110 protein-coding genes and 5 pseudogenes (1 of these 115 cut by a window edge) are annotated in these 114,027 nt (G+C 59.7%); 64 read left to right on the top strand and 51 right to left on the bottom strand.

The window, feature by feature from the left end:
* Window positions 1-63: 63 nt before the first annotated feature.
* Together GA0061101_RS20120 and GA0061101_RS20115 are read left to right on the top strand one after the other, a co-directional pair.
* Window positions 64-1,995: a methyl-accepting chemotaxis protein gene (locus GA0061101_RS20120; RefSeq protein WP_081938850.1), complete on the top strand. Its 1,932-nt coding sequence runs from the start codon at window positions 64-66 to the stop codon at window positions 1,993-1,995.
* Window positions 1,995-2,471: a chemotaxis protein CheW gene (locus tag GA0061101_RS20115; protein WP_037200143.1), complete on the top strand. Its 477-nt coding sequence runs from the start codon at window positions 1,995-1,997 to the stop codon at window positions 2,469-2,471. The genes GA0061101_RS20120 and GA0061101_RS20115 overlap by 1 nt, the downstream gene beginning before the upstream one ends.
* 546 nt (window positions 2,472-3,017) lie before the next feature.
* Here GA0061101_RS20115 and GA0061101_RS20110 read toward each other — a convergent pair.
* The 11 genes and pseudogenes from GA0061101_RS20110 to GA0061101_RS20065 all read right to left on the bottom strand — a co-directional run bounded on the left by GA0061101_RS20110 (window position 3,018) and on the right by GA0061101_RS20065 (window position 12,590).
* Complete coding sequence (locus tag GA0061101_RS20110; RefSeq protein ID WP_037200141.1) at window positions 3,018-3,512, bottom strand: GNAT family N-acetyltransferase; 495 nt, start codon at window positions 3,510-3,512, stop codon at window positions 3,018-3,020.
* A 207-nt stretch (window positions 3,513-3,719) separates the two neighbouring features.
* Window positions 3,720-4,838, bottom strand: coding sequence for a serine hydrolase domain-containing protein (locus tag GA0061101_RS20105; RefSeq protein WP_037200177.1), 1,119 nt, complete (start codon window positions 4,836-4,838; stop codon window positions 3,720-3,722).
* Between the two features lie 123 nt (window positions 4,839-4,961).
* A pseudogene (locus GA0061101_RS40170) lies at window positions 4,962-5,352 on the bottom strand (tyrosine-type recombinase/integrase); the annotation flags it as partial.
* 444 nt (window positions 5,353-5,796) lie between these two features.
* Window positions 5,797-6,528 (bottom strand): epoxide hydrolase family protein, encoded by a 732-nt coding sequence (locus GA0061101_RS40165; RefSeq protein ID WP_245297510.1) that lies wholly within the window; start codon window positions 6,526-6,528, stop codon window positions 5,797-5,799.
* 19 nt (window positions 6,529-6,547) lie between these two features.
* A complete protein-coding gene (locus GA0061101_RS20095; RefSeq protein ID WP_051964149.1) occupies window positions 6,548-6,859 on the bottom strand; it encodes an alpha/beta fold hydrolase in 312 nt (103 codons plus the stop codon).
* Window positions 6,860-7,048: 189 nt separating this feature from the next.
* On the bottom strand, window positions 7,049-8,050 hold the full coding sequence (locus tag GA0061101_RS20090; RefSeq protein WP_037200140.1) for a zinc-binding dehydrogenase: 1,002 nt from the start codon (window positions 8,048-8,050) through the stop codon (window positions 7,049-7,051).
* A gap of 66 nt (window positions 8,051-8,116) precedes the next feature.
* Window positions 8,117-8,872: an SDR family NAD(P)-dependent oxidoreductase gene (locus GA0061101_RS20085; protein WP_092574602.1), complete on the bottom strand. Its 756-nt coding sequence runs from the start codon at window positions 8,870-8,872 to the stop codon at window positions 8,117-8,119.
* A 167-nt stretch (window positions 8,873-9,039) separates the two neighbouring features.
* Complete coding sequence (locus GA0061101_RS20080) at window positions 9,040-9,981, bottom strand: LysR family transcriptional regulator (RefSeq protein WP_037200136.1); 942 nt, start codon at window positions 9,979-9,981, stop codon at window positions 9,040-9,042.
* 359 nt (window positions 9,982-10,340) lie between these two features.
* Window positions 10,341-10,430: pseudogene (locus GA0061101_RS41090) on the bottom strand (winged helix-turn-helix transcriptional regulator); the annotation flags it as partial.
* A gap of 75 nt (window positions 10,431-10,505) precedes the next feature.
* The gene (locus GA0061101_RS20070; protein WP_037200135.1) at window positions 10,506-11,924 is read right to left on the bottom strand and encodes a sensor histidine kinase; all 1,419 of its coding nucleotides are present in this window, start codon (window positions 11,922-11,924) and stop codon (window positions 10,506-10,508) included.
* Window positions 11,925-12,590 carry a response regulator gene (locus tag GA0061101_RS20065; protein WP_037200134.1) on the bottom strand — a complete coding sequence of 222 codons (666 nt, stop codon included), beginning with the start codon at window positions 12,588-12,590 and terminating at the stop codon, window positions 11,925-11,927.
* Window positions 12,591-12,856: 266 nt separating this feature from the next.
* On the opposite strand from GA0061101_RS20065, the gene tcuC reads away from it, so the two are divergent.
* The 3 genes from tcuC to GA0061101_RS20050 all read left to right on the top strand — a co-directional run bounded on the left by tcuC (window position 12,857) and on the right by GA0061101_RS20050 (window position 15,749).
* Window positions 12,857-14,155, top strand: coding sequence for an MFS transporter (gene tcuC, locus GA0061101_RS20060; protein WP_037200132.1), 1,299 nt, complete (start codon window positions 12,857-12,859; stop codon window positions 14,153-14,155).
* Window positions 14,156-14,247: 92 nt separating this feature from the next.
* Window positions 14,248-15,027: a substrate-binding domain-containing protein gene (locus GA0061101_RS20055; protein ID WP_052224476.1), complete on the top strand. Its 780-nt coding sequence runs from the start codon at window positions 14,248-14,250 to the stop codon at window positions 15,025-15,027.
* Window positions 15,028-15,083: 56 nt separating this feature from the next.
* Window positions 15,084-15,749, top strand: coding sequence for an IS6 family transposase (locus tag GA0061101_RS20050; protein ID WP_092574600.1), 666 nt, complete (start codon window positions 15,084-15,086; stop codon window positions 15,747-15,749).
* A 326-nt stretch (window positions 15,750-16,075) separates the two neighbouring features.
* Here GA0061101_RS20050 and GA0061101_RS20045 read toward each other — a convergent pair whose 3' ends face one another.
* From GA0061101_RS20045 to GA0061101_RS20035, 3 genes are all read right to left on the bottom strand, one after another.
* Complete coding sequence (locus GA0061101_RS20045) at window positions 16,076-16,459, bottom strand: PIN domain-containing protein (RefSeq protein ID WP_081938848.1); 384 nt, start codon at window positions 16,457-16,459, stop codon at window positions 16,076-16,078.
* Window positions 16,456-16,656: a type II toxin-antitoxin system VapB family antitoxin gene (locus GA0061101_RS20040; protein ID WP_037200130.1), complete on the bottom strand. Its 201-nt coding sequence runs from the start codon at window positions 16,654-16,656 to the stop codon at window positions 16,456-16,458. Before GA0061101_RS20040 ends, GA0061101_RS20045 begins: the two co-directional genes overlap by 4 nt.
* Window positions 16,657-17,016: 360 nt before the next feature.
* A complete protein-coding gene (locus GA0061101_RS20035) occupies window positions 17,017-17,868 on the bottom strand; it encodes a LysR substrate-binding domain-containing protein (RefSeq protein WP_037200129.1) in 852 nt (283 codons plus the stop codon).
* An 87-nt stretch (window positions 17,869-17,955) separates the two neighbouring features.
* On the opposite strand from GA0061101_RS20035, the gene GA0061101_RS20030 reads away from it, so the two are divergent.
* The 3 genes from GA0061101_RS20030 (at window position 17,956) to GA0061101_RS20020 (ending at window position 20,103) form a co-directional block, all read left to right on the top strand.
* On the top strand, window positions 17,956-18,657 hold the full coding sequence (locus GA0061101_RS20030) for a haloacid dehalogenase type II (RefSeq protein WP_037200128.1): 702 nt from the start codon (window positions 17,956-17,958) through the stop codon (window positions 18,655-18,657).
* A 21-nt stretch (window positions 18,658-18,678) separates the two neighbouring features.
* On the top strand, window positions 18,679-19,470 hold the full coding sequence (locus tag GA0061101_RS20025) for an aldolase (RefSeq protein WP_092574597.1): 792 nt from the start codon (window positions 18,679-18,681) through the stop codon (window positions 19,468-19,470).
* 258 nt (window positions 19,471-19,728) lie between these two features.
* Window positions 19,729-20,103, top strand: a complete 375-nt coding sequence (locus GA0061101_RS20020; RefSeq protein ID WP_037200125.1) for a DUF4260 domain-containing protein — start codon at window positions 19,729-19,731, stop codon at window positions 20,101-20,103.
* Window positions 20,104-20,271: 168 nt separating this feature from the next.
* On the opposite strand, the gene GA0061101_RS20015 is transcribed toward GA0061101_RS20020, so the two are convergent.
* The 4 genes from GA0061101_RS20015 to GA0061101_RS20000 all read right to left on the bottom strand — a co-directional run bounded on the left by GA0061101_RS20015 (window position 20,272) and on the right by GA0061101_RS20000 (window position 23,653).
* Window positions 20,272-21,216, bottom strand: a complete 945-nt coding sequence (locus GA0061101_RS20015; RefSeq protein WP_051964142.1) for a DMT family transporter — start codon at window positions 21,214-21,216, stop codon at window positions 20,272-20,274.
* A 3-nt stretch (window positions 21,217-21,219) separates the two neighbouring features.
* Window positions 21,220-21,900, bottom strand: a complete 681-nt coding sequence (locus GA0061101_RS20010) for a GntR family transcriptional regulator (protein WP_037200170.1) — start codon at window positions 21,898-21,900, stop codon at window positions 21,220-21,222.
* Window positions 21,901-22,013: 113 nt separating this feature from the next.
* A complete protein-coding gene (locus tag GA0061101_RS20005; RefSeq protein ID WP_037200124.1) occupies window positions 22,014-22,367 on the bottom strand; it encodes a RidA family protein in 354 nt (117 codons plus the stop codon).
* Between the two features lie 38 nt (window positions 22,368-22,405).
* Window positions 22,406-23,653 (bottom strand): D-amino acid dehydrogenase, encoded by a 1,248-nt coding sequence (locus GA0061101_RS20000; protein WP_037200122.1) that lies wholly within the window; start codon window positions 23,651-23,653, stop codon window positions 22,406-22,408.
* A 214-nt stretch (window positions 23,654-23,867) separates the two neighbouring features.
* On the opposite strand from GA0061101_RS20000, the gene GA0061101_RS19995 reads away from it, so the two are divergent.
* The 7 genes from GA0061101_RS19995 to GA0061101_RS19960 all read left to right on the top strand — a co-directional run bounded on the left by GA0061101_RS19995 (window position 23,868) and on the right by GA0061101_RS19960 (window position 30,014).
* Window positions 23,868-24,962: an ABC transporter substrate-binding protein gene (locus tag GA0061101_RS19995; protein ID WP_037200120.1), complete on the top strand. Its 1,095-nt coding sequence runs from the start codon at window positions 23,868-23,870 to the stop codon at window positions 24,960-24,962.
* A gap of 83 nt (window positions 24,963-25,045) precedes the next feature.
* The gene (locus GA0061101_RS19990; RefSeq protein WP_037200119.1) at window positions 25,046-25,939 is read left to right on the top strand and encodes a branched-chain amino acid ABC transporter permease; all 894 of its coding nucleotides are present in this window, start codon (window positions 25,046-25,048) and stop codon (window positions 25,937-25,939) included.
* On the top strand, window positions 25,932-26,825 hold the full coding sequence (locus tag GA0061101_RS19985) for a branched-chain amino acid ABC transporter permease (RefSeq protein WP_037200117.1): 894 nt from the start codon (window positions 25,932-25,934) through the stop codon (window positions 26,823-26,825). Before GA0061101_RS19990 ends, GA0061101_RS19985 begins: the two co-directional genes overlap by 8 nt.
* Window positions 26,818-27,576 (top strand): ABC transporter ATP-binding protein, encoded by a 759-nt coding sequence (locus GA0061101_RS19980; protein ID WP_037200116.1) that lies wholly within the window; start codon window positions 26,818-26,820, stop codon window positions 27,574-27,576. The genes GA0061101_RS19985 and GA0061101_RS19980 overlap by 8 nt, the downstream gene beginning before the upstream one ends.
* On the top strand, window positions 27,573-28,292 hold the full coding sequence (locus GA0061101_RS19975) for an ABC transporter ATP-binding protein (protein ID WP_037200115.1): 720 nt from the start codon (window positions 27,573-27,575) through the stop codon (window positions 28,290-28,292). The genes GA0061101_RS19980 and GA0061101_RS19975 overlap by 4 nt, the downstream gene beginning before the upstream one ends.
* Window positions 28,293-28,323: 31 nt before the next feature.
* Entirely contained in the window at window positions 28,324-29,121 is a 798-nt protein-coding gene (locus GA0061101_RS19970) for a maleate cis-trans isomerase family protein (protein ID WP_037200114.1), read from the top strand.
* Window positions 29,122-29,570: 449 nt separating this feature from the next.
* On the top strand, window positions 29,571-30,014 hold the full coding sequence (locus GA0061101_RS19960) for a hypothetical protein (protein WP_037200110.1): 444 nt from the start codon (window positions 29,571-29,573) through the stop codon (window positions 30,012-30,014).
* Window positions 30,015-30,248: 234 nt separating this feature from the next.
* Here GA0061101_RS19960 and GA0061101_RS19955 read toward each other — a convergent pair whose 3' ends face one another.
* From GA0061101_RS19955 to GA0061101_RS19905, 11 genes are all read right to left on the bottom strand, one after another.
* Complete coding sequence (locus tag GA0061101_RS19955; RefSeq protein WP_245297508.1) at window positions 30,249-31,883, bottom strand: amidohydrolase family protein; 1,635 nt, start codon at window positions 31,881-31,883, stop codon at window positions 30,249-30,251.
* Window positions 31,880-32,929 carry a questin oxidase family protein gene (locus GA0061101_RS19950; protein WP_037200109.1) on the bottom strand — a complete coding sequence of 350 codons (1,050 nt, stop codon included), beginning with the start codon at window positions 32,927-32,929 and terminating at the stop codon, window positions 31,880-31,882. Before GA0061101_RS19950 ends, GA0061101_RS19955 begins: the two co-directional genes overlap by 4 nt.
* 70 nt (window positions 32,930-32,999) lie before the next feature.
* On the bottom strand, window positions 33,000-33,482 hold the full coding sequence (locus GA0061101_RS19945) for a nucleoside deaminase (RefSeq protein ID WP_037200108.1): 483 nt from the start codon (window positions 33,480-33,482) through the stop codon (window positions 33,000-33,002).
* Window positions 33,472-35,160: a CocE/NonD family hydrolase gene (locus GA0061101_RS19940; protein ID WP_037200107.1), complete on the bottom strand. Its 1,689-nt coding sequence runs from the start codon at window positions 35,158-35,160 to the stop codon at window positions 33,472-33,474. Before GA0061101_RS19940 ends, GA0061101_RS19945 begins: the two co-directional genes overlap by 11 nt.
* Before the next feature lie 2 nt (window positions 35,161-35,162).
* A complete protein-coding gene (locus GA0061101_RS19935) occupies window positions 35,163-35,981 on the bottom strand; it encodes a creatininase family protein (protein WP_037200106.1) in 819 nt (272 codons plus the stop codon).
* Complete coding sequence (locus GA0061101_RS19930; RefSeq protein WP_037200105.1) at window positions 35,978-37,492, bottom strand: NAD(P)-binding domain-containing protein; 1,515 nt, start codon at window positions 37,490-37,492, stop codon at window positions 35,978-35,980. The genes GA0061101_RS19935 and GA0061101_RS19930 overlap by 4 nt, the downstream gene beginning before the upstream one ends.
* Complete coding sequence (locus GA0061101_RS19925) at window positions 37,489-38,286, bottom strand: ABC transporter permease (RefSeq protein ID WP_037200103.1); 798 nt, start codon at window positions 38,284-38,286, stop codon at window positions 37,489-37,491. Before GA0061101_RS19925 ends, GA0061101_RS19930 begins: the two co-directional genes overlap by 4 nt.
* Complete coding sequence (locus tag GA0061101_RS19920; protein WP_037200102.1) at window positions 38,283-39,161, bottom strand: ABC transporter permease; 879 nt, start codon at window positions 39,159-39,161, stop codon at window positions 38,283-38,285. Before GA0061101_RS19920 ends, GA0061101_RS19925 begins: the two co-directional genes overlap by 4 nt.
* Window positions 39,161-40,249: an ABC transporter ATP-binding protein gene (locus tag GA0061101_RS19915; RefSeq protein WP_051964140.1), complete on the bottom strand. Its 1,089-nt coding sequence runs from the start codon at window positions 40,247-40,249 to the stop codon at window positions 39,161-39,163. The genes GA0061101_RS19920 and GA0061101_RS19915 overlap by 1 nt, the downstream gene beginning before the upstream one ends.
* Window positions 40,249-41,331 (bottom strand): ABC transporter substrate-binding protein, encoded by a 1,083-nt coding sequence (locus GA0061101_RS19910; RefSeq protein ID WP_245297507.1) that lies wholly within the window; start codon window positions 41,329-41,331, stop codon window positions 40,249-40,251. The genes GA0061101_RS19915 and GA0061101_RS19910 overlap by 1 nt, the downstream gene beginning before the upstream one ends.
* Before the next feature lie 142 nt (window positions 41,332-41,473).
* Window positions 41,474-42,601, bottom strand: a complete 1,128-nt coding sequence (locus tag GA0061101_RS19905) for a LysR family transcriptional regulator (RefSeq protein WP_245297506.1) — start codon at window positions 42,599-42,601, stop codon at window positions 41,474-41,476.
* Between the two features lie 56 nt (window positions 42,602-42,657).
* Between GA0061101_RS19905 and GA0061101_RS19900 the strand changes: the two genes are divergently transcribed.
* Complete coding sequence (locus tag GA0061101_RS19900; protein ID WP_081938853.1) at window positions 42,658-42,891, top strand: HWE histidine kinase domain-containing protein; 234 nt, start codon at window positions 42,658-42,660, stop codon at window positions 42,889-42,891.
* A 2-nt stretch (window positions 42,892-42,893) separates the two neighbouring features.
* On the opposite strand, the gene GA0061101_RS19895 is transcribed toward GA0061101_RS19900, so the two are convergent.
* Complete coding sequence (locus GA0061101_RS19895) at window positions 42,894-43,784, bottom strand: LysR family transcriptional regulator (protein ID WP_037200099.1); 891 nt, start codon at window positions 43,782-43,784, stop codon at window positions 42,894-42,896.
* A 96-nt stretch (window positions 43,785-43,880) separates the two neighbouring features.
* Between GA0061101_RS19895 and GA0061101_RS19890 the strand changes: the two genes are divergently transcribed.
* From GA0061101_RS19890 to GA0061101_RS19880, 3 genes are all read left to right on the top strand, one after another.
* Window positions 43,881-44,939, top strand: a complete 1,059-nt coding sequence (locus GA0061101_RS19890) for an aldo/keto reductase (RefSeq protein WP_092574595.1) — start codon at window positions 43,881-43,883, stop codon at window positions 44,937-44,939.
* Window positions 44,940-45,025: 86 nt separating this feature from the next.
* Window positions 45,026-45,580, top strand: coding sequence for a nuclear transport factor 2 family protein (locus GA0061101_RS19885; RefSeq protein WP_037197981.1), 555 nt, complete (start codon window positions 45,026-45,028; stop codon window positions 45,578-45,580).
* A 108-nt stretch (window positions 45,581-45,688) separates the two neighbouring features.
* Window positions 45,689-46,015, top strand: a complete 327-nt coding sequence (locus tag GA0061101_RS19880; RefSeq protein WP_037198140.1) for an Atu4866 domain-containing protein — start codon at window positions 45,689-45,691, stop codon at window positions 46,013-46,015.
* Window positions 46,016-46,120: 105 nt separating this feature from the next.
* Here the strand turns inward: GA0061101_RS19880 and GA0061101_RS19875 are convergent, their stop codons facing one another.
* Window positions 46,121-47,020 (bottom strand): LysR family transcriptional regulator, encoded by a 900-nt coding sequence (locus tag GA0061101_RS19875; RefSeq protein WP_037197982.1) that lies wholly within the window; start codon window positions 47,018-47,020, stop codon window positions 46,121-46,123.
* 93 nt (window positions 47,021-47,113) lie between these two features.
* Between GA0061101_RS19875 and GA0061101_RS19870 the strand changes: the two genes are divergently transcribed.
* The 3 genes from GA0061101_RS19870 (at window position 47,114) to GA0061101_RS19860 (ending at window position 49,433) form a co-directional block, all read left to right on the top strand.
* Window positions 47,114-47,947, top strand: coding sequence for an SDR family oxidoreductase (locus tag GA0061101_RS19870; RefSeq protein ID WP_037198141.1), 834 nt, complete (start codon window positions 47,114-47,116; stop codon window positions 47,945-47,947).
* Window positions 47,948-47,996: 49 nt separating this feature from the next.
* Window positions 47,997-48,491: a lipocalin-like domain-containing protein gene (locus GA0061101_RS19865; RefSeq protein WP_037197985.1), complete on the top strand. Its 495-nt coding sequence runs from the start codon at window positions 47,997-47,999 to the stop codon at window positions 48,489-48,491.
* A 99-nt stretch (window positions 48,492-48,590) separates the two neighbouring features.
* The gene (locus GA0061101_RS19860; RefSeq protein ID WP_051963712.1) at window positions 48,591-49,433 is read left to right on the top strand and encodes an MBL fold metallo-hydrolase; all 843 of its coding nucleotides are present in this window, start codon (window positions 48,591-48,593) and stop codon (window positions 49,431-49,433) included.
* Between the two features lie 67 nt (window positions 49,434-49,500).
* Here GA0061101_RS19860 and GA0061101_RS19855 read toward each other — a convergent pair whose 3' ends face one another.
* The gene (locus GA0061101_RS19855; protein WP_037197987.1) at window positions 49,501-50,421 is read right to left on the bottom strand and encodes a LysR family transcriptional regulator; all 921 of its coding nucleotides are present in this window, start codon (window positions 50,419-50,421) and stop codon (window positions 49,501-49,503) included.
* A 106-nt stretch (window positions 50,422-50,527) separates the two neighbouring features.
* On the opposite strand from GA0061101_RS19855, the gene GA0061101_RS19850 reads away from it, so the two are divergent.
* The 6 genes from GA0061101_RS19850 to GA0061101_RS19825 all read left to right on the top strand — a co-directional run bounded on the left by GA0061101_RS19850 (window position 50,528) and on the right by GA0061101_RS19825 (window position 55,596).
* Window positions 50,528-51,610 carry a 4-oxalomesaconate tautomerase gene (locus GA0061101_RS19850; protein WP_037197990.1) on the top strand — a complete coding sequence of 361 codons (1,083 nt, stop codon included), beginning with the start codon at window positions 50,528-50,530 and terminating at the stop codon, window positions 51,608-51,610.
* A 52-nt stretch (window positions 51,611-51,662) separates the two neighbouring features.
* Entirely contained in the window at window positions 51,663-52,664 is a 1,002-nt protein-coding gene (locus tag GA0061101_RS19845) for an ABC transporter substrate-binding protein (RefSeq protein ID WP_037197992.1), read from the top strand.
* A 64-nt stretch (window positions 52,665-52,728) separates the two neighbouring features.
* Entirely contained in the window at window positions 52,729-53,496 is a 768-nt protein-coding gene (locus GA0061101_RS19840) for an ABC transporter ATP-binding protein (protein ID WP_037197994.1), read from the top strand.
* A complete protein-coding gene (locus GA0061101_RS19835; RefSeq protein ID WP_092574591.1) occupies window positions 53,483-54,259 on the top strand; it encodes an ABC transporter permease in 777 nt (258 codons plus the stop codon). Before GA0061101_RS19840 ends, GA0061101_RS19835 begins: the two co-directional genes overlap by 14 nt.
* Before the next feature lie 212 nt (window positions 54,260-54,471).
* On the top strand, window positions 54,472-55,245 hold the full coding sequence (locus GA0061101_RS19830; protein ID WP_037197998.1) for an SDR family NAD(P)-dependent oxidoreductase: 774 nt from the start codon (window positions 54,472-54,474) through the stop codon (window positions 55,243-55,245).
* A gap of 48 nt (window positions 55,246-55,293) precedes the next feature.
* A complete protein-coding gene (locus tag GA0061101_RS19825) occupies window positions 55,294-55,596 on the top strand; it encodes a putative quinol monooxygenase (RefSeq protein WP_037198001.1) in 303 nt (100 codons plus the stop codon).
* 12 nt (window positions 55,597-55,608) lie between these two features.
* Here the strand turns inward: GA0061101_RS19825 and GA0061101_RS19820 are convergent, their stop codons facing one another.
* Window positions 55,609-56,718, bottom strand: a complete 1,110-nt coding sequence (locus GA0061101_RS19820) for a LacI family DNA-binding transcriptional regulator (RefSeq protein ID WP_037198002.1) — start codon at window positions 56,716-56,718, stop codon at window positions 55,609-55,611.
* Window positions 56,719-57,190: 472 nt separating this feature from the next.
* On the opposite strand from GA0061101_RS19820, the gene GA0061101_RS19815 reads away from it, so the two are divergent.
* From GA0061101_RS19815 to GA0061101_RS19790, 6 genes are all read left to right on the top strand, one after another.
* Window positions 57,191-58,225: a ketopantoate reductase family protein gene (locus GA0061101_RS19815; protein ID WP_092574589.1), complete on the top strand. Its 1,035-nt coding sequence runs from the start codon at window positions 57,191-57,193 to the stop codon at window positions 58,223-58,225.
* 101 nt (window positions 58,226-58,326) lie between these two features.
* Window positions 58,327-59,388 carry a ketopantoate reductase family protein gene (locus GA0061101_RS19810; protein ID WP_037198004.1) on the top strand — a complete coding sequence of 354 codons (1,062 nt, stop codon included), beginning with the start codon at window positions 58,327-58,329 and terminating at the stop codon, window positions 59,386-59,388.
* 58 nt (window positions 59,389-59,446) lie between these two features.
* Window positions 59,447-60,553: a sugar ABC transporter substrate-binding protein gene (locus GA0061101_RS19805; protein ID WP_051963715.1), complete on the top strand. Its 1,107-nt coding sequence runs from the start codon at window positions 59,447-59,449 to the stop codon at window positions 60,551-60,553.
* Window positions 60,554-60,569: 16 nt separating this feature from the next.
* A complete protein-coding gene (locus GA0061101_RS19800) occupies window positions 60,570-61,595 on the top strand; it encodes an ABC transporter permease (protein ID WP_051963718.1) in 1,026 nt (341 codons plus the stop codon).
* Window positions 61,592-63,109, top strand: a complete 1,518-nt coding sequence (locus GA0061101_RS19795) for a sugar ABC transporter ATP-binding protein (RefSeq protein WP_037198006.1) — start codon at window positions 61,592-61,594, stop codon at window positions 63,107-63,109. The genes GA0061101_RS19800 and GA0061101_RS19795 overlap by 4 nt, the downstream gene beginning before the upstream one ends.
* 56 nt (window positions 63,110-63,165) lie before the next feature.
* Entirely contained in the window at window positions 63,166-64,146 is a 981-nt protein-coding gene (locus GA0061101_RS19790) for an ABC transporter permease (RefSeq protein ID WP_092574587.1), read from the top strand.
* Window positions 64,147-64,286: 140 nt separating this feature from the next.
* Here the strand turns inward: GA0061101_RS19790 and GA0061101_RS19785 are convergent, their stop codons facing one another.
* Window positions 64,287-66,008 carry an extracellular solute-binding protein gene (locus tag GA0061101_RS19785; RefSeq protein WP_092574586.1) on the bottom strand — a complete coding sequence of 574 codons (1,722 nt, stop codon included), beginning with the start codon at window positions 66,006-66,008 and terminating at the stop codon, window positions 64,287-64,289.
* A gap of 68 nt (window positions 66,009-66,076) precedes the next feature.
* The gene (locus GA0061101_RS19780; protein WP_063835603.1) at window positions 66,077-67,003 is read right to left on the bottom strand and encodes an NAD(P)-dependent oxidoreductase; all 927 of its coding nucleotides are present in this window, start codon (window positions 67,001-67,003) and stop codon (window positions 66,077-66,079) included.
* A 580-nt stretch (window positions 67,004-67,583) separates the two neighbouring features.
* Between GA0061101_RS19780 and GA0061101_RS19775 the strand changes: the two genes are divergently transcribed.
* From GA0061101_RS19775 to GA0061101_RS19640, 29 genes are all read left to right on the top strand, one after another.
* Window positions 67,584-68,372, top strand: a complete 789-nt coding sequence (locus GA0061101_RS19775) for a glucose 1-dehydrogenase (protein ID WP_037198011.1) — start codon at window positions 67,584-67,586, stop codon at window positions 68,370-68,372.
* Window positions 68,373-68,382: 10 nt separating this feature from the next.
* Window positions 68,383-68,550, top strand: coding sequence for a hypothetical protein (locus GA0061101_RS39475; protein ID WP_156143652.1), 168 nt, complete (start codon window positions 68,383-68,385; stop codon window positions 68,548-68,550).
* Between the two features lie 17 nt (window positions 68,551-68,567).
* A complete protein-coding gene (locus tag GA0061101_RS19770) occupies window positions 68,568-69,641 on the top strand; it encodes a zinc-binding dehydrogenase (protein WP_092574584.1) in 1,074 nt (357 codons plus the stop codon).
* Window positions 69,642-69,643: 2 nt separating this feature from the next.
* Window positions 69,644-70,411, top strand: a complete 768-nt coding sequence (locus GA0061101_RS19765; RefSeq protein WP_092574582.1) for an SDR family NAD(P)-dependent oxidoreductase — start codon at window positions 69,644-69,646, stop codon at window positions 70,409-70,411.
* A gap of 18 nt (window positions 70,412-70,429) precedes the next feature.
* On the top strand, window positions 70,430-70,714 hold the full coding sequence (locus GA0061101_RS19760) for a YciI family protein (RefSeq protein WP_037198012.1): 285 nt from the start codon (window positions 70,430-70,432) through the stop codon (window positions 70,712-70,714).
* On the top strand, window positions 70,711-71,724 hold the full coding sequence (locus GA0061101_RS19755; RefSeq protein ID WP_092574580.1) for a Gfo/Idh/MocA family protein: 1,014 nt from the start codon (window positions 70,711-70,713) through the stop codon (window positions 71,722-71,724). The genes GA0061101_RS19760 and GA0061101_RS19755 overlap by 4 nt, the downstream gene beginning before the upstream one ends.
* Window positions 71,725-71,734: 10 nt before the next feature.
* The gene (locus GA0061101_RS19750; RefSeq protein WP_092574578.1) at window positions 71,735-72,718 is read left to right on the top strand and encodes a zinc-dependent alcohol dehydrogenase; all 984 of its coding nucleotides are present in this window, start codon (window positions 71,735-71,737) and stop codon (window positions 72,716-72,718) included.
* 3 nt (window positions 72,719-72,721) lie between these two features.
* Window positions 72,722-73,780 carry an SDR family oxidoreductase gene (locus GA0061101_RS19745; RefSeq protein WP_092574576.1) on the top strand — a complete coding sequence of 353 codons (1,059 nt, stop codon included), beginning with the start codon at window positions 72,722-72,724 and terminating at the stop codon, window positions 73,778-73,780.
* A 19-nt stretch (window positions 73,781-73,799) separates the two neighbouring features.
* A complete protein-coding gene (locus tag GA0061101_RS19740) occupies window positions 73,800-74,681 on the top strand; it encodes an intradiol ring-cleavage dioxygenase (protein ID WP_051963733.1) in 882 nt (293 codons plus the stop codon).
* A gap of 10 nt (window positions 74,682-74,691) precedes the next feature.
* Window positions 74,692-75,756 (top strand): maleylacetate reductase, encoded by a 1,065-nt coding sequence (locus GA0061101_RS19735; RefSeq protein WP_092574573.1) that lies wholly within the window; start codon window positions 74,692-74,694, stop codon window positions 75,754-75,756.
* Window positions 75,757-75,954: 198 nt separating this feature from the next.
* Entirely contained in the window at window positions 75,955-76,239 is a 285-nt protein-coding gene (locus GA0061101_RS19730; RefSeq protein ID WP_047563120.1) for a YciI family protein, read from the top strand.
* A gap of 365 nt (window positions 76,240-76,604) precedes the next feature.
* A complete protein-coding gene (locus tag GA0061101_RS19725; RefSeq protein ID WP_092574571.1) occupies window positions 76,605-77,630 on the top strand; it encodes an ABC transporter permease in 1,026 nt (341 codons plus the stop codon).
* The gene (locus tag GA0061101_RS19720) at window positions 77,627-78,694 is read left to right on the top strand and encodes a substrate-binding domain-containing protein (protein ID WP_037198022.1); all 1,068 of its coding nucleotides are present in this window, start codon (window positions 77,627-77,629) and stop codon (window positions 78,692-78,694) included. Before GA0061101_RS19725 ends, GA0061101_RS19720 begins: the two co-directional genes overlap by 4 nt.
* Window positions 78,695-78,870: 176 nt before the next feature.
* Complete coding sequence (locus tag GA0061101_RS19715) at window positions 78,871-81,270, top strand: ATP-binding cassette domain-containing protein (protein ID WP_208865018.1); 2,400 nt, start codon at window positions 78,871-78,873, stop codon at window positions 81,268-81,270.
* Between the two features lie 68 nt (window positions 81,271-81,338).
* The gene (locus GA0061101_RS19710) at window positions 81,339-81,875 is read left to right on the top strand and encodes a VOC family protein (RefSeq protein ID WP_092574568.1); all 537 of its coding nucleotides are present in this window, start codon (window positions 81,339-81,341) and stop codon (window positions 81,873-81,875) included.
* Between the two features lie 351 nt (window positions 81,876-82,226).
* Window positions 82,227-83,210, top strand: a complete 984-nt coding sequence (locus tag GA0061101_RS19705) for a GlxA family transcriptional regulator (protein ID WP_037198023.1) — start codon at window positions 82,227-82,229, stop codon at window positions 83,208-83,210.
* Window positions 83,211-83,460: 250 nt separating this feature from the next.
* The gene (locus GA0061101_RS19700) at window positions 83,461-85,134 is read left to right on the top strand and encodes an ABC transporter substrate-binding protein (protein ID WP_037198024.1); all 1,674 of its coding nucleotides are present in this window, start codon (window positions 83,461-83,463) and stop codon (window positions 85,132-85,134) included.
* Window positions 85,135-85,212: 78 nt separating this feature from the next.
* On the top strand, window positions 85,213-86,226 hold the full coding sequence (locus GA0061101_RS19695) for an ABC transporter permease (RefSeq protein ID WP_037198025.1): 1,014 nt from the start codon (window positions 85,213-85,215) through the stop codon (window positions 86,224-86,226).
* Between the two features lie 3 nt (window positions 86,227-86,229).
* Window positions 86,230-87,105, top strand: a complete 876-nt coding sequence (locus GA0061101_RS19690) for an ABC transporter permease (RefSeq protein WP_037198026.1) — start codon at window positions 86,230-86,232, stop codon at window positions 87,103-87,105.
* Window positions 87,106-87,137: 32 nt separating this feature from the next.
* Window positions 87,138-89,198, top strand: coding sequence for a dipeptide ABC transporter ATP-binding protein (locus GA0061101_RS19685; RefSeq protein WP_342587922.1), 2,061 nt, complete (start codon window positions 87,138-87,140; stop codon window positions 89,196-89,198).
* Window positions 89,195-90,466: an MFS transporter gene (locus tag GA0061101_RS19680; protein WP_051963748.1), complete on the top strand. Its 1,272-nt coding sequence runs from the start codon at window positions 89,195-89,197 to the stop codon at window positions 90,464-90,466. Before GA0061101_RS19685 ends, GA0061101_RS19680 begins: the two co-directional genes overlap by 4 nt.
* Window positions 90,463-91,896: a dihydropyrimidinase gene (hydA, locus tag GA0061101_RS19675; RefSeq protein ID WP_037198027.1), complete on the top strand. Its 1,434-nt coding sequence runs from the start codon at window positions 90,463-90,465 to the stop codon at window positions 91,894-91,896. The genes GA0061101_RS19680 and hydA overlap by 4 nt, the downstream gene beginning before the upstream one ends.
* Window positions 91,893-92,666: an SDR family NAD(P)-dependent oxidoreductase gene (locus tag GA0061101_RS19670; protein ID WP_037198028.1), complete on the top strand. Its 774-nt coding sequence runs from the start codon at window positions 91,893-91,895 to the stop codon at window positions 92,664-92,666. Before hydA ends, GA0061101_RS19670 begins: the two co-directional genes overlap by 4 nt.
* 35 nt (window positions 92,667-92,701) lie before the next feature.
* Window positions 92,702-93,742: an NAD-dependent epimerase/dehydratase family protein gene (locus GA0061101_RS19665; RefSeq protein WP_037198029.1), complete on the top strand. Its 1,041-nt coding sequence runs from the start codon at window positions 92,702-92,704 to the stop codon at window positions 93,740-93,742.
* Window positions 93,742-94,683 (top strand): allantoinase PuuE, encoded by a 942-nt coding sequence (locus tag GA0061101_RS19660; RefSeq protein WP_037198030.1) that lies wholly within the window; start codon window positions 93,742-93,744, stop codon window positions 94,681-94,683. The genes GA0061101_RS19665 and GA0061101_RS19660 overlap by 1 nt, the downstream gene beginning before the upstream one ends.
* Window positions 94,577-96,379, top strand: a complete 1,803-nt coding sequence (locus GA0061101_RS19655; protein WP_342587921.1) for a thiamine pyrophosphate-requiring protein — start codon at window positions 94,577-94,579, stop codon at window positions 96,377-96,379. Before GA0061101_RS19660 ends, GA0061101_RS19655 begins: the two co-directional genes overlap by 107 nt.
* A gap of 20 nt (window positions 96,380-96,399) precedes the next feature.
* Window positions 96,400-97,734 carry a dihydroorotase gene (locus GA0061101_RS19650; RefSeq protein WP_037198031.1) on the top strand — a complete coding sequence of 445 codons (1,335 nt, stop codon included), beginning with the start codon at window positions 96,400-96,402 and terminating at the stop codon, window positions 97,732-97,734.
* 9 nt (window positions 97,735-97,743) lie between these two features.
* Window positions 97,744-98,517, top strand: coding sequence for an SDR family NAD(P)-dependent oxidoreductase (locus GA0061101_RS19645; protein WP_037198032.1), 774 nt, complete (start codon window positions 97,744-97,746; stop codon window positions 98,515-98,517).
* A 54-nt stretch (window positions 98,518-98,571) separates the two neighbouring features.
* Window positions 98,572-99,357, top strand: a complete 786-nt coding sequence (locus GA0061101_RS19640) for an SDR family oxidoreductase (RefSeq protein ID WP_037198037.1) — start codon at window positions 98,572-98,574, stop codon at window positions 99,355-99,357.
* Between the two features lie 423 nt (window positions 99,358-99,780).
* On the opposite strand, the pseudogene GA0061101_RS41085 reads toward GA0061101_RS19640, so the two are convergent.
* Window positions 99,781-99,930, bottom strand: a pseudogene (locus GA0061101_RS41085) (hypothetical protein); the annotation flags it as partial.
* Between the two features lie 632 nt (window positions 99,931-100,562).
* Window positions 100,563-100,913: a MerR family transcriptional regulator gene (locus GA0061101_RS19630; RefSeq protein ID WP_037198173.1), complete on the bottom strand. Its 351-nt coding sequence runs from the start codon at window positions 100,911-100,913 to the stop codon at window positions 100,563-100,565.
* A 70-nt stretch (window positions 100,914-100,983) separates the two neighbouring features.
* On the opposite strand from GA0061101_RS19630, the gene GA0061101_RS19625 reads away from it, so the two are divergent.
* A complete protein-coding gene (locus GA0061101_RS19625; RefSeq protein WP_037198039.1) occupies window positions 100,984-102,015 on the top strand; it encodes an SDR family oxidoreductase in 1,032 nt (343 codons plus the stop codon).
* Window positions 102,016-102,235: 220 nt separating this feature from the next.
* Here the strand turns inward: GA0061101_RS19625 and GA0061101_RS19620 are convergent.
* The 14 genes and pseudogenes from GA0061101_RS19620 to dhaL form a co-directional block, all read right to left on the bottom strand.
* Window positions 102,236-102,484: pseudogene (locus tag GA0061101_RS19620) on the bottom strand (IS110 family transposase); the annotation flags it as partial.
* Between the two features lie 21 nt (window positions 102,485-102,505).
* Window positions 102,506-104,002 (bottom strand): phytoene desaturase family protein, encoded by a 1,497-nt coding sequence (locus GA0061101_RS19615; protein ID WP_037198040.1) that lies wholly within the window; start codon window positions 104,000-104,002, stop codon window positions 102,506-102,508.
* Window positions 104,003-104,196: 194 nt separating this feature from the next.
* The gene (locus GA0061101_RS19610) at window positions 104,197-104,871 is read right to left on the bottom strand and encodes an amino acid ABC transporter permease (RefSeq protein ID WP_037198042.1); all 675 of its coding nucleotides are present in this window, start codon (window positions 104,869-104,871) and stop codon (window positions 104,197-104,199) included.
* A 94-nt stretch (window positions 104,872-104,965) separates the two neighbouring features.
* Complete coding sequence (locus GA0061101_RS19605) at window positions 104,966-105,763, bottom strand: ABC transporter substrate-binding protein (RefSeq protein WP_037198045.1); 798 nt, start codon at window positions 105,761-105,763, stop codon at window positions 104,966-104,968.
* A gap of 164 nt (window positions 105,764-105,927) precedes the next feature.
* Window positions 105,928-107,253 carry an aspartate aminotransferase family protein gene (locus tag GA0061101_RS19600; protein ID WP_037198047.1) on the bottom strand — a complete coding sequence of 442 codons (1,326 nt, stop codon included), beginning with the start codon at window positions 107,251-107,253 and terminating at the stop codon, window positions 105,928-105,930.
* Between the two features lie 159 nt (window positions 107,254-107,412).
* On the bottom strand, window positions 107,413-108,348 hold the full coding sequence (locus GA0061101_RS19595) for a LysR family transcriptional regulator (RefSeq protein ID WP_080760708.1): 936 nt from the start codon (window positions 108,346-108,348) through the stop codon (window positions 107,413-107,415).
* An 85-nt stretch (window positions 108,349-108,433) separates the two neighbouring features.
* Window positions 108,434-108,664 (bottom strand): winged helix-turn-helix transcriptional regulator, encoded by a 231-nt coding sequence (locus tag GA0061101_RS19590; RefSeq protein ID WP_037198049.1) that lies wholly within the window; start codon window positions 108,662-108,664, stop codon window positions 108,434-108,436.
* Between the two features lie 566 nt (window positions 108,665-109,230).
* Window positions 109,231-109,678, bottom strand: a pseudogene (locus GA0061101_RS19580) (IS6 family transposase); the annotation flags it as partial.
* A 180-nt stretch (window positions 109,679-109,858) separates the two neighbouring features.
* On the bottom strand, window positions 109,859-110,851 hold the full coding sequence (locus tag GA0061101_RS19575; protein WP_037198052.1) for a dihydroxyacetone kinase subunit DhaK: 993 nt from the start codon (window positions 110,849-110,851) through the stop codon (window positions 109,859-109,861).
* Window positions 110,852-110,909: 58 nt separating this feature from the next.
* Window positions 110,910-111,320: a hypothetical protein gene (locus tag GA0061101_RS19570; RefSeq protein ID WP_037198054.1), complete on the bottom strand. Its 411-nt coding sequence runs from the start codon at window positions 111,318-111,320 to the stop codon at window positions 110,910-110,912.
* Between the two features lies 1 nt (window position 111,321).
* A complete protein-coding gene (locus GA0061101_RS19565) occupies window positions 111,322-112,902 on the bottom strand; it encodes a putative PEP-binding protein (RefSeq protein WP_037198055.1) in 1,581 nt (526 codons plus the stop codon).
* The gene (locus tag GA0061101_RS19560; RefSeq protein WP_037198056.1) at window positions 112,886-113,188 is read right to left on the bottom strand and encodes an HPr family phosphocarrier protein; all 303 of its coding nucleotides are present in this window, start codon (window positions 113,186-113,188) and stop codon (window positions 112,886-112,888) included. The genes GA0061101_RS19565 and GA0061101_RS19560 overlap by 17 nt, the downstream gene beginning before the upstream one ends.
* Window positions 113,189-113,229: 41 nt before the next feature.
* Window positions 113,230-113,628: a dihydroxyacetone kinase phosphoryl donor subunit DhaM gene (gene dhaM, locus GA0061101_RS19555; protein WP_037198058.1), complete on the bottom strand. Its 399-nt coding sequence runs from the start codon at window positions 113,626-113,628 to the stop codon at window positions 113,230-113,232.
* Window positions 113,625-114,027, bottom strand: the 3' portion of a protein-coding gene (gene dhaL / locus GA0061101_RS19550; RefSeq protein ID WP_037198059.1) for a dihydroxyacetone kinase subunit DhaL. Its footprint extends 212 nt past the window's final position; only the last 403 of its 615 coding nucleotides appear in the window; its start codon lies off the right edge, out of view; the stop codon is at window positions 113,625-113,627. Before dhaL ends, dhaM begins: the two co-directional genes overlap by 4 nt.

Genomic DNA, 114,027 nt, shown 5'->3' with positions numbered 1-114,027 from the left:
TACCTTGGGGCGAAAGGCAAACTGCTTCGCTTTCGCCACCGTTCGATCATCAAAGGTTCGACAATGTCCGCATTCACCAATCTGAAGATACTCACCAAGATTTCCTTAGCCTTTGCAGTCGTCATCCTCCTGAGTATCATCGTCTGCGTCATCAATCTGAGCGGTCTTGCCCGCCAGAATCAGGCGGTGGCGATTACGGAACACACCTACCTGGTTCTTTCCAACCTCGATAAGATCGTGGCGTCGATGGTCGACCAGGAGACCGGGTTGCGCGGTTACCTTATCGCCGGCGACGAAGCGTTTCTGGCTCCGCAGAAGGCGGGACAGGCGACTTACAGGCAGGCTCTCGGCGACGTCAAAAATCTGACGGCAGACAATCCTGTCCAGCAGAAACGTCTGGCCGATCTCGACGGTTACGTCTCCGACTGGACCGACAAGGTGCTCGAAAAGGAAAAAACGCTGATGCAGGCCTCCGCCACCCGGGAGCAGGCCCGGGCGATGGAGAGCGCCGGTGCCGGCAAGCAGTTCATGGACGCCATTCGCGCCAAGGTTCGCGAGATGCAGGACGAAGAGCGTGGGCTGCTCGGCAAGCGGAACGCGGAATCGAAACAAGCAGCCGACCAGACCGCATTCAGCAACTATTTGACCAGCGGGTTGACCGTGACACTCTCGGTGGCGGCTCTGTGGCTCGTCTTTCTTCTGGTCGTCAAGCCTATCCGCAACATCAACGAAGCCATGCGCAAGCTTGCGGGCGGTGATAATTCCAGCGCCATCCCTTATATCGAGCGCAAGGATGAAGTCGGAGAGATGGCGGCAGCCGTCCAGGTGTTCCGCGAGAATGCCATTGAGCGAATCCGGCTTGAGCAGGAAACGGAAGCCAATCGCTCGATGAGCGAGAAGGAACGCATCGAGCGTGAAAAGCAGAGGGCGAAGGAAGCTGCCGACATCCAGTTCGCGGTCGACAGTCTCGCAGCCGGCCTCTCGAAGCTGTCGGATGGCGATGTCTCCTACCGCATCGCCCAGCCGTTCACCCAGTCGCTGGATGGCGTTCGCGGCGACTTCAATCAGTCAGCCGAAAAACTGCAGGAAGCCTTGAAGCGGGTTTCCGAGAACGCCCGCGGCATCGATGGTGGCGCGAACGAGATCCGTTCGGCTGCTGACGATCTCGCCAAGCGCACCGAACAGCAGGCGGCCGCCGTCGAGGAAACGGCCGCAGCATTGGAAGAGATCACCACGACCGTCAAGAACGCCACCCAGCGGGCCCAGGACGCCGGTCAACTCGTAGCCCGCGCCAAAGCTGGCGCGGAACAATCCGGCGAGATCGTGCGCCGGGCAGTGATTGCAATGGAGGAGATCGAGAAGTCGTCAGGCGAGATCTCCAACATCATCGGTGTTATTGACGAAATCGCCTTCCAGACGAACCTGCTTGCACTGAATGCCGGCGTCGAGGCGGCGCGGGCGGGCGAAGCCGGCAAGGGCTTTGCTGTCGTTGCCCAGGAGGTACGCGAGCTCGCCCAGCGTTCGGCGACCGCCGCCAAGGAGATCAAGGCGCTGATCACTACCTCCAACGACCAGGTGCATCAGGGCGTGCAACTCGTCGGCGATACCGGAAAGGCTCTTCAGACGATCGTCTCCGAAGTGCAGGAGATCAACCGTCATGTGCTGTCGATCGTGGAATCGGCCCACGAACAGTCCTCCGGGCTCCAGCAGATCAATACCGCCGTCAATCAGATGGACCAGGACACGCAGAAAAACGCCGCGATGGTGGAAGAATCGACGGCCGCAAGCCATAGCCTTGCCAGGGAAGTTCAGTCGTTGAACCAGCTTCTTTCTCAGTTCAAATTGGGCAGCGGTTCGGCAGGTAGCATCCGCCCTGCGTCCGGACGCGAGGTCCCTGCCGCTTCTCCGGCCAGAGCGCTCGGCCGGAAGATCGCGTCGGCCTTCTCCGGCAACGCAGCCATCGACGCCGGCAAGGACGGCTGGGAGGATTTCTGATGAACCAGATGCTCAGCCACGACGCCGATACGCTGGAGATCATCGCCTTCATGCTGCATGAACAGCAGTTTTGCGTGCGCACCACCTCCATTCGCGAAATCCGCGGATGGGCGCCAGTCACCCCTCTACCGCATACGCCGGCAGAGGTTATGGGGGTGATGAACCTTCGAGGCACAGTGATCCCGATCGTCGATCTCGCGGTCAAGCTCGGGATGGCGTCAGCGGAAACCAGCGAGCGTAGCGCGATCGTCGTCACTGTCGTCAAGGACAAGACCATCGGCCTTATGGTCGATCGTGTCTCGGACATACTGACAATCCGGGGTGACGAGCTTCAACAAGTCCCTGCGGCGGCCGGCATATCTGCCAACGGATATGCCGAGGGGATCTTCGCCCGCGACAAGGACATGATATGCTTCCTCAATCTCGACGTCATATTCGCTACCGGCGAACCGGGTGAATGGGAACAGGCTGCCTGATTTGACATCGGACGCATCGGTGCATGCGATGCGTCCGATAATGCTGAAATTCGCAAAAGCCGCCGGGAGCTTCCATTGCGAAGACGTATTCATCTCTATCAGTTGAAGCTCAGCATGTTTGTCGAGGAGTTGCTCCGGCCGCAGCGGCGATGAACCTGTAGGCAAAAATCGCCTGGACATGACACACAAAAGAGGCCCGCTTCATGGTCGCGCCTTTTTGTCGTTAAGTTTACGATGCGACGGCAGGTTGTTCTGTTGCATTGCGCATGATCCTTGTTGCGGGGTGTCAGGCGTGACGCCGACGCGGACGACGCGTGAGAGAAGGCAGGAAAGCCCCTGCCATGGCGGCTGCGACGTGGAAGGCGAAGCGTGACATCCGTCGCCATGCCGGCGGCCGCAGTTGCGGTATCGCCGACCACGCTGGCAAACAGTGCACTCATCAGTAATGAGCCGGTGATCAGGCCGACCTGACACATTGCCTTAGCCCAGCTTGCGTGGCCTGAATTGCTGCTCCGATTGAGAAACCGTGCGACATTCGCCACGAGCCTATCGCGCGACTGGCATCAGGGCTTTTTGAAAACGATGGGTAGGGACCAAAAATCCACCGCCGGAGCCCTCAGGGACCCAAAGAGCATCGTCAAACGACGCAGACAGGTTCCATCCTTCCCGCTTATAGAACTTTTCGGCCCGACTATTGCCGGCCGTGCAAAACAACTCGGCCTCTTGCACGCCTTTTTCAAACAAGAGCTCTTCGGCAAAGGATAGCAAGGCATGGGCTACGCCGGTTCCGCGAGCGCTTTTGCCGACATAGAGTTTGACGACCTCGGCATCTTTAACGTAGACAAATCCAACTAGCTGGGCATCGATCGCGACGTAGAACGTGTCGCGCGCCTCCTTCAGCCAGATTGCAAAGTGACTTTCGGTCCGGAATGCCAGAACCTCAGGGGGAACGAGATCGGCATGAGCATCATGCCATCCTCGATGCCAGAGGTGTAAGATTTTTGCATGGTCTGCGGTTTCCGCTGGACGGATCTCGAGCATACTTCTTCTCCCGAAGTGTCGCGAAATTGGTCGTGAACAGACGTCTCTAATCAAGAACCGAGAGCAACAGCGTGCGTTTGTTGGCTAGTCCATCGCGACCGCCGAATGCGCGGCGACAAACTGGATGAGATGAGATTCGTATTGCCTCAACAGCCATGGGCAGCAGCGTCCTCGCAAATGCCGCGACACTGTTTCGTCCAACAGGCGTCAGGCGTTGTAGATCGCCCGAGCGATATCACGTGGATAGGTTCCCAAACAACCTTCTACCGCCGTGTTGGACATGATCACAGTGGAAATGCCTTTCACGGGATCTATAAACCAGCTGTGTCCATAAACTCCGCCCCACGTTATCGATCCTTTCGACATCGGAACCTCTGCCAAAACTGGATCCTGGATCACTCCACCCAAAAAGGAGAATCCTTGTCCTGGTTCGCCTGGGCGTGGGATGTTGCCGATCTGGTTGAGAAGCGCGGCCTTCGCCGTCTCGGCCTTCAAGATGGGTGCGCCACCGCGACGAACAGCTTCGAGAAAGGCAATTAAATCCGGCGCGGTTCCCACCATGCCCGCACCGCCGGACTGGAAAGCCTTGGGATTGAACAGCCGGATCGGTGCAAAAGTCAGCAGATTGCCGGCATCATCGGGAACCAGATGATGATCTCCCATTCTGACGGCCGCCGGACTGGCGTCAGCATAGGGTGTGGCAAGCCGTTCGGGATCGCTGAGAGAGAAGCCGGTGTCGTTCATTCCCAGCGGCTCGGCCACATGATGATGCACCGCCTCTCCCAAACTGCACTCCTCGATCTGGGCGATTACTGCCCCAAGGACATCGATGGCGATCGAGTAAGACCAAAGCGTACCTGGCACGGCCAGGAGCGGAAAGGTCGCTAGTCGGCTGAAGTTTTCCTCGAAATCGAGATCTGTGTCGGCAAGGCCGGCATTGAACATCCGCTCGGATGGTGTGGTTTCCGGATCTGCGCCATAGCTCAGACCTGCCGTATGCGTCAGAAGGTGGTGTATGGTGATATCGGCTATCTCCCCGTCCGGCCGTTTCGGCCGGAAGTAGGGGAGATAATCTCGCACAAGGTCGCCAAGCGACAGCCTGCCCTTGTCGATGAGAGCTAGAGCGGTTGCTGCCACGAGCGGTTTGGTCACGGACGCGAGGCGGAATATGGTCCGCGTTTCAGTGGGCTTTCCGATTTCGCGATCAGCATAACCAGCAGCGCGGCTATAGATGGTCTCTCCGTCTTTGACGACGATCACGACAGTGCCGACGATCTTGCCGGCCACTATCGCCCTTTCGATAACCGCGTCGATCCGCGTCTTCATCGCAACCATCCTCCGGTACTTCCGAATAAGCAGGCGCACAACGACATATTCTGCTTTGTACCGCAAGGCGGCGCAGCGCCGATAGTGTCGTGTAGAACTGCAAGTAATCCTCGATGCCGCGGCTCAAATGCTCAATCGAGCTGCCCGACCCTGCTTGCGTTCGGTATTGTTGTAGTAACTCGCCGCCTGCGGCACCGATTTGTGCAGCGACTGCTGCATAGCCTCCTGCAGGGGGGACGGCACGATTGGCTGCTTCGGTCAGATAGCCCGATCGGAGCCCGTGCGCCGAAAACTCTTCTGGATCGAGACCCGCCTGCTTGCACCGGGTCTTCAGGATCAGATTGACCGATTGCGGCGTCAACGCCCGCCGGCCGACATTGCTCCATTGGTCGATCGGACGGAACACAGGCGCAATGTCGATCCTGGACTCCTCGATCCATCGTTTTAGGGCCTCGACCGGCCGGCCAATCAGAACAACATGAGCTCGGTCTTCGCCCGCCCTTGTCGACTTCGTTCCAGTAGACGAGGTTTGGCCAATGGGCTTCGGCCCATGCCTTCGGCGCCCGGTAGATTTCCTTCGGGAAGATCGTCGCCGCCATCGGCAGCTCGATACGACCAGCGTCGAATCCCCCGCCGTTGCGCGCGTTTTCCCAGTAGTTCCGAGCGGAAGAGGCCGCAGTGTCCGTAAACCAGTATAGGGAGATGTCGTCGAGCATCTCGTCGACGGTCAAAGCGTCTTCTGGTTCACCGCGGTTATCGGTCCAGGCCTGAAACTTCTCGTAGATCCATGTTGCCTGGCCGACCGGGGAGTCGGCAAGCGCGTAGCCGATTGTCTGTGGACGCGTTGCCTGTTCCTTGAAATAGCCGAACTGGTCGTTGGCAAACTTGGCGGCCGCATACATCGCTGCCTTTTCCTCGGGGTCGGATTGTCCGGGAATTTTTCCGGGAAGACGAGCGGCTAGTTGACGTGAGCTGCGACAAGCCCTGCAGGCCGGATGTGGCCGAGGGCATGGGTCACGCCGGAACCCCACTCCCCACCTTGTGCGACCCACTTGCTGTAGCCAAGACGGGTCATCAGCTCGGCCCAAGCTTTCGCCGTGCGTACGACGTTCCATCCCTCTGCCTGGGGCTTGTCCGAAAACCCGAAGCCGGGCTGAGAGGGAATGACGACGTGCAACGCGTCCTCAACTGTGCCGCCGTGCGCGGTCGGGTTGGTGAGTGGCCCGATAACCTTGAGGAACTCCACCACCGACCCTGGCCATCCATGGGTCAGGATGATCGGCAGGGCGTTCTCATGCTTCGATTTCACATGGATGAAGTGAATGCCGAGCCCGTCGATCTCAGTGCGGAATTGTGGATAGGCGTTGATGCGCTTCTCGAAGTTCCGCCAGTCGTATTTGCTCTCCCAATAAGCGATAAGCGCCTTCGCCTTTTGAAGAGGTACGCCCTGGGACCAGTCAGACGCCGTTTCCTTCTCGGGCCAGCGGGTGTTCTTCAGCCTTTGCTTGAGGTCGTCGATCGCCGACTGCCGCACGGACACACTGAACGGCTTGATGTCTTTCGAAGCCGGCGGAATGTTTAGGCCGGATGTCTGAGCCGCCGCTTGCGAAACGAAGGCGGTCGCGGCAGGCAGGGCGAGAGCAAGCTGTAGCATGCGCCGACGCGAAGAGTCAGTCGATTGAAGTGTCATGGCTTTTTCCTGGAGAATCTTAGTTGAGGAAGTCGATGATGTGTTTCAGGGTTTCTTCCGGCTGCTCTTCGGCAATGAAGTGGCCGCTGTCAGCGATCTTGAAGACCTGCAGATTGGTCGTCTTTCGCTCAAGGGTCGTCTTCAGCCAGACGTAACCGGGGCCGCCGAGCGCCAGAACCGGCATCTCGAGTTTGGCGTAGTCGCCATCATCGATGATGTCTTGTGGAAAGGCCTGATACCAGGCGTTGCCGGCGCGGATTGCATCGCGGCTCGCGTAAGCCGCCGCATAGACGGCGCGGTCGCGGGCGTCGATCCTGCTTTCATCCTTCATCAGGTAGCGGAAGAACCACTTTTGCTCGATCTCTCATGTTCTGGTTTTATGATGGTTGGGTTGTCGACGATCCGTTGAAATATCGGATCAAGATTAGACCTGCGCGTAGCGAGCGCCGATGTCTGGATTTGCTCCGCCTGGATGTTCTTGTTCCAGATTTCGGCTCTCGTGCCGCAACGGGGCAGCTTGCTAGTAGGAGGAAAGCAGGACCGTCCCAGTCTTGCCAGGCATTTCGACGAGCGCCGCCGCCTTGCCGACGTCTGCCAGATCGAATGTCTTCTCGACCGGGAAAAGCTCCGGTTTGCCCGCGGCCAGTTCTATCGCCAGCTTGAGATCGGCTTTGCGGATTTTGACTGGTAGGCTTGCCCACCGCCCAACGGTCACGCCCGATATCCGGATGTCGCGCGTCGAAAAGTAAAGTGCGGAGACCGAGATCGGCTGCCCGGACAGATCGCCATAGGATACAAGGCTGCCACCTTGAGCGAGCAGCCCGGCGGCCGCACTGGCAGTCTCGCCGCCAACAGGGTCGAGCACGACCCCGATCGGATGACCGTCCGCCGCAGATATGACATTCTCCTGCCAGCCGGGCTTGTCGGTCGAGACAACAGGCAGATCCGGGAACACCACGTTGAGTTCGTTCACGCCGGCTTCCCGCCGGACGACGCCGACCACGTCGAAGCCACGATCGAGAAGCAGTCCGATCAGGAGTCTGGCGACCGCGGATCCGGCGGCGGTGAGAACGAGTACGTCGCGGCCCGGCTTCGCGCCGGATGTTTCGACGGCGCGCAGAAGGAGCGCCGCCGTCAGCGGATTGACGTGAAGCTGCGCCGCGGCTTCATCAGATACGTCATCGGGGATTTCGGTGACGTATTCGGCCGAGACGATGGCCTTCTCGCTCCACGCGCCCTTGCCGGGAAAAAAGGCGACGCGGGTGCCCGGCTTCAGGTCGACGCCATCACCTGCTTCCTCGACGATGCCATAGCCCTCGAAGCCGACACGCACACCCTCTTTCGGAACCACCGCTCCCGACTGGTAGCGTCCCGATACGCCGAGAAGGTCGCCGTGGTGGACCGGCCGAAGCAGCACCCGGATCAGCACTTCGTTGTGCTCGGGACGCTTGGGATCTTCGACTTCGACAGCCTGAAGAACGTCCTCAGGCTTTCCATGCTTGAAATACACTGCGGCACGCATCGCGGGCTCTCCTTGAGAATGAGAATGAGAATGGGGAGCGGCTGTTGGCCGCTCCCGCTGCGGGAGTTAGACTTGGGCCTGGCCGCCGTCGGCGAAGAGCTCGGCGCCGTTGACGAAGCTCGCATCGTCGGAAGCCAGGAACAGGGTGGCCTTGGCGATCTCCTCGGATTCGCCGACGCGGCCGAGCGGGATGCGTGAGGCGAGATAGTCGAGCAGGCCCTGCTGCTGTTCCTTGTCGTCACCGGCAAGCTCGACGAGGCCGGGGGTGCGTGTTGCGCCGGGCGAGACGACGTTGACGCGGATGCCGGTGCCCTTCAGGTCAAGCGCCCAGGAGCGGGCCAGGTTGCGGACGGCGGCCTTGGAAGCGAAGTAGACAGAGAAGGCAGCCGTACCTTCCGTGCCGGCGGTCGAGCCGGTCAGCACGACCGACGAGCCCTTGCTGAGCAGCGGTAGCGCTTTCTGAACCGTAAAGATGACGGCCTTCACGTTGCGGCCGAAGGTGTCGTCGATCTGCTCCTCGGTGATCTGACCGAGCGGCAGCATGGTGCCGCCGCCGGCGTTGACGACGAGGGCGTCAAGGCGTCCCTGTTCCGCCTTCACCTGGGCGAACAGCTTGTCGAGATCATCGTTGCTGGAGGAATCGGCCTGGACGCCTACCGCGCCATGGCCGATCTCGGCCACTGCCTTGTCGAGCGCGTCCTTGCGGCGGCCGGTGATGTAGACGCGTGCGCCTTCGGCGGCAAAGAGCTTGGCGGTCGAGAGCCCGATGCCGCTGGTTGCTCCGGTGACGACGGCGATCTTGTTTTCAAGCCTGTTGGTCATTTTATTCTCCTGATGCTGGGCGCGCAGAAGGGTTCAGCCCGAATGCGCGGCCTGTTGAAAATCTAAAACTGTTCGGGAGGTGGCGTTGGCCGTTGGCCTCGTCGCCGTCCGATGAGGAGAAATTAGTTCGTCAGATCGGCAGTGAGAAGCCGCTCAGGGTAGAGACATTATCCATGTGGATGGATGGTCTGCGTCGTCACATTGCGTCGCGCGTCGACGGCTTCGAATACCTTTGCCGCCCATTCCGTGAAGGCGCGCAGCCGCGGGTTTGGAAATCGATCAGCGGGATAGACGAGGTGCAGGGGATGATTGTCCGGCTTCCAGTCGGGCAGCAGTTCGACCAGCGCCCCCCTCTCGAAATGAGGCCGTGCCAGGAAACCGAAGCTTTGGCCGATCCCCAGTCCTGCGAGCAGCGCGTTCAGGTGCGCGGTGCTCTCGTTGACAGAAATGCCGCTGGAGGTTGGGAGATACTCGCTTCGCTCTTCGCCGCGCTGAAAGCGCAATGGAAACCGCTTTCCCGATGACGCTGAGAAATAACTGACGATCCGATGCTTCTCGATATCACCAGGCCGCTCCGGCAACTCCATGCCATCCAGATAGGCGGGCGACGCGCAAATCACGTAGTCCAGTTCGCACAGCTTCCGCGCCTTCATCGACGAGTCACCGAGGGCTCCGCCGCGAATGACGCAATCGATCCCCTCGCTGATGAGGTCGGCGGGGCGATCGCCGACGCCTAGCAAGAGGTCGATATAAGGGTACTGGTGCTGAAAATCGGAGAGCGCAGGTATAAGGATTTGATTTGCAAGCACCGAGCCAATATCGACGCGCAGCTTTCCCTTACGCGCACTACGCGAACCAGCGACAGTGCCGTCCATGTCATCGAGATCGGCGAGGAGCTTGAGCGCGCGCTCGTGATAGGCGGCGCCCTCGGTGGTCATCGTGACTGATCGCGTCGTGCGCTCTACGAGCTTTGTTCCTAGATGCGCCTCGAGATCCTGCACGAGCTTGCTGGCGGAGGACCGGGGCAGGTTCAACGTGTCAGCCGCCCTGGCGAAGGAGCCAGCTTCGGCGACGCGGACAAATGTTCGAATAGCAAGTAGCTGATCCACGGGAGACCTGACAGATAGGTGAAGGTATTCTTCATCTACACTTGGTCGGCGACGAGCACTATGCAGGTTCTTGAAAAAGGCGGATAAATTTGCGCCGTTCGATGGGATGTGGAACGAAAGTGACTAATAATGTTAGATCTTTTCTAACGGAGTGAAGGTTCACAATCCATCAACCGCATGGGTTGGAGTAGTATGCACTGAGGGCTAACGCGGTCCTAGAAACTATCGTTTCGGAATGCCTTAATCAGACATAGTGCAGGCATCATCGCTGAGGGACCCTGGAGGGCGAGAAGAAGCGGAAAGTTTATGCACAGCCCCATGCCGATTATCGCAAGCGAGGGCAGCTCCTGTTCTAACCCCTCTTCCAGGAACTGGACTCGGCGCAAGCATGGCGAAGGAGACAGCCCAACTTCTTTCGCCACGTCGATGTTGGAAATGCGTCCGTCCCGGAATCAAGCTAATAGCATCTGATATCTGTCTGCAGGGCCGATGCGCGCTGGCCCTCACAGCACTGGCTCGCGTTCCTAGTCCAGCGACTTCGATTGAAAGAGGCGCAGGCTGAGCCGGGCGCTCAAGCCGTGGCCCGAAGCGGTCTCGCCGAGAGTGATCAAGCCGCCATGGAGATCGGCGATACGGCGCGCGATCGCAAGACCGAGCCCCGAACCCGGCTTCGCGTCGCCACGGGCAATCTGGTAGAAGCGTTGAAAGACACGACTACGTTCCTCCTCGGGAATACCCGGCCCTTCATCCTCAACCGCGATTGTCCCGGTCGTCGCGTCCAGCATCACGCGCACCGTTACGCAACCGCCTTCGGCACTGTGTGCAATCGCGTTATCGACAAGGTTGGCAATGATTTCCCTGAGAAGCAGCGGATTGCCCGTGACGTTGATGGGGTCGTCCGGCGCATCGAGCACGATGTCGACATTGCGGTTCAGAGCCTTGGGGACGTGCTCGGCCAGGACGTCGGCGGCAAGGCGGGCGAGATCGACGCGCTGATCTAGATCGACCGCGCCGCTTTTCGCATCGACTCGCGCCAGCACGATCAACTGCTGAAGCGTGCGTTGCAGGCGCGTCACACCGTTCTGCGCTTCGCCGAGCGTTGCCAGAAGATTGTCCTGGCCTACAGCCTGCCGCTCCAGAAGCTCAAGATGCAGCTTGATACCGCCCAGCGGCGAGCGCAACTGATGAGAGGCATCGGCGGTAAAATCGCGCACGCCGGCGATCGTTTCATCCAGCCGCTCCATCAACGTGTTGATCGCCGAGACGAGATCGACGGCCTCTTCAGGCACCCGTGCGGTATCGATGCGGGCAAAGGGGATGGCGCCCGGTGGCGCCCGTCCCAGAAGCTCCTGACTGATCTCGGTGAGCGGCAGAAGCCCGCGCAAAATGGCCAGATAGGAGAGAATGGCGGCAGCACTCAGGAGAACGGCTTCAAAAAACACGAGGACGACGAGCATCCGCGCTTCCATATTGAGCCGGCTATTAAGCGTCTCCGCCATTCTGAAGGTGAGCGGACGTGCAAAGCCTTCGATGGTGCGGCTCGTCATCGCGATCCGCACCTGGTTGTCACTTAGATCGGCCGGCACATGCGTGATCCGGCCGAGGGGCGCGGGGCGCGTGTCCAGCGCACAGAGCTCCCGGTCGCCTCGCTGAAAGCCGGCATCGTCGGATATGCAAAAGGCAAATGTGTCATCTGTCTCGCCGCCCAGGATCTCGATGGCGCCCTGCGCCACCGTGTTGTCGAAATGCGCCGGCCCCCGTGCCGTCGCCCGATCGATGATAGAGACGAGCGCCGCATCAAGTAGGCGATCCTGCGTCAGGCTCACGACGCTATGGATGAGAAATGCGCCGCCGATGCCGAAAACGATCGCCAACACAGCGACCGGCAACACCATATTTTGCAAAAGGCGCCGACGGATGGACGGCGCGGCGCTCGCGTCCATTCACTCGACCTCGAGAATATAGCCGACCCCACGGATTGTGCGAATATTGGGGCCATGCGGCTCAAGCTTCTTGCGCAGGCGGCCGAGATGCAGTTCCACGGCATTGGGCGTGAGGGCATCGTCGAAATTCGAAATCGCCGAGGCGAGCCGCTCCTTCTGCACGACCTGGCCTGCGCGGCTGAGAAGAAGAACTAGGACTGAATATTCCCTTGGACGCAGGAAGAGCGTGCGTCCGGCGAGCGTTACCGTGCTGGAGTTACGATCAATCGATAGAGCGCCTACGGTCAACATCGGGCTGGGTTGGTTCTGGCCGCGCCGGACGAGCGAGCGCACGCGGGCCTCGAATTCCTCGAGCGCGAAGGGCTTGGTCAGATAGTCGTCGGCTCCCACGTCGAGCCCGGCGACCCTGTCGGGAATGGCATCGCGCGCGGTCAGGATCATCACCGGCGTTGTCGAACCGGCCTGCCGCAACGCTTTCAGAACCGTGAGCCCATCCATTTCGGGCAAGCCGAGGTCGAGCACGACGAGCGCATAGTCTTCCTCAAGGGCTGCGGAGAGACCGTCGCGGCCATTGTCGACACGATCAACCGCATAGCCGGCGACCACAAGGGCCGCCACGATCCCGCGCGCCAACGACGGGTCATCCTCCACAATGAGGACCCGCATGCCTTCCTCCGTGGTCACGATTTGCTTCGGCCTAGATCAAGCACGGAGGATGGGTCCGCGACAAGACAATTTCGTGCCGCTCCGGCGGCGTGACAGGATGGTGACAGGAAATCCGATGTAAGCGGTTGGAAATGAGTTTGGTAAAGCGGCATGTCGCGGCCTGCCGTCGATAAGCGGCGTGGGCTAACACGAGTGACGCGCGACCGTTCGCATGGAGACCGGAGGACCCCAAGCTGGGTAGGTCTCATGCATAGGGAGAGACAACCATGACAGTAAGTACACGCTCATCCCGCGTTGGCACCGTATTGCGCGTGACAAGCGGCAATTTCCTTGAAATGTTCGACTTTTTCCTCGTCGGCATCTATGCCAGCAACATTTCCAAGACCTTCTTCCCGTCGAACAATGAAGTTGCATCGCTGATGCTGACCTTCATGACCTTCGGCGCGGGCTTTCTGATGCGACCGCTCGGAGCGATCTTTCTCGGGGCCTATGTCGACAAGATCGGCCGCCGCCAGGGCCTCATCGTCACGCTCAGCATCATGGCGCTCGGCACCGTGCTCATTGCCTTCGTGCCCGGCGTCCAGACGATCGGTCTCTTCGCACCGCTTCTCGTTCTAATCGGCCGCCTGTTGCAGGGCTTTTCCGCGGGTGTGGAACTCGGCGGCGTCTCAGTCTATCTGGCGGAGATGTCGACGCCCGGCAAAAAAGGCTTCTATGTATCATGGCAGTCGGGCAGCCAGCAGGTTGCCATCATGGTCGCGGCCGTCCTCGGCTATGCGCTGAACTCCCTGATGCCACCGACCATGATGTCGGAATGGGGCTGGCGCATACCGTTCTTCATCGGCTGCGGCATTGTACCGTTCCTGTTCTATATCCGGCGCTCGCTCGAAGAAACGCAGGAATTCGCCGCCCGTCAACATCGCCCGACAATGACGCAGCTCTACCAGACGCTGGCCACCAACTGGGGCATCGTTCTGCTCGGCATGCTGATGGTCGTCATGACGACGGTCTCGTTCTATGCCATCACCGTTTATACGCCGACCTTCGGTAAGAGCGTCCTGAAGCTTTCGGAGACCGACAGTCTTCTCGTGACGTTCTGCGTTGCCCTGTCGAACTTCTTCTGGCTGCCGGTCATGGGCGCTGTTTCCGACCGCATCGGCCGCAAGCCCGTACTCGTGGTCTTTTCGGCGCTCTCGCTCGTGACAGCCTACCCGGCCATCGCCTGGCTCGTCGCCGCACCGAGCTTCGAGCGCATGCTGATCGCCGAACTCTGGCTCAGCTTCCTCTATGCCAGCTATAATGGCGCTATGGTGGTTGCCCTGACGGAGATCGTGCCGCCGATCGTGCGGACAGCGGGCTTCTCGCTTGCCTATTCACTGGCGACGGCGATCTTCGGCGGCTTTACGCCAGCCATCGCCACCTGGCTCATCCAGGAGACCGGCGACAAGGCAGCTCCAGGCTACTGGCTCGCCTTTGCAGGCGGTTGCGGTCTGGTGGCGACGCTTCTGGTCTACCGCAAGGTGACGGACGGCGCGCGGGCCAGCGCCATCACCGCCAAGGCATGACAGACGACGCGGGACGGCGCCATTTTCTGTCCCGCTCTCTTCACTCAGTCTCTTTCATTGAAATTCAATCCCAACAAAGAGGAGTTTTTGGGATGAAACGCATCGCAGCGGCCTTCGCCGCCTTCTTTTTGGTTGTCGCCCCCAGTGCATTTGCCGATACGATCAACGTCGTTTCCTCGGGTGGTTTCGCTGCGGCCTACAAGGAACTCATTCCGGAATTCGAGAAACGGACCGGCAACAAGGTCGTCTCCCAATGGGGCCCGTCGATGGGCACGACCAAGAATGCTGTGCCGCAGCGCTTGGCCCGCAATGAAGATATCGACGTCCTGATCATGGTTGGCGAGGCGCTCGACAATCTGATTGCAGACAAAAAGGTCATTGCCGATACGCGCATGCCGCTGGCCCAGTCCGGCATTGGCATTGTCGTCAAGGAAGGCGCGCCGGCTCCTGACGTCAGCACGCCCGAAGCGCTGAAGACAGCGCTTCTCGGTGCCAAATCCGTCGCCTATTCGGACAGTGCCTCCGGCGTCTATATCGAAAAGGAAATGTTCGACAAACTGGGCATCAAGGCCGAAATGGCCGGCAAGGCCAAGATGATCCCGGCCGTGCCGGTCGGTTCGGTCGTGGCGTCGGGCGAATATGAGATTGGCTTCCAGCAGGTGTCCGAGTTGAAGCCGATCACGGGCATCAAGCTCATCGGTCAGGTACCCGGCGACCTGCAGAAGATCACCGTCTTCTCGGCGGGCGTGGTTGAAGGATCTCATCACGTAGCGGCCGCCCGCGCGTTGATCGACTTCCTCGCCGATCCCGCCAACGCCGCCGTCATCCGCGGCAGCGGTATGGAGCCGCTCGGCAAGGCTGCGGCCAAGTAATCCGGGCGGCACCGTAACGTTATTCGAGCATCGCTCAAAATGTGGGATCTGGCGGCATGACCAGATCTGCACGTGATCCTCTCTATCGTCGTCACCGGTTTCCGCTCAGCCTGCGCATGGTAGAGGATATGCTGGCAGCCCGTGGTGTCATCGTCTCTCACCAAACCGTAGGACTGTGGGCCGAGAAATTTGGCAGGTGCTTCGCCAATGATATCCGCGAGCGATCAGCCGGCAGGCTCGGTGACAAATGGTACCTCGACGAGGTGGTCATCACCATTCGGGGAAAGAAACACTGGCTCCGGCGCGCCGTGGATCAGGATGGTTTCGTCCTCGACGTTCTGATCCAAAGCCGCCGTAATGCCAAGGCTGCAAAGCGTTTGATACGCAAGCTTCTGAAAGGGCAAGGTTCTACCCCGCGCGTCATGATCACCGATAAGCTTCGATCCTATGACGCGGCGAAGCGGGAGATCATGCCCGGCGTCGAGCACCGTTCTCACAAAGGGCAGAACAATCGGGCGGAGAATTCCCATCAGCCGATCCGGCGACGAGAGCGGATCATGAAGCGCTTCAAGTCGCAGCGACATCTACAACGCTTCGTCTCCATCCATGATCCGGATTTTGCCAACCTGTTTCATATCCCGCGCCAAGACACTCCTTCTGCACATTGTCGCGAGGTGCGAGCGGCCGCGATGCAGATGTGGAGCGAGATCGCCCATCTGTAGGTCGCTTGATCACAGACCTCGTGCCGCACTTTAACCCGAGACCGATAACTTTACAGTGCCCCATAAAGTTTGACGCCTGCGTGAATTTGGAATTCGTTTCTGTTCCGATGAGCGATGTGAAATGCGGGTGATGGCACCATGGTAGATCTCCGGAGAGCAAGAGTTCCATAAGTTCCATTACCTATTTGGAAGGTCGTAAATCGCTGATATCGCTTCTTTAATTAGGATTGATATTGAAATTTCAATCGCGGGATCATCGGTTCTGGTCTCATCAAGAGCAGGGGTTCGCAAAACCTATCTGAAGCACTAGACCTATGGCATCAGCATTAGTGAGGCGCGTTGACCGGGATATGCAGTGAGGCTTGTGCCTTTTTCGCTGCTGCCCGCAGACGCTTGTCTTTGGTCCATAAGGACACTTTGTGGTCAAGAAGAACGGACGCCAGCAAGTGAGCATCCGTGTAGCCAATGCCCATACTGAAAATACCATGTCGATCGATCATTATCATGATTTCGTCATGTGTTGCGACGACTGCACCGCGCTGGGCCGACAGGAAAGCTATCACGTCACTGCGATCCCGAAGGCTGCCAAGAGCCAGCTCGCCGATCACGCACGGATGGCAGAGCAGTCGATCATCTTCAATAATCCTGCGCAACTCCGCGTCAGCAGATCGGAAATGATCAATCCAGATCGAAGTGTCAGCTAGTATCACTTAACTGTCGCGCTCCGGCGGCGCGGAGGTGCCTCGGCGTCCGGCATGGTTCCTCCGAGCGCGATGAGGCGTTTTCCGGACTCTACACGAACAAGCGTCTCCAATGCTTGGCGAACGACCGCCGCGGTTTCCTTGGTCCCGGTCAATGATTTCGCCCTATCCATGAGTGCGTCATCAAGATTGATAGTAGATCGCAATAGTCGAATCCCTTATTGAAGCATCTAAAATAGCACCAGTTGGTGATAAAATCTACGCCTCATTTCTGCTTAACGCAGGCAGGCATCGCCTTCAATCCAGAAAAAGGGGGGCCGCTGTTCAAATTGGTTCAAGGCGGCCGATAATCACCGTACGCGCCTTGCAGTTGTGTGCGCCTCGCTCTTGGCCTGCGACATCGACTGACATGGAAATGGAATTCCCTTTCGTCAATATCACCTCGGTGGTTTCCTCGCCGGATCGCGTGCCTCCGGGCTTGCGGGTAAACTTCGGGTACGTCCGCCACTTGCGCGGGCTCCTTGGCTGCGAACGGCACGCGAGCAGCGGTCGAATGGACACCACTATCACAAGATATTCGCAAGAAATTTCCCGACGGACTGGGCTTCTGTCGAGAGGCTCGCCCGTCCTTTCACCAGTGCCATCTCAGACGGGGGCTGATCGTCGAACCCATCCGTGGGCCCGAGTTTTCGGTGTTCAGGAAGTATGGCATCGGAAGGCAGGAGACTGATTCCAAGACCGGAAGCGACGGCTGCTTGCACCCCCATCAAACCCTGGCTGGTGTAGGCGATCCGCCAGCGACGACCGCTGCGCTCCATCGCTCGGATGGCACGATCCCGATAGATGCAGCCGACGGGAAACACCGCGAGTGGCACTGGATCCGCTTCGACAGAACGGGCGGCGCTCTCCACCCATATCAGTTCTTCTTTCCAGCTCGCGAGACAAGCCCCATCTCCGGGCTCGCGCTTGATCAGCGCGAGGTCGATCTCGCCCATATCAAGCAGGCGACGAAGCTCAATGCTCCAACCGCTAACTGTGTCGAGCCTGATATGTGGCGATGCGGTCGAAAATCCCCACAGCAGATCAATGAGGCGCCGCCCGGCAAAATCCTCCGGTACGCCGAGGCGAACGGTTCGCGGTGCCAGAGGTTTTCGCATCACCTCGGCAGCCTCATCTGCCATGGCGAGTATTCTACGGGCATAGCTCAGCAGCAACTCGCCGGCTTCCGTGGTTTCAACGGTTCCGGTCGATTTACCCCGACGTAGCAGCGAGGTGCCCAAATTGACCTCCAGCTTCTTGATCTGCTGGCTCACCGTCGATTGTGTCAGATGCACCCGTTCGGCCGCTTTGGTAAAGCCGCTACAGTCGACAACTGCAGCAAAGGTTCTCAAGAGATCCAGATCGAAGCCCAGGCTCATTTGATTTCTCGATGAAGATGATGATGAGATTTAATTTCTCAATTGGTTCAGCTTTTGTCAACCTCGGGAAACCGAAGGAGACGAGAGATGACACTGCCTGGAGCCAGACCAACATGGTTGACCTTTGATTGCTACGGAACCCTCATCCAATGGGACGAAGGGCTGCTTGCAGCGGTGGACCGGATATTATCCCCGAAAGGTCGCGATATCGATCACAAGGCTTTCATTACGGTCTATGACCGCTATGAACATGCGCTGGAAGAGGAGCGTCCTCACCGAACTTTTGCCGCGGTCAGTGCCCTTGCCCTGGAGCGGGCCATGGTTGAATTCGACCTCCAGTTCACGCCTGCGGATGCCGGGATCCTGACATCCTCGATCGGCAAGATGCCGCCGTTTCCAGAAATCGTAGCAACGTTGGAAAAGCTGAAGGCCGCGGGTTTCCGCCTTGCGATTATCTCGAATACAGACGACGCGATCATTGCCGGCAATGTCGCCCAACTTGGTGGCTTTATCGACCGCGTCATCACCGCTGAGCAGGCCGGGGCCTACAAGCCATCCCGGCAGATCTTCCATCATGCCTGGAAAACCCTGGGCATCGGTATGGAGGATTTGGTGCATATCTGCGCCAGCCCGCATCTCGACCTTGCGGCGGCGCGCGAACTCGGCTTTCGTACGGTCTGGGTCGATCGCGGAACAGGCCGCAAGCCGCTCGCTGACTACCACCCGAACGAAATCGTGCCGACCCTCGGCAGGGTGCCTGCCGTCCTTGCCGCAGCGGGCTGGATATAACTTAAGGAGGTGGAGATAACCATGGCTCACGAACTGAATGTCTCAAAGGCAAATGCCGCTGTTCGCCGCAATGTCTCGCTGGAGACCGATGAGATATGGCAGGCACGGGTTGATCTGGCTGCCTGTCTGCGGATGGCGGCGCGGCTGGGGTTGGAAGAGGGGATCTGCAACCATTTCTCGGCCGTCGTTCCCGGCCACCCCGATCTCTTTATCGTCAACCGTCTTGGCTGGGCCTTCCAGGAGGCAACGGCTTCATCACTGCTGATCTGCGATTTCGAGGGCAATGTGGTCGCCGGCGACGGCGTGCCGGAAGCGACCGCTTTCTACATCCATGCCCGCCTTCAGAAGATGGCCCCTCGGGTGGGGGCTGCCTTTCATACCCATATGCCGAATGCAACGGCGCTCAGCATGGTGGAAGGCGAACCGCTGGTCTGGGCAGGGCAAACCGCGCTCAAGTTCTATGGCCGTGTTGCGGTGGATGAGAATTACAACGGTCTGGCGCTGGACGAAAGCGAAGGCGACAGGATCGCAGCGGTGCTCGGCGACAAGGATATCCTGTTTATGAAGAACCATGGTGTCATGGTCTGTGCGCCCAATATCGCCGAAGCATGGGATGATCTCTACTATCTCGAACGTGCTGCCGAAGTTCAGCTGAAAGCAATGGGGTCGGGCCGCAAACTGCTGCCGGTTTTGCCCCATGTTGCTGCCGAAGCGGCGCGGCAGATGCGCGAAGGGGATCCGGAAAGTGCGCGCATGCATCTGGCAAGTATTCGACGCGTGCTTGACCGGGAGGCGCCGGACTATCGAGACTGATCATGTTAAGCTTGTCGGTACCCATCACGCGTGGCGCACGGCTTTAGCCCTTCAGCAGCTTGCGCACCAGGCGTTTGGCTGCCTTGGCATTGCGGCGGCTTTTTTTCTTGCGGCGGATCAAAAGGTCAGTCAGAGGCATCATCAAAGCGTCTCAAAGACCGAGATATTCATTTTTGAATAGCCGATAGTAGAATTTAGTCAATTTTGTATGCCCATCGTCGATGTTATCACTCCGACATAACAGTTGGAGATAGGGTTATGACTGGTTTCGTCACTGGAATACCAAAGGTGCTTCTTCGCCTTGAGGGGCTTGGGGTACTCGTTGTCGCCACCGCTTGGTACGCCAAACTGGATGCCAGTTGGTGGTTGTTTGCCGTCCTGATCTTGGCCCCCGACCTGTCAATGGTCGGCTACCTAGCCGGGAAAAAGGTGGGGGCCGCGCTTTACAACGCGGCCCACTGGTACATCCCACCGCTCGCTTTGATCGCTTGGGGTATGGCTGGTCAGGCGCCTGTGGCGTTGGCCGTCGGATTGGTATGGGCTGCCCATATCGGCCTAGACAGAGCGCTCGGCTACGGGCTCAAATATGCAGAAGGATTTGGCATGACACATCTGGAGTCAATCCGGCGCTAAAGAACAATACGAATTAACAAGACCAGTTACGACCAGGATCCCGTCGGAAAAGCATCATCGCTTTAGGCAAGTTTTTGGTTTGCCTTACGAATTTATTGGCAGAAAGGATTTGCAATAACAGGGTCGTCGCATCGTATCGCTTTCAAGAGCAAACAGAGCGTAAACATTTCAGCTGCGTCGGGACGTAACTATGATCGCCGATACACCTGCCAAGATCAGTGCAATCCCAATCATTGAGAGAAGCGCCGGTTTCTCATCGAGCGCTACCCATCCAAGCACGACGCCGACCAGCGGATTGACGTAGGCGAAGGTGGATACGACCGTTGGCGGATAGATCTTCATGACCGTAATATAGGCCAGAAGGCTGGCCACGGAGCCGAAGATCGCCAGATATAAAAATGCCGTCAGCTGGACCGGAGCGATATCAACCGGTGGCAAAAGAGATGTCTGGCTCGTCCAGCAGATGACGGTCAGAACGATTGCCGCCGACAGCGTCTGCAGTCCGGCAGACCAGACCGGCGAAGTGGCTGCAAATAAAGGCTTCTGGATCAGGCTGCCGATCGACCATGTCAGGCCTGCGGCGCAGAGAATGAATGCCAGCCAGACCGCGTATCCGGTCTCGACCGATGCTGAACCGGCCAGGAAGACCGGCGGCCCGACGATAAGAAACAGGCCGGAAAGGCCGATGCCCAGCCCCACAACCACATTGCGCGATGGAGGCGTGCGGTCGATGACGCTGGAGATCAGCGTTGTCCAGATCGGGATCATGCCCATGGCCATGACGATGAAACCCGAGGCTGCATGCCGGGATGCCAGCGTCGCAAGTCCGTTGCCCGTCACCCACATCAGAATGCCGGAGGCCGCACAGATGACGATCTGTTTTGCCGAAAGAACGGGAAAGCGTCGAGTGCGAGAGAGGCCGATCGCAATCAACAGGGCAGATGCCGACCACATCCGCCATGTCTGCAATTGCAACGGCGCGATGGAGGGTGGTCCAGTGACGGCAATCTTGACCGCGAAATACGTGCTTCCCCAAACGAGATAGACGACCAGCAGATTGCCGAGATTGGTCCAGGAGGTGCTGCGCGAGGTCGTGCCATCGATAAGGGACATGGTTCAGGCTTCCCGCATGAAGATACGGGCAAGACCTTCCTTCATCGTTTCCGTGGCGTCGGCGGCGCTGATCCGGATATGGTCGCCCATGATCTGCGACGCCGTCTGCCCGTCCCGTTTCAGCATCGCTTCGGCAATCCTGTTGTGCTCGGTATAGGTGGTTGAAAGACGCCGATGTTTTTCCACTTCGATCTGCCGGACGAAATGGATGCGGGTGTTGATGCCCTCGATCATCTTGGCAAGCTCGGGATTGCCTGAAAGCTTTGCGATACGCATGTGGAATTCCTCGTCCTTGGCCGTCAGGTCCGCGCTGGAGAGGGCATCCGCCATGGCCGAGGTCTTCTGCCACCAGTCGAACAGCGCCCGCAATTCGAGATCCGAGGCATGTTCCGACGCCAGTCGCACCGCCCGCTCTTCCAGCAGAATGCGGACATCGGTCAGGTTGAGGATTTCCTCGACATCGAAGCCGCGGCAGAAGAAACCACGATTGACCTGAAACGTGATCAAGCCTTCGGTCACGAGCCGTTGCAGCGCTTCGCGGATCGGGCTGCGGCTGACCTGCATCTTTGCCGCAAGTTCCAGTTCGTTGATCCGTTCGTTCGGCTTGAACCGGTATTCCATCGCCATACGGCGAATTTCCTCATAGACACGAGGTCCGGTCTTCGCAGGTTTCGATGCCAACACGTCTTGATCCTCGAGGTTGTGGCGACAGGACGGTCGGACAATTGCGCTGATGCCATGCAGCCTGTCAATTGAAACCGGTGCGGCCATGCCAGGATGACCGCACCGGGAACGCTTCATATGCCCGCGATAACGGCAATCTCGACGGTAAATTGCGGGGCTGCAAGCTTAGATTCGACGCAGGCGCGTGCAGGGGCGTTACCGGGCGCCACCCATGCGTCCCAGACCGCATTCATCTCGTTGAATGTCGCGATGTCCGTCAGCCAGATCGATGCGGAAATGAGCTTGCTCTTGTCCGAGCCTGCTTCGGCCAGAAGTTCGTCGGTTTTTGCGAGGATATCGGCCGTCTGCTCGGCAATAGAGGCGCCGGGCGCACGCAGGGCGACCTGGCCTGCAAGAAAGACGAGGTTTCCGTAAGCAACGGCCTGCGACATGCGGGGGCCTGCGCCAAATCGGGTGATCTGGTTCATGTTTTTTCCTTTTCGGTAGGTTGATGGGGATGCTGCTGTCAGGCGGCGCGAGAGATGCTGTCCAGATCGACAGGAGAGCTTCGTCCCGCGATCAGGTCGGCGATAATGCGCGCCGATCCGTGCGACATCGTCCAGCCGATATGACCATGCCCGGTATTGAGCCACAGGTTGTCGATGTTCCGGCGGCCGAGCACCGGAAGGTTGTCCGGCGTCATGGGGCGTAGTCCCGCCCACATATGGGCGCGATCATAGGCGATGCCCTTGGGGAACAGCGATCGCGTCACCTCCATCATGAAGGCGAAATCGGACGGCTTGTGAGACCGGTCGTAACCGGCAAACTCCGCCGTTGCTGTGACGCGGATCGCATCGCCCATCGGGGTGATCGCGACTAGATTGTGCTCGTCGAGGACCGGCACTTTGGGCGCCAGGTCGGGATCGGCGATCGGGATCGTCAGGGAATAGCCCTTGATCGGGTAGATGGGCAGCGAAAGCCCGATCGTGCGGGCAAGCAATGGGCTTTCGCTGCCAAGGCTCAGCACATAATTATCCGCGGTGAACTCGCCCTTGTTGGTCATGACACGGGTAACGCTGTTGCCGCGGCGCTCCAGCTTGAGAATGCGGGTGCCGGTCAGGATGCGGCCGCCGCGGCTGCGGACGATATCGGCCAGCGCCTTGGTGAATTTGGACGAACTACCGGTCTCGTCGGTGGGGCAGAGAATGCCGCCGGCGATGAGGTTGCGCGAGCCGAGCAATGCAGGCTCGCGACGCACGATTTCGTTGGCATCGATGATGCTTATCTGCTGGCCGTCACCTTCCAGAAGCCGCATGTTGCGCACGCCGTTGTCGAGCGCCGCCTTGTTGCGGTGGAAATAAATGATGCCGGACGTGGTGCGGTCATAGGCGATCCCCTCGCGGGCCACCACATCCTGCAGGACGGCCTGCGAATGGGTTGCCAGGCGATGCTTGCGCAGCGTGTTCAACCTCGCCTTTTGCGCCGTGCATTGCATCAGGAAGCGCCACGACCAGCCGTAGAGATGAGGATCGGCCGAGAGGCGGAACCGCAGCGCCTGGTTCTTCAGCACAAGCGATTTCAACAGGATCTTCGGTGCGGCGGGTGACGACCAGACGAAAGAATGACCGGGTGCGATCATGCCGGCATTCCCCCAGCTGGTGCTTTCCGCCACCTGGTTTTCCTGCTCCAGCACCGTCACATCATGGCCGTCCTGAAGCAGCTGATAGGCGGTGGTGATGCCGACGACGCCACCGCCAAGGATCAAGGCATGCATGATCATTTCCTCTCTGTCGAAATTATTGTCGACAATAAATATGCCGAGTGCGCGCTGTCAATATTGATTTTTCGTCTCCCGGAAGTGGATGAATCCGGGGAATAACTGGATTGTCTATTGATGCATGGCAAAAAAATGTTGCGGTGCATCTTGACGGGAAAATTTATTGTCGTTTCTATTGTCGACAATAAATCTCAAACAAGAGGGGTGTGACATGAAGAGCATTTTGTTGAGTGGCGTGTTCGTTCTGGGCCTGTCCATGGCAGCCTATGCGCAGGAAGCGGTTATCGGCGCAATCCTTCCGCTTTCCGGCTCCAGTGCGACGCAGGGAGAAGACCAGCGGCGAGGCATGGAACTTGCGCTGGAGAAGATCAATGCCGGCGGCGGTGTTCTCGGTCACCCGCTCAAAATCGTCACCGAGGATTCCGGCGGACGCACGGCAACCGCGCTGGATGCGGCCAAGAAGCTCGTCACCGTTGACAAGGTGCCCGCCATCCTCGGGGAGTTCTCGTCCGGCATCACCATCCCGATTGCGCAATATCTGCTGCAGCAGGGCCGGGCGCACATCAATATCGGCAGTTCCAGCACCCAGATCCGCACGCTGGGCAAAGGCACCTTCAGTGTCATCGGCCTCGATGACGTCTCCGGGACTTTTGCCGCCCAGGACGTCTTTGCTGACGGCGCCAGGAAGGTTGCGGTCATCGCCCCAAACAATGCCTATGGTCAGGGCATCGCCAACGCCTTCGCCGCCAAGTTCAAGGCGCTCGGCGGCGCCATCACCTCGACGGTTCTTTATACGGAAGGGCAGACGACCTATCGCCGGGAGTTGCAGCAGCTCGGAGCCGGCGCGCCGGATCTCTATGTCTACACCGCCTATGGCAAGGAATCGGCGACCATCAATCGCGAAAGCTTCGAACTCGGCCTCAACGACAAGAAATGGTACGGGCTCTATCTGACCATGTGCACCGCCGACAGCGACCCGCAATATGTCGAGGGCCAGATCGGCATGGATCTCAACTATATCGGCGGCAACGGTGCCGACTACCAGAAGGCTTATGAGGCCAAATACAAGGGCGGCTTCACCTCGACCTTCAACGGCTTCGCCTATGACGGCGTCATGCTGGTAGCCGCTGCCATCAACAAGGCGAACTCGCTCGATCCGCAGAAGATCGAAACGGCGATTGCCGAAATCGGCAAGAGCTACGAGGGCGCCACCGGCCCGATCGTATTGGATGCCGACGGGCAGCGCAGCGCCCAGCCCTATCTTCGCCTGAAGATCGAAAGCGGCAAGGCCATCGCCACCCAGTAAGCACCGTCAGCGCCGGCGTCCTGAGGGAAGACCCATAGGATGCCGGCGCTTCCGATCTTTGCCGATTGAACCGGACGAAAATCATGTTTCAATTTCTTGTCGACGTGCTGATGCGCGCCTGCGACCTCATGCTCGTGGCGATCGGCATGAGTGCCGTCTACTCGCTTATGAAGTTTCCCAATATCGCGCTCGTCCAGTATGCCGCGACCGGCGGTGTCCTGGCGATCGCGCTGCAGAAGGCAGGCGTGCCGGTCGGCGTCGCGATCATCTTTGCCGTCGTCCTGACAGGCTTGCTTGCGGTCATTCTCAACGAATTCCTGTTCAACCGGATGCTGAAGATCGGTTCGTCGACGGCGATGATCGGATCGCTGGCGGTCAGCATGGTCTTCTCCGCCGCCTTCCTCGTCACCGTCGGCCCCAACCCCAGCCGATTTGCGCTGCCGGTCTCGCGTCCCATCCGCATCCTCGATGCCCGCATCACCGAACCGCAGCTTCTCGGCTTCGCCATCGTTGCGGCCGCGATTGGGGTCTTCGCGTTTCTCTATTTCCGCACCGATCTTGGGCGCTGCATCCGCGCGACATCGACAAATGAAGTGCTTGCCGACGCCACCGGTATCGATACCGGCCGGATGAAGACCATCATCGTTCTGATCAGCGGGGTGATGGCGGCGCTCGGCGGCGTTGCGATCGCGCTGAAGGGCGAAGTCGACATCCAGGTCGGCATGGACCTGCTGCTGCCGGTCTTTGCCTCCGCCATTCTCGGCGGGCTCGGCAATCCGTTCGGCGCCATTGCCGGCGCGCTGCTGATCTCAGCTGCGGAAACGGTCGTGACGGCCGTCAATCTCGGTCCGCTGATGGGAGAGGTCGCCGCCTTCCTGCCTGTCGCCTATGCCAGCGCGATCTCCTTCCTTCTTCTGGTCGCAGCGCTTCTGTGGCGCCCGCGCGGTCTGTTCGTCAGCGAGGTCAAGCGTGTCTGATTTCATAGTCCACGTCACTATCATGTCCGGCTTTTACGCACTGCTCGCATTGAGCCTCAACCTTCAGGCCGGTTTCGGCGGCCTGATGAATTTCGGCCAGATCGCGTTGTTTGCCTGCGGCACCTATGGTGCGGCGATCGCCTTCCATTTTGACTTTGGTGCGATTTCCGGCTTCGTTCTCGCGATGTTCGCGGCCGCTCTGCTGGGCTGGGCTTTTGCAAGCTTCGGCCGCAACCTCCAGGCGGACTATTGGGGCATCGTCACACTGGCGCTGGCAGAGGTCATCCGCATCGTCACAACCAACGAGGACTGGCTGACCGGTGGTGCGCAGGGTATCGGCGGCATCCCGCCGCTTTATCCAGGTCTGGACAGCCAGGCGCGGCAGATCGCCATCCTCGTCACTGTTCTGGCGCTTGTGGTTGCCGCCGGGTTGTTATGCCGCCATCTGATCGGCGGCCGTTATGGCCTGTCGATCCGGATGATGCGAGAGGAACCGCAGCTCGCCGCCTCGCTCGGTTACGATACGATCGCCCTCAAGCGCCAGTTGATGGCCGCATCCAGCGTGCTGGCGGCGGTATCTGGTTTTCTGTTTGCCCATTACGTCAGTTTCGTCGGGCCGGAGCAGATCGATAGTTCGGAAACCTTTCTGATCTGGGCGATGATCGTGGTCGGCGGTCTCGGCAACAATGCCGGTGCCATCGTCGGTGCCTTTCTGCTGCAGTTCGCCTTCGCCTTCATCCCTTTTGTCAAGGACTGGATCGGCCTGCCGACCGAATATGTCGCGGCCGGCCGGCTGTTTCTGACCGGCGGCGGGTTGATCGCCTTCATTCTGTTTCGGCAGTCAGGCATCGTGCCGGAACGTGTGGGAGGGCGCCGCTATGTCTGATCCGGTACTCACGCTCGAAGGTGTGGCCAAATCCTTCGGTGCCAATCAGGTCCTGGCAAATGTCGGTTTCCGAATCGGGCAGGGAGAGGTCGTCGGGCTGCTCGGGCCGAACGGCTGCGGCAAGTCGACCCTGCTCAATCTCGTATCCGGGATATTTGCTCCCGATGCCGGAACTGTGGTCTTCAACGGCGAAGATATTACCGGCCGCAGCATGGACCGGATCGCGCGGAAGGGGCTGGTGCGCACCTTCCAGCTGCCTTCCATGCCACGCAGGATGACGGTTGCCGAACTGCTCTATGGGGCAGCGGCACGGCGGGCCGGGTTCCGGAGCTTGTTCCGGCGGGAGGTAGACGACAGGGCGGAGGTTGACGCACTGCTGGACGACCTGGCGCTGTCGCATGTTCGCCATCTCCCGGCGGCCTCGTTGTCCGGCGGGCAGAAGAAGCTTCTGTCGATCGCGCTGGCCTTGCGGGCGTCTCCCGAGATGATCTGCCTCGACGAGCCGACCGCCGGCGTCCATCCCAATCTGCGCCAGCACATGATCGGGCTTCTGAGGCGCATCAATGCCGCCCGCATCACGCTGCTGATCGTCGAACACGACATGCATTTCATCCGCGAACTCTGCAGCCGCTGCGTGGTGATGGATCGCGGTGCGGTGATTGCCGATTGCAGGCCGTCGGAACTCACATCCAACGAACAGGTCGTCGAAGCCTATCTCGGCAATGCCAGACAGAAGAGGGCGATGGCATGATCGAAGTCACCAATGTGAGGGCCGGTTACGGCGATGGGCCGGATATTCTCAACGGCATTTCATTGAAGGCGGAGCCTGGCAGGATCGTCACCATTCTGGGGCCTAACGGCTGCGGAAAATCGACGCTTCTGAAGTGCATCGCAGGTTTCGTCCGGCCGCGGGCAGGCAATATCCGCATGTCCGGCGAGGCCGTCACCGACGTGCCGACCTACAGCAAGGTGCGCCACCACCGGGTCGGTTTCGTGCCACAGACGGACAATGTCTTCGCCACCATGACGGTGGCGGAAAACATCCTGCTCGGCGGCCGGCTGATGGAGCGACGAGACCGCGAGCGCCGGTTCGATGCGCTTCTTGACCAATATCCTAGCCTAGCCTCGAAGAAGAACAGACGTGCATCCGCTCTGTCGGGCGGTGAAAGACAGCTTCTCTCGCTGGCGCGGGCGCTGATTTCGGAACCGTCAATCCTTCTTCTCGACGAACCTTCGGCCGGCCTTTCTCCGCGGATGATGCACGATGTCTTCGAGGCGATCTCGGACGTCCGTCGTCGGGACGGTCCTTCGATCCTGATGGTCGAGCAAAACGCTTTCGAGGCGCTGCATGTGTCCGACACCGCCTATGTCCTGTCGCTCGGCAGCGTGGCGATGGAAGGTGCAGCCAGCGATCTTCTCGCCGATCCGGCAATGCGCTCGCTCTATCTCGGCGGCGACAGCCACTAATTCTCTTCTCACGCATACCGGAGACATGACCATGACGATCCATTCACTGCATGACACGACCCCGCTTCTCGTCAACAGGGAAGGTCTATCCTTCGACATCGATAACGGCATCGGCACGCTTGCCAATCTCGGCCTGCTGGTGCTTCGAACGGACCAGACGATCGAGGACGAGTTCCGCTTCGCGCTGCCGTCGTCGGACGTGGCGCTCTACGAGGCGCGGCTCTACAGCGATGTCGAGATCACGCCGGCAAACCTGATGAAAATGTCGGACGAGATCCCCGGCACGGTCGGCTTGCTTCCGGATGTGGCATTCGACGTTATCGGATTTGCCTGCACGTCCGGCTCCCTCGTCATCGGCGAGGATCGCATCGCCGAGCGTGTCCACGAGGTTCTGCCAAGCGTGAAGGTGACCAATCCGGTCACCGCCGTCCGCGCCGCGATGGAGGCGCTCGGCGCCCGGCGCATGGCGCTGCTTACACCCTACATGCCGGAGATTAACCACTCCCTGCGCGCCTCGCTGATGGCGAGGGGCATGGATATCCCGGTCATGGGCTCCTTCCATGAGCCGGATGACAATCGTGTGGCCCGAATCACGCCGGTTTCGATCGAGCGCGCTATTCTCGAGCTGGGAAGCTCGGATGAATGCGATGCTGTTTTCGTTTCCTGCACCAGCATGCGGGTTGCACGTATCGTTGAGCAGGTGGAGGCGAAGCTTGGCAAGCCGGTAACATCCAGCAATCATGCGCTCGCCTGGCACATGCTCCGGCTGGCCGGTTACAGTCAGCCAATGCCCGGTCTTGGTCAGTTGTTCACGTTGCCAGGCGGCTAACCCTTCGTCATTCATGCATCAGAACAGAGGTTCTGTTTCTGAAATTAGCTGGGCCAACGGTACACATCCTTTCAAGACCTTCAATGCGGAGATTTGCGATGAATGTTTTCGATGACGGCTATGCGCCCTATTCCGGCCGTTCGACTGACACTTGAGACCTCCCGAAAGCCGATGAATGACGGAGGCAAGCATCAATACCTACACAGTCCACGGCAATTGCACGCCAAGGTCTGGGCCGAACCCTTGGAAAGTGACACACACTTCATCGCGATGGCCGGAATCCTTGCAGGATAGCCAAAAGCGTCTCTGAGCTCTCCAATGCTAAGACGGACATCCCGCCCTCAGGCGTCACGTTCGGGCGTTGGGAAACTCAGAGCAGAAGGCCGACACGGGCGGTTACTTAGGTGACAAAGTGTTGCTGCCGATGCGAGCTTTGATTTGGGGACGTCATGACAACTCTTAGGATCTACGATCTCAAGCAAGAGGTCCTTGCTCTTGATCTCAGAGACTTGCTGCGGCTTTTGGCTCCAAAGTCTCTGGAAGCAAACTGGATCGTTTCGACGGTCAAGTCGTCTACACCTGGGCACGAATGGTTTGAGGCTACAGGTGAAGGCGGGGAACGGCTTGAAGGATTGGCGCAAAACAATGCCCAGCTTTCGGGCTCTGATTTAGCTGCGTTGGCCGAGAATACGCGACAGGTTATTTGGGGCGAGTTCGTCGGCTTGCCGCACACACAATCAGACAAAACGTGGGTGATAATCCGAGCGGTCGATAGCACGTTCTACGAGGTCGATACGGACGACGAGATGGTGCTGAGCAAGATTAGCTCGACTTACAAAGATGTCCGTGCTGGGGAGGTTCCGGTTGCGTCATGGCTTTGGGCCCCCCGGTGAATGATGGCAGCCAAACGCGAACGGCAGCCAGAGCGAGGAATGCAGCGAACGACCTCGCGGCTACGGCTCAGTGGAAACATGAAATAGAGCCAAACAGCATGGGTGATATCGACGGTGGAAAACGATGTCTCTTATAGCTGACAGTACGCGTGGTCATGCCAACCACTTATTTTGCAACCATTAAACACACGACAACGTGACATCGCCCCGGCCGCAACTTTTGCTCAGACATGTCTATCCTCCAACCAACGTTTGCTGTCTTAACGCCACTCGGGAGTTGGATGTTCCGGAGCCAGCTTGTTCCTCTTCCGCCATAGCGTTATATCGATAGGGGAGATAACCGGCCGCCGGCGTGAAATTGCGGTGGTATGCCTCGATATGGGGAAGCAGGGCATCGATCGCATCCCAGGCTTGCCGCTCGCCTTGCGTTTCTGGTCGTTCCAGCCGTCCGGCGATTTCTGCCAGCACTGCCTCACGATCGATCGTGATGACTTTGCCGTCATTGACGACCAGGCGACCGCCAACGAACACCTGGGTGACGGCATGCCGTCCGCCGCGATGCAGGACGCTCTCCACCACCGGCGTGCGGGCGTTTACATGCGGTCTTCCGATCTTGCGGCGATCCATGAGCACGATATCGGCCTGAAGACCTGGTTCGAGCCGGCCCGTAAAGCCGCCAAAGCCGACGGTTCTGGCGCCATGCTCGGTCGCCATCTGCAGCACGGCACCAGCACCAGGACGGTCGTTCCATAGGCCTGTCTCGCGGTGTAGTGCCCAGACCAGCTTCATTTCAAGCGTCATGTCGCGGTCGTCGGCTATGTTCGACTGGTCTATCCCGAGCGCGACCGGAATGCCGCGGTGGCGCATTTCGTTGACAGGGGCGATGCCGCTGCCGAGCCGCAGGCCGGATGAGGCATTGTGGCACATGCTGCAGCCGCAATCGGCTATGATGTCGAGATCCTCGCGGCTCATCCAGTTGCCGTGCCCGAGCGTGACGTTTGGCCCGAGGCATTCGAGCGCCTTCAAATGCTGAACGGCACTGTGGCCGAAATTATCGTGGGCGAAGCGTGATTGCCGTTCGGTTTCCAGAAGGTGCATATGGACCTGCGCATCGGTTTCGCGGGCCGTCTCGAAAATCGTCCGCAGGCATTCGTCCGTACACCAGTGCAGATTGGCAGGGGCGAGATTGATGCGGACATGATCCGGCCGGGCGTCGAACCAGCTTTCTTTGAGCGCGCGGTAAAATGTCATCAGCTCTGCGATGGGAATGTTCGACGCGTCGAGTTTGGGCGCGATCCAGCTGCGGACGGCATCCGGAAGGGTGGCCAGCACCTTGGCGTCGTCGTCATAGGTCAGAATGTTGCGGTCGCGGATCATGAATGTAAAGCCGGCCCGCATGCCTATCTCGCTATAGGCCTCCAACGTAGCATTTGCCGTGGCCGTCCAGTTCTCTGGTGCGCCTGCAAGTCCGCTGTTTATATGCTGCACCGTCGTCGTTCCGCTTTCCAGCATCTCGATCGCGGAATAGAGCGTATCCAGCCGGACATCGATCTGGCGCATCGCCCGGAATTGCGGCAGCCACAATTCCAACGGGGCAAAGGGTACGCCCTGCATCAGTGGCGTGATCCCGAAATGGTGGTGGCTGTTGACCAGTCCCGGCATGGCGATCATGTCCGGAGATCCGAAGCGGGCGAGATGGTCGTTGCCGTAGGCAACGGCGGCAAGAGGCCCGATCTGCGCGATCATGCCGCCAGCGACACGGATGCCCACATCATGGCGCATGGACATGGTGCCGTCAGGCAAAACGCCGCACAGCACGGTTCCGGCTTCAATGATGCAGTCGCCGGACATCGGCTCTTCCGGGCTCATTTCGTGTAGTCTCCGATTAGTCCGAGGCGGCGGGCGACTACGACACGGTAGAGCGGGTCGCCATAGACTTTCATTTCCTCGCTGGCGGAAAAGGCGAGACTGATATCATGCTCGTCGTAGCTTTGCGCGGCGATCGCATGCATTTCGGGCCAGTCCGGCACATGGATATGACGCCAGCGATCGACGATCGCTCTGTCCGGCATCTCGGGAAACCCGAGCTCGCCCATCAGCGCAGCGATCCCCTGCCAGAACACCCGCATCATCCGACGGAGGGTCGCCTCATCGCAGTGCGGCTCAAGGAGACGGATCCAGTGCAGCCCGGTGATGATGTGCAAGGCCGCGAAATGCTGGGTTGCGGCAAATATGGCGAGCGCCGTCGCCGCCATTTTTTCCATCGTATCCGGCCCGATGTCGAGCCAATCGACGACGGGCGCGAATTCGGGCACGCTTCCGGCGTCGCGAATGTTTTGCCAGAGAAGGTCGTGAAGTTCCATGCCATGCAATGGCTTGATCGCAGCTGTCAGGGCCAGGACTTCCGCTGGGTCGCGCGTGATCGGGGACGTTCCCTGCGCTTCCGGAAGCGGCAGATAGGTGGCGGCCCAGTAGGCGAGCGCAATGGCGACATCGGTCTCGTCGGCGCGAAGCACGCCATAGGCTGATCGCATCAGCGCGTGAAAGGCGCTGGCGGCGACGCCGTCGGCAAGATCGGGAAGATAAAGCTCCAAAGCCCCGTGTATTCCGAGCCGGGTCACCTCGTCGGCAAAAAAGACGCGCAGATCGGGTTCGCGCTCGCGCATTCCGATGGCGGCTTTCCAGCTTTTGCCATCCAGGCGCTTCAACGGCTGGGCGAAGGGCAGAAGCTGCTTTGCGTCTCTGTAGTGATGGAAGAACCGCCGCAGCTGAGCCGGCCCGCCGCCGATCCGGTCCAAAGCGACGAGGACCATCGGCGCATGATTGGCGAATGTACGCGAAAATTCAGAACCCCATGCCGGCATGCCGGCCAGCAACGTCTCCAGTTCGTCCGAAGTGCTTTCTTTGGGGACCATGGATATAAACTCCTCCTTGAAACCGGCGTCTCATGCCTGACCTTGTTGAAAGCGGAGTGCCCGCTTGTATTCACACCGTTGATTGCCAGGCGTCCCGGTGAACGGCTTCCGCTTCCGTCTCGATCAAGGGCCCGATGACCTCGATGCTTTTCTGGCCGGCTGCAAAGACATCGCGGCATGGTAGATCCATTGTCGGGTTGTCCGGGTGATCTCCTGTCATGGCCTTCAGCCGATGTTCGGAAAGGCCGTAGACGACCCGGCCGATACCGACCCAGTAAATAGCGCCGGCGCACATGGCGCAGGGTTCCGCCGAGCTGTACATGGTACACTCCGCCAGAAACGGCTCGCGATAGAGCTTCGATGCACGCGTCGCCAACAGACGCTCTGCATGGGCTGTTCCATCGAGGTCGGGGAAATATCCGTTCTCTTCCTCAAGAAGAATTTCACCACCGGGACCGGCTAGAAGCGCGCCGAAAGGCATATTGCCATGCGCTTTCGCCCGGTGTGCAATCTCGAAGGTCAATCTAAGAAGGCTTTCGTGATCAATGCTCATGTCGGTTCTCCTCTACGGTATGGGATTGCCTGTCTTTCGCATCGGCCTGCCGCATCACGGGCAATCGCAGGGTGGAGTGGTAGCCATCGCCTGAGCGGAGTACGAGGGTCGTGACCAGCCGATCCGTTACGGCTGAGTCCTGGGGACGCGCTCCGGTGCCCGGATTGACGGGGAAGGCAGGGAACGATGCCGCCTGTATGGACAGACGCAGGCAATACCCTGCCGGCACCGTAACATGCATGGGCCGCAGCGTGACGAGAACCGCCGATCCGTCGCCGTGCATCTTTACGGTCTTATGCCCCGACGTTACGCTGATGGCGGGCCCGTCAGGGGCAAGCGCGCTCAAGGTGCAATCCACGTCGAAACTCGGCCTGTCGGCGGTGACGAAGAGGTTCACTTTTGCGGCTCCGGTCAGCAGGAGCGGCCGGTCGAGCGGATCGGAGGTATAGACGAGCACGTCAGCCCTGTCGTCGATGGCTGCCCGGTCGGCAAAATCCGGAGGCGTGCCGAGATGCAGCCCGACGCTCGGGGCCGGCCGCCATGGATCGTGGACGAGATAATCGGCGCTCGCAAGTGCCGGCTTCTCCGTAAGCGTTCCATCGATGCTCGTCGCCGCCGCCCGGCCGCCCGATGCGAGATGAAGCACCAGAGTCTCGGCCGTCGGCAGGCTTTCGAAACCGGTCCATGTCTTTTTAACAACATCGTAAAGCCGGACCTTCGGGTAAGGATTGTCGCGGCCTTTGAGAGCTTCGTCGAAAAATGCGACGATCTCGCGGTCGATACCGTCTGCCGCACCGGCTCCAGCATCCACTGGCCCGACCTGTCGTCCCCAAGGGATATGCGACCATGGTCCGATAGAAAGCCGCTGGAGACTGCCCCCCGCGGAAAATGCCTCGAAGGCGGCGAACGTGCCCTCAAGCATAATGTCGTTCCATCCGCCGACATGCAGGACCGGAACGTCCAGCGTCACGCCCTCAAGCAGCGATTGCGGCGACCTTGCCCGCCAATAGGACGGATCATCAGTGAGCCAGTCATGATAATGCGTGTATCGCGCTGCCTGCTCCAAGACGTCCGACCGTGCCGAAACCGCGCCGGAATGCAGAGAAGGCAAAGCAGCATGCAACATATGGGCGGCATCGAGGTCGCCGGCCAGCCGAGCATTTTCGACGGCCATCTGGCACGCCCACATCTGGTTGGACTGCAGACGGAATCCGTCGCCCTCGAAGGCCCAGTGGTTGCGCACATCGAAGGCCGCCATGGCGATCGCCATCGCGTCGGGCAATTTTCCGCCGGATTTTCGAGCGCCGGCAAGGGCCAGGAACTGGTTCATGCCGTGATAGCTGAAGCCATAGCTGGCCACCATGCCGTTGCCGCCGGCAAGATCGGCCGCCAGCGACAATGTCTGCGCGCCATCGGCGACATCGTCCTCGAGAATCCTGAAGACCCCTTCAGAATCTCCACGGCCACGAACATCCTGCACCAGCACGACATAACCCTGCGCCGCATACCATGCGGGGTGGGCCAGAACGACCGTCGAGGCGACCTTTCGCCCGTAGGGCAGACGCATCACCAGGACGGGATAGCGCTCCGGGCCGACGGGACGATAGACGTCAGCTGCCAGATGGACGCCGTCGGCCATGCGCATCCGAAGAGTTTCGACGGGGCGGAGTGCCTGCATGGTTATCTCATGGCCGAAAAGCGTGTTTCAGAGGTGAGCCTCTTCATGTCGAAATTGCGCGTCGCCTCGATGAGGCGCACCAAACCGGTTGCTGCCCGGTCAAGCAGCTGCGCGCCTTTGACGGCGTCGGCATTGGCGGCATCTCCGCTGACGCCCGCGGGATGGAGGTCCTGCGCTTGCCAGCCGAAACCGACCGCGCCCTCAGCCGTCAACGGGCTGCCGCACTTCTCGATGTCGACGGTCAGCGGCACGAAATCTTCGGCCTTGTCCATGGCGACCAAGTCCGGCGCGATGGCCAGCATCATGCTGGTTTCGATATCGCCGCCGTGAATGCCGTGAACGATTTCCGCCGACGAAAACAGATCGTCGACCGGCGTGATCCTGAACCAGGAACAGGCGACCGCCAGCATGTCGAGTTCGACACGGATATCGCGGCAGGTCATCTCCATCAGCGAGATCTGTCCGCCATGCGAATTGAACAGGATCATCTTTCGGACGCCGGCTCGCTCCACGCTTTTGGCGATATCGAGCCAGACGAGCCGCAGGGTTTGCGCCGATATGGTCAACGTCCCTGGATAGGCGAGGTGCTCATCCGATTTGCCGATACTGATTGCCGGCAGGATGAGGACGTCCGCGTTTGCGTCGAGCAACGGTACCATCCGATCGAGGATGGCGGCATTGATCGCGGCGTCCACCTGCACGGGAAGATGGGGTCCATGCTGCTCGACAGCCGCAATCGGCAGTATGACGACCGTCTCACTCAGATCGCGGGACGCAAAATCGGCGGTCGAGTGATCGGCCCAGTAAAAGGAATGCGTCATGCGCCACTCCGCATAGTTGGCTTGTTGGTCTCGGGCGATCTTGCCGATTGCCGGTTGGCCTCGGCCACGACCGTTTCGAAATCGTCCGGGATCGGCAGATCCGGAGAGACATAGGCCTCGAGTTCCGGCAGGATGACCGCTTCCCGATCGAGCAGCAGACGGCGCAGGACTCCGCGCACGAGCCGTGGAACGGCATACTTGTGCCCACTGATCGACGTCGAGTGCGGACCGTGACTGACGAAACTGCTGCTGTTGAAGGCAAACACCCGGCTGACCCATGTCTCATCCGGATCCTTCGGGATGAATCCATAGAACCCATCGAGATAGGGAAACCTTGCCAGCCGGGCATCCGCGCTGCCGTCTTTCGGCGTGTAGCGTTCGCCCCAAAGCGCGACCTTGTCATGAATGGTCTTGAGTTCAGGCCTGACGGCGAGATCGACATCCATGCCTGTCGCAAGAAGCAGATGATCGAACTCCAGAATACCTTCAGGCGTGGTGACACGGATCGCATCGGCCTGCTGGGAGACCTCCAGCCAAGGGGTTGCGGGACGAAGCTTGAAATTTTCAAGGCGCATCGCGGTCTCGAAACTGCGCACCGGTGGCGGCTGATCAGCACTGCGAAAGAACCGGGCAATATCCCAGCGTGTGGTCTCGGAAAGGTCAGGGTAATGCGTCATCATGCCGGGTGTTTCGACCGCGCGGTGGGGATTGGTGCGCGGCAGTCGCGCGCGTCGGAAGCAGAGATCGACGGAGGCAGCACCGGCTTCCAGCGCCTTGATCGCATTGTCGAACGCAGAGGCACCATGGCCGAGCACGCCGACGCGCAGTCCCTTCAACGCGTCGAAATCGACCGGCCCGTTCGTGTGATCGAACTTTTCGGGTGCAAGGGCTTCGGATACAAGTGCCGGCACCCGCCATGCGCCGGCGCCATCATAGCCGGTAGCCAGCACGACGGTTCGCGCCAGGGATTTTTCAATCCTGCCTCCGAGACGGGTCGTGACGGCGATCAGATCGCCCTCCGGGGCGACATCTAGGACCTCGCAATGATTGGTGATGGCGATCTCGAAAACGTCGGCATACCAGTCGAGATAGGCCTTCCAGTCCGTTCGCGGAATGCGGGACAGGTCCGCCCACGCTTGTTGCCCGTAGCGGGTTTCGAACCAGCGGCGGACAGACAGGTTGATAACATTGAACTCGTTGCCGACCTGTGTCTTCGGGGTGCGCAACTCCTCCATGCGCGCAAAGGTCAGCCATGGTCCCTCGGCGCCTGGTGCGCCGCTGTCCAGGACGCGGATATGCCGGAGCCCATCCCATTTCAAGGCTGCGGCGATCGTGACGCCGGACTGGCCGCCGCCGACAATGATCGCATCAGCGATTTCAGCCGCGTCGGGTCTCGGCAGGTCGCTGAGCCATGCTGCGCTCGGGTAGCCGAGCGCAGTAAGATCGGCAAGCGCCTCCTGCTTCAGGTCGTCAAGTGTGATGCGCGGCGCGTCGATTGGAGCAATCATCATGGGTCATCTCGTACACGAGCCATACGTCCGCGCAGGCGGCGTCGGCGATTGATTTCGGTCAGCGCGACGATCAGGGCCGTCAACACGAGGACGGCAACCTGCATTGCATTGAGGTCGGGCTTGAGCTCGCGCCGGAATTCTGATGCGACAATCAGCGACAGCGGCTGCGTGCGGCCGGCGAGGAACATGGAGATGGTCAGATCGGCCAGCGACAGGATGACCCCGATGGAATAGGCGGCACTCAGCGCGACACTCAACTGTGGCAGCAGAACGCGCCGGAAGCTTTGCCACGGGGTAGCGCCGAGATCCCGTGCCGCTTCCTCAAGCCGCGGATCGAGCCGGATCATCACGGCGGCAAGGATTGTTGTGGTGAAAGGAATGACGACCAAAGTCTGCGCCAGTATGAGCGCCGTTGCCCCACGTCCCAATCCCACCCAGCTCATGAGCATGGCTTGCGCAATGGACAGCACCGTCTTCGGCACTAGAAAGGGCACGAGGACCAGGATGCCGAATGCGGCCCGGAACTTCATGCGCGGCGACGTCACGGCCAATGCCGCTATCAGTCCGATCAGCGCGCCGAGCAGACCGACGGGCTGCGCGATCAGAAAACTGGTGACGAAGCCGCCAAGAAACGCTTCGTTCCCGAAAAGATCGGCATACCAGGAGAGGGTGAAACCGCTCAAGGGGAAGGCCATCGTGCTTGCGGCGTTGAAGGAAAAAATTCCGAGAACCACGATCGGCAGATAGAAGAAGCACACGGCAAGGCCGAGCGTTAAGATCATCAAGCGGCTCATCGTGCCCCCCGCCGAAAGACCGCCCGCGCACCATCGAACCGAAGAAGGAAGATCACAAATCCGCTGGCAAAGACGAACAGGACGATAAGAAGGCTGAGGGATAGCGCGGAGGCCAGCGGCCAATCGAAGGCGGTCCCGAACAGGTTGTCAATCATGGCCATCGGAGTCGCGCCCGACGTCCCGCCCAAAAGGCTCGGCGTCATCATGTCGCCGGCGGCGAGCGCAAAGACCGTAAACACGCCGACAGCCAGTCCAGGCGTCGTCAAAGGCAAAGTGACCTTGAAGAACGCATCTATGGGGCGAGCCCCTAGATCCCGTGCGGCTTCGATCAAACGTTCGTCGATCAATTCCGCCGAGATCCAGATTGCCAGCACCATGAAGGGCAAATTGTTGTAGAGAAGCACAAGATGCGTGGTGAACGGCGAAAACAGCAGGAATTTCAACGGCTCATCTATCACGCCAAACCATTTTAGAACGGCGTTGACCAGTCCTTCAGAGCCGAGAACGACCCGCCAGGCATAAATCCGGACAATCTCGCCGGTATAGAGCGGTGTCAAAAGGACGATGCTGCCGACCCCCTTCCATAGAAGGGGAAGGCGCGTCATCGAAACGGCGATCGGGTATCCGATCAAAGCCGCCAGTACCGCCGTTCCAGCACCTGAGATAACAGCCTTGCCGACCAGAAAGGCGAAGACCGGATTAGTGAACATCTGCGCCCAGCTATGTGACGAAAAGGCCGGAACGAGCGTGAACGCATCGAGATCCACCTCGAAGACGCTGAAAACCGCGAGCAGGGCAAGCGGGAGAATGCATCCCAGCACCAGTATACAAGCGACGGGCATAGCAAGCTGCGCCCGGTGAAACGCCAGGGCCATCAGTCGATCCTCGTGATGAAGGCACGGTCTCGATCGACGACAAGCCCAACATCCGCTCCAGGCGCAGGCGGGCTATCCGCCATGAACCGCAAGATGACGCCCTTAACCTCGGCCTCGACAAGGTAGCGATCTCCTTTGAAAACGACATGCCGGATCGTCGTGTTCAGGCCATCCGCGCCAATACGGACATGTTCCGGCCGAATGGCGAGCACTGCCTTATCCCCTTTCACCAATCCCTCAACCGCCGGGCATTGCACGATGCCGATGGCTGTATCGATCGCAGCCGATCCGGACACCCCGCCATTGTTTGCGATTTCACCTGGAATGAGTGTCGCTGCGCCGATGAAGTCAGCGACAAAGGCGTTGGCAGGACGGGCATAGATCGTCAGCGGGGCGGCCTTTTGAATGATGCGCCCCTTGTTCATGATCACGACGATGTCCGACAACGCAAATGCCTCGTCCTGATCGTGGGTGACGTAGACGAAGGCGATACCGAGACGCCGCTGCAAATCCTTCAGTTCGATCTGTAAATGCCCGCGCATTTTTTTGTCCAATGCGGACAGTGGTTCGTCGAGCAGAAGCAGATGCGGCTCCGCTATGATCGCACGTGCTACGGCGACCCGCTGTTGCTGGCCACCCGAGAGCTGATGCGGATAACGATCACCGAACTCCGCCATATGCACGGCATCCAGCGCCCTTTTGACGCGCGCCGCCACATCGACATTACTGTGGCGCCGCAGTGTCAGCGAGAACGCGACGTTTCCGAACACGGTCAGATGCGGGAACAACGCGTAGCTCTGGAACACGGTGTTGACCGGACGGCGCTCCGGCGGAACGCCGGAGAGCGAACGTCCGTCAAGCACGATCGATCCCGCGTCCGGTGTCTCGAAGCCGGCAATCATGCGCAGTATCGTGGTCTTGCCGCAACCGGAAGGGCCGAGAAACGTCGTGAAAGCCCTTTCCGGAACATCGAGATCGACACTGTCGACCGCGCGTTCCTTGCCATAATTCTTGGTCAGGCCGCGGGCCGACAGCAAAAGCCCCGATCTGGTCGGATCGGACATCATGTCAGGCGTACTCACCTTCATTAGCTTGCCTTGACTTCATTCCAGACCTTTAGCCACTCCGAGTAATTCTCCGGGGCGACGGGCCACATGAAAGATTTCATCACATCCATGTCGTCGACGAAGATCGTTTCCTGCTCCTCCTTCGACAGCTTGTCGCGAATAATGGACGAGGTGGTTGCGTAGTTGCCGATCTTGGCAATCTGAGTCGCAAAGTCTGCGCCAAGCAGATAATCGACAAACTTATAACCGATTTCGGTCTTTTCCGGAGATAGTGTTGCCGGCATGGCGAAGCAATCGCACCATCCCATGATACCGGCTTTCGGCTTGGCCATCCCCATCGCCAGCTTGTCTTTCAGTGCGTCATAGGGAACCCGCCATGAAAACGCGCAGGAAACCTCGCCCGTGGCAAACAGGTTGGTGAGATCGCCGATCGTCTGCCAATAGGTGCGCAGCAGCGGCTTTTGCGCGATCAACAGTTTTTTGGCTTCTGCCAGTTCCTTGGTTTCCATAAGGAAGACCTTGTCGCGCGGTACGCCGGCGACCAGACCGGCGATGCCGATGGACTCCAGCGCATAGTCGCGCATGGCAAGCTGGCCCTTGTATTTCTCGTTGAACAACGTCGTGTAGTCGGGCTCGCTCTCGAACTTGTCCTTGCGGTAGACGATCGGGTTGAGGCCCCAGAGATAGGGAACGGCGAACTGCTTGCCCGAGGCGTCGAGAACCTTGGGCGTGGTCTTGAAAACGTCGTACATTTTGGCGGCGTTGGGGATCTTGCCCATGTCGATTTCTTTGAGCAGCCCCCCCTTGATGTAGCGCCAGCTTCCATTCAGCGACGGGTTGATCATGTCCCAGTCGGAGGCGGTGCCGGTTTTCAGCGCCGCGAATTGTGCGTCCTCGCTAGAAAGATAAGACAGCTTGATCTTGACGCCGGTCTGCGCTTCGAAGGCCGCAAGGTATTCAGGATGGCCGTTGGAATCCCAGGTCGCCCAGACCATTTCGGAAACGGCCGCCCTGGCGCTGCTCAACGAACCGAACATCCCTGCTGCCGTACCGGCTGCAATCCCTGCAAGCACCTCACGTCGGCTAATTCCTGAACCTGCCATCATGCCCTCATCTGGTTGCGAGTGAACTGCGACCAATGTCGTTTGTTTGGACAGGAAAGCCTATAACGGAACCCAAATAGACTATATTGCACTGCGCAAAAGGCGAGCGCCCTCTTTGCCGCCCGCCTTTTGCAAGATTGGTTTAAACGAAGACCGGTGCTCCGGACCGCAGGAATGTGATTGGTACCGACCCCGTCGGATCACAGACGCGGACTCCGGCCGCAACCGACTTGATCATCTGCCGGAGCCAGACGTGATCGGGAGATTGGTGCTTGCACTCATGCCAGAGCATGTAGAACTGCATCTGTCCGAGTTCGCGCGGTGCCTCAAGAACGACGAGCGGAAAGGATTGAGCGATCTGCTCGGCAAAAATTCGACCGGTGGTGAAGACGAGGTCCGATTGTGTCAGCACGTAGGGCGTGATCGCATATTCTGGCACGGATACAGCGATGTTGCGCTTGAGCCCGAGTTCGATCAGCCGCCCGTCGATCGGACTCAGTTGGGCTCTCTTGTCGGAGGTCGGAGAAAGATGTTTTTCCTTCAGGAACTCGCCCATCGAGATCGGTCCACGTTGACTTGCCAGTCTATGGCTTGGGCGGACGATGCACACGATGTCGGTGGTTAACAGGGGAGACATCCGCAGATACTCCGGCGGATGCGGCCAATTGCCGATGACCGCATCGATGGATCCGTCCGCAAGCTGGCTGATAAGATCATCATAGCTCGGCATGTGGGACGCATCGACGCCGACATTGGGCGCCTTTTGTGCAATCTTTCCGACCAGCTGAGGCAGAAACACGGCTCCGAGGCAGTTGTCTGCGATGATGCGGAAGTTTCGCGTCGCATTGTTCGGGTCGAAGGTGGCGTGAGGCGACAGGTGCGCGTCGATCTGGCCGAGAATGTCGCGCAACGTCTCCTTCAGGGCGAGACCCCGCTCCGTTGGTACCAGCGCCCCTCCGGACCTAACCAGAAGCGGATCGTCCAGCATTTCCCGCAGCCGTTTCAGTGTCAGGCTGACGGTCGGCTGGGCCTGCCCCAGAATGTCAGCGGTTTTCGAAACGCTGCATTCCGTCAGCAAGGTCAGGAGCGTGCGCATCAGATGCACATCCATCATCCCATTCGCCTGTCGCATCATGATCAGCCTTCCCCTTGTCGAACGGTGCAGCAAGCTTGAGAAGAGGCATATTTCATGCCAACCGGAGAGGTCGATGGTCATGCCGTTATGCATGATCATTGCAGTCAAGAGCGTCCAAAGCCAGTTGTCAGACATTCGAACACCCTCCAATAGCATTGCTGCACGGACCAAATTTCAACATTTTGGGGGAAATGCGCCATCGCGTGAAGAATTTGTTCGCGTTGGCGAGTGCGATCGTATCGATAAGTGCAAGCGCGCCTGGAAATGTTGATGATGTGCTACGGGCTATTCAATCTCGACTGACGTCGCTGGCGCGTGCCCATGAGCTAACCATGACGGTCAAGCCAGACGCTTGCGGGCCGAAATGCCAAACCCGGCCGCCAAGTTCTGCGATCCTCCTACGAAAGACCCTCCTGATGGGCTGACGCTATCGCCACCGCTTCACGTGGTCGACGAGTGCCCGAAGCTTCGGAGGGAGGTTGTGTCGGCTAGGATAATACAGAAAAAACCCGGCAAAGGGAGGACAATACTCCTGAAGCAGAGCGACGAGCTGACCGGATTCGACATAGGGTTTGAAGGTGTCCTCCATCCCGAAGGTGATGCCGCCGCCGGCACAGGCTGTGCGGATCATAAGCCACATGTCGTTGGTGGTGATCTGGGGGTCGACAGCCACGTCGAACTCGCGTCCACCCTGGCCGAATTCCCAACGATAGGGCGCGCTGTGGGGAGCTGGTCGCCAACCAATACAACGATGCGCCGAGAGCTCCGAAGGGTGCTCGGGTCTGCCGAAACGTTCGATGTAGGACGGCGCGGCGAAGGCGCCCTGACGCTGCTCACCCGACACCGGAACGGCAATCATATCCTGATCGATCACTTCGCCCAGACGTACCCCCGCGTCGTAGCCTTCCGCGACAATGTCGAATTCTTCGTCCGTGACGGTCACGTCAATCTGGATGGCGGGAAAGGTGTCCGCGAAACGCGCCAGCAGCGGCCCGGAGATGAACTGCTCGGCGATGGATGACACCGCGAGCCTCAACAGTCCGCTTGGTGCGCTGTCGCGGTCCGCCGTCGCGTCGAGCGCCAGTCCGACTTCGGAAATAGCCGGGGCCACCCGCTGATACAGTCGTTCGCCAGCCTCTGTGAGACTGACACTGCGCGTCGTTCGCTGCACGAGCGCGACACCCAGCCGATCTTCGAGACGCCGGATGGCCTGGCTGATCGCTGGCCGAGTGACGCCCAAATTCTCCGCGGCCACACGAAAGCTCCGCGCTTCGGCGACGGCCAGGAAAACAGAGATGCCGCTCAGGTCGATTGCCATTGGTTAGATTTAGTTATCAAAGTGGTCATCATTGAGCAAGTTGTTCGCTCTCCTCGGCGCATCTACTTTGGATCTCGCAACCAAGAGAGAGCCAATATGACGCTTGATCAATACAAACTTCTGGGACGGTCGGGCTTGCGCGTTTCGCCGTTGAGCCTCGGAACGATGACCTTTGGTTCCGACTGGGGTTGGGGGGCGGACGGCGAGGAGGCCCGCCGCATCTTCGATCTCTATGTCGACCGGGGCGGCAACTTCGTCGACACGTCGGTAAACTACACCAACGGCCGTGCCGAGAGCCTGCTCGGCACCTTCATCGGCGACAAGCGCGAGCGGATCGTTCTTGCGACGAAATTTACCATGGCGCGCGACCCGGGCAACCCGAACTCCGGCGGCAACCACCGCCTGAACGTGGTGCGCTCCGTCGAGCAGAGCCTGACGCAGCTCGGCACTGATCGCATCGACCTCCTTTATCTCCATGCATGGGATATGACGACCCGGCCGGACGAGGTCATGCGAGCGCTCGACGACCTCGTTCGGTCCGGGAAGGTGCTCTATCTCGGCATCTGCAACACGCCTGCATGGCGCGTCGCGCAGATGCAGACGCTCGCCTACATCCGCGGCTGGTCTCCTTTCGTGGCGATGCAGATCGAATACAGCCTCGTGGAGCGGACCGTCGAGCACGAGCTTCTGCCGGCGGCCGCGGATTTGGGCCTTGGGGTGCTTCCATGGTCGCCACTCGGCGGTGGCGTGCTCACGGGCAAGTATTCCCTGGCCGACATCGAGGATTCGCGAGAGGCGACCGTGTCTGCCAGCCGGAAGGGTGTCATAGCGTCGTCCGGACATCTGAATCAACGTGCGATCGAAATTGCGGACGAGGTTCGAGCCGTCGCCGAAGAGGCCAACTCCACGCCATCGCGGGTAGCGCTTGCGTGGACATTGTCCAATCCGACTGTCGTCTCCCCCATCATCGGCGCCCGCCCGCTCGCCCAGGCCGAGGACAATCTCGGAGCTCTAGATCTGCTGCTAACGCCGGAGCAACTGGATCGTCTAAACCGGGTCAGCGTACCTAGCCCCGTCTTTCCCGCTCGCTTCACGCAACGTCCCCTCGTCCAGCAACTGATCTTCGGCGGTGCCGTGGTCGAACGCCGCGACTGACCGTTCAAACGACGTGACGCCTGTCGACCGTGCATGCAGCTTCATTGCCGGTCGATGGGTCTCAGCAACAGGAAAGGACCGATACCATGACCATTCTTCCGACACGCCACCGAGTCGCCGGCGCGAGCCGAACAGCTCTGATCACATTGGCATTGCTGTCGCTCGCCTTGCCGGGCCGAGCCATTGCCAACACCGCGGCAACACAGGTGCAGGCTCCGGACAGTGCCGCGATCGAACGGCAGAACAAGGCTATCGTCGAAGCCGCCTTCGAAAAATGGCGTGGGGGCACCTACGTCTTCGCGGAACTTCTCGCTCCCGACGTCGTCTGGACGATCCACGGCTCCGGGCCGGTCGCGGGCACCTATCGCAACCAGAAGGATTTTATCGAACAGGCATCGCGTCCTCTGACCAGCCGCCTTGCGACGCCGGTCGTGCCTGAGGTGCACGACATCTTTGCCGACGGCGACACGATCATCATCCGCTTCGACGGAACAGCGACCACGACGTCGGGCGCACCTTATCGCAATCAGTTTGTCTGGATATTCGAGATGAAGGACGGTCTCGTCGTCAAGGCGGAAGCCTTCCTGGACCTCGTTGCCTATCAGCAGGTCGTCGACAACAACGCTCCGCGTCCTCAATGACCGACGCCCGCGGCTTCGGCAGAACTTGACTGTCTGCCGAACCGACACCGCGCACCCATGCGCTATCGCCTCCAAACCGAAAACAGTAACGCTGAATGGAGCAAGACCATGCGACAGTTACTTGAAGCACTCATCACCGCCAGCCTTACGTTTCAGCCCGCAGAAGCACAGGAGACCAATTTGCAGCCGAACCATCCATATGCTGGCATGTGGGTCACCGACGACAACCGCGTTCGCCATGAACTTCTACCGAACGGACGCTATGTCGAGGCCCGCGGCCAGCGCGAGCGAGCCTATGAAGGGCGCTACGAAGTCGACGGGACGCATATCGAGTATTGGGACGACACGGGCTTCACTGCCGACGGCGATTTCGTCGATGCCAATACACTGCACCATGGCGGCATGATCTTGCGTCGCAAGCCAGCGTCGCCTTGACATACCGGCGGGCCTCCGCGATGCGGAAACGGTTCAGAGCGATGGGGTGCCGCAGGTCTTCCTGAATCCATTTGACAGGCACGGACGCAATTTGCCGCCGGCCCGTCATCGTGTCCTGTCCACTTCTCGCAGGAGGTCGATGAAGGCCCGTAACGGCGAGGGCACGTGCCGACTGCGCGGGTAATAGAGCGCCAAGCCTGGTGTCGGCGGACACCATTCGTCAAGTACTACTACCAACTGGCCGGATGCCAGGAATCGCCGTGCGAAATAGTCGGGCACATAGGCGATGCCGCGTCCGTCCACCGCCGCCTGCACGAGAAGATCATTGTCATCGAGGGTGAGGTTGCCCGGGACGTCGATCGCCACTTCCGCGCCGCGTTTTGAGAACTCCCAGCGATAGCGCTTTCCGCTCGGCAAACGCTGGCGGACGCAGCAGTGCACATAAAGATCGTCGGGCGTATGCGGTCTTGCTTTCCCGTCCAGATAGGAAGGCGCCGCCACGGCGATGAAACGCACGTCGCCGCCGAACTTCACCGCGACCATGTCTTTCGGAACAGCTTCCAGCAGGCGTATTCCGGCATCGAAACCCTGTTCCACGATATCGACGAGCCGACCTTCCGAAACAAGATCAAGCTCGACGTCGGGATAGAGATCGAGAAAGCGCGGCACGACCTCTGCGAGGAGAATGCGCGCGCCGCTCTTGTTTGCATTAATCCGCAGTGTGCCGCTCGGCGTGCCGCGCTCCTCCGACAAGGTATCGAGCGCCTGATCGAGTTCCTGAAGGACCGGATCGAGGCGCGCGAGCAGGCGCGCGCCGGCCTGGGTCAGCGACACGCTGCGTGTCGTCCGGTTGAAGAGCCGCACGTCCAGTTTTGCCTCCAGTCCGATGATTGCGTGGCTGAGAGCCGAGCGCGATACGCCCATGATCTCGGCCGCTCTGCGAAAGCTCTGGTGACTGGCCACCGCCGCAAAGGCCGCGAGATCGTTCAAACTAGGGCGTACCATTCGTGAAATATCCTCACCATGTTATCTCAAATTGAAGACCTTATATCACCAATGCTGTTGTTTTACATTCGCATGAACAAAACAGGAGTTCACATGCCAAAGATTTGGTTCATCACCGGCGCCTCCTCGGGGCTCGGCCTCGAGATGACGCAACAGCTGCTCAGCCAGGGACACGAGGTGGTCGCTACGATTCGAAGGGCCGGGGCGCTGGCGAAACTTGCGCAGGAATACGGCGATCGTCTCGATATCGTTCAGCTCGATCTGGCCGAACCGGAGAGCATTGCCTCGACCGTTAACGGCGCGTTCCAACGGCACGACCGGATCGACGTGATCGTCAGCAATGCCGGCTACGGTCTGTTCGGTGCTGCGGAAGAGCTCACGAACGAAGAGATCGGCCGGCAGATCGCCACCAATCTTGCCGGATCCATCCATCTGATCCGTGCAGCACTTCCCCTTCTTCGAAGGCAAGGCGGCGGGCGGATCGTCCAGGTCTCGTCCGAAGGAGGGCAGATCGTCTATCCGGGCTTCAGCCTCTATCACGCAACCAAGTGGGGCATCGAAGGCTTCGTCGAATCCGTCGCACAGGAAGTGGCGCCTTTCGGTATCGACTTCATTATCGCCGAGCCGGGACCGACCGGCACGAATTTCGGAGCCAATCTCGTCCGTGCGACACCGATGGATGCCTACGATGAAACCCCTGCCGGGGCCGTTCGTCAGGCGATCAGCGACGGAAGCTTCGAGATCAAGGGAGATGCCGCGCGCACCGTAGCCGCAATCATATCCGCCGCCGAGAGCGAGACGCCGCCATTGCGGTTGGCGCTGGGCAGCACTGCCTATTCATCTATCTCGCAGGCGCTTTCCGCACGCCTGTCCGCTCTTGAGGCGCAGCGGGAAGTGGCGAATTCCGCCGATCGGCAGGATCTGTGAACCGCAGCAGTGGCGGAAGAACAGACCTCATGAACAGCAAGGAAAAAACATGTCCATTCGACCGGTAATATTGGCCCTTGCCCTAAGCATTTCGTCTTCCGCTTTTGCGCAGACTGCCGCAGAAAATCAGGTCGTAGGCACTTGGCGGATGATGTCGGCAACGATCGATCCCGGTGGAAAAAATATCTCCGCCTACGGAGAGAAACCCAACGGTCTTCTCGTCTTCACTCCCGACATGCACTTCGTGGAAGTTCTTACCGACGCCGACATCCCGCGGTTTGCTTCTAACGCTCGCGGTGAGGGAACCGATGATGAAAATCGTATGGCCATGTCACGCAGTATCGGGTTTTTCGGAACCTACACCGTCGATGAGAAGGGAGAATTCAGCGGAAACCGTGTCGAAGGGGCCACATTCCCGAACTGGGTTGGCAGCGTGCGAACCCGTGATGATCTGAGGCTGGTCGTTGACGGCGACCGTATGACTGAACAATTCCGTAGGCCGGAAGGCACTGAAATCAGGATCGAATGGCAGCGCGTCAAATGAGGCACCGGAGGGCGGTCCTCTGCACAAGGTCTCGACCTTGCGAGCGTCCGCCCTTCGAGCATGCCAAAAACGAAGTTGAGCTATCCGGAGGAAAGAGCCATGCTTTTCAATCGCCGCTCCATGTTCACGGCAGGAGCCGTAACCGCGCTGGCGCTTTCAACGCCTCAGATCATGACACGCGCTGCCTTCGCGGCCGCTCCACCGAAATCGGACATCGCCAACACCGGCTTTTACCGCTTCATGCTGGGCGAGTTCGAGATCACTGTCATTCTCGATGGCAGCCGGATATTCGATGGCCCACATCCGACCTTCGGCGCCGATCGGGACGCCGACGAAGTCGTGTCTCTCATGAAAGCCAACTTTCTGCCGTCGGATCGAATGATCGGGCAATTCAACCCGGTGCTTGTGAACACAGGGACGGACCTCATCCTCTTCGACACCGGCAATGGGCCGGAGGGTAGGGAGTTTGGAACCGGGCAACTGGCGAACCGCATCGCGTCATCGGGCTATGCACCGTCCGGTGTGACAATCGTGGCGATTTCTCATCTGCATGCCGATCACATCAACGGGCTCATGGAAGGCGATCGTCCGGGGTTCAGCCGGGTACGATATGTCGTCGGTCAGGCAGAATGGGACTTCTGTGCCCGCGAACTCCTCAACGCTGTCCCGTCGTTCCCTGACGAGGCGGACGACGAACCGGGAGAGTGCGTCATGACCCGGCATGGCAGATCCATTCATATGGACCACTCAACACACAGCCGGCCAACGGGAGGCCCTGCGCCAGTCACTATCGCGACGGCTTTCAGCCTGGCAAACGTGCTCCCAGTCACGACAAAAATCTCGGCAATCACACCTGGAAACACCACTCTCGGCCTGCTGGGACTGACAAACGTCGCTGCGATCGGCGCCCCGCCGGAAGATCCGATACACAAAACCCCATAGCTCAGAGACTGCCGACCGCGGGTTCCTGCATGAGAGGCTTTCGTACGCCTGACGGCACCCGACGCGATTAGTTCGCAGCAATTGTTCGTTCCGGCCGTTTCCAGGTCGTCAAAAGCATATCGATGAAACGGTCGGCTGCGGGGGATAGAGTGGCACTCCTGCGTCTGACGATGCCGATCGTCCGAGTAACGACAGGATTGACGATCGGGCGGGTGACGAGAAACGGATGCTCCTCCTGCGGCGTTGCCAGCCTTGGAAGCACGGAAATTCCCAATCCCGCCTCGACCAGTCCCAGCGAGGTATTCAAATGGGTGACCTCGTAGAACCAGTTGAGCCTGAGATTCGCCCGGGCGAGCGCCGCGTCAAGAAGTGTGCGGTTGCCGCTGGAGCGATCCACCACAACAAGTGGGTGGCCCTCGAGCTGGTTCCAGTGGATTTCGTCAAAGGCGGCAAGCGGATGGTCTTTGCGCATGGCCAACACAAATGGATCGTCGATCAACGGCTCGAACGATAGATCCGGATCGGAATTGCCCATCAAGTTGATACCGAACTCGACTTCTCCTCGAGCCACCGCTTGCAGCCCCTCATTGGCGGTCAGATCCCGGATCCTCAACCGTATGTGAGGATAGTCGCGGCCAAAGGTGCGAATAACGGTCGGGAGGAAGTAGAAGGCGGCGGTCGGTACGCAGGCCATGGTTATCAGTCCGCGACGCTGTGATCCACTGTCCTTGATGGCAAAGAGCGAGCCGTCGAACTCCTCCAGCATGCGCCGAACGAGAGGGATCATCTCTTGACCGGTGGCCGTCGGCGCCACATGGCGGGTGGTTCTGTCGAGCAACGGCGCGCCGATCGATTGTTCCAGTTTCTGGATGCGGCGCGTCAAAGCCGGCTGCGAGATGTGCAAGGCCTCCGCAGCGCGATGAAAGCTCTCGAGTTCGACCACGGCTTGGAATGCACGAAGGTCCAAAATCTCGCAATTGATGCTCATAGTGAAATAATCCCTCCGAAAATTGCATTTCACAAATAACCCGCTCTTGCACATATTGCAACAAACCGGTGGATTGATCCACTTCATGAAACTTAGAAGGTCTGTTATGAACGATTTGGTGCGGATTCCTTGCGTCTTGATGCGCGGCGGAACCTCTCGGGGGCCGTTCTTTTTGAGCGCGGACCTGCCGTCGGACGCCGCCAGCCGCGATGCGGCCTTGCTGTCTATCATGGGTTCGGGTCATCCGCTGCAAATCGATGGCATAGGGGGCGGAAATCCCGTCACCTCGAAGGTGGCGATCATCGGTCCGCCGAGCGTTGCCGGCGCCGATGTCGACTATCTGTTCGCTCAGGTCCGGACCGACCGGCAGATCGTCGACTACTCGCCGAACTGCGGAAATATGCTGGCGGCCGTCGGGCCTTTCTCCATCGAGGCTGGCCTGGTGAAGGCCGGGGCAGCCGAAACGCTCGTACGCATCCACAATGTCAACACCGGCAAGGTGATCGAGGCGAAAGTGCCGACCCGCAACGGGGAGGTGACCTATCTCGGTGATGCCTCGATCGACGGCGTGCCGGGACTTGCCGCACCGATCGCGCTCACCTTTCTCGATGCCGCGGGAGCCAAGACCGGCAAACTGCTTCCAAGCGGCAATGCATCGGATGTCATTGACGGTATGAGGGTGACGATCATCGATTGCGCCATACCCATGGTGCTCATGCGCGCTGCCGATCTCGGAGTCACTGGATATGAAGACGCCGCGACGCTGTCCAGGAATAGCGAGCTGATCGCACGCATGTCGGCGATCCGCATCCGGGCCGGCAAGATCATGGGCATGGGCGATGTGTCGGACAAGGTCATTCCGAAGCCGGTCCTGATTGCGCCGCCGCAGAAGGGCGGTACACTTGCGGTTCGTTATTTCATGCCGAACGATTGCCATCCGGCCCTTGCGACGACGGGGGCGGTCGGCATAGCAACTGCGGTTGTCACGCCGGGGACGATTGCCGCCGATCTTGTGGGCGGCTCATCTCTTCCGGCGACCGTGCGGATTGAACATCCGGGCGGCCGTCTCGACGTCGAGCTGGAGACGCGCGGCGGCGTGACCGTGGCCGGTCTCGTGCGAACCGCGCGTCGTCTTTTCGAAGGCTATGCGTTTGCCAAGCCCGCCGGGTTTGTCGAACACGCGGCCTAGATCATTACCAATCGATCCGGTGAGGACCGGATATAGTCAGGGAGGAAATTTCATGCGCAATTGTCTGCTCGCGGCAACCGCCATCATGGTGCTTGCCGGCGTCGCTCATGCCGAGCCGGTTCGGATGAGCGTCGGCTCTTATAATCTCAATAACCTGCCGTTCCCCGTTGCCGAAAGCCTTGGCTTCTACAAGGAAGAGGGGCTGGAGGTGACTACGGAGAATTTTGCTCAAGGAGGCTCCAAGGTCCTGCAGGCTCTTGTCGCGGGCTCGACCGACGTTGCCGTTGGCTTTTATGATCACACGATCCAGATGCAGTCGCAGGGCAAGCATGTCGTCGGCTTCGTACAGCTCGCCCGCAATTCGGGGCTGGTCCTCGTTGGAAAGAACGACACCGATTTCGATCCGGCCAAGCCGGCAACGATCAAGGGAAAGAGCATCGGCATCACGGCGCCGGGTTCGTCGTCCGATTTCTTCATTCGCTATTATCTTCAGCAGCATGGCCTGACCGAAAACGATATCTCGATCATCGGCGTCGGCTCCGGCGCGGCTGCAGTGGCGGCCTTGCAGCAGGGCAAAGTCGACCTTCTTGTCAACTACGATCCGGCTGCAACGATCGTCGTCGAGCGCGGCATTGGCAAGATCCTGATCGACGCTCGCAGCGATGAGGGCGCCAAGGCCGTCTATGGCGGTATCTATCCGACCTCGGTTCTCTATGCCAACCAGGCCTATATCGAGGCCCATCCGGAGGTGATCCAGAAGGTCGCCAACGCCACGGTGAAGGCGCTGCATTGGATGAAAAATCACACAGCAGCCGAAATCGTCGAGCAGCTACCTGACGATTTCGTCTCCGGCGACAAGGCGACCTACATCAAGGCAGTCGAGAACGCCAAGGCGATCTTCTCGAAGGACGGCCTGTTCGTCGCGCAAGATACCGAGACGCCGCTCGCCGTTCTCAAGAGCTTCAACGAGAGCGTTCACAAGGCAACAATCGATCTCAATGCCACCTACACGAACAGGTTCGTAGAGGCCGCAGCCCTGCGCGCCGCCAACTAAGAGGCCTCCAATGTCAGTGACAGCAAGGAAAATTCAGGCCGTGGCCCAATCAAACCCGATACCCATGGTTTCCATCAGCGGCGTCACCATGGCGTTCGGATCGTTCGTGGCCGTCGAAAACGTCAACCTGACCGTCGGCGACGGAGAATTTCTCTCCATCGTCGGACCGACGGGCTGTGGCAAGTCCACCATCCTCAACGCCATCGCCGGCCTTTTGAAGCCTTCGGTAGGCGGGGTCTCGATCGACGGCGCTGCAGTGAAGGGCGTGCAGAACAATATCGGCTATCTCTTTCAACAGGACGCGCTCCTTCCCTGGAAGACGGCTTATGAGAACGTCGAGCTTGGGCTGCGGTTTCGTGGCGTGTCCGCCGGCGAACGGCGCGAAAAAGTCATGGGATGGCTTGAAAAGGTCGGTCTCAAGGGCTTTGAAACCCGGTTTCCCCATCAACTTTCCGGCGGGCAGCGCAAACGCGTGCAGATGGCGCAGGCCTTGATCACCGAGCCCAAGGTCATCCTCATGGACGAGCCGTTTTCGGCGCTGGACATCCATACCCGCCATCTCATGCAGAACGAGCTTCTCAAGCTGTGGCAGGAAGACCGCCGCGCCGTGGTCATGATCACGCATGATCTCGAGGAGGCGATTGCACTCGGCGATCGTGTCGTCGTTCTGGCCGCCGGCCCCAGAAGCCGGGTAATCGAAACCTTCGGCGTCGATCTCGAACGGCCGCGCGATGTCGCCGAAATCAAGCTCGACCCGAAATTCATGACCCTTTATCGCGACATCTGGGCGTCGCTGCGCGGCGAAGTGGAGAAAAGCTATGCAGGCCATTAACGTTCGTCTCATCCAGGTGGCGCTTCTGGCGATCATCCTCGGCGGCTGGCAATTCGGGGTTTCGTCCGGGGTGATCGACCGCTTCTTCTTTCCGGCGCCATTGGATATCGTCAAACAAGTGACGACCTGGATCAGTGATCACGGTTTCTACAAACATGTCGGCATCACACTCGGCGAGACCGTTCTTGGCTACCTGATCGGGACTGGTCTCGGCGTGGCGGCGGGGGTCTGGCTTGGCCTCAGCCCGTTCGTCGCCAGAGTTCTTGATCCTTTCATCAAGGCCGTGAACGCAATCCCGCGCGTCGTGCTCGCTCCCATCTTCGTGCTCTGGCTGGGACTCGGCCTCTGGTCGAAGGTCGCACTGGCGGTCACGCTGGTCTTCTTCGTCACCTTCTTCAACGCGATGCAGGGCGTCCGCGAGGTCAACCCGGTCATCCTATCCAATACCCGCATCCTCGGCGCCAAGCGTTCCGAGCTGCTTCGCCACGTCTATTTCCCGGCCGCGGCAACCTGGATCCTGTCGTCGCTGCGTACCTCCGTCGGCTTTGCCGTTGTCGGCGCGATCATCGGCGAATATCTCGGCGCATCGGCGGGTCTCGGCTACCTCATCGCCCGCTCGGAAGGCAACTTCGATGCCGTCGGTGTTTTTGCAGGCATCATCATCCTCGCCGTCTTCGTTCTGATCATCGACCTGATCCTCGATGTCATCGAAAGGAAGCTCATCACCTGGCGTCCGAACGCCGGCGAAGAGCGTCCCGCCTGAGTTCACTCTCCGGGAAATTGAGGAGGGCAACCTGGCTGGGTGCCCTCCTGTTGGATTCCGCCCTGTTGACCCGTCCTTCCGCCTGGCGTTGGCCCTGCCAGGTAGAGACAGAGCCCTTCAGGGACAGCCAAGTCCAAAATGGATAATTACACGGTTCTCAACCACGAAATTGTTTGTAGCATCTCCCGAAGGCTTGGGAGGAGCGGCGCAATATGACGGATATGAAACTTTGCATTTTGACAGGTGCCGCGGGGGAAGTTGGCCGGGCGACAGCGAAACGCTTCGCTGAGAGCGGTTGGTCGATGATTCTTTGCGACCGGACCGCTGAGATTGCCGGTCTGGCGAAAGACCTTTCAGCTGAGTTCGGCCATGCCTGCCTCGGTATTCAGATGGATCTCGCGAATGATCAAGAGGTCGACCAGATTGCGAAGACGGCCCTTGAGACCGGCATTCCGTTGCGCTTTCTAGGGCTCGTGGCCGCGATCAACCATCCGGCCGTCAGCATCGAGAACTTGGACATGGCCCTCTGGGACCGGGTGCACAACGTAAATCTGCGCGCGAACGTCAAGTTCATCAGCGCGTGTGTGCCGTTGCTGCGGAAGGCGGGCAGGGCTTCCATCGTGAATGTTGCCAGTTTCTGGGGCCGTGAAGGACATGCCTACTTCAGCCCCTATTGTACATCGAAAGCCGCATTGATTTCGCTGACGCAGAGTGTCGCCGCGGAACTTGCGCCGGATATCCGGGTAAACTGCGTTGCTCCAGGCAATATCAACACGCCGATGCATTTCAACGCGCTTGCGGTTGAGGCCGAAAAGCGCGGGATTTCAGCCGATGAGATGCGTGAGATCGAATGGGGCAAGATCCCGATGGGTCGTCCCGCGGAAACGGCGGAGATAGCGTCTGCAATTCATTTTCTGTCTACCGACGACGCCAACTATTTCGTAGGCGCGACGCTGGACGTCAACGGCGGCTGCCGATTCACCTAACCACGCGGTAATTGAGACGCGAATTGGAAGTTCAGGGGAGAAGAACGAATGTCGGACCAGCTAACGGTCATCGCGCATCTGGTGGCGCGCCCGGATAAGATCCAGGACACCAAGGAATTTCTGATGTCGCTGATCGAGCGCACGCGCGCGGAGGCGGGCTGCGTCGATTATCATTTGCATCAGAGCCAGGAAGATCCTGCGAACTTTGCCTTCTATGAAAATTGGATCGATCGTGCAGCGTTGGATGAGCATATGGAAACGCCGTATCTCAAGGAATTGATTGTACGAAAGAACGAGTTTTTCAAAGTAGACCCGGACATCCGCCTATTGACGATGATTTCGCCGCGATGACATCCGTCAGGTTCAAACACTTATGGGATCCGATTGGATAACAATCGCCGAAGGGTCGGAACTCGATCCGGGCTTGCGTGCAGGTCCGGTACTGCCTCTTAGCACCAGATGAGGGGTGAGGAGGATGCGCTTCACCGGTTGCGAGTGATTTTTGATCAGGCTCATCAGCAGGTCAGCGCTCTCGAATCCGAGATCGCGGCCGGCGGTGTGCAAAGTGGTCAATGGCGGCGACAACAGATTCATGAACGGTAGATCGTTGACGCCGGCAAGAGAAATCTGTTCGGGACAAGCGACCCCAGCCGACTTCAGGGCGACGAGGCAACCGACGGCGAGCAGGTCGTTGAAGGCGAGGACCGCGGTGCTGGTCAGTCCGGATGCAAGCATATGTCCCATGATCCGCTCACCTTCCACGACATCATAGGCTCGCGCTTCAATGACATCGAAACGGCAACCGGCAGCCTTTGCAAGGCGGGTCGCTGCATTGAACCCCGCCAGCCTGTTTTGAGCGGTGGAGGCCGCGAGCGGCGGTGTTACATAGGTGATGTCCTTATGACCCAGGTCAAGAACGTGCTCGACCATCGCCTGAACGCCTGCCGCATCGTCCATCGCGACCGAAGACATCCGGGAGTGCCGAGGATCCCGAAGAACGGCGACGGTCGGTATGCCTAGTTCCAGGCAAAGCTCGACCGAGGGGTCGTTCAACTCGAAGCTTGCGACGACCAGCCCGGCGACGAACTGGCTGCTCATGCGCTCGACGATCGATCTGAGTTTGACGGGACTGTAGTCCGAATTCGCGACGAAAGTGACATAGCCGTCTTCCGCGACGCGTTCTTCTACGGAAGCGATGATGGGAGAAAACAGCGGGTCGCTGAGATTGGGGACGATGAGGCCGATCGTTCCCGTCTTCTGCGTCCGAAGGCTGGAGGCGAGACTGTTGCGCTTGTAGCCGAGTTGCTCGGCAACCTTTTCGATCTTTCGGACGACCTTGCTCGATATCCGATGGCTTGTCCCGGGGTTCAGCGCACGCGACGCCGTCGAGACGTGTACGCCGGCGCCGTTGGCGACGTCGACGATGGTGACGCGCGGGCGCTTGCTCTGGTGACCTTGCGGGGTATCGCTCATTCGGTGCCGACTACTTCAACATTCGGATTCGATTAACTGGAAAAATATGCGATCAAACCTTTGCATACAAGGTGGGTCATAGAGTGCCGGCGGCCGATTTGCGACCACCCCTGGCGAATGAGCTATTTCTGTCTATGCAATCGTTGATTTTGGATCCTGTTCTTAATTTTCCTCTTTTGGTAAGCGGCGGGTGCAGTCGACAGGCTCTGAGCGCGTCTTTTTGCCGGCCCACTTTTTCCAAATCGTGGGACCGTTGAAAAAGCTTTTTAGTTTTAAACAAACGATTGCTCCAATCGAAAATTTTCATAAGCAATTGGATATTTTATAAAAATCGACAAAAGGCATATTTTTTGCAAGACCATTTGGAAAATATTTGAGCAAACGTTTGCACTTGACTCAGTCGGCTGTGCTCTCTAACCATGCCTTCGGATGGAACGGCACAGTGCGGTGCCGGACATGGAGAGAACGCACGATGTCTTGGGAATCTGAGCGCAATTTGAAGATTGCATTCGTCGGCGCCGGCGCGCAGGGCGCTTCGATTGGCGCCGACTTTGCGCTTGCGGGCCTCGACGTGACGTTCATCGAACAATGGCCGGAGCATGTCGACGCAATGAACGAACACGGTATCAGCGTCAACATGCCTATGCGATCCATCAATGCAAACGTTCGCGCAAAACATCTCTGCCAGGTGGCCGAATTGCGGGAGCGCTTCGACGTCATATTCCTCGTGGTCAAGGCTTATGACACCCGCTGGACATGTCAGCTTGTCGAGCCGGTTCTTGCGTCCGACGGCCTCGTCGTCGGTGTCCAGAACGGAATGACGCAGCGTGCGATCGCGTCCGTCGTCGGCGCTGAGCGAACGGTTGGAGCCGTATTCGACATGGCCTCCAACATGTTCACTCCCGGCGTGACAAACCGGCAGAACGATCGTGATACGTCCTGGTTTGCGCTCGGCGCGCTCGATCCGGCAAATCGCGAGCGTGTGGAAAGAGTTGCCGAATTGCTGCGGCTGAGCGGCCGCGTCGAGGTTACGGACGATATCGGCTCTGCCAAGTGGATGAAGCTGATCGTTAATGCCGCGCAACTGGTTCCGTCCGCGATCCTCAATTTGCCGTTTGCGGAGGCGGTCAGGGTGCCAGGGATGGCAAAGGTGATGCGAGCAGCCGGTTACGAGGCGATGCGCGCGGCGCAGGCTGACGGCGCAAGCATTGTTCCGATCCTTGGCATGCCTCCGACGACAACCAATGATCCCGACCGCTATGTCGACGAGATCTTCGACGAAGTGCTTAAGACCTTCATGATGCCGGATACGCTGACGACAGTCCTCCAGGACTGGCACAAGGGTCGGCGCGGAGAGGTCCTGGATATCAACGGACATGTCGTGGAGACGCTGGAAAGAGCAGGGCGGGGCGCTCCGGTCAACCGCCGGATCGTCGAGATCGCCCGCTCGATCGAGCAAGGAAGTCTGACGGCGCAGGTGACGAACAGTTCCCTCTTTGCGACGTGACAAGGCGCTTGCGAACTGAGGTTCAAGGGTCCGCCAGACCGGACAGGATTGACTGAAACATTGCGTGCACGAGCCGCACGCCATCGGAGAAGGAGAGTCATATGGGTTGGGATAAGGCGCGCGGCCCGCGGATCGCATTTCTGGGAACGGGGGCACAAGGCGCGTCCATCGGGGCCGACTTCGTATTGGCCGGGCTCGACGTCACCTTCATCGAGCAGTGGCCTGACCATGTCATGGCCATCCGCGAGCACGGGATCACCGTGAACCTGCCGAGCCGCACCATCAATGCGAAGGTCCCGGCTCTGCATCTCTGCCAGGTGGCGGAAATCAAGGAGCCTTTCGACGTCGTTTTTCTCGTGGTCAAGGCCTACGACACCAAGTGGGCATGCCAGCTTATCGAGCCCTGCCTTGCTCCGGACGGAGTGATCGTCGGGCTTCAGAATGGCATGACGCATGAAGACATCGCGGCCGTGGTTGGTCGCGAGCGGACGATCGGTGCTGTGATCGAGATCGCTTCCAACATGTTCGTTCCCGGCGTCACGAACCGGCAGAACGATCATGACACCTCGTGGTTCGCACTCGGCGCGCTCGACCCCAAGACGCAGGAGCGGGTGGAAGACGTCGCCGATTTGCTGCGGAATTCTGGCACGGTCGAGGTGATGGAAGACATTCGTTCCGCAAAGTGGATGAAGCTCGTTGTCAATGCCGCCGAGCTTATTCCATCGGCGATCATCAACCTGCCGCTGGCGGATGCTGCGCGCGCACCCGGCATGCTCGAGGTCATGCGGGCGGCGGGATACGAGGCAATGCAGGCAGCATTAGCGGACGGCGCCAAGATCGTCCCGATCATCGGCATGCCGCCGGTCACGACGAACCATCCGGAGCGTTATGTCGATCAGATTTTCGAAGAGGTACTGAAGACCTTCTCGCAGGCTGACACGCTGACGACATCACTGCAGGACTGGCGCAAGGGGCGCCGCGCCGAGGTGCAGGAGGTTAACGGATGGGTCGTCGATATCCTTCGTGCCCATGGCCAGAAAGCGCCGGTGAATCAGCGCGTTATGGAGGTCGCCTACGATATCGAGGCCGGCCGGATCGAAGCGCGACCAGAGAATGCAGCCCTATTGATCGAAACATATCGGGTCGTGGCCGAGCGTCGATAAGTCCCGGCGGTCACGCGGCAGGCAAAGCATCAATTTTTAACCTGAGGAGGAAAATGGCATGAAATCGCATCTGAAATGCGGCGCCATCGCGCGATGGCTTCTAACGTCCGCGGCGGTCTGCGCGAGCGTCGCAATCCCAGCCGCGCATACGAACGCCGGTGAGGCGAAGGGCGGCAAGCTAATCGTCGGTATCGACGAGACGGCTTCCGAATATTGGTCGGAATATCTGCAGGGTGTGAAGGACATTGGCGAGTCGCTCGGCAAGGATCCGACCGTACTCACCAGCAACTATCAGGGCGATCAGCTGCTCGCGCAGCTCGGGGCCACCTATTCCGCTGGCTGCAATCAGTGCGCTCTTGCCACCGATCCGTCGTCGAATGCCTTCGTCAAGGCTGTTGTCAACCGGTCGGCCAAGTCGAAGGTCCATGTCGTCACGATCTGGAATCGGCCCGAGGACATCCATCCCTGGGATACGGATTCCAAATATTGGGTCGCCCATACCTCCTTCGACGGTGTGATGTCCGGCTACTACCAGGTCATGGCGCTTTGCAAGGCGCTGAACGGCAAGGGCAAGATCGCCGCGATCGAAGGCGTGCCGTCAACCCCGCCGGCCTATCAGCGCATCGCCGGCCTGAAAAAGGGTCTGAAGGAATGCCCTGGCCTGGAGCTTGTCGACACGCAGGTGGGCGACTGGCAAGAAACCAAGGCTCAAAATATCACCCGTACCTGGCTTGCCCGCTATGGGGATCAGCTACAGGGCGTCTTCGCGTCCAACGATGCCATGGGCCGCGGCGCGGTCGCCGCGCTGAAGGAAAAGGGACTGAACGGCAAGGTTCTGGTCACCGGTTCTGACGGTTCGAATATCGGGCTGGAAATGGTCAAGAACGGCGACATGCTGGCGACCGTCTGGAACGATCCGGTCTTGCAGGGCGCGGTTTCCATGTCGCTCGCCTATGCGGCCGCTGTCGGCGACATCGATGCCGAGAAGCTGAGCCATGCGCAGCGCGACTTCTACCTCAAGCAGGATGTCGTGACCAAGGACAATGTCGATAAGTATCTCGACCTGAAGAAGAACGCGCCGAAATACACCTACGACGAAATTAAGAAGGACTTCTGGAAGGACTCGGCAGGTCAGATTCCGGAAGGCGCAAACGAGAACAAGTAATCGGAAGGAGGGGTCGATGGAGGCCGCTACCAGTATGAACTCCAAAACGGTCGCTCGCTCGCTAACGCTTTTTGGCGAGATCAGAAGCAAATCGTCATGGAACCAGTTTGCAGGCCCTGTTGTGGCGCTCATCGTGCTGTCTGTGGGCTTCCAGCTGGTCAGCGGTAGCTTCTTTACGATCGACAACCTCAAATCCGTGGTGGAGGCAGCGGCGGTTCCCGCAATTCTCGCCGCTGCCATCAGCTTTGTCGTCATCATGGGATCCATCGATCTCTCGCTGGAAGGCACCATGGCGACGACGAGCATGATCGTTGCCCTTCTCGTCGCAAACGGGGTCAACGGCAACGATTACGGCATGGTCGGATTGCTGGCGGCGCTGGCCGTTGGCCTCGCCTTCGGCCTTTTCAACGCCGTCCTCAATGCGGTGCTGCAGATGCCGTCCCTGATCGTGACGCTCGGAACCTGGTTCGTCGGGCTGGGCATCGCGGCAGTCCTGTTTCCCGCCCGTGTCCCGCAAATCAACGATCCGCTCATTCTCAACCTCGCCCGCCTCCGGCTCTTCGATTTGAGCTTGGTCGTCTACATCGCGCTCGCCGTCATCGTCGTCAGCCAGTTGGTCCTGAACTTCACGAGGCTCGGGCGCATGATCTACGCGATCGGCGGCGACGAAGGCCTGCTCGTGGCTTCCGGCCTGCGCATTCGATGGGTCAAGATCGCCGCCTTCTCGATTTGCGGTCTGCTGGCCGGCATGTGCGGCGTGCTGCTGTCCGCACAGCTCAGCACCGGAAATGCGAATATCGGCAGCGGACTTCTGTTTCCGGCCATCAGTGCCGCCGTTCTTGGCGGCACCGTGCTGACGGGCGGACGCGGCGGCGCGGTTCAATCCGCGCTCGGTGCCTTGATTCTCGAGGTGCTGAACAATGGCCTCATCCAGATCGGCGCCGGTCCCTACACCCGCCACATCATCAGCGGCTCGGTCATCGTGATCGCCGTCGCAGCAGGCGGCTGGCATCGCCGCCGCAAACTGAGGGTCGTAAAATGACAGGCTCGCTCGTTCTCAAAGGTGTCCGCAAGACCTACGGCAGTGTCGTCGCGCTCGAAGGCATCGATTTGGAAATTCGCGCGGGGCAGGTGCTCGGGTTGATCGGCCAAAACGGCTCAGGCAAGTCCACACTGCTGAAGATATTGGCGGGGCTTGCGGCGCCGGACCAAGGAGAGATCATTCTCGACGGGCAGCCGATCGTCCTGGATTCGGCCGCGACAGCTAGTCGCTACGGCATCGGCATGGTGCATCAAGAGCAGTCCCTGATCCCCAACCTGACCGTCGCGGAAAACATCTTCCTCGACAAGCCGCACCCTGCCACGAGAAACGGCCTCTACCGATGGGGCGCTCTGAACAAGGCCGCACAGGCGCAGCTGCATAAGATCTCGGTCGAGCTGCCGACCCGCGCGCTCGTGGAGGATTTGCGGTTTGCCGAGCGCCAGCAGGTCGAACTCGCCAAGGTTCTGGCGATCGAGGAACTCGTCGACAGACCGCCGATTATCCTGTTCGACGAGCCAACCTCGGTTTTGACGCCGGATGAGATCAAGCTTCTCTTCAAGCAGATCAATAGATTGCGCGGCAACGCGACGATCGTCTTCGTGTCGCATCGCTTGGAGGAGGTGTTGGAAATCAGCGACCGCATCGTCGTCATGACCGACGGCCGCAAGGTGGCCGAGAGAGACAGCGGTTCGGTTGACCGCAATGAACTCTATGAACTGATGGTCGGTCGGCAGCGGGTTACCGATGCCAGGTCGGATCGGAAGCCCGCAGCGCAGGCCTCGACGCCGGTGCTCAAGATCGAGCGGCTGAGTAGTGGTCAGCATTTTCGCAACATCAACTTCGAACTTCGGCGCGGCGAAATCCTCGGCATTGCCGGCGTGCTCGGCTCCGGGGCCGAGGAAGTTTGCCGGGCAGTCTTTGGCGCCGAACGCGTCGATGCGGGAGGGATCGCGATCGAGGGCAGGGCGGCAAATCCGACCAGCCCGCGAACCGCGGTTCGGCAGGGTATCGGATATCTTCCGGCCGACCGCCGCGCCGAAGGGATGCTTCCGAGCCGATCGCTGTTCGAGAATGCCGTTCTCACATTCGGGCTGGACTACGGCTGGCGCTCCCTTGTTTTGCGGCGCGGCAAGGAGCGGCCGGTCGCGCTCGAATGGATGAAGCGTCTAAAGGTGAAGATGCACACGCCCTATGCGCCCATCTCCAGCCTCAGCGGCGGCAACCAGCAGAAGACTGTGCTTGCAAAATGGCTGATGGCCAGGAAACTCAAGGTTCTCCTGCTCGACCATCCGAGCCGCGGGCTGGATCCCGGCGCGCGGGACGATCTCTTTGCCGTCATCCGGGAGCAGGCCGACAAAGGCCTGTCGATCGTCTTCGTCGGCGACACGATCTCCGAGTTGTTGGAGCTTTCCGACCGGATCGTCGTGATGCGGGACGGCGAGATTACCGCACGTTTCGACCTGACGGATGGAGCCATGCCGAAGGAAGAGGAAGTCGTCGCGGCCATGGTCTGATGTGGCTTGGCCAGGTTTCGCTTCGAAGCTGAATTTGGAATAAGGGAAGAACGACCATGGGTAATGCACTGGACAGCACATTGATCGCCGCTCTTCGGGGAAGCCGATCGACCTTGTTGCGAGGGCTTGGCCCCTTGGCGGTTCTGATCGCGCTCGTGGCGGTCAGTGCCGCCATCGCACCCGGGGTAGTGGAGGTGGACTCCCTTGTCAGCTTCTTGTCTGATGCGGCGCCGATCATCGCGCTGGTCATCGGCGGCACGCTCCCCATTCTGGCGGGCAGCATCGATCTGTCGGTCGCCGGCGTGGCGTCGCTGACCGGGGTGCTGGTCGTCGTCCTCAATCCGATTTTCGGCCCGTGGACGTCCGTCGTCGTCATCCTCATCGCGATGGCGTTCGGCGCGACACAGGGTCTGCTGCATTCGTGGCTGCAACTGCCATCCTTCATCGTCACGCTCGGCACGCTGAGCATGCTTTCTGGTCTGGCGCTGTTGCTGTCGAACGCGACGGCGGAACCCATTCCGGACAATGATCTCTTCGTGACCTATCTCTCCGACAGCACCGCCGATATCCCAAATACCGTCATAGCCCTTATCATCATCATCGCGGTGCTGGGACTGATGCTTCGCTATCTTCGTCTCGGGCGAGATATCTATGCGCTGGGCACCGGCGAGCGGGCCGCGATCATGTCTGCCGTGAACGTCGTCGCAGTGCGGACGATCATCTTTGCGATTTCGGCCGGCTGTGCCGCAATCGCAGGCCTCTTCCTGATCTCTATAACGGCGTTCAGCTCGCCGACGCTTGCCGGCAATCTGCTGCTGCTCTCTATCGTGGGCGTGGTCTTAGGCGGCACGGCGATTTCAGGCGGTGTCGGCGGACTGCTTCCCGCGGTTGTGGGCGGCCTGATTACGTCGTGGCTGCGCATTGTGACCGTTATCATCGGCGTCCAGCCGACGGCCCAGAATATCGTATTCGGCTTGACGGCATTGGTGGCAGTCGCGCTGACCACGGACCGAAGCAAGCTCGGTATCATCAAGTGAGTTCTCCCGGTTATGCCGACCGATCGGCGTGGCCGGGACCGAATGCGAGAGAGCGGTGGTTCGATTGAACTACCGCTTCGGTGTAATTCCAGCAAAAGTGTAACGCGGTTTTGCGTCCGGAAGCGCTCTATCTATCTCCGCTAAACCACGCTCTGCCTCGCCCACGTCTTATGAGCGGATTTCAGGCTGGCCTCGATCTGTGCGGCTGCGTGCTCAAGAGCTAGCCTCGGTGATTTATTGCCAAGCAGCGCGTCATGGATCTCCTCGCCAAGAACCTTCTCGATCGTCGTATATTGCGGGATCTTGGGGCGTTGCCAGGTATGCAGCAGGTTCTTCTTCGCCAGCTGGTCCACGAAGCGGACGATCGGAGAGCTTGCGGCAGCTTCCGGATCGGCGCTGACCGAAAAGCGCGGAGCGACCGGAAATCCGTTCTTCACATGCGCCTTCATAGCTTCCCTGGAAGCCATCCATGCGATCGCGTCCGCCGCCAGCTCCACTCTTTCCTCCGGCAGATTGGTCGGAATACAGAAAAGAAAGCCGCCGATCGGAGAGGCGCGCGTGCCGCCGGGACCGTATGGCTGCGGCAGATATTCGACTCGCCGCTTCACGACCGACTGGACGTCATATTCGAAGCGGGCCGCGCGCATCGTCCAGAAATAACCCAAGCTCGCTTTTCCCTTCAGGAAGACTTCCAGGGTTTGATCCCAGGCCATCTCCAGAATCTTTGGCGGCGAAATTTCGATCAGCCTGCGCATGTATTCGAGGGCGCCAAAACCGGCATCGGACAAGATGGTGCAGCTCAATTCTTCCAGGTTTGCGCCTTCGAGCGTGAAGCCAGAGCGCGTCTTGCGCAGGGAGATCGCCGGCTGCCCGCAGGCGCCCATGAAGAATAGAAAGCTCGACGCGATTGGCATGCCCCGCGCGCCATCCCAGACGGCTCCGAACATGCCTTCGTCCGGAGCATGAAACTTGCGACCGGCGCTGATGACATCATCGAAAGTCTTGGGAAAGGAGAGGCCCGCATCGGAAAAAAGATCCCTCCTGGCCGCCAGTAGTTCGACGGTACAGTAGCCCGGAACGCCGTAGTCCTTACCTTCCCAGGTTGCCGATGACCAGATGGATGGGTGGAAATCGAGCGGATTGATGCCGGTCTTCTGAATATACTGATCGATCGGTCGGATCACACCGCTCTCCGCGAATTCCCCGAGCCATGGCATGTTGATCGCGATGACGTCATAGTCGGACAGCGGTTTTGCGCCGTTTTCACGCGCGCGCCGATAGAGGTCGGGAAGCGGCAAAAGGTCAAAATTTTTGCGTGAAGCGAGATTGTTGCGGAAGTCGGCCCACATGTTCCGCATTGCGGAGAAGTAGTTATCGTCGTTCAAGAGAAAGCGAAGCTCGATCTGCGATTCGGCACGCTTCTGGACAAGCCTCATCGGTGGAATGATCTGCGAACCGAGAGGCGTACCGCCGAAATAATATTCGTCTTCCTCCTCGCCGGCGCGCAGCCCCAAGGTCTGCGCGAGGAGCGATTTCGTCTTGCGGGCATAGGTTTCGAACGAACGAAGCAACTGCTCGCTCGGCTGCAGCGCGAAGCTCTTGCCAGTCGAACCTTTGGCGACTTTGAGAATGTAGCCGCTATCGATGAGACGGTTGATCAGTCTCATCGAGGTCGCATAAGGGAGACCGGATTCCTGTCCAAGCGTCGAGATCGAGACAGTCTGGCTTAGTATATGGGACTTGATCAGGAAGGTGACGATCAGCCAAATTGCATCGTCATCGGCGGCTGCGACCACCTCCCTGAATGGGCGGCGCGTTTTCTCGATGAAATCGATGACGCGCAGCATTTCATATTCGTTCACGTCGGCCTCCCAACCGTCGCGCTAAAGACGATCAGACTAGCTGGCAAATTTTCCTTTCGCCAGCCCGCTCAAATGGCTTTTAGCGTCTCTGATGCGGCGGTCTTGTCCCGGGTCATCCCCGCCAGCCGTTCGTACTGTTCGAAAAGAACGAAGAAGTCTTTCTCGGCAAGCCCGTCGGCGAACGCTGCCTCGTATTGCTGCCGGATCATGGAAGCGAGATACATCGGCACATGATCGGATTTCGCCGCGCCAAGAATAAGATCGAAATCCTTCATCATCTGCGAGACGGAGAATGCCGGATCGAAATTGCGGCTGACCAGGAGATCGCGCTTGTAGGCAATCAGCGGCGAGGCCACCGCGCTTTCGCAGATGACGTTGAGCATGGTCTCGACCGAGAGGTTTCCCTTCAATCCGAGTGTCAGCGCTTCTCCGAGCAGGGCAGCCGTCGCCCCCACCAGCGCATTCAGCACCAGCTTGAGATAGCGCGCTTCCTCGCCATCGCCGAGATAGAATCGCTTGGACGAGAAACTCGCAAGGATGGGCTCGATCTTGCGATAGGCCTCCTCCGGCCCGGAGACCATGACGGAAAGCATGCCGGAAGATGCGGTGATCGTGCTTCCCGAGACGGGCGCGCGCAAATAGGCCACGCCTTTGCGCCCGAGAGCCTCGGCGATTTCGGCCGAGATTTCCGGGGAAACGGTGCTCATCTCGACCAGAATTTGGCCGGGCTTCAGCAGATCGACGAGGGCGGATGGCGCCAATGTCAGTTGGCGAAGAACGGCATCGTTTGGGATGGTGAGCATCATCACGTCCGACGCCTCGGCGAGATCTTCAAGCGAATGCGCCACATTCGCGCCCTGGGCGACGACGGAAGCACGGTTTTCGGGAAGAGGCTCGTAGACGTACAGAGGATATCCGTTTTCAAGGACGCGCCTGCTCATCGGGGCGCCCATCTTTCCGATCCCCGCCCAGCCCACTCTCAACGTCTCAGTCATGCACAACCTTCCTTCCCTGGCGGCGATCGCTGGCCAGAAATATTCAATGCCGCTTTTTCATGGAGGAGCGCATCAACTGAAATAATTTCCACGTTCAGCGCAAGTGCCGCTTCCTCCCGGCAGAAATCTTAGCGTCTGAATCAGATCGATTGCTTCACCGAAAATATCCATTTCGGATAATTAAAGGTTTGTCGAAGCACATGTTCATCCTCTAGCTTTGTTTTCGGATCGCACGGCGGTTCCTGTGGGAGGAATAAAAGCCGTCAACAAAATATAAATGCTGCGGGTGCGAAGTGTCTCCGCAAGCGATACTTTGTTGCCAGCGGTTTAATCATTTCACCGGAGGAGGAATTGAGATGAGATGTAAGGCGATCAGCGGCATCAACCCTTTGGCGCAGTTGTCGCTCGGAGAGCATTCGACTGCTGCGTCCGCAGCGCCGCTGACACCAGTAACTCCTCGTCATCTACCGAATGAATTGCGCCGCTCGTGCCGCGTCGCTGGGATCAATCTTCCTGCGTCACCGGGCGTGGCCGCGGGGCCGCATGCCCGCGTAACGCTCGGTCAATAAGAGAAAATGCCATGAGTGGGTTGGTCAACAACAAGGTTGTCATTGTTACCGGAGCAGCACGCGGCATCGGTGCTGGCATTGCCGCGGACCTTGCCGAAAAAGGCGCACATGTCGTCATCGCCGACCTGAATGCCGACGCCGCGCGGCAGACGGCTTCGAAAATTTCCGCCGGCGGTAACAACGCGATCGCCGTTGCCGTCGACGTTTCCAGCCGTGCGAGCGTCAAAGCCCTGATCGACCAGACAGTATCTCGCTTCGGCCGGCTGGACGTCATGTTCAACAATGCCGGCATCAGCCAGACCTGCCCATTTCTCAAGGTCACGGAAGAGGATTTCGACCGGATTATGAAGGTCAACGGCCTTGGCGTTCTGATCGGAACCCAGGAGGCTGCAAAGCAAATGATCGCGCAGGGCCATGGCGGCAAGATCATCAATACCGCCTCGGTGGCAGGCAAACAGGGTTATCCATTGTTTGCGCATTATTGCGCCTCCAAGTTCGCTGTCGTTGCGATCACCCAGGCAGCCGCCCGTGCACTCGCCGAGCACAAGATCACCGTCAACTGCTTCGGGCCAGGCGTCGTGAAGACGGAACTTTGGGAGCAACTTGACCGGGAATTCCTGGAGCGAGGGCTGACAGAAAAGCCGGAACAGGCGATCAACGAGTTCTCGCAATCAATCCTGCTCGGCCGTGTCTCGTTACCGAAGGACATTGCGGGCGTCACCACGTTCCTGGCATCCGATGCGTCGGACTATGTCACCGGCCAGACCGTTATGGTCGATGGCGGCATGGTGCTGATCTGAGGAGGACGTCATGAGGCCGCTGAGCAACAGGGTCCCAATCATCACCGGCTTCGGCGAGGAAGATGCCGCTCCGTATATGGGCCAGGATCATTATTTCGTCCTTATCCGTGCTTCCGGCGAGACCTGTTTAGGGACGCGCAACAGCATGGTCTGCGGCGGTGGCTACACAGCACAGTAATCATGAAAGGCATGACAATGAAAGCTGTACGATATTATTCCAAGAAAGACATCCGTGTCGAAGAGGTACCCGCGCCAAGCGGTCCGCTGGGCGACGACATGGTGCTGATCGAGCCATTGGTCTGCGGCATTTGCGGAACTGACTTGCACGAATACATCGCGGGACCGATCGTGACGCCCGCCACCCCCAACCGCTATTCCGGCGCGACTTTGCCGCAGATCCTCGGCCATGAATTTTCCGCCAGGGTCTTGGAAGTGGGCAAGAAAGTCACGCACGTCTCCCCGGGCTCGCGCGTTTCCATCCAGCCGCTCATCTCGCCGCGCGACGATTACTACGGCCGCCGCGGCCTCTTCCATCTCAGCGAAAACATGGCGGTCGTCGGTTTGTCCTGGGATTGGGGCGGCATGGGGGAACGCGCCGTCATCAATGGCTACAACGCCATTCCCGTGCCGGACTCGGTCTCGGACGTCCAGGCAGCCATGATCGAGCCGGCCGCCGTCGCGCTATACGGCGTCGATCGGGGCGGGGTGACGAGCGGCAGCAGCGTCCTGGTCTCCGGCGTCGGCCCGATCGGCGCGCTTGTCCTGTTGGCCGCCAAGGCGGCCGGCGCGACGAAGATCTTTGTCTCGGAGCTCAACCCGAACCGTCGCGCTCTGGCGCAACAGCTCGTTCCGGAAGCGATCGTCTTCGACCCGCGCGAAACGAATACGGACCAGTTGTTCCGCGATCAGACGGAGGAGGGTGTGGGGGTCGACGTCGCGCTGGAATGCGTCGGCGCCGAGGCATCGCTCAATCTTTGCGCCAAGGCCGTGCGCCGCCGTGGCACCGTCGTGCAGGTCGGCCTGCATGTGCGGCCGGCCTCGGTCGATGCGATGCTCTGGGCACTGAAGGATATCACCGTCGAGGCAACGTGGTGCTACCCCGTTCAGATCTGGCCCCGCATTGCCTCGATGATCGGCGCCGGCATCTTCCCGGTTGAAAAAGTGGTCACTGCGCAAATCGCGCCGGAAGACGTGGTCGAAAAAGGCTTCGAAGCGCTGCTCGATCCCAAGGCCACCCACATGAAGATTCTCGTCGATATGAAGGCCTGATCATGACGAATCCGATGGATCTCGGCGGACGAAGCTTTCTGGTCTCAGGCGCGGGCGGCGGCATCGGCAGCGCAACCTGCCGGTACCTAGCCTCACTCGGCGCAACGATCGTTGCTGCCGATCGCGATACTTCGGTGGAGAAGACCCGTGATGACATTCGTGCGGCGGGGGGAACGGCGGAAGCCGTCATCTTCAACGTTACCGATAAGGCATCGGTCGAGGCCGCGGCAGCAAAGGTTGCCGAGCGCTTCGGTCCCCTCGACGGCCTCTTCGCCAATGCCGGCATGTCCTATGAGCGCACGGCGCTAGACCACAGCGAGGCCGACTGGCGCACCGTCATGTCCGTCAATCTCGACGGAGTCTTCTGGACCGTGCAGGCGTTCGGAAGATCCATGATCGAGGCGGGGCGAGGGGCCATCGTGATGACGGCGTCGATCGCCGGCGTCAAAGCTGTTCGGCCGGAGCTCCATGTCGGCTACGACGTCTCGAAGGCCGGCGTCGCCCATATGTGCCGTGTTCTGGCGGCCGAATGGGCAAGGTCGGGTGTGCGCGTCAATGCCGTCGGCCCCGGTTACACGGATACCGTCATGCTGGCGGAAGTCGGCCGCGCCCAACCTGCCGTCATGCAGAAATGGTTGGACGACACGCCAATCAATCGCCTGATCAAACCCGAGGAAATTGCTTCCACCGTCGCCTTCCTGCTCTCCGATGCGGCGAGCGGCATCACCGGCCAATTGCTGATGGTCGACGGTGGCTATTCCATCGCTTAAATTCGAAAGGAATTTTACATGTATTACGCTGTTCATTGCCTCGACCATGAGGGCGCCGTCGAGAAGCGGCTCGCCAACTACGATGCCCACAAGGCCTATCTTTCCACCGGCAAGACCAAGACGGTGATCTCCGGTCCACTTCTGGCGGACGACAACGAAACCATGATCGGCTCTCTCTTCGTTTTCGAGGCCGACACCAAGGAAGAGATCGTCGCATTCAACAAGGCTGATCCTTTCACCAAAGCGGGTGTGTGGAAGGCCGTCAACATCCATCCATTCAACAAGCGGGTGGACAATCGATGACCATGATCGAGGAAAACCCGGTCACCGCCGCCCTGGTCGGTCTCGGCTGGTGGGGCCGAAAGATGGCGAGCATCGTCAATGCCGGCGGCGCGCGGATGCATTTCGTACGCGGTGTCGATCCGAACCCTGATGCGGCTGCATTCGCCGGCCAGATGGGTCTGCAATATTCGCCGGATATGGCTGAAGCGTTGAATGATCCGACGATCGAGGCGGTCGTGCTTGCCACGCCGCATTCGCTACACCGGGAGCAGATCGCGCGCGTTGTCGCGGCGGGGAAACACGTTTTCTGCGAGAAGCCGCTCGACCTCAGCAGAGCCGGAGCGGAAGCGTCCGTCGCTTTGTGCCGAAAGGCTGGTCTTGTGCTTGGCATGGGCCACGAGCGTCGTTTCGAACCTCCGATCGCCGAAATCCTGGCGGCGGCCAAGCTCGGAAAACTGGGTCGGCTGCTGCAGATCGAAGCGAATTTCAGCCACGACAAGTTTCTCGGCCTCGACCCGTCGAACTGGCGGCTGAAGGCCGAACAGGCCCCGGCCGGCGGCATGACGGCGACCGGGATTCATCTGACGGACCTTGCCGTGAAGCTGATGGGCCGCGCTACCGATGTCCGCGTTGTTTGCGAGAACCTTGCTTCGAGCATTCCGCAGGGCGACACGATGAGCGCGCACATCCGCTTTGCCGGCGGAGGCACGGCCTACGTCTCGGCAACCCTCGCAACGCCCTTCGTCTCCCGTTTCGCCGTCTTCGGTACGGATGGATGGATCGAAGTGCGCGACAAGGCACATGTTGAAGCGCCCGACGGCTGGGTCGTGACCGAAGGCTGGAAGAACCAGCCGATCACTGTCCGCGAGGTGTCGCCCGCCGAACCGGTTCGGGACAACCTTAGAGCCTTTGCCCGCGCTATTCGCGGCGAGGCCGACTATCCGATCACTGGCGAGGATATGATCAACAATATTGCGCTGCTGGAAGCCATCGTGCGGTCTGCGCAGAGCGGCGCCCTGGTACAGGTCTGAGGAGGAAGACGTGAAAGCTCTGGTTTTCGAGGCCCCGGAAAAGCCCGTAATCGTCGACATCGGCATGCCTGACCTGTCGCCCAACGAGGTCCTGGTTCACACGAAGGCAGTCGGCATCTGCCACTCCGATTACGAGTTGCTGGCCGGACGCTACATCATCCCGATCTCCTATCCGGTCACGCCCGGCCACGAATGGAGTGGTGAAATCGTCGAGGTTGGCCGCAATGTGACCGGCTTCAAGAAGGGCGACCGCGTTGTTGGGGAGTGTGTTGTGCGCACCCCGGAGCGGCTGCACCATTTCGGTTTCTCCATGAGCGGCGCGGATCGCGAATTCTTCGCCGTGAATCCGGAATGGCTTCACAAGCTGCCCGATGCCGTCGATGACAAGAAGGCCGCGCTGATCGAGCCCTTTACCTGCGGCTTCTACGCCGTGTTGCGCTCGGGGGGCACGAATGCCAGCGAAACCGTCGTCGTTTCCGGCGGCGGTACGATCGGGCTGGTATCGGCCGCAGCAGCGATCGGCATGGGCGCTCGCGTCATCGTCGTCGATCCGCTTGCATCGCGGCGCGAAGTGGCAAAGCGCCTCGGAGCGGATAGGGCCATTGACCCCTCGGATGGAGATGCCGCCGAGAAAATTCGTGAACTGACCGGAGGGCATGGTGCCGATCTGGTGATCGAGGCATCCGGCCATGACGCATCCTTGGCGGCGGCGTTCGACTATGCCCGCGAAGAGGGCCGGATGTCGATGGTAGGGATCAACATCGGACGCAAAGTGCCTGCCGTCATTGGCCAGATACAGATGAAGAACCTGACCGTGCGTGGCTGCATCGGATCTCCCGGCGTCTGGCCGGCCGCCATTCGCTTCCTTGAGCGGACGGGCATCGATCTGTCGCCGATCCAGACGCACGATTTCGCGCTGACCGATGCTGTCAACGCCTTCTCGTTTGGCCAGGATCCGACGAAGAGCATCAAAATCACGCTGCTGAATGGTTGAGCCATGAACAAACACGCACTTATAGTCGGCGTTACCGGGATCACCGGAAGCAATCTCGCCGAAAATCTTCCGGCTGAAGACGGTTGGACGGTATCGGGCCTGTCTCGGTCGCGAAGCCCGATCGCAGGCGTGAAGACATTGATCTGCGATCTCGTCGATGCCAATTCCGTTCGTACGGCGTTGACGGAAGCGAGACCGAGCCATGTCTTCATCACCGCGTGGTCGCGTCAGGAGACCGAGACAAAGAATTGCGAGGTCAATGGTGCGATCGTTCGCAATGTGCTCGATGCCTTGCAGGGGCGAGGGGTGGAGCATGTTGCCCTGACGACGGGCACGAAACATTACCTTGGCCCCTTCGAATCCTACGCCAAGACGCAGCCGGAGACGCCGTTCCGCGAGGAGCAGGAACGCCTGCCGGGAGAAAACTTCTACTATGTGCAGGAAGACGAAATCTTTGCGGCCGCCGCGAGGGACGGCTTTACTTGGTCCATTCATCGCCCGCATACGCTGATCGGTTATGCGGTCGGAAACGCGATGAACATGGCTGCCACACTTGCGGTCTACGCCTCCATCTGCCGGGAAACCGGCCGGCCTTTCGTCTTCCCCGGTTCGCCCGAGCAGTGGCAGGCGGCAACGGACGTTACCGATGCCAGGCTGCTAGCGAAACATCTCAAATGGGCAGCGACGACGAAGTCAGCCGCCAACCTCGCGTTCAATGTCGTCAACGGCGAAGTGTTTCGTTGGAAATGGCTTTGGCCGCGCCTCGCGAATTACTTCGGTCTCGAAGCTGCGCCTTACTCGGGAGTACCCACGCCGCTGGAAGAACAGATGGGCGGAGCGGGGCCGATCTGGGACGAGATGGTCAAGAAGTTCGATCTCCAGCCGAACGCGCTCTCGCGCGTGGCCTCTTTCTGGCATTCGGATGCGGATCTCGGTCGCCAGATCGAGACGTTCAATGACATGGGCCGCAGCCGCAAGCTCGGCTTTCTCGACTATCAGGATACGACAAGCTCGTTCACAGATGCGTTCGATCGGCTGCGAGCGGATCGGATCATACCTTAGGATGTCAGGAGTGCAGCATATGTCCGAGCAAGCGAGCGCGAGCACGTCGCCGTCCGGCTTTTTCACCGAGGAGAACTCGGTCGCGACCGTCAACGCCCGAATGGGCAGGGATGTCGATCCGCGCCTCGCAGAGGTGATGGCTTGCCTCGTCAAGCATCTCCACAACTTCGCACGCGAGATCAACTTGACCCAGGATGAATGGGACTTTGGCATCGATTTTCTGACGCGGACCGGGCAGATCTGCACGCAGGAGCGGCAGGAGTTCATCCTTCTGTCCGATACGCTCGGCCTGTCGATGCTGGTCGATGCGATCAATAACCGGCGTCCGTCCGGCGCCACCGAGAACACGGTCTTCGGCCCCTTCCATGTCGAGGGCTGCCCCGTTCGCCAGATGGGCGATCAGATCTGCCTGGACGGCAAGGGCGAAAGCTGTCTCTTCATCGGACGCGTGCTCGATCTCGATGGCAATCCGGTCGCAGGAGCCAAGATCGACGTTTGGTCCGACAACGCGGAAGGCTATTACGACGTCCAGCAGCCCGATATCCAACCGAAGTGGAACAACAGGGGCGTCTTCGTGACAGGCGCGGATGGACGCTACAGCTTCGTCGGCATCAAGCCCGTCTCCTATCCGATTCCCGATGACGGGCCGGTCGGCAAGATGCTGAACAGCCTCGGCCGCCACCCGTATCGGCCGGCGCATATGCACTACATGGTTCGCGCGGAAGGGTTCCAGAAGCTGGTGACGCACACCTTCGTCGGCGGCGATCCCTATCTGAATTCCGATACAGTGTTCGGGGTCAAGAAGACGCTTGTCGCGCCGTTCACGCGTGTCGAGAGCGGAAACACGCTCTGGCGCTCGGACTATGACTTCGTGCTCGCACGGCCTCGTCAGACACGATAGGAGCGAGGAATTGCAAAACTTCGTCTACAATGGAAACCCCGGCCGGGTCATCTTCGGGCGCGGCACGGTCGTGCGCCTTCCCGAAGAGGCCGAACGGCTGAAGGCGCGACGCATCCTTGTGCTCTCCACGCCTGAGCAAGCCGAGCAGGCGGCTGATATCGCGCGGCATATGGGATCCAACGTCGTCGCGACCTATTCCAAGGCGCAGATGCATACCCCCGTCGAGGTGACGACCGATGCCATGCGATTTGTGGAACAACATGCCGTCGATGCGCTGCTATCCATTGGAGGTGGGTCGACGACCGGCCTCGGCAAGGCCATCGCCTTTCGCACCGATTTGCCGCAGATCGTCGTGCCGACCACCTATGCGGGCTCGGAAGCAACCCCGATCCTCGGCGAGACCGAGAGCGGCCGCAAGGTCACGAAGTCGGATCCGCGCATTCTTCCGGAAGTCATCGTCTACGACGTCGATCTGACGCTGACGTTGCCCGTTTCCCTTTCCGTGACCAGCGGCATCAATGCGATCGCCCACGCCGTCGAGGCGCTTTACGCGAGGGAGGCCAATCCGATCATCTCGCTCATGGCGGAAGAGGGGATCGGGGCGATCGCCCGCGCCTTGCCGCGCATCCATTCGAACCCGAGAGATGAGGACGCCCGCGCGGATGCGCTTTACGGCGCCTGGCTTTGCGGCGTTTGCCTTGGCTCCGTCGGCATGGCATTGCACCACAAGCTCTGTCATACGCTGGGGGGCATGTTCAATCTGCCGCATGCGCAGATGCACACGGCAGTCCTGCCGCATGCGGTGGCCTACAACGCCGACGCGACGCCGGCGGCGATGGCTCGGCTGGGCAAGGCTCTCGGCATTGCCGATCCGGCTGCAGGACTTTTCGACCTTGCCAGTGGGCTCGGCGCAACGATGTCGTTGAAGAACCTTGGAATGCCCGATGACAGTGTCGAGGCCGCCGTCGATCACGCGATGTCGAACGCCTATTGGAACCCCCGCACATTGGAAAAGCGCGCATTGACCGACTTGCTCGAACGCGTTTTCCGTGGAGACGCGCCGAGGGCCGCATGAGTTATGGCGGGGCACTGTCGACCGGCGGCGCCTCGACGAATTTCGGTGGGAAACCGTGCAGTTATCCAGAAGTCCAAAATGGATAATTCCGTTGTTTTCTTTGGCTTTACTCCGTCTACCATTACTTCTGGGATATTTGGAATGTCCGCATGTCGGGGGAGACGGAAGGACGATTTGGCTGGTGAGGAGCTAGAAGTCATGCTTGCGGTTCGCGTCGCTATTTCCAATCCCGAAAAGGCGGCGGCACGCGCGGCCTATCTGGAGGATCACAAGCGCCATCTGCGATCGGGCCGACTCTGCATCGTCCAATCCGGACCGATCCTCGACGAAGCCGGCAAAGGCAGCGGGGGAGTTGTCGTAGCGGATGTCGTCTCGCTCGAAGAGATGCGTCGGTTCAGTGCGGAGGATCCTTTTGTCCTCCACGAAGTCTATTCGAGCATCAGCATCTACGAATGGCGACCAACGATCGGCGCTCGCGGATAGGGCAACTGCAATCGGACGGTCTGCATCTCTGCAGCAGCTGATTCTGAGGAGGAGGAGGGAACATGAAAGCGGTAGGCACACTCAACTGGGACAGTATTCGCAATTGGCTCGCAGAAGCAGGAAGCGCCTGTAGCGGATACTATTTTGACCACGCGGAAGCGCCAAAGGCTCGCGTAAAGCTGTTGCCTCGTCGACGGTGTGACCGGTCAGAAAGTGCCGGATCGGCTGCAGATTGGCCGGATAGCAACCGCGAACTCTGACACCGGTCTGACATCTCTTTTGGCGTCTACCGAACGCGCTGCGCGGCCTTTGCGTCGGGGGCGCGAGGGTGTTGCCGCGAACATCAGTGTGAAAGGCGGACTTGGATGACGAACGCTACCCCCATTGCTTCAAATGCATTTCCCAGGGAGACAATATTGTCAACGCCGTTGGCTCGAAGCTTCGTGACAGTCGTTTTCTCGACACTCGTTCTTCTCGTCGTGTGCCTGCTCTTCGCGCCTTCGAGCGTTTCCTGGGGGGCGCTATCGGGAAGTCTGCCTTTTGCGGCGACCATTGCCATCGTTGGCTTGGGGCAGTTACTGGTTGTGCAACAGGGTGGTTTCGATCTCTCGCTCCCCGGAGCTGTTTCGCTTGCTGTGGTCGTTTCAACGCATCATCCGCATCAGGATGATGGGCTGCTCTATCAAGCCGTGTTGCTCGCGATCGCGTTCGCCCTCGTCGCAGGCTTCCTGAACGGCATCCTCGCGAGCTTCTTTCGGCTGAACGCTATCATTGCAACGATCGGTACCAACGCCCTGCTTTATGGAGCAGTGTTCGCGACATCCGGTGGTGTTCCCTCGATCACCACGAACCTTCTCGCCGAGATTGCAGGCGGCGAGACATTGGGGCTTCCGAACTCGGTCTACTTCGCGCTTGGTGCCACCGCCATCGTCTCGTTCTTGCTCAAGAAGACAGTGGTCGGGCGGAGATTTGAGGCGATTGGCGCCAATCCATTGGCGGGGCGAGCCGCCGGGCTTCGTGTGCGTCTCCACCGGATGATGGCTTATGTCTACGCGCAGCTTCTTTACTGCCTGGCCGGCATTCTGATCGCTGGCATCACTCGCGAGCCGACTGCCTTTCAGGGTGACAGCCTGCTGCTGCCATCCGTTGCGGTCGTGGTTCTTGGCGGGACCTCGCTCCTCGGCGGGCGAGGATATCCGATCTCGACGGTAATCGCGGCGTTCTTCCTTAACCAATTGAGCCAATTCGCACTCTCAGTCGGGGTTCCGTTTTCGGCTCAAACCATCATTCAGGCCTTGGCTCTGGGTTTTGGCATCGGTGTTTACTCACTCCGCTGGAGCGTAAACGTAAGACAAGCGGCTGGAACAAAAAATGTGGAGGAGAAGAAATGAAATATTCTAATTTTGCGAAGGGCTTAGCCGTCTCCGTTGGGGCGGCGGTTATGGCACTCGGCAGCGCCAACCTGGCCAAAGCTGAGGCGCCTTCCTGGTGCGGACCAAAGAAGGCAACGCTAGCGCTGCTCGACGGTTACGGCGGCAACAGTTGGCGGCAGGTGACGACGGCCTCTGGTAAGCAGACGGTGGAGCTTTGCCCCAGCATCACGAGGTACGAATATGCGGACGGTCAGGGCGACACACAGAAGTCCATCTCGGACATCAAGAGCATGGCAGCGAAGGGCGTTGATGCGCTCGTGGTATTCGGTGACGCCGGCCCCGCTGTGCTTCCGGCGATAACCAGTGTCTTTAAGTCGGGCAAGATCATCGTGCCCTATCGCGTGGCAGTCGGCGGCAAGGAGGGTGTGAACTATTCCAAGTTCATTGGCTCGTCCTTCGAAAACGACGGGGCGACCTGGGGCAAATGGATCAAGAGCGTCCTTCCGAAGGGTGGAAACGTGCTGTTCCTGAGCGGACCGGCAGGTAACAGTCAGGGATTGGACGAACTCAAGGGTCTGAAGAGCGTTTTGGGTCCGGAATATGTTTTCGTCAATGCGCAGCCTTTCGATGTCACCAACTGGGATCCGGCGCTGACCCAGAAGGTCCTGACGGCGGAAATTGCCAAGAATGCCAAGATCGACGTCATCGTCTCCGACTTCGGCCCGTCATTGGTTGGCGCGTTGCCCACATTCACCAAGCAGGGCAAGTCGATCCCCGCGCTCGCGACCTCCGACGGCAATTCGCTAGGCTGCTTCTGGCATGACAACCAAGCAAGTAATCCGGATTTCAAGCTGTTCACGGTCGCGACTGGCAATGACAATGTGAGGCTCGCTGTACAATGGGCCGTCGCACTTGCAACGGGCGGCGAGAAGCCGAAGGACGCAATCTTCAAGGCGCCGGCTTTCGAGGACTCTGTATCGGGCAAGCCGAATACGGTTCTGTGCCGCAAGGATTTGCCAGGCGCGATTTACATGTCCTCTGAGCTCCCGGCCGAAGATCAAGCCAAGGTCGTCGGCCGGTGATCGAAATACATGCATGAAATTCCCCGGAGGGAAAACCCTCCGGGTAGGCTTCCCAAGACGGATAACAGGATATGGCGGAACTAGGGGTTAAAGAGATCGAGGCGGGCACGGGAGACGTGGTCATCCGACTAGCTGGCATCTACAAGTATTTCTCGGTCGTTCCGGCACTCAGCGATGTGAGCGTCGAGTTCTACCCAGGCGAGGTGCATGCGATTCTCGGCGAGAATGGTGCCGGCAAGTCGACGCTAATGAATATTATCTCGGGAATACTTCAGCCGACGGAAGGAGAGATCAGTTTCGAAGGGCAGCCCATCCATCAAATGACTCCTGAGGTGGCGAAGTCTCACGGCATCGGCATCTGCTTTCAGCATCCCGCCATTCTCGAAGACCTCTCTATCCTGGAAAATCTACGGGTGGCGTTGCCCGCATCCGTTTTCTCGGGCCGGCCACCACAAGAGGTCGTGCAGCAGGTCTTGGATACGGTTGGGCTGCGGGTGCCGCTACGCATGCGCGCCGATAGCCTGACGGTGGCGCAGAAGCATTTGCTCGAAATTGCAAAAGCGCTCGCACTCAAGCCGAAGGTTCTCATTCTTGACGAGCCAACCGCCTCTCTCGATCAGGAATCGACAGACATGTTGTTTGATCGAATCCGTGAGATTGTCGGCGCCGGGACCTCCGTCATCTACATTACACATCGTCTTGCTGAGCTTAGACAGATCGCCCACCGGGTCACTGTGTTGCGCGATGGACGCGTCCGCGGTGCAGAACTGGTGCGGAACATCAGCGATGCCGATCTCGTGAGCCTCATCGTGGGGCGCACGCTCAAGGCAGCTTTTCCGCCGAAGTCTCAACGGGCTTCCGAAGAGATAAGCTTTTCCATCGCCGGGGCGAACTCGAAGGATCTAACGGATGTGAGCTTTGATGTGCCCCGCGGCCAGATCGTCGGCGTTGCCGGCGTGGCGGGTAACGGGCAGCCGGAGCTTATGCGCGTGCTCGCTGGGTTACAGCCGACGGAGGGTACGATTACTCTGCGCGGTCGCGTGCTCAATCAGCACGAATTGTTGCGCGAAGCCGCCTTCATGCCTTCGGACCGGCACATTGAAGGTGTCGCAAGCGGCTTGACTGTTCGCGAAAACGCGACGTTTTCGGCGCTTGAGAAGTTTGCGGTCGGCGGAATCATTAGCCGAAAAAAGGAGCTCGCTCAGGTCGAGTCCATCTTCGGTGAATTGGCGGTAAAAACTCCCAGCATGGAAGCGCCAATTCTGTCGCTATCCGGCGGAAACCAACAGAAAGTAGTAATGTCCCGAGCGCTTTTGTCGGAGCCGGGCCTCATCATTGCCGATGAACCGACGCAGGGCGTGGATGTTGGGGCGCGGTTTGAAATTTACCGCATTCTCCGGGAAGTGTCGGCTTCGGGGACACCCGTTATAGTGAATTCATCCGACGCGGTCGAACTTGAGGGGCTCTGCGACAAGGTGGTCGTGATGTCGAGAGGACATCTCGTCGAGACTTTAGTCGGTAACGAAGTCACGGAAGAGCGCATAGTAGCGGCAGCCGTCAAGGCAGAAACGCACGGCGGCGGAAGCGCTTCGAGGGTCAAGGCGGCGAAAACAAGTTGGATCGCGCATTTCCTGCAGTCCGATAATGCGCCGGCCGTTCCCTTGGCTCTCGTCACAGTCCTTCTCGGGCTCTATGTGTACGGCCAGAACGAAAACTTCCTTTCGGTCTACAATATCTACAACATTTTCCTCCTCGCAACAGCACTGGGCTTCATCGCGATGGGGCAGACGGTAGCATTGCTAATGGGCGGCATCGATCTCTCTGTCGGCCCGCTTGCCGGCTTCCTCGTCGTCGTCGCGTCCTTCTTCATCAATGATGACAAGTCTGCGGTCATGATGCTGGCAGGATTCCTGCTGATGTTCGCGGGCGCATTCATTACCGGGACAATTAACGGGGTCCTGATACGTTTCGCGAACTTTACGTCCATCGCGGCGACGCTCGCCATGTATATCGCTATACAAGGCTTGAGCTTCCTTCTACGCGACAACCCGGATGGCTACATAAGCTCCGCCGTCACGGATTGGGTCAACTGGCAATGGGGTCCGTTCCCTGTTGCTTTCCTCACGCTGGTGGCTGTCGCCGGGGTTGGGGAATATATATTGCGCCGAACGAAGGCAGGCTGGCGCTTGAGGGCGATCGGCTCGGACGAGCACTCCTCCCGCAGGACCGGCATTCGGGTCGATCTGACGTTCATTATGGGGTATATCGCCTGCTCATTGCTGACTAGCCTCGGCGCGGTAATGCTGATGACTCAGATTGGCGTCGGCGACCCTCGTCAGGGCATCAACTACACGCTTTCCAGCATCACGGCTGTGGTTCTTGGCGGAACTAGCCTAACGGGCGGGCGCGGGACGTTCGTCGGAACGATACTTGGCGCCGTCCTGCTCACCGAAGTCCTCAACGCGGTGACGTTCTTGGGACTTACACAGACTTATCAGTATCTTTTCCAGGGCGTCCTGATTGTCGTCGCCGCGCTCATCTATTCGACGGTGCGCAGACGAGAGGTCTCCCGATAGATCAGGCGTGCGAGCCGCAAAACATCAAAGTTTCAGTCATTTACCCGCATTGCGATGAGGACGATAACATGACGGACAAAATCTATGGCATGCACCATATTGGCATCACGGTACCAGATATCGACGAAGGCATCGCGTTCTTCCAAGCTGTCTTCGGTGCCATCGAGGTCTTCCGCACCGGGCCGTTCGATGTCAATCAGGATTTCATGAAGAATAAGCTCGGCGCATCTGCGCAATCAACCATTCGCGACCTGGTTTTTCTGCGCTGTGGCGAGGGAACGAGCGTCGAGCTGTTCGAATATGACGGGGAAGAAGCCTCACGACCCAAGCGGCCGTCGGAGGTCGGCGGCATGCACCTGTGCTTTGAAGTCGAAGATGTGCATGCTTCGGAGGAGCGCCTGCGTGCGCAGGGCATCGAAATGCTTGACGGCCCCAAACTGGTGGAAACAGGCCCTTTGGCGGGCTTCAACTGGATCTACCTTCGGGCGCCGTGGGGACTAATACTCGAAGTCGCAAGTTTCGATAAGCTCGGCTACGAAGAAAATTCGCCTCATCGACTGTGGAGAGCAGGTCGACTCAACCCTGACCGCCGGACAAATGAGTGATGAAGCGCGCGTGCGAGTGCTGTAATTCGTCGAGTTCACCGGGATGCCTTTTTGACTCTGAGCTCGAACCGATGCTTCACCACTCAAAGTAAGAGACTATTTGTTCGGCCGAGCGTGTCATCGCCGGCCGAAGGCGAATGGCTCTACTATTGCGCCTGCGCTTCATGACAACAACGTTATCGTTATCGATCGCGATGTTGATTTCGGACGGCTCGAATCCTTCAAAAGCGGAGCCAGCGCCAGCTTCGTATCCGTCCGGCGGAGCTTGCAATTACCCATAAGTACCCACCCAGGACGGGTTTGCATCACGTCGGATTTCCCATCGTAAAGTGATGCGGTATATCTGGTCGCATGACCCGACAGCTCTTCTCTTTCAGCCAGTTGAAGCACACGGAACGGCCAGTCCGGATCGGCTTCTTTCTTGCGACCGATTATCCACTGATGACGTTTTCCGCCGCACTTGATTCCCTGCGTCAGGGGAACCGGCTGGTCAAGCGCAAGGCCTTTGAATGGGTGCTGATTTCGACCGACGGAGCCGATGCCAAGTCCAGCAGCGGACTTGCCTTTCCCGCCGATTATTCCATGGCGCAGGCCCCGAAATGCGATATCCTGCTTGTCTTCGCGGGCGTCAATTACTCGGATGGCTACGATGCTGCCCTGTTTTCTTGGCTGCGCCGCATCTATTCCGAAGGCTGCGTGCTGGGCGGCGTCAGCACGGCGGTGTTTTACCTGGCGCGGGCGGGATTGCTAGAGGGCCGCCGATGTGCGATCCATTGGGAATCGCTGCATGCTTTCCGCAGCGAATTCCCGAACTGCCTTGCAACCGACGACATCTTCGCCGTCGATGGGCGGCTGATAACATCGTCGGGCGGCACGGTCACGCTGGACATGATGCTTTATCTCATCGCTGCCATCGAGGGGCGGGATCTTGCGGAGCAGATTTCCGATCAGTTCAATCACCCCCGCATGCGGCGGCAGGATGACGCGCAGCGCATGGTGCCCGAGGATCGTTTCGGGATCAGAAACGCCAAGCTGGGTTTCGTCGTCCGCCGCATGGAAAGCAGCCTTTCCGATCCGATCGAGATTTCCGAACTTGCCGATAGCGTCAGCATCTCGCCAAGACAATTGGAGCGGCTGTTCCGGACCCATCTGCATAAAAGTCCGTCGCAATTCTACATCGATCTACGCATGGCAAGGGCCAAGGAGCTGCTGGTTCATACCGGCCTGAGCGTTGCGGATATAGCAAGCGTCTGCGGCTATGACACGCCCTCCCATTTCAGTCGGTTTTACCGCCAGCATTTCGGCGAGACGCCGGCGGCTTGCCGCCGGCGTTGATGCCTCCCGGCCTTGGCCGCGCGCCGGGCTTTCCGAAGATTAATCCACGTCGGTGCGGCGCAACAATATGTCGGATCACGCATATTTCGCGTCGTCTCAGTGCATTCTGTCTTGCGGCTATTGCCACTAAGTTTGGGTCGACGGCGAAAACGGACATCAGATCCGCGCAGGTCGAAGCCGCAGGTCACTGCGCCGCTTCGCGTTCAGAACGATCATGGGAACAGTTTGCACGAACTCGGAGATTACAGTCTTGGACAAGAATCAGCACTCCTATATTCCGACGCTTATCAACGAACTTTCAGAAGGAAGCATCAATCGCAGGGATTTCCTGCGCAAATCGACGCTCCTCGGCCTCTCCGCGGCGGCCGCCTATTCGCTGGCAGGTCTTCCGCAGTCTTCTAGCGCCGCCAAGGCGGGTGACATGCCTAAGGGCGGCAACTTGCGCATCGGCATGCGCTGCATGGAAATCAAGGATCCACACCTGGCGGACTTCGCTGAAAAATCGAACGTCATTCGCCAGGTATGCGAATATTTGACCTTCACCGACCGCAACAATATCACCCATCCCTACCTTCTCGAAAAATGGGATGTGAGCGACGACCTTAAGACCTGGACGCTGCATGTCCGCAAGGGCGTCAAGTGGCGCAAGGGCGGCCGCGAACTCAATGCGGATGACGTCGTATGGAACCTGAAGCGCGTCAGCGACCCCAAGGTCGGCTCGTCGGTTCTCGGTCTCTTCACCGGCTACCTGGTGCAGGAGTATGACGGCGGCGAAAAGGACGACAAGGGCAACCCGAAGAAGTCCAGCAAGCTCTGGTCGGACAATGCCATCGAGAAGGTCGATGATTACACGGTCCGCCTGAACTGCTACGCACCGCAGATCGCCGTTCCGGAACATCTCTATCATTATCCGATGTTCATCCTGGATCCGGCCGACAACGGCTCCTTCGGCGCCGACGCCAACGGCACGGGCCCGTTCGAAATGACGGAATACACTGTTGGGAAGGGTGCGAAGTATAAGGCACGCACCGACTATTGGGGCACCGGTCCCTATCTCTCGACCTTCGAATTCGTTGATCTCGGCGACAATCCGGGCGCAGGCATTGCCGCCATGGCCTCCAAGCAGGTCGATGGCCTGTCGGAAGCCGACGCAGTCCAGATCAGCTCGATGAAGAACTTCCCGCATGTGGCGGTCTACAAGGTTGAGACGACGCAGACAGTCGTCGCCCGCATGCATCCCGAAGTCGAGCAGTTCAAGGACAAGCGCGTCCGCCAGGCCATGCGCTTCGCCATCGACCGCGAGAAGGTCATCCAGACATCGCTGTTGGGCGCGGGCACGCCGGCCGAAGACCATCATGTCGCGCCGTCGCATCCCGAATATGCGCCGCTGCCGAAATATCCGCGCAACATCGAAAAGGCAAAGAAGCTGCTCGCCGACGCCGGCTATCCCAACGGCTTCGAATTCGACATGGTAACGCGTCCCGATCCGATCTGGGAGCTCAACACCGCCCAGGTGCTTGCCCAGCAGTTCGCGGATATCGGCGTCAAGATCAACATCAAGTCGCTGCCGAGCGCGCAGTATTGGGAAGTCTGGACTTCAGCGCCTTTCAGCCTGACGGCCTGGGGCCATCGTCCGCTTGCCATCATGACGCTGTCGCTCGCCTACCGCTCCAACGCTGCCTGGAACGAATCCCACTATGCCAATCCGGAATTCGACAAGCTGCTGACCCAGGCCGAGGGCATCCTCGATCCGAAGGAACGCAGCAAGGTGATCGAGAAGATCGAGCTTATCATGCAGGATGACGGGCCGATCGTTCAGCCCTTCTGGCGCGTCTTCTCGACAGTGATGGACAAGAAGGTGGAGGGCTTCGAGCTCCATCCCTCGCAGTACATCTTCGCGCATCAATACGCGATCTCCGCCTGATCAAGCCTCTGGACGGTCGCCCGCAATATCAGGGCGATCGTCTGCCGGCCCATGTGAGAAAATCGGACTGATGGTGCAATGTCGAAATTCCTTCTGAAACGGCTGATCATGATGCTGCTCACCATGCTGTGTGCGTCATTCCTGGTCTTTGCCGTCTGTGAATTCACGCCCGGCAGCGTGGCTCGCAAATCTCTGGGTCCATTTGCCACGCAGCAGCAGGTCGATATCCTGAGCGAGAAGCTGAAGGCAAACGATCCGCTGATCGTCCGCTACGGCCGTTGGCTTGGCGTCCTTGTCGGCGCAATCCCCGATCCGTTGCAGGACCCAAGCACCGGGCTCAATTTCAAGGATCCGCGCGGGGCGCAGTATTTCGGCAATTTCGGTTATTCGACGCTGAACAAGCTGCCGGTCAACGACGTGATCTGGAGCAGGCTCGGCAATACGGCGATCCTCGCCGGCTTGGCCTTCCTTCTGATTGTGCCGCTGTCGATCATCTTCGGCATCCTCTCGGGTCTGAAGGAGGGCGGCGTGCTTGATCGGACGCTGTCGGTCATCTGCATCACTTTCACGTCGATTCCCGAGTTTGCATCCGGGGTCTTCCTGGTCACCCTCTTCGTCATTCTCTGGCCGGTCCTGCCTGGAACGAGCCCGCTCAACAATGACGGCGGATGGGCGGTGCCCTATCAATTCGTATTGCCCGTCGCGGTTCTCGTGATCTACGATTTCGGCTACGTCGCCCGCATGATCCGCGTCTCCATGATCGGCGTCATGGAACGGCCCTATATCCGTACCGCCGTGCTGAAGGGTATGAGCACCCGCCGCATGGTGCTCGGCCATGCACTTCGCAACGCCATGATCGCGCCTTTCACAGTGCTGCTTCTACAGATCAACTTTCTGATCAGCGGTGTTGTCGTCACCGAGCTTGTCTTTGCATACCCCGGCTTCGGCCGGCTGATCCTCGACGCCAGCCTCTTCGGCGATATCGCCACGCTGGAAGCTGCAACGCTGATCACCGTCGCCGTCGCCGTCGTCACGCAGCTGCTCGGCGATCTCGGCTACATGCTGCTCGATCCACGTATCCGGGTGAAATAGGCCATGGCAGTTCAAGACAATATCGACGGGATCAAGGTCGCAGCCGCCAAGCGCGCCGCGCGGCCGAACTGGATGCGAATATTTCATTCGAAGACTGCGATCGTCGGCCTCTTCCTCGTCGTCTTCTGGGTCGCAGCCGCGGTGCTCGCGCCCGTCCTGCCGCTGCCGTCGCCGACGGATTCGGATGTGATGGCGATGGGCAATCCTTTTCCATCGGCCACCCATTGGCTCGGCACTGATATTCTGGGCCGCGACGTGCTCGCTCGCCTGATCTTCGGTGCGCGCACCGTGCTCTTCGTCGCGCCGCTGTCGGTTGCCGTCGCCATGATCGTCGGCATCGCCATGGGCATGGTCGCCGGCTACTACGGCGGCTGGATCGACACGCTGATCAGCCGCTTCTCCGACATCGTGCTCGCCTTCCCCGTCCTCGTCATCTACGTGATCCTGATTGCCAATATCGGGCCTTCGGTGCTCAATATCGTCATCGCGACGACGATCGCCTCGTCGCCTGGCATCGGCCGCATCACCCGCGGCCTCGTGCTCGGCCTCAAGGAGCAGGAATATATCGCCGCCGCCAAGCTCAGGGCGGAGAGCACGCTCTACATCATGCTTGTCGAACTGCTGCCCAATTGCCGCAGCCTGCTGATCGTCGATGCCTGCCTACGCATCGGCTATACGATCATCACCATCGGCATTCTCGGCTTCCTCGGCCTTGGCCTCCCGCCACCGAACCCGGATTGGGGCGGCATGGTCAAGGAAAGCGTCACCGTCCTCAATGTCTGGCCGCTGATGTCGCTCATTCCGTCCGCCGCCCTTGTCAGCCTCGTTCTCGGTTTCAATCTGCTGGCCGATGGCATGCGCGAGGCATGGAAGCCATGAACCTCTCTGTCTCCAACCTGCAAGGGGCCGCAATGTCCGATGCTCCAAACTCCGAGCTAGAACCGCTGCTCGATATCAGGGATCTCAGGATCGAGTTCCGCGGCAAGAGCGAGACAGTCGTTGCGGTGCCGAAGCTATCCATCAGCGTTCGCCCGGGCGAGAGTTACGGCCTCGTCGGGGAATCCGGCTGCGGCAAGAGCACAACGGCCATGGCGATCATGGGCTATCTCGGCAATACCGGCGTGATCGCGGGTGGCAGCATCCGCTTCGATGGCAAGGAACTCGTCGGCGCCAGGGAAAGGGAACTGCGCGCGATCCGCGGCCGGCGCATCGCCATGGTATATCAGGATCCGATGAGCGCACTCAACCCGGTCAAGACGATCGGGTCGCAACTGGCCGAAGTACCGCTGCTGCATCTCGGATCGACCAAGGCCGAAGCGATGGAAATGGCTGCGGCCATGCTCGACGACGTTCGCCTGCCCGATGCCGGCGACATGCTGAAGCGGTATCCGCATCAGCTGTCGGGCGGCCAGCAGCAGCGCGCCGTCATTGCCATGGCACTTTTGGCGCGGCCCTCGCTGCTGCTGCTCGACGAGCCGACGACGGGTCTCGACGTTACGGTCGAAGCTGCGGTCATCGACCTGATCGGCGAGCTCCGCCGCCGTTACTCCACCAGCCTGCTCTTCATCTCGCACAATCTCGGCCTGATCGCCGAAACCTGCGACCGTGTCGGCATTATGTATTCCGGCGAGATGGTGGAGGAGGGCACGACCGGCGATCTCTTCCGCCGGCCGCGCCACCCCTATACGCAGGGGTTGATCGACTGCATTCCCGATATCGGCAGCGGCAAGCACAGCCGCGCGCTGGCCGCGATCCCCGGCCATATCCCTCTGCCGCAGGAGCGGCCGGTAGGCTGTTTCTTCGCGCCGCGCTGTGCCGGATTTACCGCCGGCCTTTGCGACAACCCCGGCCTTGCGCTGACCGAGGCAGGTGCCGACCATCTGGTGCGCTGCGCCCGTTGGCCGGAAATGGAACGGTCGGTCCGAAGCCTCCCCGTTGAACGCGCCCAGGTCGTGCCGAAGGAAGAGGCAATCGCGCTCTCCGATGTCACGAAGCTCTACAGGATTGGCGCCGACAAGACCGTCAAGGCCAACGAGGCCGTCTCCTTCGGCGCGCGCAAGGCCGAGATCGTCGCCCTGGTCGGCGAATCCGGCTGCGGGAAGTCGACCCTGGCCCGCATCGTCACAGGGCTCGACAGCGCCACGTCGGGATCGATCCGCATGGCAGGCGAAAATATCGCCGAGCTGCAGGCGCGGCAGCGGCCGCGCAACATGCTGCAATCGATCCAGATGATCTTCCAGAATCCCGACAGCACGCTCAACCCGTCGCACTCGGCAGCCTTTTCCATCCGCCGTTCGATCAAGAAGTTCGGCATCCGCAAGGGCAAAGCCGCTATCGAGGAGCGGGTCCGCGAACTCCTGGAGATGGTGCGGCTCTCGCCGACGGTTGCCGATAGGAAGCCGAACCAGCTCTCGGGCGGCCAGAAGCAGCGCATCGCGATCGCTCGCGCCTTTGCTGCCGATCCGTCGCTCATCGTCGCCGACGAACCGGTATCAGCACTCGATGTCTCCGTGCAGGCGGCGGTCGTGACGCTCCTTCTCGATATCCAGAAGGAGAAGCACACCACCATGCTCTTCATCAGCCACGACCTGGCACTGGTCAGGCATGTCGCCGACAAGGTCGTCGTGATGTATCTCGGCAAGGTCATGGAGCAGGGTACGGTCGAGGAGGTGTTCGGTCGCGGCACGCATCCCTATACCGAAGCGCTGATTTCGGCGATCCGCAGCCCCAATTTCGACGAAGCGCCGCGCGAACGAATCCGACTGACCGGCGAAACGCCGAGCCCGGTCAACGTGCCGGCCGGCTGTCGTTTCGCAACCCGCTGTCATCGAAAGGTCGGCGCCATCTGCGACACCGTCGCGCCGCCGATCCGGCAGATGTCGAAGACGCATCAGATCGCCTGCCATATCGAAGAAGAACGGCTGCGCGCCGAGCGGCCGATCTACGTCTTGGCGACAGGGGGGAACGAATGAGTCCCGAGACCTCCATCGAGGCGAGCTTCTGGAAGAAGGCGGCGCGCTTCCGCGCGCTCGTGCCTGTCATGGTGGCGATCTGCGTCATCGGCACGGGAAACAGCCTGCTGACGACTTCGATTTCGCTCAGTCTCAGCCTGCCGGGTATTGATCCCGGCGTCGTGCAGCTTCTCCTGACCGGGTTTCCCGTCGGTTTTCTTGCCGGCTGCCTGGCGGCGCGTTTTCTGGTCGCCCGCGCCGGTCACCGCGGTACCTTTCTGTTTGTCAGTTTCCTTGCCGCTTTCACCGGCTTCGGCTACATGGCAACGATGGCCACCCCCGTCTGGCTTGTGCTGCGTCTTCTCAATGGCTTTGCCATGGCCGTGCTGTTCGTCGTCTCGGAGAGCTGGATCAACCTCTACGCAGACCAGAGCAATCGCGGCGCGTATTTCTCGCTCTACATGATGATGACCTCGCTCGCCGTGCTCTTCGGCCAGCTGATGGTCGAGGCGGCAGGTCCGCATTCGCCATATCTCTTCCTAATGGGGGCTCTGACGATCACGGCCGGCACCCTTTACTGCCGGTTTGCGGGGCGCCCGTGGCCGGCGCTCCCGGTTCGCACTGTCCAGCCACTGCAGGTCGATGTGTCGGCCGCAGATCAGCGGTATGGCCTGTGGAAGCTCGTCATTCTGGCACCCGTCACCATCATCGCCGTCTTTCAGGCCGGCATGACGAATATGAACGTCTTCGCGCTGACGCCGCTATACGGCGCCAAGATCGCGCTTCCCGCTGCAACCACGGTCGGCCTGGTGACGGCCTTCAGCATGGGCGGCATGCTTGCCCAGACGCCGGTGGGCTGGTTGTCCGACCGGCTCGATCGCCGCTGGATGCTTCTCGTCCAGGGCGTGCTTGCCGCAACGCTCTGCGGCGGCATCATCATGCTCGCCGACGCCCATGTGCCAGTGCTTTTCGTGCTCTTCTTCCTTTACGGCGCGACCGCCTTGACCATTTATCCCGTCGGCATCGCCTTCGCCAATTCGCAGATCGATAGCCGGCATATGGTGTCGGCGTCGGGCGGCCTCCTGCTGCTGTATTCGATCGGCAATGTCATGACGCCGGGCGTCGCCGCCGGCCTCATGGATTACGTGGCGCCCTATGCGCTCTTCATCATGCTCGGCAGCGGTGCCGCGCTGGTGTCGGTAGGCGCGTGTTTCAACCTGCGGCGCAAGAGCGAACCGCAAATGGTGGATGCGGCACCCGATTGCCTGGCTTCCGGAGTGAAACAATGACTAAAGTCACTTCCTTCGATCTCGTCATTCGCGGTGGACAGGTGGTTCTCCCGACCGAGACCATTCAGACCGACATCGGAATCCGCGACGGGAAAATTGCCGCCATCGGCATAGGCCTGGCGGAAGGCCGGCAGGAGATTTCGGCCGAAGGGCGGCTCGTGCTGCCTGGCGGGGTCGATAGCCACTGCCACATGGACCAGCAGCCCTGGGAAGGCAAGGCGACGGCAGACGACTTCAATACCGGAACGCTATCCGCCCTATGCGGCGGTACGACCACCGTCGTTCCCTTCGCCATGCAGATGCGCGGCCAGTCCCTTCGGGACATCGTGGCGGACTATCACGAGCGCGCGCGGCCGAAAGCGCATATCGACTACGGCATCCATCTGATCGTCGGCGATCCCTCTCCGGAGGTTCTGCGCGACGAAATCCCGTCTCTGATCGCCGAGGGCTGCACCTCGATGAAGATCTACCTCACCTATGACGGGCTGAAGCTCGACGACTACGAGGTGCTGAACGTCCTTGATGTCGCCCGATCGCACGGCGCCATGGTGATGGTGCATGCGGAAAACGACGCCTGCATCCGCTGGCTGACGGAAAAATTCATCGCCGCCCGAAAGACGCAGCTGCGTTACCACGAGAAGGCCCATTCCGCGATTGGCGATCGCGAGGCCACCTATCGCGCCATCAGCCTGTCGGAGCTGATTGAAACGCCGATCCTCGTCAGCCACGTGGCGGCCGGCGGCGCGGTCGAGGAGATCCGCCGCGCCAAGGCGCGGGGACTGCCGATCTACGCCGAGACCTGCCCGCAATATCTCTTCCTTTCGGCCGAAGACATCGACACGCATGATCTCTCGGGCTCGAAATGCGTATGCACGCCGCCGCCGCGCGACAAGTCGAACCAGCCGGATATCTGGCGCGGCATTCTCGACGGCACGCTCGAGGTCTTTTCGTCCGATCATTCGCCGTGGAACTATGCGGACAAGATCGCCGGTGGGCCGGGCACGCCGTTCAACCGTATTCCGAACGGCATTCCCGGCATCGAGACGCGGTTGGCGCTCCTCTTTTCGGCCGGCGTAAATGGCGGGCGCATGTCGCTGCAGAAGTTCGTCGAGCTGACCTCCGCAGCTCCGGCAAGGCTCTTCGGCCTATATCCGCGCAAGGGCCTGATCGCGGTCGGATCGGATGCCGACATCGCTATCTGGGATCCGGACCGCACCGTCACCATCCACAACGACATGCTGCATCACGCCACCGACCACACGCCCTACGCGGGGCAGACGGTGCGTGGCTGGCCGGTCATGACGATCTCGCGCGGCGAGCTTGTCTGGAATGACGGAGAGGTTCTGTCTCGGCCCGGTCGCGGCCAGTTCATTCCGCGCCTGCGACCCTTCCCGCCGAAACAAGGCCTTTCCTCGGTGCTGGCATCATGACGACCGCGTCCGATCCATCGCTGTCGAGGTTGGCCGGCCGGATCGTCATGATCACGGGTGCGGCAAGCGGCATCGGAGTAGCGATTGCACGGCGCTGTGTCGCCGAAGGCGCCAGCGTGGTCTGTGCCGATCATACGGAAGGCCTCATTAACCTGCTGGCCGCAGAACTCGGATCAAGCGCCATCGCCGTCGGTTGCGATGTGACCGACGGTCGCTCGATGGAGCATGCGCTCGGCAGGGTGCGGGATCGGTTCGGGCGGCTTGATGGCCTGGTCCACAATGCCGCGGCACCGTCGCTGGATGGTACGGTGGTCGATCTCAGCGAGGAGCAATGGCGCCGCGAACTCGATGTCAGCCTTACGGGGGCTTTCTTGACCGCCAAGTTCGCTTTGCCGCTGATGGTTGAGGCCGGCGGTGGCTCGGTGGTGCTTGTCGCTTCGCAGTTCGCGCATGTGGCGACGGGCAAGGCGGTGGCCTATTGCGCAGCCAAGGCCGGTCTTGTCCATCTCGCCAAGGCCATGGCGATCGATCACGCGGATGATGGCATCCGTGTGAACAGTCTTTCGCCGGGCGCGGTGGCAACATCCCGGTTGCTCCAGCGCTGGCCGGATCTCGAGGCAGCCAACCGGCAGCTCGGCCCAGCGCATCTGCTTGGCCGGATCGCCAAGCCGGACGAGATCGCGGCGGCGACGGCCTTTCTTCTTTCTGCCGACGCCTCCTTCGTGACCGGTACCGACCTGCTCGTCGACGGCGGCTATGCGGTGCGTTGAACCATTGATTGCAACGATCTGGATAGGATTTTGAAATGACCCTTCTCGTTACCGGCGGCACAGGCTTCGTCATGAGTGTCGTGGCACGGACCTGGCTGGATCGTGATCCCGCCGCCCGCGCCGTCATCCTCGATCGCTCCGGTCTCGATGCCATGGCAGAGCGCTATTTCGCGCCTGTGCGCGATCGGCTATCGGTCATCATAGCTGACATCTGCGACCCCTCGCAATGGTCGGCTGCGCTCGATGCGCACGACATTAGTGTCATTGTGCATGGCGCGACGATCACGCCGATCTCCCGCGGCAGCGCTGCCGAAGCCAAGCGTCAGCCGGAAGCCGAGGAGCCGGCGAAGATCGTCGACGTCAATCTGATGGGCACGGTCCACATGCTGGATTGGGCGCGCAGCCGCCCCTCGGTCAAGCGCTTCATCTATGTCAGCTCCGGTTCGGTCTATCGTCATCACGGGCCGGATTGGGCCGGCGAGCCATTACCGGAGGACGGCTATGTCGCACCGCTGACACTTTACGGCATCTCCAAATTCGCCTCGGAGATGGTGGTCAATCGCTATGCAGATCTCTTCGGCATGTCGTCGCTCAGTGTTCGCCTGGCCTCGGTTTATGGCACCATGGACCGCGCGACCGAGAGCCGCAATTTCCGCCATGTCCCGAACAAGGTGGCACATATGGCGCTGGCAGGCGAGGTGGTCCGGCCAAACAGCCTGGAATCGGTCGGCGACTATATCCACTCCGTCGACGTCGCCAATGCCGTCATCGCATTGCTGAAGGCGCCGCGCCTTCGTTATCGCCATTATAATATCGGCAGCGGACGCATCTCGACGACAGGCGACATCGTTGAATGGGCGAGAGAGCGCGTGCCAACTCTGCAGGTCGAGGTCAGCCCACACGAGACCGCCAATGTCATCCAGGATGCGACGCTGAAGGACGGGATGTGGGGAGAATATGACCTTGCCCGCATCGAGCGCGACACCGATTGGCGCCCGCGCGCCGGCAAGGAAGCCTTCCACGATTACATGGACTGGATCATCGCCAACGAAGGCGTGTCCGAGGAGAAGAAGTGATGTCCGCACTAGCCAAACTGGAAAACACGGAACGCCAGGAACGCGATTTCGTCGGCTATGGCCCGAGGCCACCCTTCATGAGTTGGCCCGATGGCGTCAAGCTCGCGATCAACCTGGTGCTGAACTACGAGGAAGGCGCGGAATATTCCTGGCTGGAGGACGGCCGCAACGACAATTGGGGCGAATACAATATTCCAAACAGCCCGCCGGTCCGCGATCTGGGCACCGAGACTCATTTCGAATATGGCAGCCGCGCCGGCGTCTGGCGCTTGGCGCGCCTCTTTGATCGTACTGGCATTCCGATCACCGTGTCCGCCTGTGCCGTTGCGCTGGAGAAGAATCCTGCCGTCGTCGAGTGGATGAATGCCCGCGGCCACGACTTGCTCGGCCACGGTCTGCGCTGGAGCGAATATTCGACGGTCGAGCGCGCGGATGAAGAACGCCAACTGCACGACGCGATTGCGCTCTATCGGAAGTTGACCGGCCGGCGGCCGCTGGGCTGGAATTGTCGATCCTTCCCGAGCGTCAACACCCGCGATCTGATCGTGAAGGAGGGCGGCTTCCTCTACTATTCCGACCCCTGCAACGACGATCTTCCCTATTTCATCGATCATGATGGCACACGACTTCTCGTGGTCCCCTATTCCAAGACGCTGAACGACAGCCGATATCTGATTGCTCCGGGCTACAGCAATCCACGCGATTTCGCAGAGGATTGCCGCTCCGCAATCGATTACATGATTTCAGAAGCGGAGGAGACAGGCGGGCGCATGCTGACGATCGGCGTCCATGCTCGCTGGATGGGGCAGCCAAACCGTGCCTCCGGCCTGCGCGATGTCATCGAACATGTCCAGAAGACACCGGGTGCTGCATTCATGCGCCGGGAAGATATTGCCCGCCACTGGCTCGACAACCACGAGACCTTCAATCGCGATGCGTGACGGGAATGGGAAGGACGTCGTGCCGGTGGGGAAACGGGAGGAAAAACAGGTCATGAAGGAAATGAACGGCGCGGAGGTCGTCGCTTCCATCCTCAAGCAGGAGGGCGTGAAGCAGATCATCGGCTTTCCAAACAGCGAACTCTTCGATGCGTCGGCCCATCTCGACATTCCGCCTGTTATCACCAGAACGCCGCGGGTCGCAGTGAATATTGCCGAAGGTTACGCGCGCACCACGGCAGGTCGGGAACTCGCAGTCGTCACCGTACAATATGGCCCCGGTGCCGAAAGTGCCTTCGGTGGCATCGCTCAGGCCTATAATGATCGTGCGCCAATTCTTTTCCTGCCGACCGGCTATCCCCGCGGTTCTGAGGCGGTGGCACCAAATTTCGAGGCCAGCCGAAATTTCCGCCACATTACGAAATGGTGCGAGGCGGCGAGCCGCGTCGAGCATCTGCCAAAATTGATGCATTCCGCAATCACCCGTGTCCGTAATGGTCGTCCTGCTCCCGTGCTTCTGGAACTGCCGGTCGACCTTCTTGCCGAGAAGCTTGATCCTTCCCTTAATCTCTATCAGAGGCCACGCCGCAGCGTGCCGCAGGCGGATGCCGGTGAAATTGCCGAGCTGGTGAATACATTGCTGGCGGCGAAGAGCCCCGTGATCTTCGCCGGTCAGGGCGTGCTGGCCGGTTCGGCCTCACAAGAGCTCGTTGAATTTGCCGAGTTGCTGCGAATCCCTGTCATGACGACGCCGAACGGCAAGAGCGGTTTCCCCGAGAACCATCCGCTGGCACTTGGAACCGCCGGACGGGCGCGGCCCGCTACGATCGATCACTTCATGGACAAGGCGGATGTCGTGCTGGCGCTTGGGACAAGCCTGACGCGTTCCCACTACATCCTGCCGATCGCCAGGGACAAGGTTGTGCTGCAGGTCACCATCGACGAGGGCGATCTCGGAAAGGACTATCCCATTGCTCAGGGGGTCGTCAGCGACGTTCGTGCCGCGCTTATGCAGATGATCGCCCACGTTAGAACTGAGGGGCTGACTGCCACGGATTGTGGCGATATCGCCGGTGAGATACGCTCGATCCGAACGGCTTTCATGGAACGCTGGGTGCCATTCCTGACGGCGGACAGCGAGCCGATCTCGCCCTATCGCGTGGTCTGGGAGATCATGCGAGCGGTCGATCCGGCAAAGACGATCGTGACCCATGATGCGGGCAATCCGCGCGACCAGCTCAGTCCTTTCTATGAGGCGTCAGTGCCGGGCAGTTATATCGGTTGGGGCAAGACAACCCAGCTCGGCAGCGGTCTCGGCTTCGCGCTGGGTGCCAAGTTGGCACGCCCGGAAGCGACGGTCGTCAATCTGATGGGCGAGGCGGCGTTCGGCATGGTCGGCATAGACTTCGAGACGGCGATCCGCTGCAGTCTGCCGATCCTGACCGTCGTGATGCGCAACAATGTCCTTGGCGGCTATGCCGCAAGCATGCCGATTGCAACCGGGAAATACGGCGCGAACCGAATGTCGGGCGGGTACGCGCCGATAGCGGAGGCGCTCGGCGGTTATGGCGAATGCGTCACGTCGCCGGCAAAGCTGCGTCCAGCCCTGCTTCGCGCCATCGAAAAGGTCGGTCATGGGCAGGCTGCGCTGGTCGAGGTCGTGACGCATGAAGAGCCGCGCCTGCCGGGGCTCTCCTGATTGCGTGTATGGAGAACGGCATGTTCGACATGATCATATCGGGCGGCACCGTCGTCAATGCCGATGGCGAGGCGAGGGTTGATGTCGCCATAATCGGCGAACATATTGCCGCGCTTCTTGGCCCCGGCGACGCGCCTCAAGCGCGCGTCGTTATCGATGTGGCCGGCTGCCATCTGTTGCCCGGGCTGGTCGACGCGCATGTCCATCTCCGCGAACCTGGCCTGACCCACAAGGAGGATTTCGAAAGTGGCACCCGGGCGGCGGCGCTCGGCGGCGTCACCGCGGTGCTGGATATGCCGACCGATGAGCCTTGGACCGCCACCGCCGACCAGCTTGCCGACAAGATGGCAATGGCGCGTGGTCGCATCCATGTGGATGTCGGCTTCCAGGCTGTCCTTGCCCGAGACCTGGGTCTTGCCGAAAAATTGCTGTCGCTGCGACCCGTCTCGCTGGAGCTTTTCACGGCCGATGTTCCTGGGGCGTTTCGCTTCCAGACCATGGACGATGTCGCCAACACAATGCGGCGCCTGGCCGGATGTGACACGGTGATCGGCATTTCACCCGGCGATCAGTCAATCCTCGAGGGCAGCGCCATCAGTCATCCCGCGGGCGATATCGCGGCATTCCTCGACAGCCGTCCACCGCTTGCCGAAGCCGGCGGAGTGGCCCGTGCCATATTGGCCGCTGCGGAAACCGGTTCGTGTATTCATGTCCGGCAGATCAATTCGGTTCTCGGCATTTCCACGTGGCGTCGATTGCGTGAGTTGGCCGATGCTACCGTCGAGACCACGCCGCAAAATCTCTTCTTCAATGCGGAGGATTATCGGACTGCCGGCGCGAAGCTCAAAGGGTCTCCACCTCTTCGCGGGGCGCGCGACGTGGCGGCGCTGCGGGCTGCACTTTCGGACGGACTGATCGACATTGTCGCCACGGATCATGCGCCGCATAGCCCCGCTGAAAAGGCGATGACCTATCCTGCCTTTGCCGACATACCCGGCGGCATGCCCGGTTTGCAGACCCTGCTTCAGACAATGCTGATCCTGGTCGAAGAAAAGGTGATAGGCCTGCCTGATCTCGTCCGCATGTGCGCGCGCAATCCCGCGCGGCGCTTCGGGCTCGACAGGTCCAAGGGCGCGATCGCGCCAGGGCGCGATGCCGATATACTGGTGGTCGATCAGCGGCGGCCGAGCGTCATCAGCAATGTGGAGCAGGCTTCGCGCGCCGCCTACACGCCGTTCGACGGATGGCAGGCGCCCGCAACACTGACCCGCGTCTTTTTGCGAGGCAGGGAGATCGTTCGCAATGGAGCGATCACGGCCGCTGCGTCAGGCCGCGTCATCCAGAGAGAAATATAGGGAGGCATCATGTCCATGCTTGACAGGAAGGTCGCCGTGGTGACCGGCGCAAGTTCGGGTCTTGGTCGCGCAATAGCATTGCGTTTTGCCGCCGAGGGGGCCGCGGTCGTGATCGCCGATACGAGGGAAACGCCAATCGAGGGGGGTGACACGACACTCTCGCTCATCCGCGATGGCGGGGGCAGGGCCTTTTTCGCCCAGACCGACATATCGAGCTGGGAAGCGGTCGACATGCTGGTTGGCGAGACGGTGGAGCATTTCGGCCGGCTGGACGTCATGGTCAACAATGCGGCGATCTACACATCGACCAATCTTCTCGAAACGACACCCCAGCAATGGCAGCAGGTGATGGGCGTGAATGTCACGGGCTACTTCTACTGCTGCAAGCGCGCGGTGCAGCAGTTCCTGACACAGGAACCAGTCAGCGATGCGCGCGGCCGCATCATCAACATCTCTTCTCAACACGGCATGATCGCCTGCCCCGGGGATTTTCCCTATGGCGTGGGCAAGGGTGCGATCGTGCAGATGACCCGCCAGATTGCCGTGGATCATGCCGATGATCTTGTCGTCTGCAATGCGATCGCGCCGGGCAAGATCATCACCGGCAAACCGGGCGTGGCGAACGATCCCGACGCCCTTGATTATTCAAGGAGCCGGACCCCTTGGCCGCGCCTCGGCGTGCCGCGCGACGTCGCCGGGGCCGCACTTTTCCTGGCGAGCGACATGGCCAGCTACATCACCGGCGTCAACCTGATGGTCGACGGCGGCTGGATGGCCGGCTGATCGGTAAAGACAACGAAAGCCGGCCGTTTGCCGGAGAATGAAGGGAGCATGACAATGGATATGGGTTTGAACGGGAAGACGGCGCTGGTCTTCGGGGCTGGGGGCGGCCTTGGCGGTGCGATCGCCCGAACGCTTGCCGGCGAGGGTGCGCGGGTTGCCGTCGCGGATATCAACCGGGAGGCCGCACAGGCCACCACCGATGCGATCGCGTCAGCCGACGGCAAGGCGTTGACACTGGAGTGGGATATAGCCGATCTCTCAGTGATCGATGCGCGTCTCAAGGCTGTCGAGGAGGCATTTGGTACCGTCGATGTGCTGATCAATAACACTGGAGGCCCGCCGCCGACACCGGTGAGCGGCCAGGACGCAGACGCCTGGCAACGCTTCTTCCAATCGATGGTATTGCCGGTCATCGCCATAACCGACCGAGTTCTTCCCAGTATGAAAGCGTCAGGATGGGGCAGGGTGATTACCTCGACATCGTCAGGCGTGATCGCCCCTATCGCCAATTTGGGCATGTCGAATACGCTGCGCACCGCGCTTCTCGGCTGGTCGAAGACACTCGCGCAGGAGGTCGGTCGCGCCGGCATCACCTCGAATATCGTTCTTCCCGGACGTATTGCCACGGGTCGCATCACCTTTCTTGACGAGCAAAAAGCCAAGCGTGAGGGGCGTACGGTCGAAGAGGTATCGGCACAAAGTACGGGGTCCATTCCGCTGGGCCGATATGGAGACCCGCAGGAATATGGTGACGTCGTTACGTTTCTCGCAAGCAAACGCGCTTCCTACATCACTGGCAGCGTCATACGGGTGGATGGTGGGCTGATCGCGAGCATATGACTTTGTCGCTAGGCGTTCAAAGACAACGTACGCGACCTCTCCATGGAGAACCATGAGTACAACTGAAATGCATATGAAATCAAATAGGCTTGACCTTCGAGTCTCATCAGAGCCGCAATCAGCTTTATGATTGCGGTTTTGCCAACATTGCGTTCAAGGGGTTGGCTTGCCCCTTGAGCGCCCAAAGCTGGCTGCATCACTTTCTTTGTCTTTTGATGGTCAAGCGTCTCTGGTCAAATTTTCCAATCCGCTTTTTTTGGCGGTATCCCACTTGCGGATGACTATCGCTTCGCCAGTAATGCCGTTTCCGTATTTCAAACGACCAAGATGGCTGTAGAAGATAAGTGCAGCAGCTAGTCGGTCGATGAAGCTATCTGGCACCGTTCAAATCAAAGCGCTGTTGTTTCAATAAAGGGGTCTTCCTCACTTTGTGAGGAGATTGGCCGATTTGATTGGCATCATCCGGGCTCTGAGAAGCTCTGGTCCCGCTCTGCCGTACATCGCGCGCTTAATCGTCTTCAGGCGGTTTATCTGCCCCTGCGCCTGACCGTTGCTCCAGCGCAGGTCGATGGCGTTACGCACGGACGCGATATCGCGGCGAAGAACGCGGGCAAAACGGCTAAGAAGGCGAGGTCAGAATGAATGGCATTATCGATCCATTCTTTGAGTTTCGCCGAATCTCGGCCACGAGATATACCGATGCTGTCACATTGATTGAGCGGTAAGGAAACTGAGGTAGCAGCGCGCCCACGACTGAGAGTGCACCGACCTACAGGAACCACCGCTATCCGATCGAAATCGTAGCCCGTGCTGTCAGGGTTTCCGGTCGGTCGGCTCATTGCAACATTTCTGTCGATCTTCTCTGCCGTCCGAAACCTCTTCGTCCCTTCCCAGACTAACCGCTCCGCAGCACAAATTCGAACTCATCGACGCAAGGCCATGGCCGCGTGGAAAGCGGTGAGTGCTCAGTCTGCCTGAAAACCGCCGTCACAGCCTCACGCGGCCACGTTTCAAACAACGTGACAAGGCCGGCCTGAAATATACACCGGGTGCATCTGCCGCCGCTTCTTGTGGCCAAGCTTCTCAACGAACGGCTTCAGTCAATCCGCCAGTGCAACATCCAACTCCGCCATCTCGCGCACCTCTGTGAAAGTACATAGGATGGCCCGTCATCGTAAATCGTCGGTTAAACTGCCAAAGCAGCGCTAGGAACGAGTTTTGTACTTTTCGATAAGTGCGACGATGCGCTGCTTGCGGCGAACCACTTCGTCGATGTGCTGATCGAGTGCCGCCAGTTTCTCACGGAGTGCCGAGAGCACTTCCTTCTCGTTTGGTGTCCCCCCACTCCTCTGACTCAGGGCCGCTCCGATCTCGTCGAGGGTGAAGCCAAGATCCTGTGCCTGGTAGATGAAGTTGAGTGTTTCCAGGACGTCTGAACTATAGTTCCGGTAGCCATTTTCGCCTCTTACCGCGAGGGGTATCAGCCCGCGCCGCTCATAAAAGCGGATACGCGAGGTGGAGAGACCTGATCGCTGCGCGACATCGCCTATCCGCATAAAAAAGCCCTTGACCTTAAACCTAGGTTGAAGGTGTACGAGAGTGTCTTCTTTCTGGCAAGGAGACAACATGGCGAAGGTTTTAGTAACGGGCGGCACGGGGTTTCTGGGTGCACACTGCGTCATCCAATTGCTCGCGGCAGGCCATGAGGTGCGCGCCACGGTTCGCGATCTGCGGCGAGAGGACGCTTTGAGAGCCATGCTACGGCAGGGCGGAGCGGGTAACGGGGCCAATAACGTTGCACTGTTCGCCGCGGATCTCACTGCAGACGCGGGTTGGAAGCAGGCCGTCACAGATTGCGATTACGTCCTCCATGTTGCATCTCCTTTTCCAGGCAGGGTTCCCAAGGATGAGAACGAACTGATTAGGCCTGCGCGTGACGGAGCGCTCCGGGTCTTACGCGCAGCGCGGGATGCCAACGTGAGGCGGGTGGTGCTCACCTCGTCATTCGCGGCGATCGGATACGGGAAGGCGCGCGCGGGAACCTTCACCGAAACTGACTGGACCGATCCCCACGATCCCACGATCCAGCCTTATCAGAAATCAAAAACGTTGGCCGAGCGCGCCGCTTGGGCCTTCATGAGGGATGAAGGTGGCTCGCTCGAACTTGCGGTCATTGATCCCACCGGGATTCTTGGTCCGGTGCTCGGACCAGACCTGTCAACGTCGATCCACTTAATAAAGCGCATGTTGGAAGGCAGTACGCCCGGTTGCCCCGACCTATGGTTCGGTATCGTGGACGTTCGCGATGCCGCCGATCTCCACGTTCGGGCGATGACCAATCCTAGCGCCGCCGGAGAGAGATTCCTCGCGACAGCAGGCCATTTCATGAGCGTCGCCCAGATGGCACAGACCTTAAGGGACCACCTTGGCCATGCGGCCCGCGCCGTATCGACGCGCCAATTGCCCAATTGGCTGTTGAGAGCGGCCGCCCTCTTCGATCCCGAAGTGAGGAGCTTGTTACCCGAGCTAGGAAAAAGAAAAGATGCGACCGCCGCTAAGGCACAGCGCCTGCTTGGTTGGAACCCTCGCCCTCCTGAAGAGGCGATCATCGCCACTGCCACCAGTCTGGCGGAACTCAACTTGCTCAAATTCTGCTAGGTCATGTCTCCGGCCTATTTATGCGGCGCGTGATGACCGCTGGCCCTGATATTTTCCGCTTGAACCGATCCCTATCACGTTAACGCGCTTTTGCTGCGCAAGACAACGCCGTGGGTTCTTCGGTTCGTGCGGTCCATTCTGCTTTCGCTATCACATCATACCATCGTCACTCCGCCCACTGTTTTGCCCCATAGAACAATGACCGTGAAGGCCCTTTCGCTTAAGCCGGAATCAGATCGGAGCATCTCGAAACGCGCTCCGACGGGAAGTTCACGTTCCTCGCCATAATCGCCCAGGCAATGCGGGCAATCTTGTTGGCGAGCGCGACTGCAGCAAGCTTGAAGGACTTCTTCGACAACAAGCCGCGCGCCCACTTCGCCCGAGGCGTATCAGCGCTGGGCCAGATTCGCAGCCGGTCGCGCCGGCGGCACCAAGCCACTGCGCCTGCGCCAACCAGCACTTGCCGCCTATACATTGCCGATGGCAGCCGCTACGGCCCAGCGCCGGGCCGAAACGATACATGGTCCTGACGGCAGATCGCCTGGATGGCGGCGCGGGCCGTCAAGAGGCCACTCGGCAGGCCGCCGCCGGGTTGAACCCACTGTCCAACCATAGCGAAGTGCTGAAGTCCCGCCAGTGTATGCGGCAACGCGCTAAAGCCGGTGTCGGGGGTCATCAGCCAGCCTTCCATGCTCCCCTTCCAGTTGCTGGTGTAGCGAAGAACCGTCGCCGGCGTCGACACGTCGGTGACCTCGATCTCGTCGCGGAGACCGTGTAACCGGCGTTCGAGCACCGCGATGACGGCTTGCGCGATGCGATGCTTCTCCGACTGGTAGCGTTCAGGGGCGTCGCGGCGCAGGTCCGCCCAGAATGCAAAATTGCGCGTCGGTAGAAAACAAGTCACTGCGGTCTTGCCCGGCGGCGCGAAGGTCGGGTCGTAATGGAAAATGCGAAACGCCAGCGCCGGAAGGCGAGTCTCGGGATCGACCTCGAACTGGTCGTCGAGAACGAGCGTCAGGTAGCCTGGCTCCTGCGCCAGGTCGCGAGCCACGCCCAGCGATACCTGTAGATAGGACGGAAACGTCTCGTACCGGGCGAACGCCTCCTCGAAAGCTTTGTCGGTGTATCTGCTGCCGAGCAAGTTATGAATGGTGGCGTGGCCGTCGGCAGCCGAGACGACCCAGTCGGCGGAAATGATCTCGCCACTTTCCAATTGAACGCCGACGGCGGCGGCGTCCTCAACCAAGATCTTGCAGACCCGCGCCCCGTAACGCACATGCCCGCCGAGCGAAAAGAACTTCTCGACGATGATGCGGACGAGGGCCTGGGAACCGCCAATCGCGTACCCGGCGTTTCGACTGCTCATCCAGGCCAGTGAAAGGATGAGCGCCAGAACCGACAGATGGCCCGTCGCCCCTCCACTGAAGAACGCCCGCAGCAGGGGATGCGTGAAGCGCTTTCCATAATCGTCGACGCTCATATGCGACAGGCGCCAGATCAGGGGCAGATCGGGCAGCATCTTCAGTATGCCCGCAATCCGCGCCAGCCACGGTTGGTCCGGGTGCGGCATCGGCAAATCTACAAGCTGACGAATTGCGTTGGTAAAGTAACGGATCTCGATTTCGTCCTCCGGCGCGACCTTCACCAACTCCGCCTCGAGGCAATCGACATCCGCGTAGATGTGCAGGCTCGCGCCGTGCTCGTCCTCGACGCGGACGAACTCTTCATGGTCGACGAAACGGAGCCTGTCGATGTCGCAGACCTCGCGCCACTCGGCGTGCAGTGTGCCGCCGGGATTGGAGCCCACCAGCCAATGCAGGCAGGTCTCGAACGTGTATTCGCCCCGGCGCCAACTCGTGGCCAAACCGCCAGCGCTCTGATGCTGTTCGAGAAGGTCGACCTCATAGCCGCTTTGGCGGGCGTAAACCGCCGTGCAAAGGCCAGCGATGCCACCGCCGATAATAGTAATCTTGCCTGGGCGTTTCATGGCTCTCAGCCCAAAGAATAGGAGGTTCGACATTTGAAAAATCACGCTGACAACCTAGCAGCAAGCTGCAGCGCTGCCTTTGACCTCGGTCAATGCCAGCGGGTCCCATGAGTTCTCAGGTTACCAAAATGACAAAGGCAAGGGCGCGAACGGTGACCCCGGCGGTGGCGGGTTCTTATTCATCAGTCGGCTGATCACCTGATTGTTGCGGCCCTGTTTCGTCTCTCGATATAGCTGACCAGCCGCACCATCGGCCAAAGGAAAGCGAGATAGATCAGCGCCGCACCAATCAGCGGAGTAGGGTTGGCATAAAGCGCCTGCGCGTCGTTTGCGTCCTTCAAGAGTTCCGGCAGGGCGACCACCGAAGCGAGCGACGTATCCTTGAACATCGATACGCAGTTGCTGGTCGTTGGCGGGATTACGAGTTTCATTGCTTGTGGCAAGATCACCTTGCGCAAGGTGATGACGAAAGGGAGGCCGAGCGCCTGCGCTGCCTCAAACTGGCCCCTCGGAATGCTTTCGATACCCGTCCGGAATACCTCCGCCGAATAGGCCGACATAACAATGGTGAACGCGAGTGTCGCCGATACCAGCGCAGAAAAACGGATGCCGACAAATGGCAGGGCGTAGTAGATCAAGATCAGCACCACCAATACCGGCAGGGCGCGGCAGATGTCGATAAAGCCGATCGCGAGCCAGCGGAATGGCGATGGCGCATAGAGCCGCACGAGGCTGACCAGCATGCCAAGCGGGACGCCAAGACCGATCGCAAGCAACCCCAGGATAATGGTGTTGACGAGGCCGCGCAGCAGCGCCGGGACCGCCGCGCTGAGCACAGCCGCATTGAAAAACGTGTCGATAAGGGTCATCAGCGTCCGGGAGGTCGATTTGTCGGATGTTCCGAACGGCGCCGGCCCGGAATGTCGGGACGGCGCGATCCGAAGGCAGCTCGGTATGCGGCCGTCAGCCGTTGGGCAGCGGTTCTTCCTTGGCAGTGGAGGAATCGGCCGGGGCATCCGTGCCAAACCACTTCTTGTGAAATGCCTGCAGCGTGCCATCCTTCTTCATCGCGGTCAGTGCATCATTGATCTTTGTAAGATAAGGCGAGCCCTTGGTCATCATCACGCCGTATTGCTCGTCAGACGTGATGCGCTCGACCACGCTGAGACCATGCATCTTGGTGAAGGCATATTCTAGGTTGGGCACGTCACTTGTCACTCCGTCCACACGTCCGGAGGAGAGATCGAGCAGGGCATCCAACGGGTTATTGTAACCCTTGACCTCGCTGAAGCCGTATTTCTTCTGGTTGTCTACTAGCCATTTGTAGCTCGTCGAGCCGGAATGTGAGCCAACGACCTTGCCCTTGAGGTCTGCGAGGCCCTTCACGACGCCATCGGTCCTGGCGGCGAGGCCCAAGCCAGAATCGTAAAAAGGCTGTGTGAAGGACTGCGAGGCGAGCCGCTCCTTCGTGATTGTAATGGACGAGATCGCCGCGTCGATACGGCGCGAGCTGGTGGCAGCAAACAGTGGCTGGAAATCATAGCCTTCGATGTCAACATCCATGCCAGCGCGTTTCGCCGCCTCGGTGATGATGTCCACTTCAAAACCTTCGAAGACACCGCTTGCGTTTTTAAATTCGAACGGCGGGTTGTTCGGGAAGGAGCCTACATTGAGCGTGCCCTCCGCAAAGGCAGCGAAAGGCGTGGCTGCCACGATGGCCGCGGCGGATAGGATTAGAATGCGACGACGGGTAACGTTCATTTTTCTTTCCCTCTGGTTGGTCCGGTCAAGGTCCTCCCTCCCGCCGGCATTGCTTGCCGCCGCGCGCTCCCCCGCGGGCGTCAATTCTTCGTCTCGTGCATAGACCCGCGTGTGAACCTCATGGGTTTCCTCCATCCATAGGCCGCGTTAACGGCCGCGATGGATTACTTGCCAAGAGAGTCGATAGCTTGGGTAATCGCGCGATCCAACACACTGATACCGAAGTCGATCTCCTCGTCACTCGAGGTGAGGGGTGGTGCAAATCGCATGACGCCCGCCGTGAATGCGCCGGTAATATTGGCGGATACTCCGAATTCCAGCGCCAGTTCAGTCACCTTCTGAGAAATCGACGTTGCACTGTGCCCAGCGTACGGAACGAATTCCATGCCCAGTAGCATACCGCGGCCGCGTACATCGCCGACACATTCATGGTGTTGGAGAAGGTTCTGCAGCCCCTTTCTCAGGCGCGTGCCCAGAGCCTTCGATCGTTCAACGAGTTGATCCCGCTTGACGATCTCCAGTACCTTCAGGGCGACCGAGGCGGGGAGTGGGTCGTTGACATGCGTCGTCACGAAGGTAAATCCGCGCGCGTCTGCAACTTCTGCAATCGCGTCGGACGTCGATACGGAGGACATTGCCATTCCGGCTCCGAGTGTCTTTGAAAGCAAAAGAATGTCGGGCACGATGTCGTCGCGTTCGAAGGCAAACATCTCGCCGCTGCGCCCGAGGCTTGTCTGTGCCTCGTCGACAATGAGAAGCATGCCCCGGCGTTCGCAATGGCTTTTGAGTGCCGCGAGATAGCCCAGCGGCAGGTCAAGAACCCCGCCAGTACTGAGAATCGGTTCCGCTATGAATGCCGCGAGATTGCCGGTCGACTGGCGGTCCAACAGTCCGAAACTATCGTCGAGTTCCTGCTGCCAAGTCACACCGGGAAAACGGGGCCGGAATGCGTTTGGTGCGGGAATGGCGAAGGCTCCCGGCATCATCGGCCCGTGACCGCGACGCCCAAGCGAATAGGTGGCTGAGGCAGCGGCGCCGGTCGAGCCGTGATACGATTGCGCAAACCCAACGATTTCCCACTTGCCGGTCACGACCTTGGCCAATCGAATGGCCGCTTCGACCGACTCCCCTCCCGTTGAAAGGAACATCGATCGCGGCAGACCCGGAACCAACTCGGCCAATTTCTCGGCCAGATCGACAACAGGCTTGGTAATCATCATACTGAACAGATGATCGAGGCTGGCAGCGGCACCACGCATTGTCTCGACAAGCTCCGGGTGGGCATGCCCAAGTACAGAGCTCATCTGTCCAGACGTAAAATCGAGGACGCGCCGGCCAGATGCGTCGTATAGCCACGAACCTTCAGCACGCTCGGGCACGAATGACGTGAAATCGCCGCCAACTCCCATGTAGCGAAGCAGGTTCTTGTTCGCCTTTTCCCAGATTAAGCTATCAAAATTGCCCGACGAGATATTCATATTCAGGATCATCTTTCCAATGCTCGGGAGAGCGTTCTAAGCTTCCGCGTTATCCTGAAAGTAGCCTGCGCCGTCTGCTTCCGTGAAGCGCAAATAGTTCTCTCAAACTGATGAAAATATTTCTTCGATGCTGCACCAAATCTGGGTCGCGCAATGGCTGTTGTTGCGGCGTTAGACCGGGTGGGTGGACGCAGCTTGTTCCTTGAACCAAGTGACGACGGCATCAATGGTCGAGTGGGCTCTTTTCGCCGAGGGCGCCAATATCCAGTAGGACAGTCCAGGGCGACCGAGGGCTGGAAATGGAGAAACGAGCTTGCCGGCAGACACCGCGTGTTGGACCAAAATGCTGCTCTCCAGGATGAAGCCTAGTCCATTGGCAGCAGCCTCGATCGCCAGATGGGAGGGATCCAACTGGACTGTGTCGACAGGATTAGAATAGAAATCGATGCTTTGTAGGTCCAGCCACTCTTCCCAGGAAACCGAGTTTTGAAAGGTGCTGACAAGAGTCTCTCGAAGTAAATCATGCGGAGAATCGAGCGTGCGACCGTTGAGCAAATCGGGAGAACAGTGGGGCTGAAAATGCTCCGAGAACATATGTGAGGCCCTGTCCGCCCAAAGATCGTCGTCGCCGTAGACAATTTGCACGTCGGCCGGTGCGTCCGTCAGCGGAGCCCAAGGCAGTCTGTCACCTTGCAAATGCGAGCCCTGTGCATTCACCCGGATGTCGACCCCAGGAAGATGCGCCATCAGGTCGGTCAGGCGTGGTAACAGCCAGCAATGTGCAAAAGATGGAGGTGCTTCGATCCTGACGACATCCAGCGCACCGCCTTTCTTCCCGCGCGCTTTGATGTCGCTGGTGGCGGCGCGCAGCCGGCGGATACCCTGGCGAATAGAGCGGGCATATTCCGCGCCCTCCGGGGTAAGCGTCACGCCACGTCCGACGCGGTCGAAAAGTCGGACCCCGAGAATTGCTTCGAGTAAACGAATCTGGTGGCTGACTGCAGATGGCGTCAGATTCAACTCGTCGGCCGCGGCTTGGAAACTTGCTGCGCGGGCCGCCGCTTCAAAGACCGAAATGCCGCGTAGGGGAAGCATTCGCTCAGACATTAATCCCCGCTTTCCGCTCTCCTGCGCGCTAACCATAGCCAGAGGATGGTAGAAAGTGATTGTCCGATCAAGGTCCAACAATGGCTTATCGCACCTGCGAAGGCTCAGTGAACTCTATTTCAGTGTCATTTGCTTCGGTAATGAGTTCCTGCGTTTCGTCTCCCCAAGCCGCCATAGCCTCCATCAGCGGCCGCAGCGTCCGGCCGAGTTGGGTCAGGCTATACTCCGTCTTCGGCGGGATCGTCGCATAGTCGTACCTCTTTATTAGCCCCCAGCCCTCGAGCGCCCTCGGGGTCGCTGGTTCTTGTCCCTTCAAGGCCTACCAATTCAACAAACGACTTTCGGTCCGAGGCAGGCGATGTGGCCGCCGGTCGCCTCGCGAGCACCAGGGGTGCGTCCAGCAGCCAAAGCCCGCCGATGCGACTGTGGTGTGGTGATGACACGGAGTAAGACGCTGCCACTGCCTAATGTTGTCTAATCGCGTCGAGTCGAACTAACGCATGCCCCGCACCGCCAATTTGAATCAAAAGGTCTGCTTTCATCTCCCCGTCGGTGACGACCTTAATCTTGGTCCATTTGTCTATCTTGGTGTCGAGGGGTACGGGCAAGCCTTCTCGCAGCAAGAGAGTAAGCTCGGGTGCTATGTCCGATTTATAGATGCAAATTCTCATTGCGCGGACCCAACTGCATAGAATTGTGACAGTTATATTGCGCCGCATTACCAACTATTGCAATGCCACAAAACGCTTCTCCGCAAATGTGCCGAGATATGTGTCCGTCCGACTGTCCATATGCCGCCGCTTCTTCCGGCTATGAGCCTGAGATAAAGGTCGGCCAATCGGCTCTGTCGCAAACTCCAAGCTGCGACGCGGAAGACGTGGCTCGAAGCCGGCACTCGCCGTCGCAGGCAATGATTGCTTCCCGGTTCGTCTGGCTACTGTCAATGACGATACTATCTGGTCGGTCGTGACGTTTCCGTGCTTTGCGAATAAAGCGTTTGGCAGCCGGCAGGTCACGCTTCTCGCTGAAGAAGAACTCAACCGCGTCCCACGCTCTCGACGGCGCGGTAGAGATACATCCAGCGACTGCGCACCCGGACATGAGTTTCATCAACGGGCCACTTGCCAGTGACCGGGCGTTTCCTCCGGTTGAAGCGTTCGAGCAGCAGCGGCGCAAAATGAACGACCCGGCGATGAAGCGTGGAGTGATCGACGTGAATTCCGCGCTCGGCCATAATCTCTTCCAGATCACGCAGGCTGAGATTGTAAGCCAAATACCAACGTACACACAGCAGAATTACTAATCGGTCGAAATGACGGCCATTGAACATCGACGAACTCCCTGAAATGGAAGAGCTTTCATGTTTCAACTAACGATTGGCCGTAGTCTGGCTTTGCAACTTAGGCTGAGCGTTCAAAAATGACCACACGCGTGTTGGAGTAGGAGCGAGTCCACCTTCTAAGGCAGGTCGACTTCGCTGCAACCACGACCTCGATTAAAATGGGCGCGGTTAGCATCCCCAACGCAACGCGCCGGTTGCAACAGGCGAATCCCACAAGGAAAATTCCTCGTCACTGAGGAAAGCGAGCGTGACAGAAAGGCCCTGCATGTCGAGCGACGTGGCATAAGTGCCAACAAGCGAGCGCTCGATCCGCAGGCCGTAGTTGACCATGAACCGGTGGGCAGTGTTGTAGGCGAGATAGAGTTCGGCTGGTGGCGTGCCGCCAAGCCCGTTGACGAAAAGCAATGCCTTGCCGGCGGTTCGGGCGATGTCATTGAAGACCGTTTCGCTCAGATGCCTGACGATCGTGTCGGCGTCGGAGAAGGGCTCCCTCGAGTGGCCCGGCTCCCCGTGAATGCCGACGCCCATTTCCATTTCGCTCGGTCCGAGCGCGAAGGTTGTGCGCTGCGTGTGCGGGACCGCCACGCCAGTAAGGGCAACGCCCATCGATCGGATACGGGGAGCAAGACCATCGCCAAGGTTTTTCAGTTCGGCGAGCGTCATGCCTCGTTCGGCCGCGGCGCCAAGAAGCTTCTCCACGATCAGAGTACCGGCGACGCCTCGGCGCCCGCGCCTGTCGCCTGTCCCTGCCGTCTCGATGTCGTCGCCGACGATGACCGTTTCAATTTTGTGGCGGCTAGATGCTATCTCTGCTGCCATTTCGAAATTCATGACGTCGCCGTCGTAGTTTTTCACCACCAACAGGCATCCGGCCCCTGTGTCCGCCTCTTCGATGGCGCTTGTGATCTGACTCGGCGTGGGAGACGTGAAAATATGTCCGACGCAAGCCGCATCGAGCATGCCGCGGCCGACGAAGCCTATGTGCATTGGCTCATGACCCGCGCCGCCGCCTGATATGATCGCCACCTTGCCCGGAACCATGTGGCGACGGCGGATAAATTTGCGGTCGACGCCGAACACAACGAACTCCTCATGGGCGCGCACAAAGCCTTCGACGCTCTCGGCGACCATGGTTTCTGCCGTGTTGATGAACTTCTTCATCAAGCCCCTCCCAAGGCGATGATCGTCTCAGTCTTGTCGCACCCAACCGTAACGCCGTTCACTCCGGCGGTCCGGAAATTGCTGCTATCTTCTGCACCAGATCGGCGATTGCTTCCTCCAGCAGCCGGTTGCGTCGCTCGTCGCCGAAATCAGGGACCATGAGTGAAAGATGCCGCAGTTTTTCCGAGGCGCCAAGCTCAGGCAGTTTACCGGGATGCGCATTTTGGTAGGCCTCCAGAAAACGCTCCTGTTCGGCGGCGCTGACATGACAAACCCGGAAGATCGTCGCGAGATGCCGCGCGGGTAGAGGCGTCGCGTAGGTCGGGCTTGTTATCTGCGTGACGAAGCTACGATGCTTGCCTAGTTCCGTGGCCAGCCGCTGACGGGTTCCGGAAGGTCGGTTGTCGATGATCTGCGCCAGAATTGATTTGTAGGCGATAATGGCGTCTTCGGTTTCTTCGCGCGCCATCTTATTCTCCGGCTGCCTTTGTCCCATCGGCGTTCAAACCGACGATCGCCGATCTTATCGCGGGAAGTTGAGCGGGCGCCATGGAAAAATGCCGGATGCCGACGGCGAGCAGTTCTGCCGTCAGGCGCGGATCGCCGGCCATGTCGCCGCAGATGCTGAGCGGTTTGCTGCCGGCAAGTTTCACGGCATAAGCGAGCAGGCGCAGTACAGCCTGCGCGGCCTTCCCGCGATGTGCGGCGAAATCGGCATCTTCGCGGGTCGAGGCGGCAAGATACTGCGCAAGGTCGTTGGTGCCGAATGAAAAGAAGTCCGCGCCTTCGAACTGCTCGAGCATGAGCGCGGCGGCCGGCACCTCTACCATCATGCCAATCGAAGGCAGGCGGTGCGGCACGCCCCGGCGCGCAAGCTCGGCCGCCTCTTCTCGAAAGATCTGCCGCATATCATCGACTTCCGACGGAAAAGTCACCATCGGCAGCATGACGCGCAGATTACCGAAGATGGCTGCACGCAACAATGCACGTACTTGAACGCGCGCAATCTCAGGCCGGGCAAGAAGAAGGCGGATACCGCGCAATTCGGGCGAAGTTGCGAGGCCTGAGAGTGGCTTGTCGCCGCCGACATCCAGCATGCGGATCGTCACCCCTCTGCCGCCGGCCCAGTCAAGGATGCGACGGTAGATGGCGAGTTGCTTCTCCTCGTTCGCGGCATCGGCGAGCGAGAGCAGTGCGAATTCGGAGCGCATCAATCCGATGCCGGCTGTCGTCGCTGCCGCGATCCCGTCGATTTCGTCGGGGGCGTTGAGGTTGATAGACAACAGAATTTGCGCACCATCCGCCGTCTGCAGCATCCCATTGTCTTCAGCCGGCACTGTGCTTGATGCTGTAAGCCCGGATCGGATTGGCGCTGCGCCCTCCTTGTCCATCTGAAGGACGATCACGCCTGCATCTCCATCAACGCGTATATGTTGGCCGCCAGCGGTGACGAAACGTCCCGCGCTGATAACCATTGGGACCAACCGTGATCTGGCAAGAAGGGCGACATGGCCCACGGCACTGCCGGCGTAGAGCGCGATGCCGCCGCCCGCAGACCAGTCATGCGCGAGGAAACGGCTGGGCTCCATGTCCTTGCCGACATAGATAGATCCGGCCGGAAAGTCCTTTACCGGCGTCCCCGTCAGCGCCGCCAGCACGCGATTTTTGACGTCCAGAATATCGACGGCGCGTGCCTGCGTCTGTTCTTCTTCAGCACTCTCCAGTTCATGGATGTACCCATCGAGTGTCCCAACCCACGCGAATACGACATTCTCGCCCGCATCGATACGCGCGCCTGCCACTTCGGCGATCGTCGGATCACGAAGCACTTCGAGCTGAAAATCGATGATGTCGCCGCCTTCTGCGTCGGTGCCCGCGGCAAGGTTCTGAAGCTCGTCGATAGCGGTTTCGATGGCCGCTGCCAGCTCTGCGTGCCCTGAAACGGCCGATTGCGACGGGGCACCGGCGGCCGGCGGTTCCGCGATATAGGCCGGCCCGGATGCTACCCCCGGTGAGGCTCTGGTGGCTTTCAATCTAAGCGGTACGGCCATGTTTCTTTTCTTCATCGAAGTTGCGCTCGATGAGGTCCTTCAGTGCCCGGATTGCCTCTTCTGCCAGGATTCCGTCGGCGCGGATTTTCAGCATGGAACCCTTGCGGATCTTAGCGCCCATGATTTTGATGATGCTCTTGCCATTCAGCCAGACGTCGCTGCCATTGACCGCGACTTCGATCGAGCAGGGAAACGACTTTGCCAACCGCGTGAACGTTACCGAGGGGCGGGCGTGCAATCCTACCCCGTGCTTCACTTCGACCTCCGTCTGGCAACTGGCATGCACTTATTCGGCCTCCCGGTTTCTTATGCGCAATTCGCCGCTCATCAGGGTGACAGTTCTTCTGCTGTCGCCACAACCTTTGCCAGCGATGCCCCGCCGGAGGCCTCGGCAGCCGCGATGACCGCGCCTTCCACCACCGGAGCATTGCAGATCGAGATGAGTTTTGCGCGCGGCAAACCGAGCATTTCGATGGCCATCTCGCTGTTGGTTTCGGCCCCGCCAAGGTCAACGAACACGGCGACCCCTGCTTCTGACCAGGCCTCTTCTATTGCCGTCAGGATGCCGCCGGCATCCGTGCCGAGCTCTCCGTGACTATTGCCGCCCGACCAGGCGAGCGGCACGCTGTCGCCCACCATCTGCCGCACCATGTCGGCCGTGCCTCGCGCGACCAGCGGCGAGTGGGAGACGATCACAATCCCGACGTTTGGGGTCTTCTCACTCATGCCGGGCCATGCTCCTCAAGGTAACGGCAGATAGCAATTGTCAGAAGAGCGCAGCTCGATGCGCCCGGATCAACGTGGCCGATCGAACGCTCTCCAAGATAGGCTGCCCGGCCGCGCATGGCCTTCATGGCGGCGGTAAACCCTGCGGAAAGCTCCGCCTGACGCACGATATCGGTCAATGGCGAATGGTGCGCAAGCGCATCTTGCACAGGGTACAGCACGTCGAGCAGGGTCTTGTCTCCCGGGTGCGAACGCCCGCGACGGGCAACGGCATCAATGGCCTGCTTTAACGCCAAGGAAAAGTCCTGTCCTGCATCTGATTTGCGAAGCTCGCGCCCCATTTCCATTAGCAGCGTTCCGTAAAGCGGGCCGGCCGCACCGCCTATGCTCATCACCAGT

Origin of the sequence: Martinezella lusitana (assembly GCF_900094565.1) — a bacterium.
GTDB classification, from domain to species: Bacteria; Pseudomonadota; Alphaproteobacteria; order Rhizobiales; family Rhizobiaceae; genus Rhizobium; species Rhizobium lusitanum.
This window is presented reverse-complemented; position numbering and strand designations above follow the sequence as displayed.

Coding starts and splice junctions, on each gene's coding strand:
- GA0061101_RS20120 (WP_081938850.1), top strand. CDS start 64: ATGTCCGCATTCACCAATCTGAAGATACTCACCAAGATTTCCTTAGCC.
- GA0061101_RS20115 (WP_037200143.1), top strand. CDS start 1,995: ATGAACCAGATGCTCAGCCACGACGCCGATACGCTGGAGATCATCGCC.
- GA0061101_RS20110 (WP_037200141.1), bottom strand. CDS start 3,512: ATGCTCGAGATCCGTCCAGCGGAAACCGCAGACCATGCAAAAATCTTA.
- GA0061101_RS20105 (WP_037200177.1), bottom strand. CDS start 4,838: ATGAAGACGCGGATCGACGCGGTTATCGAAAGGGCGATAGTGGCCGGC.
- GA0061101_RS40165 (WP_245297510.1), bottom strand. CDS start 6,528: ATGACACTTCAATCGACTGACTCTTCGCGTCGGCGCATGCTACAGCTT.
- GA0061101_RS20095 (WP_051964149.1), bottom strand. CDS start 6,859: ATGAAGGATGAAAGCAGGATCGACGCCCGCGACCGCGCCGTCTATGCG.
- GA0061101_RS20090 (WP_037200140.1), bottom strand. CDS start 8,050: ATGCGTGCCGCAGTGTATTTCAAGCATGGAAAGCCTGAGGACGTTCTT.
- GA0061101_RS20085 (WP_092574602.1), bottom strand. CDS start 8,872: ATGACCAACAGGCTTGAAAACAAGATCGCCGTCGTCACCGGAGCAACC.
- GA0061101_RS20070 (WP_037200135.1), bottom strand. CDS start 11,924: ATGGACGCGAGCGCCGCGCCGTCCATCCGTCGGCGCCTTTTGCAAAAT.
- GA0061101_RS20065 (WP_037200134.1), bottom strand. CDS start 12,590: ATGCGGGTCCTCATTGTGGAGGATGACCCGTCGTTGGCGCGCGGGATC.
- tcuC (WP_037200132.1), top strand. CDS start 12,857: ATGACAGTAAGTACACGCTCATCCCGCGTTGGCACCGTATTGCGCGTG.
- GA0061101_RS20055 (WP_052224476.1), top strand. CDS start 14,248: ATGAAACGCATCGCAGCGGCCTTCGCCGCCTTCTTTTTGGTTGTCGCC.
- GA0061101_RS20050 (WP_092574600.1), top strand. CDS start 15,084: ATGACCAGATCTGCACGTGATCCTCTCTATCGTCGTCACCGGTTTCCG.
- GA0061101_RS20035 (WP_037200129.1), bottom strand. CDS start 17,868: ATGAGCCTGGGCTTCGATCTGGATCTCTTGAGAACCTTTGCTGCAGTT.
- GA0061101_RS20030 (WP_037200128.1), top strand. CDS start 17,956: ATGACACTGCCTGGAGCCAGACCAACATGGTTGACCTTTGATTGCTAC.
- GA0061101_RS20025 (WP_092574597.1), top strand. CDS start 18,679: ATGGCTCACGAACTGAATGTCTCAAAGGCAAATGCCGCTGTTCGCCGC.
- GA0061101_RS20020 (WP_037200125.1), top strand. CDS start 19,729: ATGACTGGTTTCGTCACTGGAATACCAAAGGTGCTTCTTCGCCTTGAG.
- GA0061101_RS20015 (WP_051964142.1), bottom strand. CDS start 21,216: ATGTCCCTTATCGATGGCACGACCTCGCGCAGCACCTCCTGGACCAAT.
- GA0061101_RS20005 (WP_037200124.1), bottom strand. CDS start 22,367: ATGAACCAGATCACCCGATTTGGCGCAGGCCCCCGCATGTCGCAGGCC.
- GA0061101_RS20000 (WP_037200122.1), bottom strand. CDS start 23,653: ATGCATGCCTTGATCCTTGGCGGTGGCGTCGTCGGCATCACCACCGCC.
- GA0061101_RS19995 (WP_037200120.1), top strand. CDS start 23,868: ATGAAGAGCATTTTGTTGAGTGGCGTGTTCGTTCTGGGCCTGTCCATG.
- GA0061101_RS19990 (WP_037200119.1), top strand. CDS start 25,046: ATGTTTCAATTTCTTGTCGACGTGCTGATGCGCGCCTGCGACCTCATG.
- GA0061101_RS19980 (WP_037200116.1), top strand. CDS start 26,818: ATGTCTGATCCGGTACTCACGCTCGAAGGTGTGGCCAAATCCTTCGGT.
- GA0061101_RS19975 (WP_037200115.1), top strand. CDS start 27,573: ATGATCGAAGTCACCAATGTGAGGGCCGGTTACGGCGATGGGCCGGAT.
- GA0061101_RS19970 (WP_037200114.1), top strand. CDS start 28,324: ATGACGATCCATTCACTGCATGACACGACCCCGCTTCTCGTCAACAGG.
- GA0061101_RS19960 (WP_037200110.1), top strand. CDS start 29,571: ATGACAACTCTTAGGATCTACGATCTCAAGCAAGAGGTCCTTGCTCTT.
- GA0061101_RS19955 (WP_245297508.1), bottom strand. CDS start 31,883: ATGAGCCCGGAAGAGCCGATGTCCGGCGACTGCATCATTGAAGCCGGA.
- GA0061101_RS19950 (WP_037200109.1), bottom strand. CDS start 32,929: ATGGTCCCCAAAGAAAGCACTTCGGACGAACTGGAGACGTTGCTGGCC.
- GA0061101_RS19945 (WP_037200108.1), bottom strand. CDS start 33,482: ATGAGCATTGATCACGAAAGCCTTCTTAGATTGACCTTCGAGATTGCA.
- GA0061101_RS19940 (WP_037200107.1), bottom strand. CDS start 35,160: ATGCAGGCACTCCGCCCCGTCGAAACTCTTCGGATGCGCATGGCCGAC.
- GA0061101_RS19935 (WP_037200106.1), bottom strand. CDS start 35,981: ATGACGCATTCCTTTTACTGGGCCGATCACTCGACCGCCGATTTTGCG.
- GA0061101_RS19930 (WP_037200105.1), bottom strand. CDS start 37,492: ATGATGATTGCTCCAATCGACGCGCCGCGCATCACACTTGACGACCTG.
- GA0061101_RS19925 (WP_037200103.1), bottom strand. CDS start 38,286: ATGAGCCGCTTGATGATCTTAACGCTCGGCCTTGCCGTGTGCTTCTTC.
- GA0061101_RS19920 (WP_037200102.1), bottom strand. CDS start 39,161: ATGGCCCTGGCGTTTCACCGGGCGCAGCTTGCTATGCCCGTCGCTTGT.
- GA0061101_RS19915 (WP_051964140.1), bottom strand. CDS start 40,249: ATGAAGGTGAGTACGCCTGACATGATGTCCGATCCGACCAGATCGGGG.
- GA0061101_RS19910 (WP_245297507.1), bottom strand. CDS start 41,331: ATGGCAGGTTCAGGAATTAGCCGACGTGAGGTGCTTGCAGGGATTGCA.
- GA0061101_RS19905 (WP_245297506.1), bottom strand. CDS start 42,601: ATGTCTGACAACTGGCTTTGGACGCTCTTGACTGCAATGATCATGCAT.
- GA0061101_RS19900 (WP_081938853.1), top strand. CDS start 42,658: ATGCGCCATCGCGTGAAGAATTTGTTCGCGTTGGCGAGTGCGATCGTA.
- GA0061101_RS19895 (WP_037200099.1), bottom strand. CDS start 43,784: ATGGCAATCGACCTGAGCGGCATCTCTGTTTTCCTGGCCGTCGCCGAA.
- GA0061101_RS19890 (WP_092574595.1), top strand. CDS start 43,881: ATGACGCTTGATCAATACAAACTTCTGGGACGGTCGGGCTTGCGCGTT.
- GA0061101_RS19885 (WP_037197981.1), top strand. CDS start 45,026: ATGACCATTCTTCCGACACGCCACCGAGTCGCCGGCGCGAGCCGAACA.
- GA0061101_RS19880 (WP_037198140.1), top strand. CDS start 45,689: ATGCGACAGTTACTTGAAGCACTCATCACCGCCAGCCTTACGTTTCAG.
- GA0061101_RS19875 (WP_037197982.1), bottom strand. CDS start 47,020: ATGGTACGCCCTAGTTTGAACGATCTCGCGGCCTTTGCGGCGGTGGCC.
- GA0061101_RS19870 (WP_037198141.1), top strand. CDS start 47,114: ATGCCAAAGATTTGGTTCATCACCGGCGCCTCCTCGGGGCTCGGCCTC.
- GA0061101_RS19865 (WP_037197985.1), top strand. CDS start 47,997: ATGTCCATTCGACCGGTAATATTGGCCCTTGCCCTAAGCATTTCGTCT.
- GA0061101_RS19860 (WP_051963712.1), top strand. CDS start 48,591: ATGCTTTTCAATCGCCGCTCCATGTTCACGGCAGGAGCCGTAACCGCG.
- GA0061101_RS19855 (WP_037197987.1), bottom strand. CDS start 50,421: ATGAGCATCAATTGCGAGATTTTGGACCTTCGTGCATTCCAAGCCGTG.
- GA0061101_RS19850 (WP_037197990.1), top strand. CDS start 50,528: ATGAACGATTTGGTGCGGATTCCTTGCGTCTTGATGCGCGGCGGAACC.
- GA0061101_RS19845 (WP_037197992.1), top strand. CDS start 51,663: ATGCGCAATTGTCTGCTCGCGGCAACCGCCATCATGGTGCTTGCCGGC.
- GA0061101_RS19840 (WP_037197994.1), top strand. CDS start 52,729: ATGGTTTCCATCAGCGGCGTCACCATGGCGTTCGGATCGTTCGTGGCC.
- GA0061101_RS19835 (WP_092574591.1), top strand. CDS start 53,483: ATGCAGGCCATTAACGTTCGTCTCATCCAGGTGGCGCTTCTGGCGATC.
- GA0061101_RS19830 (WP_037197998.1), top strand. CDS start 54,472: ATGACGGATATGAAACTTTGCATTTTGACAGGTGCCGCGGGGGAAGTT.
- GA0061101_RS19825 (WP_037198001.1), top strand. CDS start 55,294: ATGTCGGACCAGCTAACGGTCATCGCGCATCTGGTGGCGCGCCCGGAT.
- GA0061101_RS19820 (WP_037198002.1), bottom strand. CDS start 56,718: ATGAGCGATACCCCGCAAGGTCACCAGAGCAAGCGCCCGCGCGTCACC.
- GA0061101_RS19815 (WP_092574589.1), top strand. CDS start 57,191: ATGTCTTGGGAATCTGAGCGCAATTTGAAGATTGCATTCGTCGGCGCC.
- GA0061101_RS19810 (WP_037198004.1), top strand. CDS start 58,327: ATGGGTTGGGATAAGGCGCGCGGCCCGCGGATCGCATTTCTGGGAACG.
- GA0061101_RS19805 (WP_051963715.1), top strand. CDS start 59,447: ATGAAATCGCATCTGAAATGCGGCGCCATCGCGCGATGGCTTCTAACG.
- GA0061101_RS19800 (WP_051963718.1), top strand. CDS start 60,570: ATGGAGGCCGCTACCAGTATGAACTCCAAAACGGTCGCTCGCTCGCTA.
- GA0061101_RS19795 (WP_037198006.1), top strand. CDS start 61,592: ATGACAGGCTCGCTCGTTCTCAAAGGTGTCCGCAAGACCTACGGCAGT.
- GA0061101_RS19790 (WP_092574587.1), top strand. CDS start 63,166: ATGGGTAATGCACTGGACAGCACATTGATCGCCGCTCTTCGGGGAAGC.
- GA0061101_RS19780 (WP_063835603.1), bottom strand. CDS start 67,003: ATGACTGAGACGTTGAGAGTGGGCTGGGCGGGGATCGGAAAGATGGGC.
- GA0061101_RS19775 (WP_037198011.1), top strand. CDS start 67,584: ATGAGTGGGTTGGTCAACAACAAGGTTGTCATTGTTACCGGAGCAGCA.
- GA0061101_RS39475 (WP_156143652.1), top strand. CDS start 68,383: ATGAGGCCGCTGAGCAACAGGGTCCCAATCATCACCGGCTTCGGCGAG.
- GA0061101_RS19770 (WP_092574584.1), top strand. CDS start 68,568: ATGAAAGCTGTACGATATTATTCCAAGAAAGACATCCGTGTCGAAGAG.
- GA0061101_RS19765 (WP_092574582.1), top strand. CDS start 69,644: ATGACGAATCCGATGGATCTCGGCGGACGAAGCTTTCTGGTCTCAGGC.
- GA0061101_RS19760 (WP_037198012.1), top strand. CDS start 70,430: ATGTATTACGCTGTTCATTGCCTCGACCATGAGGGCGCCGTCGAGAAG.
- GA0061101_RS19755 (WP_092574580.1), top strand. CDS start 70,711: ATGACCATGATCGAGGAAAACCCGGTCACCGCCGCCCTGGTCGGTCTC.
- GA0061101_RS19745 (WP_092574576.1), top strand. CDS start 72,722: ATGAACAAACACGCACTTATAGTCGGCGTTACCGGGATCACCGGAAGC.
- GA0061101_RS19740 (WP_051963733.1), top strand. CDS start 73,800: ATGTCCGAGCAAGCGAGCGCGAGCACGTCGCCGTCCGGCTTTTTCACC.
- GA0061101_RS19730 (WP_047563120.1), top strand. CDS start 75,955: ATGCTTGCGGTTCGCGTCGCTATTTCCAATCCCGAAAAGGCGGCGGCA.
- GA0061101_RS19725 (WP_092574571.1), top strand. CDS start 76,605: ATGACGAACGCTACCCCCATTGCTTCAAATGCATTTCCCAGGGAGACA.
- GA0061101_RS19720 (WP_037198022.1), top strand. CDS start 77,627: ATGAAATATTCTAATTTTGCGAAGGGCTTAGCCGTCTCCGTTGGGGCG.
- GA0061101_RS19710 (WP_092574568.1), top strand. CDS start 81,339: ATGACGGACAAAATCTATGGCATGCACCATATTGGCATCACGGTACCA.
- GA0061101_RS19705 (WP_037198023.1), top strand. CDS start 82,227: ATGACCCGACAGCTCTTCTCTTTCAGCCAGTTGAAGCACACGGAACGG.
- GA0061101_RS19695 (WP_037198025.1), top strand. CDS start 85,213: ATGTCGAAATTCCTTCTGAAACGGCTGATCATGATGCTGCTCACCATG.
- GA0061101_RS19690 (WP_037198026.1), top strand. CDS start 86,230: ATGGCAGTTCAAGACAATATCGACGGGATCAAGGTCGCAGCCGCCAAG.
- GA0061101_RS19685 (WP_342587922.1), top strand. CDS start 87,138: ATGTCCGATGCTCCAAACTCCGAGCTAGAACCGCTGCTCGATATCAGG.
- GA0061101_RS19680 (WP_051963748.1), top strand. CDS start 89,195: ATGAGTCCCGAGACCTCCATCGAGGCGAGCTTCTGGAAGAAGGCGGCG.
- hydA (WP_037198027.1), top strand. CDS start 90,463: ATGACTAAAGTCACTTCCTTCGATCTCGTCATTCGCGGTGGACAGGTG.
- GA0061101_RS19670 (WP_037198028.1), top strand. CDS start 91,893: ATGACGACCGCGTCCGATCCATCGCTGTCGAGGTTGGCCGGCCGGATC.
- GA0061101_RS19665 (WP_037198029.1), top strand. CDS start 92,702: ATGACCCTTCTCGTTACCGGCGGCACAGGCTTCGTCATGAGTGTCGTG.
- GA0061101_RS19660 (WP_037198030.1), top strand. CDS start 93,742: ATGTCCGCACTAGCCAAACTGGAAAACACGGAACGCCAGGAACGCGAT.
- GA0061101_RS19655 (WP_342587921.1), top strand. CDS start 94,577: ATGTCATCGAACATGTCCAGAAGACACCGGGTGCTGCATTCATGCGCC.
- GA0061101_RS19650 (WP_037198031.1), top strand. CDS start 96,400: ATGTTCGACATGATCATATCGGGCGGCACCGTCGTCAATGCCGATGGC.
- GA0061101_RS19645 (WP_037198032.1), top strand. CDS start 97,744: ATGTCCATGCTTGACAGGAAGGTCGCCGTGGTGACCGGCGCAAGTTCG.
- GA0061101_RS19640 (WP_037198037.1), top strand. CDS start 98,572: ATGGATATGGGTTTGAACGGGAAGACGGCGCTGGTCTTCGGGGCTGGG.
- GA0061101_RS19630 (WP_037198173.1), bottom strand. CDS start 100,913: ATGCGGATAGGCGATGTCGCGCAGCGATCAGGTCTCTCCACCTCGCGT.
- GA0061101_RS19625 (WP_037198039.1), top strand. CDS start 100,984: ATGGCGAAGGTTTTAGTAACGGGCGGCACGGGGTTTCTGGGTGCACAC.
- GA0061101_RS19615 (WP_037198040.1), bottom strand. CDS start 104,002: ATGAAACGCCCAGGCAAGATTACTATTATCGGCGGTGGCATCGCTGGC.
- GA0061101_RS19610 (WP_037198042.1), bottom strand. CDS start 104,871: ATGACCCTTATCGACACGTTTTTCAATGCGGCTGTGCTCAGCGCGGCG.
- GA0061101_RS19605 (WP_037198045.1), bottom strand. CDS start 105,763: ATGAACGTTACCCGTCGTCGCATTCTAATCCTATCCGCCGCGGCCATC.
- GA0061101_RS19600 (WP_037198047.1), bottom strand. CDS start 107,253: ATGATCCTGAATATGAATATCTCGTCGGGCAATTTTGATAGCTTAATC.
- GA0061101_RS19595 (WP_080760708.1), bottom strand. CDS start 108,348: ATGTCTGAGCGAATGCTTCCCCTACGCGGCATTTCGGTCTTTGAAGCG.
- GA0061101_RS19575 (WP_037198052.1), bottom strand. CDS start 110,851: ATGAAGAAGTTCATCAACACGGCAGAAACCATGGTCGCCGAGAGCGTC.
- GA0061101_RS19570 (WP_037198054.1), bottom strand. CDS start 111,320: ATGGCGCGCGAAGAAACCGAAGACGCCATTATCGCCTACAAATCAATT.
- GA0061101_RS19565 (WP_037198055.1), bottom strand. CDS start 112,902: ATGGCCGTACCGCTTAGATTGAAAGCCACCAGAGCCTCACCGGGGGTA.
- dhaM (WP_037198058.1), bottom strand. CDS start 113,628: ATGAGTGAGAAGACCCCAAACGTCGGGATTGTGATCGTCTCCCACTCG.